We start from the raw sequence: 115343 nt of genomic DNA on the forward strand, positions 1-115343 counted from the left end.
GCGGCGGAACCACAGGCGGCCCCACCACGACCGGCGGCACAGGCACCCCGGGCGGCAGCCCCACCCCCGCCGCCCTGACCCTAGGCACCCCCACCCGAACCCCCACCCCCACCCGCCGCTGCGAATCCGTCACCCTCCCCCTCCGCAACACCGGCGGCACAGCGACCACACCGGGCACGCTCACCTTCGCCACCCACGTCATCGGCCTGCTAGGCGTCGACTGGGCGACGATCACGACCACCCAGCCCCTCGCCCCCGTACCCGCCCGCACCGCCACGACACGTACGTACACCGTCTGCCTCGACGCCTGGCGCGTACCGCTGGGAATGCACATCGAGACCCGCTCCGTCACCGCCGACTGGCGCTGACGAAACGGGTCTCGACAAGACGTACGAGAGGTACGTACGAGACGTACGGGAGGGGTCAGCCCAGCGCGAGCCAGGCGACGCCCGCGAGGACGGCGAGTACGACGACGATGCCCACGATCAGGCCGACGCGCGGACCGGCCGGCGCCGCCGCCGGGGTCGCCGCCTGGCGGCCCTGCGGCGCGCCCTCGTCGACGAAGGCGCGGAACATCTGCGTGCTGCCCGCGGGGTCGTAGTTGCCCTCGGGGCCCGGGGTGTTGTGTGCCATGGACGGGACCCTAGCGAAGTCCCGGGTTCCGCCCAACCCCCGCCCCCGCGCGCCCGGGCACGCACACGACACGCTCACGGTGTACGCACACCGCGAGCGGGGCCCACCACCCGCTCCCACCTGCGTATTGACTTCCCACATGCGAACACTTTGCCTGCACTTTACCCCTCCTCGCCCCCATTCACTTGCCTTCAGCAACCAATCACTCCTACACTCCTATGGTTGCCCTAAGCAACGAGATCAAGGAATCTCAGGAACTCCGGCACTCCGGAATCTCACGAGGAGGGCTCGATGGCCGCGCAGAGCCACTACGAGGAGTTGGCCCGGCAGCTCAGCGCCATCGGGGCCGTCAAGCGCGGGCTCGGCCGGATCCTGCCGGCCGAGTGCCCCGCCGGGTCCGCCGCCGTACTCACCCTCCTCGGCCGCCACGGCGAGATGCGGATCAGCAGGCTCGCCGAACTCCTCGATGTGGACATGTCGGTGACGAGCCGTCATGTCGCGCACGTGGCCGCGCGCGGCTGGATCGAGCGCGATCCCGACCCGCTGGACAAGCGGTCGCGGATCCTGCGGCTCACCCCCGCCGGCCGCGCCATGCTCGACGAGCTCGGGCGGCGCACCGCCCAGATGTTCGCCCGGACCCTGCGCGACTGGTCCGACGAGGAGGTCGGGCAGCTGAACGTCATGCTCGCGCGGCTCAGAGAGAGCTTCGACTGCCGCGAGGAGCCCCTCGCCCGTACACCCGCCACCCAACAGGCTTAGAGGAGAAGGAAGTTCATGGCTACATCCACACCGGCCGGTGTGCGGGACGGCCGCGCCGCCCACGGAGGGCACCCCTCCGACGGCGGCGCGCCGATGACTCACCGGCAGATCATGGAGGCGCTGTCCGGGCTGCTGCTCGGCATGTTCGTCGCCATCCTGTCCTCGACGATCGTCTCCAACGCCCTGCCGCAGATCATCGGCGACCTGGGCGGCGGCCAGTCCGCGTACACCTGGGTGGTCACGGCCTCGCTGCTGGCGATGACCGCGACCACGCCGCTGTGGGGCAAGCTCTCCGACCTGTTCAGCAAGAAGCTGCTGGTCCAGATAGCCCTGGTGATCTACGTCAGCGGTTCGGTGATAGCCGGGCTCTCCCAGAACGCGGGCATGCTGATCGCCTGCCGCGTCGTCCAGGGCATCGGCGTCGGCGGCCTCTCGGCGCTCGCCCAGATCATCATGGCCGCGATGATCGCGCCGCGTGAGCGCGGCCGGTACAGCGGCTACCTCGGTGCCACGTTCGCGGTCGCGACGGTCGGCGGCCCGCTGCTCGGCGGCGTGATCACGGACACGGACTGGCTGGGCTGGCGCTGGTGCTTCTACGTGGGCGTCCCGTTCGCGGTGATCGCGCTCATCGTCCTGCAGAAGACCCTGAAGCTCCCGGTCGTGAAGCGCGAGGTGAAGGTCGACTGGGCGGGCGCGTTCTTCATCAGCGCGGCGGTGTCGCTGCTGCTGGTGTGGGTGACGTTCGCGGGCGACAAGTACGACTGGATCTCCTGGCAGACGGCGGCGATGGTCGGCGGCTCGGTGCTGCTGGGCGCGGTCTTCGTGTACGTGGAGTCGAAGGCGGCCGAGCCGATCATCCCGCTGCGGCTGTTCCGCAACCGCACGATCACGCTCGCCTCGCTGGCGTCGCTCTTCGTGGGCGTGGCGATGTTCTCCGGAACGGTGTTCTTCAGCCAGTACTTCCAGCTGGCGCGCGGCGAGTCCCCGACGATGTCCGGCGTCCTGACGATCCCGATGATCGGCGGCCTGTTCATCGCCTCCACGGTCTCCGGCCAGGTCATCACCAAGACCGGCCGCTGGAAGGCGTGGCTGGTGAGCGGTGGCGTCCTGGTCACGGCGGGTCTCGCGCTGCTCGGCACGATGCGGTACGACACGGCGTACTGGCAGCTCGCGATCTACATGGCGCTGATGGGCCTCGGCATCGGCATGATGATGCAGAACCTGGTGCTCTGCACGCAGAACCAGGTCTCGGCGGCCGACCTCGGCTCGGCGTCGTCCGTGGTGACGTTCTTCCGTTCGCTGGGCGGCGCGGTGGGCGTGTCCGCGCTGGGCGCGGTGATGGCGAACCGGGTCACGCACTACGTCAAGGACGGCCTGGCCGACCTCGGCCCGCAGGCGGCGGGCCTGGGCGCGGGCGGCGGCGGCATCCCCGACCTGGACAAGCTCCCGGCGCCGCTGCGCACGGTGATGGAGAGCGCGTACGGCCACGGCGTGGCCGACGTCTTCCTCTACGCGGCCCCGTGCGCCCTGCTCGCCTTCTTCGTGACGCTGTTCATCAAGGAGGTAGCGCTGAAGTCGTCGCGAACCTCTGAGACGCCGAAGGCGCTGAAGGCGGCGAACTAACCAGACTCGGGTGCCCCAAGCGGAGGCACCCGAAAGGGGCGGCAGGCAGGGGACGGCCTGCCGCCCCGCTTTTTGCCCGGGGTTCGTCTGCGGGTGAGTGGTGGGCTGGTCGCGCAGTTCCCCGCGCCCCTAGACGCGCCCCTCCGGGCCGCCCAGTCGCCGAGTTCGAGGCGAAGGCCCACTCCCGCGGAGCCACCCACACGACGTTTCGCCACCTCACCGAGTCCCTGAACCTCAACGGCACCCAGCGCGACGAGTTGCGCCAACTCCTGATCAGCAGCCGCCCGGAGCAGTACTCGGCGCCTCTGTGGCGGCTGCTGTCGGGGCCTGAGTAAGCAAGTCCGCCACACCTGCGATCCAGGTGCCCTACGGTGTCCGTCACGCGGAGCAGCCGAGGGGGACCTTAAGCATGCAGCAGCCGCCACAAAGACCGCCGCGTCCAGATGAAGTGCTTGCTTTCCACAACGGGGACACGCTGGAGAACATCCCTGTCATCCGTGACACTCCGCGTCCGCGATTCCCCTGGATGGCCATGGTGGCCGGAACAGCCGTCTCCGCCATCATCGGCGCCTGCGTGGCCGTCCTCCTGCGCCAGCCGACGGTGCCCGACCCTGTGGCCGGTCCAGAAGCACGCCCGGATGCAGCCCACAGCGCTCCAGGACCTGAGCGGGCGAAGACCGCCGTCGCCCCTCCCACCACAGCGCGGTCTCACTCGGCCGCCAGAGAGCCGTCTTGCCTACCGGTGACGTACAAGACCCCCGACGGTCCCACCGCCTGCAAATCGAAGGCTGATATCTGCGTCACGGGCGCACCTTGGCATCTGGCCGACATCGACGGGGTGTGCGGGGGCCGAGCACCGCTCCAGGCCATTCACGTCATCTCGCAGCCGCCCACCGGCGGCGACCCCGGCTCCAGCTACTGCCTCGCGTGGACGGGCAGCGACGACGGCACCGGAAGGGACGCCGCTCTCCTCATGAACGCACCTGGCTACCAATGTGGCGCCAGCCTGGTGGGCGCAAACGGTCAGGCAATCCAGATGGATGGAACTTCCATTTTCAGCGACAGCCCCCAGGACTGCACGGGGTCGTACCCGGACACCAGGCTGACCTACCCGGCCGTCCTCGACTTCCCGAGCAATGGGGGAGTTCAACCTCCCGAGTACGTCTGTGTCGTGGCACGGACGGGCGCCTGAGGGGGCCCGGCCCCCACCCGGAGGCCGCGCGGCGGAGCCGCAAATGTCAACAGGGGGAAGGGGCGGGGTGGGGGCTCAAACCCCCCGTCAAACCGCCCGCTTCGCCTCAATCCCCGCAATCAAAATATCCAACGCAAACACAAAATCCCGCTCCCGCATCTCCTCCACCGTGTCCCCGCCCCGCGCCTCCATCAGTTCCTCCGCGAGGTCCATCGCCTCGTGGAAGCCGGGGCGTTCGCGGAGGGCGCCCATGGCCTGGGCGAAGTACTCGTCCTGGGTGACGCCGGCCTCCGCGCAGCGGGCGACGAAGTGGCCCTCGATCGTGCCGAAGCCGTAGACGAACTGGAAGACCGCGGAGAGGCCGCCGGTCACGCCGTGGGCGGGCAGGCCGGAGCGGCTGAGGATCTTCTGGGCGGCGGCCGCGAACTCCATCGAGTTCGGGCCGATGTTGAGGTAGCGGCCGACCAGCGGCGACACCCAGGGGTGGCGGACCATGACCGAGCGGTAGCTGACGGCGAGTTCGCGCAGCTGGTCCCGCCAGTCCGCGTCCGCCCCGGCGCCCTCCACGTCCGGCACCCGCAGCTCCCCGAACACCGAGTCCAGGGCGAGTTCCAGGAGGTCGTCCTTGGTGTCCACGTACCAGTACAGCGACATCGCCGTGACCCCGAGCTCGCCCGCCAGGCGGCGCATGGAGAACTTCGCCGGGCCCTCCGCGTCCAGCAGGCGCACCGACTCCGCGATGATCCTGTCCCGGTCGAGGGAGCTCGCGGACGCCGGCTGGTCGCTCCGGCGGGCGCGGCCCGCCGGTTTGCCGCTCTCCAGCCACACGCTGGTACGCGTCGGATTCTTCGCGCGGTCGGCTGCCGACACCATGGCGTGCCCTCCTCGTGGGTCGTCGGACTGTCTGTACGTATACGTATGACAGTCGTACGGCGTTTCCTGCGGCGGTAGTCGAAGTGGGGCGGCACGGCAGGCACGGCACAGCGGAATGCTGCCGTCCGCCCCGTAGATGCTATGCCGCCGGCACAGGCTCCACCGTCGTGTCGGCACGCTCCGCCCGGGCCAGCAGCGCCGCCGCGAGCAGGCCTCCCGCCAGCACCGCCACCGCCCCGACCAGCTGACTGGTCTCCAGGCCGGAGGCGAACGCGTCCGAGATCCGGGAGCGCTCGGAGTCGTCGCCCGCGGCCGCCAGCGCCGCCGGGAGCGAGGCCGCGCCCACCACGGACGGGACCAGCGCCGCGAAGCGCGAGTTGAGGACCGCGCCGAGCACGGCCACGCCGAGCCCGTTGCCGAACTCCGCCAGCGTGCCGTTGACGCCCGCGCCCACGCCCGCCTTCTCCGGCGGGATCGCGCTCATCAGGGTGTTGGCCATGGCCGGCATCGAGACGGCGATGCCCGCGCCCATCACCACGAGACCGAGCAGCATCCCGCTGTAGTGCTCGCCGCCGAGCAGCGCGATCGCCGCGAGCCCGGTGGCGTTCGCCGCCATGCCCACCGCGATCGTCTTCGGCGTGCCCAGCTTGGGCAGCAGCCGCGCGCCCACGCCCGCCACGTTCAGCACGATCACGCTCAGCGCCAGCGGCGCGATCCGCAGCCCCGCCTCCAACGGCCCGTATCCGAGCACGAACTGGAGGTGCTGGGTCAGCAGGAACAGCGAGCCGCCCATGCCGAAGGCGACCAGGATCGAGCCCGCGACCGCGCCCGTGAACTTCTGGTTCCGGAAGAAGTGCATGTCCAGCATCGGGTACGGGATGGACAGCTCCCAGCGGGCGAACGCGGCCAGGAAGGCCAGGCCCACCGCGGCCGAGACCAGCACGTGCGCCGACGTCCAGCCGTGGCCCGGGCCCGAGATGATCGCGTACACCACTCCGGTCATACCGACCGTGGAGAGCAGCGCGCCGAGCAGGTCCGGCCGGTCGCCCAGCGGGTTCTTCGACTCGGGGACCAGGACGAGCACGGCCACCAGGCCGAGCGCCGCGACCGGGATGTTGATCAGGAAGATCGAGCCCCACCAGAAGTGGTCGAGCATCAGACCGCCGATCAGCGGCCCGGCGGCGAAGCCGAGGGAGTTGACCGTGGCCCACAGCCCGATCGCCTTCACCCGCTCCTCGTTGTCGAATATCTGCACGACGACGGCGAGCGTGGTGGTCATCAGGAGCGCGCCGCCGACGCCCATCCCGGCGCGCGCGGCGATCAACTGCCCGGCGCTCTGGGAGAGTCCGGCCGCCAGCGAGCCGATGCCGAACAGCGCGAGCCCGGCCGCCAGCATCTTCTTGCGGCCGTAGCGGTCGGACGCGCTGCCCGCGGTGAGCAGCAGTCCGGACTGGACGAGCGAGTACGCGTTGATCATCCACTGGATGTCCGCCGACGAGGCGTCGATCGACGTGGTCAGGGAGGGGATCGCGACGTTCAGCACGGTGTTGTCGAGCAGCACGGTGAGCTGGGCCAGGCAGATGACACCCAGGATCAGCCAGCGCTGCGGGTGTCCTGTGGGGGTGGCCGATGTGTCGGCGGCCGTGGCCGTCATGCGGGCTCCTTGAGGAGTTGTACAGCGTATGGGGACGTTGTCGTACACCGTAAAGGAGCGCCTTGTACGGTGTAAAGCCTATTTCCCCGGCGCATACGGAAGGGCGGTGGTCCGGGTGCGTTCCCGGACCACCGCCCCAGTGACGGCCGCTACTTGGCGGCTACTTGGCGGGAGCCGTCAGGTCGTAGAAGGTGGCGCTGCCGACGGTCACCTTGGTGAAGGTGGCCTCGACCCAGGTGGCGATCGAGGTGCCGCCGCGCTGGCTGCCCATCATGCCGCCGCCTCCGCCACCGCCCCCGCCTCCCGCGATGAAGTAGTGGATCTTCCCTTCGGCCACGTACTCCTTGAACTGCGCGAGCGTCGGCGACGGGTCGCTGCCGTTGAAGCCGCCGATCGCCATCACCGGCTTCTCGGTGGCCAGTTGGTAGCTGGCCGCGTTCTGCGAGCCGACGGCCGCCGCGACCCAGGTGAACCGGTCGCCATCCGTCTTGAGCAGGGACTTCGCCCGGGCGCTCACCTGGGCGCCGTTGAGCAGCCCGCCCATGCCGCCGGGTCCGCCGCGCTCGCCGCCCATGCCGCCAGGGAACTGCCCGCCGTCGGGAAGCTGGGACGGCAGCCCGTTCCGCCCGCTCTGCGGGGCGCCGCCGGGCGGAATCATCCCGCCCTGAGGTCCCTGACCCGCCTGCGCGGGCCGCCCGCCCGGAGCCGCGAACTCACCGCCCGGACCGCCCCGCATCCGCCCCCCGCCCGGCCCGCCGCCCATGGACGCGCCCGCCGGACCCGCCGTGACGATCGAGCCCGTGTGCCCGGTCTGGAGCGTGCTCACCGTGTACGCGAACGGCCCGGCCAGCGACGCCACGAGCCCCACCCCGGCCGCGCCGAGGGCGAGGCGCCGGTCGAGCCGTCCCGCGAGCGCGAGCCCGGCCGCCGCCGCCAGACCGCCGAGCACCACCGCCCACCGCAGCCACGGCAGATAGTCGGGCGTGCGGCCGAGCAGCACGTACGACCACCAGGCCGTCAACGCCACCGACGCGCCCAGCGTCGCGGCCGCCGCGAGCCGGGTCCGCTCCTCCCACAGCACGGTCGCGCCCATGCCGACCAGCGCGGCGATGTAGGGGGCGAGGGCGACCGTGTAGTACTGGTGGAAGATCCCCGCCATGAAGCTGAAGATCCCGGCGGCCATCAGCAGCGCCCCGCCCCAGGCCAGGAACGCCGCCCGGGCCGTGTCGGTGCGCTTGCCCCGCCAGGTGACCACCAGGCCGGCGACCAGCAGCAGCAGCGCGGCGGGCAGCAGCCAGGAGATCTGGCTGCCCACCTCGGCGCCGAACATCCGGTCCAGGCCCGTCGTGCCCCAGCCGCCGCCTCCCCGGCCGCCGCCACCGCCCACGCTGCCGGTCTCGTCGCCGTTGATCCGGCCGAGGCCGTTGTAGCCGAAGGTCAGCTCCAGGAAGGAGTTGTTCTGCGAGCCGCCGATGTACGGGCGCGAGGACGCGGGCCACAGCTCCACGACCGCCACCCACCAGCCGCCCGAGACCACCGTCGCGAGCCCGGACAGGGCGAGCTGGCCGAGGCGCTTGCGTACGGTCGTGGGCGCGCACACCGCGTACAGCACGGCCAGCGGCGGCAGGATCAGGAACGCCTGGAGGGTCTTCGTCAGGAACGCGATGCCGACGGCGACGCCCGCCCACACCAGCCACTTCGTCCGCGCGCCCTCCAGCGCGCGCAGCACGCAGTAGACGGTCACGGTCATCAGCAGGGCGAGCAGCGCGTCCGGGTTGTTGAAGCGGAACATCAGCGCGGCGACCGGGGTGAGCGCGAGCACCGCGCCCGCTATCAGACCCGCCGCCGGGCTGAACCGGCGCCGCACCGCCGCGTACAGCACCGCCACCGTGCCGATGCCCATCAGCACCTCGGGCAGCAGGATCTGCCAGGAGCCGAGGCCGAAGAGCCGTACCGACAGCGCCATCGGCCACAGCGCGGCCGGGGGCTTGTCGACGGTGATGGCGTTGGCGGAGTCCAGCGAGCCGAAGAACATCGCCTTCCAGCTCTCGCCGCCCGCCTGGACGGCCGCCGAGTAGAAGGAGTTGGCGTACCCGGAAGCGCTGAGGTTCCAGAGGTACGTGAGGAGGGTGAGCAGGAGGAGGCCGAGGAAGGCGGGGCGCACCCAGACCGGGTCGGTGGTGCGGCCGCGCCACAGGCGGCCCGCGGCGACCCCCTGGTGAGCGCCGCCTTCGTGGGGGCGGGCCGGGTACGAGGTCGTGGTCATCGGGGGGCGTCCTTCGGGTGGGAGGTCGACGTGGTGGCGCGGTCCGGGAAGACCCAGGCGCGGAAGAGCAGGAAGCGCAGCACGGTGGCCGCCAGGTTGGCCGCCACCAGGACCGCCACCTCGGTGGAGTGCGAGGGGTCGCCGTTCGCGGCGCCCAGGGCCGCCAGCGAGCCGCTGGTGAGGGCGAGCCCGATCGCGAACACGACGAGCCCCTGCGCCTGGTGGCGCATCGCGCGGTCCCGTCCCCGTACGCCGAAGGTGAGCCTCCGGTTCGCCGCGGTGTTGGCGACGGCGGACACCAGCAGGGCGGCGGCGTTGGCCACTTGGGGCCCGGTGCCGGTCCGGAAGAGGGAGTAGAGGCCGAGGTAGAAGAGGGTGGAGAGCGCGCCGATCACGCAGAAGCCGACGAGCTGGCGGGCGAGGCCGCCCGGTACGCCGCTGATCGCCCGGTCGCGCGGGTCGTCGCCGAACGGGCGCGCGAGCCGGTCCAGGGGGAGCGCGCCGACCGCGAGGGCGCGCCCGACCCGCCACACGCCCTTGAGGTCGTCGGTCGCCGTCCGCACGAGGTGGACGGTCGAGTCCGGGTCGTCGACCCAGTCCACCGGCACCTCGTGGATGCGCAGCCCGGCCCGCTCGGCGAGCACGAGCAGCTCGGTGTCGAAGAACCAGCCGGTGTCCTCGACCATCGGCAGCAGCCGCTCGGCCACGTCCCGGCGTATCGCCTTGAACCCGCACTGGGCGTCCGAGAAGCGCGCCGCGAGCGACGACTTGAGGATCAGGTTGTACGCGCGGGAGATGAACTCGCGCTTGGGCCCGCGCACCACGCGCGAGGCCCGGCTGAGCCGGGAGCCGATCGCGAGGTCGGAGTGGCCGGAGATCAGCGGGGCGACCAGCGGGAGCAGCGCGTTCAGATCGGTCGAGAGGTCGACGTCCATGTACGCGAGCACGGGCGCGTCCGAGGCCGACCACACGGTCCGCAGCGCCCGCCCGCGCCCCTTCTGCTCCAGCCGGACGTGGCGCACACCCGCGATCTCGCGGGCCAGGCGCGCCGCGACCTCGGGCGTACGGTCGGTGGAGGCGTTGTCGGCGACGGTGATCCGGAACGCGTACGGGAAGGTGCGTGCGAGGTGCTCGCTGAGCCGGCGCACGCACGGCTCCAGGTCCCGCTCCTCGTTGTAGACGGGGACCACCACGTCGAGTACGGGCCCGCCCGCCGCACCGACGGGCAGGTGCTCCCGTGCCGGCAGGGTGCCCAAGGAGATGTCGGTTCGCATGCCACCGACCCTCGCGAGGGCCGCTGTCACACCTGTGTGGTGCGACTGTGGTCAGGCTGTGAGTGGTGGGGGAGCGCGGGCCGGGCCGGGGCCGTCGCGGGCAGGTGGACGCCGAAGACCGTGCTGCCCGGGGCCGAGCGGACCGTGACGCCGCCGCCGTGCGCGGAGACGACCGCGTGCACGATGGCGAGCCCGAGCCCGGTCGAGCCGTGCGCCCGGGAGCGGGAGGCGTCGCCGCGCGCGAACCGCTCGAAGACGTGCGGCAGCAGGTCGGGCGGGATTCCCGGGCCGTCGTCCTCGACTTCGAGCACGGCCCACGCGCCCCGGCGCGCCACGCGCGCGGTGACGGTGGTGCCGGGGGGCGTGTGGGTGCGGGCGTTGCCGAGGAGGTTGACGAGGACCTGGTGGAGGCGGGAGGGGTCGCCGTGCACGGTGACGGGGTCGTCGGCCAGTCCGTCGGGCAGTTCGAGGCGCCAGACCTGCCCCTGCCCGGCCGCCCGCGCGTCGCTCACCGCGTCCACGACCAACGGCGACAGATCAGTGCTCTCGTACGAGAGCGGGCGTCCGGCGTCGAGCCGTGCGAGCAGCAGCAGATCCTCCACCAGGCCGGTCATCCGCTGGGCCTCCGCCTCGACGCGCCCGAGCGCGTGGCGGGTCGCGGGCCCGACCTCCTCGGTGCCGCGCCGGGTGAGCTCGGCGTACCCGCGAATGGAGGCGAGCGGGGTGCGCAGCTCATGGCTGGCGTCGGCGACGAACTGCCGTACGCGCGTCTCGCTCTCCTGCCGCGCGGCCAGCGCGGAACCGACGTGCCCCAGCATCCGGTTGAGCGCCGCGCCGACCTGTCCGACCTCGGTGCGCGGGTCGGCCTCGGCGTCCGGGACGCGCTCGTGCAGGGCCACCTCGCCGCTGTGGAGCGGCAGTTCGGAGACCCGGGTGGCCGTCGCGGCGACCCGGCGCAACGGGCGGAGCGCCACGCCGACGATGGCGGCGCCCGCGATCCCTGCGGCGACCAGACCTGCGGCCGTCACCCACACGATGACGAGCACCAGCTTGTCGACGGTCGACTCGACGTCCTTGAGCGGGAATCCGACCAGGGCCGAACCGTCCATCGCCCACTGCGCCCGGTACGAGCCGAGGCCCGGCACCGACACGGTGTGGATGTGCCCGTCCTTGGGCACCGCCGCCAGCGCGGCGGTCTGGTCGGCGGTGAGGGGCTGCTGGTTGCCCCGGGGCGACGAGCCGGGCTCGCCCCGGACGCTGGTGGCCCCGGCGGCGGGCCGCCCGTCGGGGCCGGTGCGCAGCCCGACCGTGCCGAACGGCTGGCCGGGCGCGGAGACGAAGTCCGTGGAGAGGTCGGCGGGCCCGAGGTGGCGGGTGCGCTCGACGGCGGGCCGCAGCGAGTCGTCCAGCTGCCGCTGGAGGTTGGAGCGCATCCCGATGACCGTGACCGTGCCGATCACGGCCGCGACGACCGCGATCAGCGCGACGGCCGAGACGACGAGCCGGGTCCGCAGCGTCCACCGGCGCGGCCGCCTCGGCGTGCGCCGGGGACGCATACGGCTCACTCGCCGGGCTTGATGAGGTACCCGGCCCCGCGCCGGGTGTGGATCATCGGCGACCGGCCCGCGTCGATCTTCCGCCGCAGATACGAGATGTACAGCTCCACGACGTTGGCCTGGCCGCCGAAGTCGTACGACCAGACCCGGTCGAGGATCTGCGCCTTGCTGAGCACCCGGCGCGGGTTGCGCATCAGATAGCGCAGCAGCTCGAACTCGGTGGCGGTGAGGTGGATGTTCACCCCGTCCCGGGTCACGTCGTGGCTGTCCTCGTCGAGCGTGAGGTCGCCGACGACGAGCAGCGACTCGCTGCGGACGGTCGCGCTGCCGGAGCGGCGGATCAGCCCGCGCAGCCGGGCCACGACCTCTTCGAGCGAGAACGGCTTGGTGACGTAGTCGTCGCCGCCGGCGGTGAGCCCCGCGATCCGGTCCTCGACCGCGTCCTTGGCGGTGAGGAACAGCACGGGCACGTCCGGCAGTTCACGGCGCAGCCGCCCCAGCACCGCGAGCCCGTCCATGTCGGGCAGCATGATGTCGAGGATGACCGCGTCGGGGCGGAACTCCCGGGCGGCCCGCACCGCACCGGCCCCGTCCCCGGCGCTGCGCACCTCCCACCCCTCGTAACGCAGCGCCATGGACAGCAGCTCGCTGAGCGCCGCCTCGTCGTCCACGACGAGCACCCGGACGGCGGTCCCGTCCGGCCTCAGCAATTCGGTACGCCCCTGCGGGGAGGTGGTGGTCATGCCCACCACCCTGTGAGCGCCCCCTGAGAACGTCCTTGCGCGTTCCTGTGAATTTCCTGAGAAAGGGCGGTGCCCCGCTCAGCGGCCGGAGCCCGGAAGGCCGTCCGGGAGGCCCAAGAGCCGGGCGCCGTTGCCGTGGCAGACGCCCCGCAGCCAGTCGTCGCCGAGCCCGAGCCGTTCGAGCGCTTCGAGCTGGTGGAGGTAGCCGTACGGGATGTTGGGGAAGTCCGACCCGAGCAGCACCCGGTCGCCGAGGTCGCGCAGCCGGGGCAGCGCGTCCTTCGGGAAGGGCGCGAACCGCTCGCTGAAGTCGGTGAACGCCATGGTCGTATCGAGCATGACCCCCTCGTACGCGTCGGCGAGCGCCATGAAGTCGACGTACTCCGGCATCCCCAGGTGCGCCACGATCAGCCGCAGCCGGGGGTGCCGGGCCAGGAGGCGCCCGATGGGCTCGGGCCCGGTGTGCTTGCCGGGCGCGGGCCCGGAGCCGCAGTGGACGACGACGGGCACGGCGGCCTCGGCGAGCGCGCCCCACACGGCGTCCAGGAGGGGGTCGTTGGGGTCGTAACCCCCCACCTGGACGTGCGCCTTGAAGACCCGCGCCCCGGCGTCGAGCGCCTCCCCGACGTACGCGCCCGCGCCCTCCTCCGGGAAGAAGGTGGCGGTGTGCAGACAGCCGGGGGTGCGGCGCGCGAAGTCGACGGCCCACCCGTTGAGCCACCGCGCCATGTCCGCCTTGTGCGGGTACAGCATCGCGGTGAAGGCGGTCACGCCGAACTCGGCGAGCAGCTCGATGCGCCGCTCCTCCTCCTCGCGGTACGCGATGGGCCACTCCACTCCGGTGAGCGGCCCGGCCGAGTCGAAGTACGCCCAGACCTTCTTCAGGACGCGGTCGGGCATGAAGTGCGTGTGCACGTCGACGAGCCCGGGCAGCCCGAGGCGGGCCCAGAAGGCCCGCACGAGCTCGGCCTCAGCGGTCGACACTGCCCTGGCCGCCCTTGCTCTGGCCGTCCTTGTCCTGGCCGTCCTTGTCGGCCGCGCGCTGGAAGCTGTAGCTCCGCTCGACCTTGGCGACGTGGACGCTGTAGCTCTCGTACCACTCGGCGCGGCCGCGCTTCTGCGCGCTCTGGTGCTCCAGGCGGGAGCGCCAGGCGGCGATGGCGTCCTCGTCGCGGAAGTACCCGACGGTGATGCCGAGGCCGCCCGGGGTGCGGGCGCTCTCGTATCCGAGGTAGCCCGGTATCTCCTCGACGAGCTGCTTCATGAGGTCGGCGGTCTCGCCGTACCCCCGGTCGCCTTCGGTGCGCAGGGAGGTGAACACGACGGCGTAGTAAGGCGGTTCAATACCGGCCACAAGGTGATCGCTCATGCGCCCCACCCTCCGCTGTCATCGGTGAACGTGTCCATACCCCTTACTCGAAGGGATCCAAAGGGGATCCAAGTCTTGACCAAAGGGATCCCCGGAGGGTTCCGAGGGCCTCCCTTTCGGGTTCAGAAGAGCTGATCCTGCACGTCAGGAGGCCGCAGTGCCCGCACGGGCACGGTGCTCCCCCCGCCGGCGGGCGCGGCCCCGAGCCCCCACCCGCTCATGAGCCGCGTGTCCAGGACCACGACGCGCCCCTCCGCCTCCAGATGCAGATCGGGCCCGGCGGCGGCGAGAACGCGCCCGCCGACGACCCCGTCGGGCGCCAGCTCGCGCACCACCCCGTGCGCGGGCACGAGCCCGTCGAGCCCGAACAGCCGCCCGTGGTCGACGACCCGGCACGCCACGGCCTCCAAGGACTCGGGCCACCCGCCGAGCCTGACGGACCGCGCGTGCATGTCCCGTATCTCGTCGGCGCGCGCATCGGGTCCGGGAAGCGTGGCCCGCACGACCCTCTTCTGCTCGTACGAGACGCGGTCGGGCACCCCCAGCGCGGCCCGCAGCAGCTCCTCGCACCGCCGGGCGGCCATCAGCGGCCCGCGCCCCAGCCAGGAGAAGCAGACGGCCCCCTGCTCCCTCAGCCGCGCGCCCTCGCGCTCCTCGGCGGTGATCCCGACCTTGACGAGCCCCGGCCCGAACCACGCCAGATAGACGCGATAGACCCGGGGGTCGTCGGGCACCCCGTCGGCGGCGACGGAATGCACCCGATCGAGCCGGGCGCACTCACCGCACCGCGCCTGAGCACTCCCCCGCGCCACGACCACGTCCCCGGGGCAGGCGTTCCCCCGCGCCCCCACGCATCTCCGCTCCCCCACGACCCGGAACCCGACGTCACCCCCGAAGCCGATCCGGCTGACCCGCCGCTCCCCGCGTTCCCCCACCCACACCAGCCCAGGTCCGTCCTCCCCCCACCGAACCCCACCACTGCGCCACACCCCAGCCATGTCTACGACGGTAGCGGGGGCCACTGACAACGGGCCGGGGCCGGACATACGAGAAAGGCCCCCCGGATCTCTCCGGGGGGCCTTTCGGCTGTGCACTCGGCAGGATTCGAACCTGCAACCTTCTGATCCGTAGTCAGATGCTCTATCCGTTAAGCTACGAGTGCTTGTTGCGTTGCTTCCCGGTTTTTTTCTTCCCGGTCGGCGTTGCGGGAACAACATTACATGACCTGCGCCGTGACGCGAAATCCATTGCCCACACCCCTCCTGACCTGCGAAAACGCCCCTGCGGGGGCTGGGACGGGGGAGAGGGGCCGACGAGCGCGATGTGCCCGTAACAGGGGAAATGTGACCGGGGTCACCGGATCGGCGCCCTAGGGCCCACCCATGAGGGACCCATGAGGGCCGCACCCGCCCGGAAACGGCCGAAGCCCCGGCCGTGGGGCCGGGGCTTCGGGTTCAGCTGGCGGAGGCGGAGGGATTTGAACCCTCGATGGGCTTTAAGACCCAAACCGCATTAGCAGTGCGGCGCCATAGACCGGACTAGGCGACGCCTCCAGCACAACCCCCCGCGTGCGCGAGTGGTGCGTGCAGATGATGACACAGCCTTGCTCCGCGTCACCAATCGCACCCCACGGTACTAGGCAGGTGGGGGCCAGGGCAAAGCGTTAGGCGACCCATGATTCGCGGGCTCCTGGGGCGGCCCCCGAGCCCGTGCGCAACGCCCGGCGCCCCCGCGCGTTAGGCAGGGCGAAACCGTTCACCCCGGTGGGGCCGGACCCACCTCGTCCACCCCGTGGAGCCCCGCATGCTGCGTCGCCTCGTCGTCACCGCGCTCGCCACCACCGCCACGGCCGCGCTCGCCGCCTCGCCCACGGCCTTAGCCGCCCCCCTGCCGCTGCCCTCGCTCCCCCTCCTCGACAGCGGCGGCGGCAACCGCGACCACCTCACGGTCACCGTCGCGCACAACGGCGAGACCGACGGCACGTACGAGCTGGAGTGCCACCCGGCGGGCGGCAACCACCCGCAGATCCTCCAGGCGTGCGACCGGCTCGACAAGCTCACCACCTGGGGCAAGGACCCGTTCGCGCCCGTCTCGTCGAGGGCCACGTGCACGATGATCTACGGCGGCGACTCCACCGCCCGCGTCACCGGCACCTGGGCCGGCCGGCCCGTCGACGCCACGTACAACCGGCACGACGGCTGCGAGATGGCGCGGTGGGACGCGTTCGTGCCGGTCCTCCCCGGAGCCCGGTGAGTGTCCGGTGAAGGTTCGGTGAGGGCTGGGACGGCCACGCGGTGAGCGCGCCGACGGGGCGCCCGAAGCACGCGGCCCCGGCAGGGGCGCCGGGTGCGCCCCACCCCGTCGGCGCAATCTCCCGGCATACGCCGTGGTCACAGAACATTGGTGAGAGCTCCCCCTCATCCGCCGCCGCTCGCACATCCCCTGCCTTTAGACTCCCTCCCAGTGACAGGCCGCAAGGTGCAGTGGTTCAGGGAGGAAGCGTCGTCGTGAGCAGCAGGCCATCCCGAGGCGCTGCTCGCCTCGCAGCCATACTTGACGCCCTTCCGGACGGGCTGGTGCTCGTCAACTGCAACGGCACGGTCGTCAACGCGAACACCATCGCCCTGGAGATGTTCGAGTCCCCGGGGACCGGGCTCGTGGGGCGGGGCGTGCTCGACCTGCTGCCCTCCTTCGACTCCAAGCTCATCCCCGGCTCGATGCGCCGCCCCGACACCGAGGACGAGCAGGGCCGCACCAAGCCGACCCGGATGGTGGCCCGGCGCACCGACGGCAGCGAGTTCCCCGTCGAGGTGACCAGCGCCAACCTGGAGGACGGCCGCGACGCGTACGCCTCGCCGTCCTCCTCCTACGGAAGCGGCGCCGCGCACTACTCCGGCGACGAACTCCTCATGATCGTCGTCCGTGACCTCTCCGGAACCGTCGACACCGAGGCCGAGCTGGCCCGTTCGCAGCGGCAGACCGAGATGATCCTGCGCGCGGCGGCGGAGGGCGTCGTCGGCACCGACACCGAGGGCCGCGTCGTCCTGGTCAACCCGGCCGCCGCACAGATCCTCGGCTACCGCGCCAGCGACCTCGGCGGCCAGGAGCTGCACCCGCTGGTGCTGCACTCGCGCGCCGACGGCGAGGCGTTCCCGTACGAGGAGAGCCCGCTCGCCGACACGCTGAAGTCCGGCCGCAAGCACCGCGTGCGCGGTCAGACGCTGTGGACGAAGAGCGGCGCGGGCGTGCCCGTCGACCTGACGACCGCGCCGGTACGGGACGGGGACCTGCTGGTCGGCGCGGTGATGACGTTCACCGACCGCCGCCCGTACGAGGAGCAGGCCAAGAAGCACGCGGAGGTCCTGGAGCGCGAGACCTCCCGCTACGACGCGCTGTCCGCGCGCCACCAGCAGCTGCTCTCGGTGCTCGGCGGCTCGCTGCGCGGACCGCTGGACGAGCTGCGCCGCGAGCTGTCCACGCTGGCGGCGGACGACGCGGGCCAGCTGTGGCCCGAGGCCAACCAGGTCCTGCACCATCTGGCCGCCGGATACGCCCGGATGACCACCCTCGTCGACAACGTCCTCGCCTTCCAGCGGCTCGACTCCGGTACGGAGGAGCTGAAGAAGGCGAAGGTGCTGGTCGGGACCGTGGTCGCGGCGGGCGTCGAGGGCGCCGTCGACCTGATCGGGCCCGGCCGGGCCCAGTTCGCCGTCCACGCGCCCCCGATCGAGGCCGAGATCGACCCCGCGCGGCTCTCCACGGCCCTCGCCCACCTGGTGGCGGACGTCGCGGGCGTCGACGCCACGGGCAACGCGCCGGTCGCCGCCGGCGGCTACATGGACTCCACGGTCGTCGTCGCGGCGGCGGTGCGCGGCGAGGTCGTCCGCATCGAGGTGCGCGGGCCGTACGCCGGGGGCGACCCGGTCCACAAGCCCATCGTCCAGGGCATCGTGCGCGCCCACGGCGGTGTCCTCCAGACGGTCGAGGTGCCGGGCATGAGCGGCAGCGCGTACGTCCTGGAGGTGCCGCTGGGGGAGGGTGCGGGCTCGGTTCCGGAGCCCGCCGCGGCCGAGATCGCCGTGGTTCCCCCCCAGCAGCCGACCGGCTCGGGGCGCCGCCGCGCCCGGCGGGCCTCCACGGACGCGTTCCTGGAGAGCCCCGTCGAGGAGGAGAAGTCCCCGACCGGCCGCCGCCGGGCCCGCGCCCAGGAGGACCAGCCCATCGACCCGTCCGCCGCGTCCCCGGCGGCCCTTGAGCGCATCCCCGCCCAGCAGTCGGGCGGGAGCGAGGGCGGCGACGCGGGTTCCGGTGGGAGATCCAGCGGGAGTTCCGGCGGCATTTCCCGTACGGGGCAGGGCGGCCCGGGTTCCGGAGGAGTGCCCGGCGCCGGTCCGTCCGGCGGTGGGCCGCACGGCGATTCGGGCGGTACGCCCGGGGGCTCCCCCGGCGGCCACCCCTTCGGCCCCGGCGGCCCGTCCGGCGGGACCCCCAACGGCCCGGCCACCGGTATGCCGGGCGCCGAGGGCTCCACGGGCGGCGCGCACCCCTACGCCCCCGGCGCCGGGCCCGCAGGCCCCATCGGCGGTCCCGGAGACGGGACTTCGGGCGGCCCGGGTGCCGGGCCGTCCGGCAGCACCGGCGACTCTTCCGGCACCGGGCGGCGGCGCGGGCGGCCCAGCCCGGCCGAGGACGCCGCCGCGCCCTCCGAGGGCTCGGTCGTCACCGCCGCCGAGAGCGCCCGCCAGCCCGGCGCCGGACGGCCGGCCGCGCTGAGCGAGACCGTTCCGCCCCAGGGCATGGCGGCCGACCCGGCCGCCCCCTCGGGCCGCCGCGCCCGCCGCGCCCTGCCCGCCACCAGCGGCGAAGCCCCCACCGGTGACGTACGCACCGCCGACGCGGAGTCCGGCGGCCGTCGGGCCCGCAGGGCTCTGGCGCCCGCCCCGGAGGCCGAGGAGGGAGCCGTACGCACCGCGTTCGCGCTCCCGCCCGCCGAGGCCGACCGCCCGGCCAGGCCCGAGGGCTTCCCCGCCAACGGCCCTTCAGGCGGCCCGACTTCCGGCCCCGCTTCCGGCCCGGCCGACGCCGAGAGGCCCCCGGCGAACGGGCCCGGCCGACCCCTCGGGCTCCCCGGAGCGGCGCCCGGCCAGGGCACCGGCATCCCCGTGGACCCGAACCGCCCCGGCGTCCCCGACCCCCACCAGCCCCTCCCGGCCCCTTCGGCCCCGGCCCACCGCCCCCTGGCGAACGGCCCCGGCCAGAGCGCCAACCCCGCCGCCCCGGCCCACCGCCCCCTGGCGAACGGGCCCGCGCAGGCCGGTCAGCCCCGCCCGGCCGCCGGTCGCGGGCGCCACGACGCCGTACGCAACGAGGCCGCCGACGAGCACACCCCGCCGCAGCCGCACCCCGTGGAGCAGCCGCCCGCGTGGGCGGTGGGCGGCGCGGTTCCGGCGAACGGGCCGGAGACGTCGGGCGGCGCCGTACCGCAGACCGCCCGCCAGCCGCTGCCCGCCGAGGCGGCCCCCGCGCCCGACGACGCCTCCCAGGGCCGTTCGATCAGCGTGCGCACGCTCGGCCAGGGCGTGCCCTTCACCCAGCAGACCGCCGGTCCGTCCGGCTCGGGGCGGCGCCGCAAGCTCGGCACGCCCTCCGAGGGCGACCGCCCGGCCGGGACCACCGACGCCGAGCGCCCCGGCCCGTCCCCCACGTCGCTGCTCTCGCCCCCCTCGGAGGGCCAGGGGCGCGCGTACGCCATAGGAGCGCCCGACGAGGGCGCCGAGGGGCCCGAGCCGCTGGACGGGCCCGGAGGCGCCGTCGAGGTCGCCAACCGCCCGCACCCGCAGCCCGTCGACGACGAACTGCCGCCGGAGCCGCTCGACAACCCGCGCCGGCTGCTCGTCTGGCCCGCGCCCGACGTCTCCACCTCGCAGGCGCTGAGCGACCGCGGCTACCGGCCGGTGGTCGTGCACTCCCGCGAGGAGGTCGACGCCCAGATCGCGGCGTTCCCCGCCGCGCTCTTCGTCGACCCGCTGACCGGGCCGATCACCCGTACCGCGCTCCAGTCGCTGCGCCAGGCCGCCGTCGCCGCCGAGGTGCCGGTGCTGGTGACGGCCGGGCTCGGCCAGGCGACGCGGGAGGCGGCGTACGGCGCCGACCCCGCCGTCCTCCTCAAGGCCCTCGCGCCCCGCGACAGCGAGCAGCACCCGCCGCGGGTCCTGCTGATCGAGGAGCACGAGGAGATCGCCCTCGCGCTGACGGCCACCCTGGAGCGGCGCGGTATGCAGGTGGCTCGCGCCGCCACCGACACCGAGGCCGTGACGCTGGCGGGCCAGATGCGGCCGAACCTGGTCGTGATGGATCTGATGCAGGTACGCCGCCGCCGCGCCGGGATCGTCGACTGGCTGCGCGCGAACGGGCAGTTGAACCACACCCCGCTCGTCGTCTACACCTCGGCGGGCCTCAACCAGCCGGAGCTCCCGAAGCTGTCGGCGGGGGAGACGGTGCTGTTCCTGGCCGAACGCTCGACCAGCACCGAGGTCCAGGGCCGGATCGTCGACCTGCTGGCGAAGATCGGCACGAACTGAGCGACGCCTCGGCCATGGCCAACGAGGAGTGGGCTGGGGTGTGTTTCACGTGAAACACACCCCAGCCCACTCTGTCGGCCACGTTTCACGTGAAACGTGGCCAACGCCGCCTCACCGGGACCGCCGCCTCAACAGGCCACGCGTCAGCGCAGCTCCGTGACGTCCAGCTCCCCGTCCGCGTACTGCTTGCGGATCACCTTCTTGTCGAACTTTCCGACGCTCGTCTTCGGCACCGACTCGACGATCGACCACCGCTCCGGCAGCTGCCACTTCGCGACCGACCGGGAGAGGAAGTCCTTCAGGGCCGCGTAGTCGGCGGTCGAGCCCGGCTTCAGTACGACCGTGGCGAGCGGGCGCTCGCCCCACTTCTCGTCGGGGACCGCGACGACCGCGGCCTCGGCCACCTCGGGGTGCGCCATCAGAGCGTTCTCCAGGTCGACCGAGGAGATCCACTCCCCGCCCGACTTGATGACGTCCTTGGCGCGGTCCGTGAGCGTCAGGAAGCCGTCGGAGCTGATCACCCCGACGTCGCCCGTCCTCAGCCAGCCGTCCTCGCTGAACTTGTCGGCGGGGCGGAAGTCCTCGCCGCCCGCGCCGCCGTAGTACGCGCCCGCGATCCAGGTGCCCCTGACCTCCAGCTCGCCCGCCGACGCGTTGTCCCAGGGCAGGATCTCCCCGCCGGGACCGACCAGCCGCGCCTCCACGCCCGCCGGGAAGCGGCCCTGGGTGACCCGGTACGGCCACTCCTCCTCGGCCGTGAGCCCGGCCGGCGGGTTGGCCATGGTGCCCAGCGGCGACGTCTCCGTCATGCCCCACGCGTGGCAGAGCCGTACGCCCAGCTTGTCGTACGCCTCCATCAGCGAGGGCGGACAGGCCGCGCCGCCGATGGTGACCCGCACCATCGAGGAGAGGTCCCGGGGGCGCGCGGTGACCTCGGCGAGCAGCCCCTGCCAGATGGTCGGCACGGCGGCGGCGTGGGTGGGCTTCTCGCGCTCGATCATCTCGGCGAGCGGCGCGGGCTGCAGGAAGCGGTCCGGCATCAGCATGTCGACGCCGGTCATGAAGGTCGCGTGCGGCAGCCCCCAGGCGTTCACATGGAACTGCGGCACCACGACCAGGGTGGTGTCCTTGTCGGTGAGCCCCATCGACTCGGCCATGTTGACCTGCATCGAGTGCAGATAGACCGAACGGTGCGAGTAGACGACGCCCTTGGGGTCGCCCGTGGTGCCGGAGGTGTAGCACATGGCTGCGGCGGTGCGCTCGTCCAGCTCCGGCCAGTCGTACGAGGTGGGGCGGCCCGCGAGCAGCTCCTCGTACTCGTGCACCTGCGGCCCCGCGCCGTCGATGTCGTCGAGCAGCGAACGGTCGCCGGGCCCGGAGACCACGATGTGCTCGACGGTCGGCAGATGCGGCAGCAGCGGGGCGAGCAGCGGCAGCAGCGAACCGTTGACGATGACCACGCGGTCGGCCGCGTGGTTGACGATCCAGATCAGCTGCTCGGCCGGAAGCCGCAGGTTCAACGTGTGGAGCACCGCGCCCATGGAGGGGATCGCGAGGTACGCCTCGACGTGCTCGGCGTTGTTCCACATCAGGGTGGCGGTCGCCTGGCCGTCCTCGACGCCGAGCTCGCGCAGGGCGTGTGCCAGCTGTGCGGCCCGCCCGCCGATCTCGGCGAAACTGCGGCGCCTTGGCTCCGCCTCGCCGGTCCAGGTCGTGACCTGCGACTTGCCGTGGATCGTGGACCCGTGGGTCAGGATCCGCGAGATCAGCAGCGGTACGTCCTGCATGGTGCTCAGCACGGCGGCCTCCCGGTGGGCGCTACGGTGCGCCACGTGGCGATAGGGGTGTGCCGATTCTGCTCACGTACCGCGCGGTATGTCACTACCCGGAGGTAATGAATCACCCACGAGACCAAGGTCACGCGGTGCGCGGCGCCCCACCGTCCCCTTTCGGCCGCCCGTTACCAGCCGCAGAGGGTTCCGCTCAGCGCACGGGGGCGAGCTCCGGGTCCTCGCGGAGCTTGCCCAGCGCCCGGGAGACCGCGCTCTTCACCGTGCCGACGGAGACCCCCAGCACCTCGGCGGTCTGCGCCTCGCTCAGGTCCTCGTAGTACCGCAGCACCACCATCGCCCGCTGCCGGTCCGGCAGCTTCATCACCGCGCGCCACATCGCGTCGTGCAGCACCTGCTGGTCGGCCGGGTCCGGCTCGGGCACCGTCTCCGGCTCGGGCAGCTCGTCGCAGGCGAACTCGTCCACCTTGCGCTTGCGCCACTGCGAGGTCCGGGTGTTGAGGAGCGCGCGGCGCACATAGCCGTCGAGGGCGCGGTGGTCCTCGATCCGGTCCCAGGCGACGTACGTCTTGGTGAGGGCCGTCTGCAGCAGGTCCTCGGCGTCGCTCGGGTTCGCGGTCAGCGAGCGTGCGGTGCGCAGCAGCACGGGGCCTCGGGCCCGCATGTACGAGGCGAACGACGGGTATGGCGTCGCCGCCCGGGAGGCGCTGTTGCAGACAGGCGTGGTCATACCTCCACGCTAGGAGCGCCCGCTACGCCACGGATCGGCCCCAGGTCGCGAAGCGGGATCCCTCTCAGGTTGTACGGGTAGGGGTGGCTGCACCTCCTGAAGGTGGAGGAGGCCCCGGGGCTCGTCAGGGTTTGAACCGCGCGACCGGCGCGTCCACCGTGTTCCGGTCCACCACGAGCCAGCGCCCGCCGTGCGTCTCGGTCACGTTCCCCGCGTACTGGTGGATACGCCGGTGCGGCCGCCACGCGTCCGCGTGCAGGCTCGGCTCCCCGTACAGGGACGACCTGGAGCCCCACCGCGCGAACCACATCACCGACGGCAGGTCGGACTGCCCGGCCCGCCTGGCCTGCTCCATGTGCCGCACCCCCGAGGCGGCGCTGCTGTAGAACCCGGGCAGAAAGCCCTGCCCGCGCACCTCGCGGTTCCAGGCCCGGACGAACGCCAGCGTGGTCCGCGCGCATGCCGCGTTGTCCGCGTTGTACGCCTCCATGTCCAGATAGAGCGCGCTGCCCTGCCGGATGCCCAGCTTCTCGGCCGCCTCGGCCGCCTGCCTCCCCTCGGTCCGCCCCTGGGTCGCCGAACGGCTGCCCATCCGCACCTTCTGCTTCGCCGCCGACCGCACGCACGGCGACTGCGAGCCGACGAAGATCGGCAGCACCCGCCAGCCCATCCCGTCCACACTCGCCAGCCAGCTCCGGCTGAGGTGCTGCTGGTTCGGGCAGCCGCGCCCGCGCCCTCCGAAGTAGACGCCGACCCCTCGGTACGACGAGGACCGCCAGGCCTTCATCGTCGCCAGCGGTGGCGCCTGGCAGGTGTCGAACGCCGCCCCCTTGAACTGCACGGCCCGCGCCAGCACGGCCGGGCTGTCCACCGCGTCGGCCGGAACGGCGTCCGGCGCGGCGGCAGCGTCGGCGCCCCCGGCGACGACCGAGGAGGCGTCCGGGGCCGTCTCCGGCGCGGTGGCGACGGCCGGGACGTCCGGCACCGGTGCGGCCGACGCGGGTGGGCTCAGCGTGAGCAGAGCGGCGAGCGTGGTGGCCACGGCCAGCGGTGGCGTGACGATGCCCAGGTACCAGGGCCGGATCGATGTGAGGCTGCGCATAAGGCGAGTGAAGGGCCGTCAGGTTGTCTCGGCCACCGCTCGGCCCCGCGCCTCAGCCGTCCGTGGACAAGATCATCCTTCCGGGCACGGACGTTCAGCCGTCCGCGCTCAGCACCAGCCCCGACGTCGGAACACCCGTACCCGCCGTCACCAGCACCCTTCCAGCGCCCGGTATCTGATTGACCGCCAGCCCCCTGACCTGGCGGACCGCTTCCGCTATCCCGTTCATCCCGTGCAGATACGCCTCCCCCAGCTGTCCCCCGTGCGTGTTCAGCGCCAACGCGTCCGCCGCCACAAAATCCGCCGCCTCCCCCGGCCCGCAGAACCCGAACTCCTCCAGTTGCATCAGCACGAACGGGGTGAAGTGGTCGTACAGGATCGCCACGTCGATCTCGGCCGGAGTGAGCCCGGACGTCCGCCAGAGCTGGCGCGCCACCACCCCCATCTCGGGCAACCCGGTCAGACCGTCCCGGTAGAAACTCGTCATCCCCTCCTGTCTGCGGCCCGCCCCCTGCGCGGCCGCGGTGATCACAGCGGGCGGCCGGCGCAGATCCCGGGCCCGCTCGGCCGTCGTGACGACGATCGCCTGGCCACCGTCCGTCTCCTGGCAGCAGTCGAGGAGCCGCAGCGGCTCGACTATCCACCGCGAGGCGGCGTGCTCGGCGAGCGTGATCGGCCTGCCGTAGAAGTACGCCGCCGGGTTGGTCGCCGCATGGCGCCGGTCGACGACGGCCACGTGCCCGAACGCCTCGGGCGTCAGCCCGTACGCGTGCAGATACCGCTGCGCGGCCATCGCGACCCAGGAGGCCGGGGTGAGCAGCCCGAACGGCAGCGACCACCCGAGCGCCGCCCCCTCGGCGGACGGCTCCCGGTGCTGCACCCCGGACCCGAACCGCCGCCCCGAGCGCTCGTTGAACGCCCGGTAGCAGACGACCACTTCCGCCACCCCCGAAGCCACCGCCAGCGCCGCCTGCTGGACGGTCGCGCACGCGGCGCCGCCGCCGTAGTGGATCCGCGAGAAGAACGACAGCTCGCCGATACCCGCCGCCTGCGCCACGGTGATCTCCGGGCTGGTGTCCATGGTGAACGTGACCATGCCGTCGACGTCGTCGGGGGTGAGCCCGGCGTCGTCGAGCGCGGCGCGCACCGCCTCCACCGCCAGCTTCAGCTCGCTGCGGCCCGAGTCCTTGGAGAACTCGGTCGCCCCTATCCCGACGATCGCCGCATTCCCCCCGAGCGAGTCGGCCCGCCGGACGCTCATACCGCCACCTCCCCGGCACCGCTCGCCCCGGCCCGGGGGAGTGCGACCGTCACGGTCCCGGTGACGTGGTGACCCAGCCCGTTCGCCCCCACCACCCGCACCTCGGCCGTGCCCGCCTCCACCACGGTGACCGTGCCCGTCAGAGTCATCGTGTCGCCGGGGTGGTTGGGCGCCCCCAGCCGTATCCGCACCGAGCGCAGCCGCGCCTCGGGGCCGAAGTGATCGGTGATGTACCGCCCGACCAGGCCGTTGGTGGTCAGGATGTTCATGAAGATGTCCGGGGACCCCTTCTCCTTCGCGAGCACCGCGTCGTGGTGCACGTCCTGGTAGTCGCGGGAGGCCACGGCCCCGGCGACTATCAGCGTCCGGGTGATCGGAATCTCCAGCGGTGGCAGCTCGTCCCCCACCTTCATGCCGCGCCCTCCTCTCGCTCCTGCCCGTCGCGCCTGTCCTGCCTGTCCTGCCCGGCTTCTCCCTCCTGCTCGTCCTGCTCGTCGACGATCAATCCGCCCAGCTCGTCCAGCAGTTCCGCGCCGCACCCCAGATAGGCGTCGATCTGGCGGCCCCAGAGGAAGTGCCGATGCACCGGGTGCTCCAGGTCGGCGCCGAGTCCGCCGTGCAGATGCTGACCCGTGTGGACGACCCTTCGGCCCGCCTCGGACGCCCACCAGGCCGCCGTCAGCGCGTGCGTGCGGTACGGCAGCGCCCGGTCGCGCCGCCAGGCCGCCTCGAACGAGGTCACCCGTATCGCCTCGGTCTCCATGTACGCGTCGGCCGCCCGCAGCAGGACCGCCTGGTTGGTGGAGAGCGGCCGCCCGAACTGCTCACGGGTGCCGGTGTACTCCACCGCCCGGGCCAGCGACCCCGCGCACACCCCTGTCTGCAATCCGGCGAAGGCGGTACGCGCGGTCGCCAGCACGTCCTCGTACGCCCCCGGCCCGGGCCCGCCGACCCGCTCGCCCCGCGCTCCCGAGAGCGTGAGCCGCCCGGCCGACCAGGGCGCGGTCGTCTCTACCGGCTCCGTCGCCGTCCCGGGTGCCCCCGTCCGTATCCACCACAGCGCCCGGTCCGCGTCCGGCACCAGGACGTGGGTGGCATCCCGCAGCCAGGGGACCACCGGCACCACTCCGGTCAGCTCCCCTGTCGGCCCTCCGTCCGCCGAGGCCCGTACGCCGCCGTGCGCGGGGAAAGCGCCGGTCGCCACCGCCGTGCCGTCCCGCAGGGCCGGGAGCAGCCGGTCGCGCTGTTCGCCGGAGCCGTGGGCGGCCAGTGCCAGGACTCCGTAGACACAGCTCGCCGCGAAGGGCACCTGGGCGGTGGTCCGCCCCTGTTCCTCCAGGGCGAGGACAAGCCCGAGCAGCCCCGTCTCCTCGACGGCCGCGGGCAGCCCCGCCCCGCACAGGGCTTTCCACAGCTCGGTGTCCGTCCCCGTCCCGGCGGCGGTGAGGCGCTCATGGGTGGAGAGGTCCCCGAAGATCTCCCCGGCCAGCTCACGGACGGCCGACTGCTCCTCGGTGGGGGTGAAGTCCATCAGCCACCCTCACCCCCTCGGAACACCGGCAGCTCCAACTCCTCGTCCACCCGCAGGAATTCGAGCCGCACGGGCATCCCGATCCGCACCTTGTCGTACGGGACCCCCACCACGTTGCTGATCATCCGCACGCCCTCGGCCAGCTCGATCAGCCCCACCGCGTAAGTCCCTGACCCGTCGCCGTCGGGGCCGGTATCGCCTGCGGCGGTGCCTTCTGGAACGGTGAACCCCGGGAAGCGAGGGTGGTGCATCACCACGTACGAGAACACCGTCCCCGCACCGCTCGCCTCCACCGTGTCCCACTCGGCCGCCCCACATCCGTTGCACCCCGGCAGCCAGGGGAAGCGCAGCTCACCGCAGCCGGTGCAGCGCTGGATCAGGAGCTTGTGCGCGGCGACTCCGTCCCAGAACCCGGCGTTGTCCCGGTTGACGACCGGTCTCGGCCGCCGCCCCTGCGGTGCGCGGCGCGCCGGGGCGTACTTGAGGATCCGGAAGCGATGTCTGCCCGCGAGCTTGCCGTTCGCCCGGACGTCCATCCGCGTGGTGATGAAGTGGCCCGTGCCCAGCTTGGTGGTCTTCCGCTCCGAGACCGTCTCGATCACCGAGTCATAGGTGATCCGGTCGCCCGGGCGCAGCTCCCGTACGTACTCCTGCTCGCAGTCGGTGGCGACCACCGAGGTGAAGCCCGCTCCGTCGAGCAGCGCGAACAGTTCGTCATGGGCACCCGAGCGGTCCGAGTGCCCCGAGAGGCCGCCCATCGTCCAGGCCTGGAGCATGGTCGGCGGCGCGATCGCGTCCGGCCCCCGGTAGGCCGGGTTGGTGTCGCCCATCGCCTCGCACCAGTGTCTGATCATCGGCTCGTTGACCAGGTCCTTGCCGACGCCCTCGTTCGCCGCCGACCTCCCCTCGTACGCCTTCAGGCGCCCGTACAACCCGCCTGCGTCCGGGCTCGCGGACGGCGCCTCCACCGCCCGGCGAATGCTCCTCCCCTCCGGGCCTGCACCTGTGGGCGGTGTCTCCGCACCTGCCGCTGGCGCCTCCGGGCTCGCGGACACGTTCTCGCCCACTACCTCCGCCCCCTCTTCATCCCGAGCCGCATCGTCGCGACGATCTCCCGCTGCACCTCGCTCACCCCGCCCCCGAACGTGTTGATCTGTGCCGCCCTGTTCATCCGCTCCAGCTCCCCGTCCCCCACCGCGCCCGGCGAACCCCGCCGCACCAGCGCCGCTTCCCCCGTGATCTCCTGGCACATTCGATACACCTCGACGGCCGATTCGGTTCCCATGAACTTCACGCCGCTCGCGTCGCCGGGGGCCAGCGAACCCGCCCCCACATCCCCCACCAAACGCCAGTTGAGCAGGCGATTCGCCGCCAGCCGGGCATGCGTCTCGGCGATCCTGGAACGCACCCAGGGCTCGTCAACCCTGCGCCGCCCGGTCACCGGATCGGGGGTGCGGGCGCGGGCGAGCGCCGCCTCGTAGAAATCCTCGGCCTGCATGCCGATCGCGGCGAGCGCGACCCGCTCGTGGTTGAGCTGATTGGTGATCAACCCCCAGCCGCCGTTCTCCTCACCGACCAGGTTCCCGGCCGGGACGCGGATCCCGTCGTAGTACGTGGCCGTCGTGGTCAGGCCGCCCACGGTGCGGATCGGCGTCCACGAGAAGCCCGGCGCGTCGGTCGGGACCAGGATGATCGAGATGCCCCGGTGCTTGGGCGCCGACGGGTCCGTGCGGCAGGCGAGCCAGATCCAGTCGGCGTTCTGGGCGTTGGAGGTGAAGATCTTCTGGCCGTCGACCAGCCAGTCACCGCCGTCCCGTACGGCCCGGGTCCGCAGCGAGGCGAGGTCGGTCCCGGCCTCCGGCTCGCTGTAGCCGATGGCGAAGACGAGGTCGCCGGCGAGGATCCGGGGCAGGAAGTACGCCTTCTGCGCCTCGGTCCCGTACCGCATCAGGGTCGGTCCGACGGTGTTCAGCGTGACCATCGAGACGGGGGCGCCCGCGCGGTACGCCTCGTCGAAGAAGACGAACTGCTCGTCGGGACCGCGCCCCTGGCCGCCGTACTCGACGGGCCAGCCGAGCCCCAGCATCCCGTCGGCGCCGATGCGCCGGAGGAGGGCGCGCTGCGCTGCGGGATCGCCGTCCAGCAGTTCCCCGTCCGGCATCAAGGCGCGGAAGTACGCGCGGAGTTCGGCGCGCAGGCGCTGCTGGCGTTCGGTCGGGGCGAGGTGCACGGCGGCGGCCTCCGGAGTCCGGACGTACGCTTACGGATAGGGGTTTCTGACTGTCCGTCAGAAATGCCTGCCCTGTCAATGCTCATGCCGACACGGCCACCGTCACCCGACAGCGACGCCTACGCGCGCGCACGCGCGTCCACCCACCCCCGGACACACAACCGCCCGGGTGGCCGCGCCGCAGCGCCGCCACCCGGGCAGTCGTTCACCCCACTGACCCCGACCCCGAGGGGCCCCGGCTCACCAGAGGTTGGTGAAGTTGACCGACACGTTGTCCTGACGGATGGCCGTGAAGGCGGAGCCGTTCACCTGCGCGGTGTTGCTCTGGTTCGAGGCGCCGGAACCCACCGCCTGCTGCTGCGTGGTGGACGAGTTCCCGTTGTTGTCGTGCCCGACGCCACTCCCGTTGACGGTCGCCACTGCCGCGTTCGATCCGTGGTCCGCGAAGGAGCCGTTGTCCGCAGCGGCCACCCCCGCGAAGAGCCCCACTGCGAGAGGCAGGGCGGCAACGGCGGCCATGACGCGGGCGGTACGGATGTGTGTCATGTCTATTCCTCCAGGAACCAGAAGTACGGCTTGTTCCAGGGAAGTTGGCCGACCGCCCCGGACGCTGTTGCGACGTCGCGAGATCAGAGTTGCCCACCGAATCCCCGCCGAACCAGTCCCATCGACGCCTTTCGCCCGCAAGCGTGAGGACATGTCGATAAACCACTAACACGCCTCCAAAACCCCAGAGCGCTCACGCCGACCCAGATGCACCGCGTCACACACCGGCTCTCACGGGAGGAGAACCGTTTCAGCGTGTTTTCGGCCAATCTTCCGCGCCACTCTCCTGTCACCGAGGTGACGGACGCCCGTACCTCGCCTGCCACACACCCACCTCCTGCCCCGCCCGGGCCCGCATCCGCCCGCCCCAGGCCCTCTCATCCGGTCAGCCCGAGCCCCGTCTGCACCCAATCCCACCACCCCTCCTCGCGACCTCGCCCCGGCGCGAACCCGAACCGTTTCCCGCTTCCCTTTTTCGAACACTCGTACGAACATGGAAGGCATGGCCACCATCGACCGGCATGCCTCCACCCTGGCCCTCGCCCACGCTCTCTCCGTCGCCGAGCGCGGGCTCCCCGTCATTCCGCTGTCCCGTTCGAAGCTCCCAGCGCTGCGCTCGCCGCACCACGACGAGCCGCAGCCCGCGCTCTGCCGGGGCGAGTGCGGGCTGCCGGGGCACGGGGTGCACGACGCGACCACGGATCCGGCGGCCGTACGCGCGCTGTTCGCGGCCGCCCCCTGGGCCACCGGGTACGGCATCGCCTGCGGGCGGCCGCCGCACCACCTCATCGGGATCGACCTGGACACGATGAAGCCGGTTTCACCGGCAGGGACGGCGGGAGGGCCGTCCGTCCCGCCCCAGCGCGAGCCGGAGGCGGTGCGGCCGTCGCCGCCGTCGCCCTTCATGCCGCTCGCCGCCGACCCGCCACCGGAGTCCGTGACGGCCCTCCAACACCTGGCGCTGCGGCATCTGTTCACGATCCCGGAGACCGTCGTGGTGATCACACCGAGCGGTGGGCGGCACATCTGGCTGACCGGTCCGCCCGACCGGGTCGTCCCCAACTCCGCGAGCCGTCTCGCGCCCGGTATCGACGTCCGGGGCGCGGGCGGCTATCTGGTCGGCCCCGGCTCGCTGACCAGCCACGGCGTCTACCGACTCGCCCCGGGAACGGCCCATCTGGCCCCCGCTCCCTGCCCCGACGCGCTCCTCGACCTGCTCACGCCCCCGGCGCGCGCCCATCACCCTCGCGCCTCCGGCACAGACCGGGGCCACGGGCTTGTGCAGTTCGTCCTCGCCGCCCACGAGGGCCAGCGCAACACCCGCCTCTTCTGGGCCGCCTGCCGCGCCTACGAGAACGGCATCGGCGAAGCCCTGGCCGACCGCCTCACCGCCGCCGCGATCCACACCGGCCTCTCCGAGCGCGAGGCCCGGGCGACGATCGCCTCGGCGGCACGGCTGACGACGGCGTACTGAAGGGCGGTTGTACGTACGCAAGGACTACGTAGGGATTCCAGAGCCACAGATCAAAAAGAGGTGCCCCGGACATCCGGGGCACCTCTTTTTTCACGGGCCATACGGCCCGTACACGCGGTGGGTGTGGGATTTGAACCCACGGTGACTCGCGCCACGACGGTTTTCAAGACCGTTCCCTTAGGCCGCTCGGGCAACCCACCCTCGCCCCGGCCGACCGGCGGCGGGGCTGCTACAGCCTAGCGGAGGGGGCCTCGTGGTGCGGAGGCCCGGCCAAGGGGCGGACGGGCCTCCGTCGCGTTGCCGCGTCGGTCAGCTGTCGCCCGTGCGCTCGCCCAGGGTGACCGTGACCGTCGCCTCCTTGCCGTCGCGCTTGTACGTGAGCTGGACCTGGTCGCCCGGCTTGTGCGTCCAGATCTCGCTGATCAGGGTCGGGCCGCTGTCGATCACCGTGTCGCCGAACTTGGTGATGACGTCGCCGGGCTTGAGGCCCGCCTTGTCCGCCGGCCCGCCCGCGACCACGGCCGCGGTGCCGCCGGACGCCTGCTGGGAGATCTTGGCGCCCTGGCCCTTCTCGTCCATGGCGACGGTCGCCCCGATCACCGGGTAGACCGGCTTGCCGGTCTTGATGAGCTGCTCCGCCACGTTCTTCGCCTGGTTGACCGGGATCGCGAAGCCCAGGCCGATCGAGCCCGCCTGCGACTGGCCGAAGCCGCCGCTGCCGGCCGACTGGATGGCCGAGTTGATGCCGATGACCGCGCCGCGCGAATCGAGCAGCGGGCCGCCCGAGTTGCCCGGGTTGATGGAGGCGTCGGTCTGCAGGGCGCTCATGTACGACGCCTTGGAGTTGGCGCCGTCGCTCGACGACACCGGGCGGTTCTTGGCGCTGATGATGCCCGTGGTGACCGTGTTGGAGAGCCCGAAGGGCGCGCCGATCGCGATCGTCGAGTCGCCTACGGCGACCTGGTCCGAGTTGCCGAGGGCGAGCGGAACCAGGTTGGACGGGGCGCTCTTGAGCTTGATGACGGCCACGTCGTAGCCCTGTGCCCGGCCGACCACCTCGGCGTCGTACTTCTTGCCGTTGGAGAACGTCGCCGTCAGCCTGCCGCTGTTGGCGGCGGAGGCCACCACGTGGTTGTTGGTGACGATGTGGCCCTCGCGGTCGTAGACGAAGCCGGTGCCGGTGCCGCCCTCGCCGTCGCTGCCCTCCGCCTGGATCGTCACGACGCTCGGCAGCGCCTTCGCGGCGACCGCCGCGACCGTGCCCGGGTCGCGCTTGAAGTCCTTCGGGGTGTCGGACGCCGAGACCGTGGTGGAGCCGCCGGAGCTGTCCTCGCGGTCCGCCGCCCAGTAGCCGATGGCACCGCCGACGCCGCCCGCGACCAGCGCGGCCACCAGGACGGCCGCGGCCAGGCCGCCGCGACGGCGCGGGCGCTGCGGCTCGGGCACGGGCGCGCCCCAGACCGGGCCGCCGCCTCCGCCGCCGTACGCGGGCAGCGCAGGCGGGGGCGTCGGCCAGCCGCCGACGGGCGCCTGCGCGTGCGTGACGGGCGCCCCGCCGTACGGATCGGCGTGCACCGGGCCGCCGGGCAGCGGCGCGGTGACGGGCTCGTGCGCCTCGGGCGCGGGCTGGTGGTGCGTGGAGGCCGTCTCCTGTACGGAGGCCGACTCCGACCCACTCGCCGCCTCCGGAGCGGCCGTCGGCTCCGGCGTCGCGTGCGTGGCCGGAGGCTCGGCCGTCAGGGACTTGGCCGTCGCCTCGGCCTGCGGAGCGGCGGGCTCGGCCGCCGGGGCCGGCGCCGCGGCCTCCTCAGACGTCACGGGAGGGGCGGGAGGCGCGGGCGGTGCTGACGACGGGGCAGGCGGGACGGCCGGGACCGCGGTGCCCTCGTTCTCGGTGCTCACAGCTCTCTCTCCTCGGTTCCACTCAGTCTCGGGGTCGGTATGTTTCGACTTGGGGACGCGACACCGACCATGGTGCGTCAGGGGTCCGACAATCGCGTATCGCACGGTGCGGACGTGTGCACATGTCAGGGCTCAGCTTTTCCCACAAGCTGTCAGGCCACTGTAAGCAGGAGCTGTGTATTCGTGCTCCCGGCGACCGGGCGCCCACCCGCAAGCCGCCCTTCACCCCCTCCGCAGTGGCACGATGACGCGGTGACCCAAGCACGGCAGCACGACAGTCATACGCCCCACCGGGCCTCCATCCAGGTGGTCGCCCACCGCGGCGCCTCCGAGGACGCGCCCGAGCACACCCTCGCCGCGTACGTGAAGGCCATCGAGGACGGCGCGGACGCCCTCGAATGCGACGTCCGGCTCACCGCCGACGGCCATCTCGTCTGCGTCCACGACCGCCGCGTCAACCGCACCTCCAACGGCCGCGGCGCCGTCTCCGCCCTGGAGCTCTCCGAGCTCTCTGCGCTCGACTTCGGCTCCTGGAAGGACAGCGAGGAGAGCCCGGACTGGGGCGACCCGTCCTTCACCTCCGTCCTCACCCTCGAACGGCTTCTGGAGCTCGTCGCGGACGCGGGCCGCCGCATCGAGCTGGCCATCGAGACCAAGCACCCCACCCGCTGGGCCGGGCAGGTAGAGGACCGGCTGCTGCACCTGCTCAAGCGGTTCGGCCTGACCGAGCCGCCGCCGGCCGGCGAGACCTCGCCCGTACGCATCATGAGCTTCTCCGCGCGCTCCCTGCACCGCGTCGCCGCGGCCGCGCCGGACATCCCGACCGTCTATCTGATGCAGTTCCTGTCGCCCCGGCTGCGCGACGGACGGCTGCCCGCGGGCGCCCGGATCGCGGGCCCCGGCATGCGGATCGTCCGCAATCACCCCGGCTACATCGACCGGTTGCACGCGGCGGGCCACCAGGTCCACGTCTGGACGGTGAACGAGCCGGAGGACGTCGAACTGTGCGTACGCCTAGGGGTCGAGGCCATCATCACCAACCGCCCGAAGCAGGTTCTGCACCAGTTGGGACGCCTGTAAGGACATCCTTGAGGCCTCTCGGAGTGCCGCTTGCGTAGTCGTCCTCCCCACTCGTGTCACCAGTAATACTGGTGACAGGGAGTGCACCGGCGCGTTCGGTCCGTATTCGATCGTTACGAGTGCGTCACCGGACGCCGGTTGGCCGGTTTCCGGTCCAGTCCATTGGGGCATCCACACCGTGGCGTGGGGTGAAGGAGGTCTCGGGGGTGGCGTTGGTGGTGGCACAGGAGGTGCCCACGTCGTCGAGCATGGCCGTGCCCCACGGCCCTGCGGGCGTGGGCAAGGCAAGACACCGGATGCGAGAGCAACTGCTCGGCAGCGGGGTGTCCGAGCCGGTCGTGGACGATGCCGTACTGGTCCTGTCCGAACTGCTCAGCAATGCCTGCCGGCACGGCAGACCGCTGGGGCGCGCGGACGTGGGCGACGGGGACGTGCGGGCCGCCTGGCGCATCGACAAGGCGGGCCGGCTGACGGTCGAGGTGACCGACGGCGGCGGCCCGACCCGTCCGATTCCGGCCACGCCCTCGGTCACCGCGCGCGGGGGGCGCGGTCTGAACATCATCAGCGCGCTCGCCCAGGACTGGGGCGTACGGGACAGCGCGTCCGGCGAGGTGACCGTCTGGGTGATCATCACCGCCGGGTACGACCGCGCCCAGGGCCGCGAGAACGGCCGCGGGCCCGCCCCGGACGACTTCGTCGCGCGCGTGGCGATGCCGGGCCTGGAGTTCGCGGACGTCTTCGACGACCTGGACTGAGCCCGGGACGCCGTCGGGGCCCCGGCAGCGCAGCCACCCGTAGGACCCGGCCCTCACCTCCGTACGCGGACCGCACCGTGCGACTTGTACCGAGCCGTACGCCGGTTGCCGACCCGTACGACTAGGCTCGCGCCCGACACAGCGACACCGCACCACCGCAGTCGGGAGAGAGCCACACCATGGCCAAGAAGCGCCCCCAGACGAAGGCCGCCGCGCCGCAGCTCAAGGACGGGGAGGTGCCGGTCGTCGGGGCCCGTGAGCCCTGCCCGTGCGGCTCCGGCCGCCGCTACAAGGCCTGCCACGGCCGGGCCGCCTCGCACGCCGTGACCGAGCTGGTCCAGCGCCCGTTCGAGGGCCTGGCGGGCGAGTGCGACTGGGTCGCGCTGCGCGAGCTGGTCCCCGCCGCGACCGTCGAACTCACCCTCAAGGACGGGCTGCCCGAGGGCGTGCCGTCGGTGACGCTCGCGACCGTCCTGCCAATGGCGTGGCCCGCGCTGCGCCGCGACGACGGCTCGGTGCTGCTCGGCCTGCAGAACGACACGCCGTCCGGCGACATCAGCCGCGACCTGGCGGACACGCTCACGCGCGCGTTGACGGCGGAGCCGGGCACGCCGGTCGCCGCCCAGCGCGTCGACCCGCAGGGCCCGCGCCTCCAGGACCTGCTGGACCCGGCCGCCGCGTTCGAGCCCGCCGTGCACAGCGGGTTCGAGTTCTGGGTGCCGGACTCGGAGAACGCCACCCCGGAGGTGTCCGCCTCCCTGGAGCGCGCCAACGCGGCCGCGATCCCGACCGTACGGCTCACGTCGGTCGACTCGTCCTACTGGTGCGAGACGCCCGACAAGAACCACCTCCGGTGGGTCATGCCGCACGAGGAGGAGCGCCTTCTGGACGCGCTCGCCCGGCTGCACGCGGCCGGCACCTCCTCGCTCGGCGAGGGCACCCGGCTCGTCGGCTCGTTCCGGGCGCACGGTCTGACCGTTCCGGTCTGGGACCTGCCGAGCGCGATGACGGCCGAGGAGTGCGAGAAGCCCGCCGCCGCGTTCGCGGAGCGGCTCGCGACGGCGCTGGCGGACGAGTCGCCGCTCACGCCGGAGGAGCGCAGGGCGCGCGGCGGTCTCACCAACCGCCAGGTGACCTTGAGCTGAGCGTGACCATTCCTGTCACGGGACAGGTGACCCGCGTCACAACTCCCGGTAGTCGCAGATAAATCGGTGTCCGAATAACCGAGATCGAATTTGCGAATGACAGATCTCTTGTTACCGTTCTAAGAGCCCGGTCGCTGGTGCATCCCCCGTCGCCAGCGATCGGGCCCTTCCATTTCCTCTTCCGGTTCGCCGCCCGCGCCCACGTGGCCGTTTGCCTCTCAACGAGCCGCGTCCGCCGCCGAGTTGAGCGCCGCACCGTCGGCCGCATTGGACCCGGAGCGCAGCAGCAGAGGCGCCTCATCGCCCGTTCCGGCGAACTCCGCGACCGCCGAGTACGCGCCAGGTTTTCCCCTCGCGGGCTCTCTCGGCGTCTCGCACACTCCCGGTTGATCTCCCGCACCGACAGCGCAGTTCGTCTGTACGGTGTGGCCGCCCGGACCCATCAGTGTGAGCACCGAGCGCAACCGTCCGCCAGTGGCATTGCGGTAGTAGGTGCGCGCCCAGGCGTCGTGCCCCTCGGTCAGCACACAGGTCTGCGCCTCGACGCCGTCGGGCGAGACGAGTTCGGGCCCGCAGTGGGCGGCCGGCTCGACGGGCACATCGCCCACGCGCGCGTGGGGGACGTGCTTCGCGTCATCCGGTACGGAGTCGCCCGGTACGGAATCGGCTCCGCCGGAACCAGGCCCACCGGATTCGGGCCGCACGGAATCCGCCCCCGCCGCATGCTCTCCCACGGAGTCCGCCGCCTCGGCAAGACCGGGATCCGTCCGGGCGGGATCGCCGCCCGCGGACTCGGCCCCCGTCGGCTCCGGCTCTTCGGCCGGTCCGGCCGAAGCCGCCAGCGGCAGCAGCACCGTGAACACCACCACGGCCCCGATACCGATCATGCGGAGGTTCACGGCGGCCCACCCATCCCATGGAATTCCTGCGGTGGGCCGAAGATAGCGACGGAAACCGGGCGCCCGGTGATCCGCGCGCCCGTTTCCCGTACAAGTGGGGCGCTCTCACACCCGAACGAGTGACACCGGGTTCCGGCGGGAACTCGGCGCCCGCCCCGTTCGCTGACCAAGTACGCGGCCGGGGCACCAGCCTCAGTACGCGAGCCGGGACCCGCCGTCCGGTGCGCTGGTCGACGCCGCGACCAGCGCGTCCACCACCGCCTCCACATCCGGCAGCCAGGGCCTGGCCGACCCCGGCAGCGGAGCCCGCTCCCAGCGCACCTGCCCCGTGCCCGTCTCGGACGGGGGCAGCACCAGATACCCACCCTCTCCGTGGAAGCGGAGCGAACTCGGCACCCAGTCCTTGGAGTAGAGGAGGTCACCCAGACGTTCCATCGAGTACGGAGCCACCAGCAGCGACCACCGGGTGGGCGTCGCCACCACGGGGCCGAGCCGGATGCCCATCTCGTCGAGCACCACGAGCGCCCGCGCCCCGGCGACCGCCGGGAGGCTCACCGCGCACGGCGCCGTGCCGCCCGTCGCGAGGAGCACGGGGGCGGCCGGGCGGTTGGTCCACCACCAGCGCACCAGGCGTTCGTCGGTCGAGGCCGCGAGGAGCCCCGGGTCGAAGGGGTGCGCCCCCGGGACGGCGCAATCGGGGTCGGGACAGGCACAGCCGCGGCCCCGGTCACCGCGGCCGCCGGCCGCCTTGAGTCCCACACCTGGGAGTACGGGCCATTTCCACTCGGTCGCGCAGGTCAGCGCGGCGCCAAGCTGAGCAGCCCTTTCACTGCGCCGGAACCGGAGCCTGCGTCGCCTTCCGAGGATCTCGCGCATGAGCGCTCGTTCCTTTCCGTTGAACGCCGAGGTCCACATCACACCATGTGTGCATCACTTCACTGCGCGTACATGCTCTGCGAGCCTGCGGTACGGGTAACCCGTCAGGACCGAGCGTGGGCTGTGACCATTAAACGCATGGCGAGGGGTGGCGTGCGCGTGGCGCTTGCCGTCCCTTGTGCAAAAAACCCCGCCACTCGGGGATGGGGCGCGGCTGTCGGCTGTTAAGACGCCCTGGCCCGCCGCCGGGTTCCGGGACACCGTCAACTGCCCCTGGCCATCACCGAGTACGTACCCAACCCGCTCGATATGACGCGCTCTTGAACGCCCTCAGTCGACCCCAGAGAGGGGCCATAGGGGGCATTTTTCCGCCAAGTTGAACACCCCCTGGACACCAACAATCCCGCTATGACAATGCTGGACATCCCCTTACTTGTGCGTGTACATCTGGATGCATTGATGGCGGCGCAGATTGACATGGGGGTTTGCGATGCTATTGAGCAGAATCGACCGGTCGGAAAGCCGACTGCCATGAGCGCCCCACACCTGCCGAAAGTGGCTGGAATCGATCCAGCCGTTCCGCCCCCCGCGCACACTTCTGCGCCTCTGTCCCCATCCGCCCCCGCCTCTCCCTCGGGCCCCGGAGCGGTGATCCAGGACCGGCTGGCCGGCTGGGTCTCCGACCTCACCACGCTGCACGAACTCACCGAGCGCCTCTCCCGCACCTGTGTGCTCGACGACGCCCTCAACGAGCTGCTGCGGGCCGGGGCCGCGCTGGTCGGCGCCCGCCGCGGCCTGGTCGTCCTGGAGCCCGCCGACGGTCTGGGCCCCGCGGTCACCACAGGCCTGGGCCTGGCCCACGCCGACCTCGGCCACATCGAGACGGTCCCGCGCAGCGCCACCCCGTACGGCAGGATCCTCGACGGCCTCCCCGACGCCGACGGCGGCTCCGACCTGGTCGGCGAGGCGGGCCCCGGCCCCGGCCCCGACCCGCGCCACCGCGAGGTCGCCGCCCGGCTCGGCTACGCCGCCAGCTACGCGCTGCCCCTCACCACCGACACCGGCGACCGCATGGGCGCGGTGGTCTGGCTCTACGACGAGCCCGCCGAGCCGCCCGAGCGCCGCCGCCACCTCGTCGGGCTCTATGTGCGGCAGGCCGCCGAGCACGTGGCCCGGCTCGTCGAGCTGGACCGCGCGCGCACCCGGCTCGCCACCGTCACCGAGGAGCTGCTGCCCAGCCGACTGCCCCGGGTGGCCCGGGTGCAGCTCGCCGCCCGCCACCGCACCGGGCCGCGCGGCGGCGGCGACTGGTACGACGCGCTGCCGCTGCCCGAGGGCGCGCTCGGTCTCGCGGTCGGGTCCGTCACCGGGTCCGGGCCGAGCGCCGTCGCCGCGATGGGCAGGCTGCGCGCCAGCCTGCGGGCGTACGCGGTGATGGAGGGCGAGGACCCGGTCGCCGTCCTCTCCGACCTCGAACTGCTGCTGCGGCTGACCGAGCCGGCCCGCTCGGCGACCGCGCTCTTCGCGTACTGCGAGCCCGCGCGCGGCAAGATCGTCCTCGCCGGGGCCGGGCACGCGCCGCCGCTGATCGTCGGCGAGCGCCGTACCGAGTACGTGGAGACCTCGCTCTCCGCGCCGCTGGGGATGCTGGCGTGCTGGGAGGCGCCCAGCGTGGAGATCCAGCCCGCGGCCGGAGAAACGGTGCTGCTGTACACCGACGGGCTGCTCCACCGCACCGGCGACCCGATGGACCGGGCCTTCGCGCGGCTCCACGCGGCGGCCGCGAGCGTGCCGAGGGCCGCCCGCGACGACCCGGGCGCGATCGCCGACCACGTGCTGCGGACCGTGCTGCCGGACGGGCTCGACGCGTCGGACGGCGGCGAGGACGTGGTGCTGCTCGCGGCCCGTTTCGAGTAGCGGCCCGGGCGGGTCGGCAGGCGGGGCAAGGGCCGCGGCCCCGGTAGCGGTCGCCTACGGGGTGTAACAGGTCCTACGGCCCTGGCTCGTTTTCCACCCGCCCGTACGATGGACGGAGGTCCAATGTCGTACTAAGTGGAGGCAGACCGTGGCCGAGCAGCTCACCCCGGAGACCCCGGAAGAGTCGGAAGAGCAGCCGATCAAGCAGCGCAAGAACGGCCTGTACCCGGGCGTGTCCGACGAGCTGGCCGAGAACATGAAGTCCGGCTGGGCCGACACCGAGCTGCACGGACTGGAGCCGATCGCCCAGGCCGCGCACACCGCCGACCGCCGCGCCGCGCTCTCCCGCCGCTTCCCCGGCGAGCGCCTGGTGGTCCCCGCGGGCAACCTGAAGACCCGCTCGAACGACACCGAGTACAGCTTCCGCGCCTCCACCGAGTACGCGTACCTCACCGGCGACCAGACCCAGGACGGCGTGCTCGTCCTGGAGCCCAAGGGCGACGGGCACGAGGCGACGCTCTACCTGCTGCCGCGCTCCGACCGGGAGAACGGCGAGTTCTGGCTGGACGGCCAGGGCGAGCTGTGGGTCGGCCGGCGCCACTCGCTGGGCGAGGCCGAGCAGCTCCTCGGGATCCCGGCCAAGGACGTCCGCGAGCTGGCCGCCGCGCTCAAGGAGGCCACCGGCCCGGTCCGCACCGTGCGCGGCCACGACGCCGGCATCGAGGCGGCACTCACCGACAAGGTCACCGCCGAGCGCGACGAGGAGCTGCGGGAGTTCCTGTCCGAGGCGCGCCTGGTCAAGGACGCCTTCGAGGTCTCCGAGCTGCGCAAGGCCTGCGACGCCACCGCGCGCGGCTTCGAGGACGTCGTCAAGGTGCTCGACAAGGCCGAGGCGACCAGCGAGCGCTACATCGAAGGAACGTTCTTCCTGCGCGCCCGCGTCGAGGGCAACGACATCGGCTACGGCTCGATCTGCGCGGCCGGCCCGCACGCCACCACTCTGCACTGGGTGCGCAACGACGGCGCCGTGCGCCCGGGCGAGCTCCTCCTGCTCGACGCCGGCGTCGAGACCAACGAGCTGTACACCGCCGACGTCACGCGCACGCTGCCGATCAACGGCACGTTCTCGCCGCTCCAGCGGAAGATCTACGACGCGGTGTACGAGGCCCAGGAGGCCGGTATCGCCGCGGTGAAGCCGGGCGCCCCCTACCGCGCCTTCCACGACGCCGCCCAGCGCGTCCTCGCCGAGAAGCTCGTCGAGTGGGGCCTGTTCGGCGACCTGGACGTGGAGAAGGTCCTGGAGCTCGGCCTCCAGCGCCGCTGGACCCTGCACGGCACCGGCCACATGCTCGGCATGGACGTCCACGACTGCGCCGCCGCGCGCACCGAGACGTACGTCGCGGGCGACCTGGAGCCGGGCATGTGCCTGACCGTCGAGCCCGGTCTGTACTTCCAGGCCGACGACCTGACCGTGCCCGAGGAGTACCGGGGCATCGGCGTCCGGATCGAGGACGACATCCTGGTGACCGAGGACGGCAACGAGAACCTGTCGGCCTCGCTGCCGCGCCGGGCCGACGAGGTCGAGGCGTGGATGGCGCGGGTCAAGCAGGGCTGACGCCGCCGCGAGTGCCGGAGCCCGGTCGCCCTTCGGGGTGGCCGGGCTCTTCCCGTACCACCGCTCACACCCGTGTCGTGTTCACGAGGTCGTGTTCACGAGACGTTGAGGAGGGCGCCTTCCCGCCACTTCAGGATCTTGTCGAAGCTCACCACGGCGCCTCTGCCCGGCCGGTTGCCGAAGTGGACGTGGTCGGCGAGCTGTTCGATCAGACAGAGTCCTCTGCCGTGCTCCGCCATGGCGGAGCCCAATGTGCTGTTCATCCGTGCTGCGGTGCGACGGCCTCGTCGTACGGGAAAGCCCGGCCCCGAGTCGGCGACCTCGATACGGCATTTCTCGCCATCCAGATACGCGGTCACCCGGTACGCCGCCGAGGTGCCGGATCCTTCGTCCCCTCCGTGCTCGACCGCGTTCGCACAGGCTTCGCCGAGTGCGACCGACAGGTCGTAGGAGATGTCCGGATCGACGCCAGCGGTCTCCATGGTGCCGAGCAGTAGACGACGTGCGAGCGGAACGCTCGCGGCCTCGCGCCGCAAATGGAGTGACCACCAGATGCTCATGCTCCGGCCTCCTGGCTGCGGCTCGACATACCCCTACGTATTGCCGCAACCCGTGGTTCGTAAGCACGGACTTGACGTGATAGCGCTCATTCGGCGGATGTGTGCGCTCCCCTTGCCGGTGTATGGACGCGGCGCCCGGCCACCCGTCGGGTTCCGGACAGGCGGGGAAGAATGTGATCATCACAGGAATACGGCACCTTGTGGACCTGCCGTATGGGACGGGTAAGGCTGGTGCGATGATGGCCCCGCCATGTCTGCCCGACACGCCCGACACACCGACGCAGGAGCCGGTCTCCGGCTGCTGAGGGCCGCGGTCTTCGCCGCGGTCTGCGTCGTGCTGTCCGCGCTCGGGCACGTCCTGGCGGCCTGCGCGACGGTCCCGTGGTGGACGCTGCTCGCCGGGTTCCTCGGGGTGTTCGCGGTCGCCGCGCCGCTCGCCGGACGGGAGCGCTCGCTGCCGTCCATCGCGGGCGCCCTGGCCGCCGGACAGCTCGGCCTGCACACCCTGTTCGGCATCGGCCAGCACACCGCCGCCGCCTCCGGCAACGGAGCCACCGGCGACACCTCGCTGCTGCGGCTCGCCGCCAAGCTGGTCTGCGGCCCGGCCGCGTCGGCCCAGCTGACGGCCTCGGACGCACGGCGGATCGTCACCGACGCGGGCCTGCGCCCGCCCTCCGGTGCCGCCTCCGCCGCACACGGCCCCATGGCCGGAATGCCCGGGATGGCCGATTCTGTCTCGGCGCACGGCGCCATGACCGGACTGCTCCCGTCCCTCCCCATGCTCCTCGGCCATCTGCTGGCCGCGCTGCTGACGGGCTGGCTGCTGCGGCGCGGCGAGGCCGCGCTCTTCCGTCTGGTGCGACTCTCCGCCCAGGCCGCCACCACCGCCGCCGAAGGGGCGTGCGCACGTTCGCTGCGCGCCGCCCTCGGGCTCGTACGGGCTCTGCTCGCCGGTCTGCCCGGGGCGCCCGGGCACGGCCCGCGCCTTGTGCTCGCGCGGCTCGCCACCCCCCTGCCGCCGGCCGGGGAAGCGCTCCAGCACTCGGTGATCAGGCGCGGGCCGCCCGCCGTGTTCACCCTCGCAGCCTGACGCGGCCCACTCACCCGACCAGACGACACCCGTCCCAGGAGTGGTCCGTGGAGTCCGCGCGCATCCGCGCCGCGGACCGTCACCCCTACCTTCCTGCTGACTGGAGTGTCTGAGCCATGAACGTTTCCCGCCGTGTCGCCGTCGTCGGTGCCGTCGCCGCCTCGTCCGTCGTGATGCTGGCCGGCCCCGCCCTCGCGCACGTCAGCGTGCAGCCCGAGGGATCGGCCGCGAAGGGCGGCTACGCCGTCGTCAACTTCAAGGTGCCCAACGAGCGCGACGACGCGCAGACCGTGAAGCTCGAAGTGAACTTCCCGGCCGACCACCCGCTGGCGTCCGTGCAGCCCCAGGCCCTGCCGGGCTGGACCGTCGAGGTCACCAAGTCCAAGCTCGACAAGCCGCTGACCGTGCACGGCAAGCAGATCAACGAGGCCGTCACCAAGGTGACCTGGAGCGGCGGCAAGATCGAGAGCGGCTACTTCCAGAAGTTCCCGCTCTCCATCGGCGCGCTGCCCACCGACACCGACAAGCTGGTCTTCAAGGCCGTCCAGACGTACAGCAACGGCGAGACCGTCCGCTGGATCGAGGAGCAGAAGCAGGGCGCCGAGGAGCCGGCGAACCCGGCGCCGGTGCTCGCGCTGTCCGCCGCCTCCGCCGACCACCACGGTGGTGCCGCGCCCGCGTCCGACGACAAGAAGGACGACGACATGGCCGGGCACGACGACAAGAAGACCGAGGCCGCCTCGGACTCCAAGGACACCGACAACACCGCGCGCGCTCTCGGTGTCGTGGGCATCGTCGTCGGCGTCGCCGGTGTGGCCTTCGGCGTGCTCGCCGGGCGCCGCCGGGCCGCGTGATCCCGCCAGGTCCCTCCCCTCGACCGGAAACTCTTCCCATGCGCACCAAGTACGTGCCCGCTGCCATCGCTTTCGCGGTGGCGGCGGCGCTCACCCTGACCGCGTGCGGTGGCAGCGACGACAAGGCCAAGAGCCCCGTCACCGATGTCTCCGCCGACACCAGCAACAAGGCCGCCACCGTCCTGGACCGGCCGTTCACCAAGCCGGACTTCGTCCTGACCGACACCCAGGGCAAGAAGTTCGACTTCCGTGAGCGGACCAAGGGCAGGCCGACCCTCATCTACTTCGGCTACACCCACTGCCCCGACGTGTGCCCGCTGACGATGAGCAACATCGCCCTCGCCAAGCGGAACCTGCCCAAGGCCGACCAGGACAAGCTCCAGGTCGTCTTCGTGACCACCGACCCCGACCGGGACACCCCCGAGTCGCTCGGCAAGTGGCTCAAGGCGCAGGACCCGTCGTTCATCGGTCTGACCGGTGACTTCCCGACCATCCAGGCCGGGGCCCGCTCGATCGGCATCGGTATCGACCCGGCGACGAAGGACGACAAGGGGAACGTCGTGTCGATGCACGGCGCCCAGGTCATCGCCTTCTCGCCGAAGACCGACCAGGGGTACGTCCTGTACGGCGACAGCACCACCGCCGAGGACTACACGAAGGACCTGCCGAAGATCATTCTTGGAGAAAACCCGTGAACCGCCGCACCACCCTCGCCTCCGCGATAGCCCTGACCGCCGGGCTGGCACTGGCGGGCTGCTCGTCCGACAGCTCCGACGGCAAGCCGGACCTGAAGGTCAGCCAGGCCTTCATGCCGCAGCCGGTCAGCGCCGACATGGCGGGCGGCTTCCTGGTCGTGAAGAACGACAGCAAGACCGCGGACAAGCTGACCAAGGTCACCAGTGACATCTCCGACGACGTCACGATCCACGAGACCAAGAGCCAGAAGATGCAGGAGGTGAAGTCCTTCGACATCCCGGCCAACGGCCGGCTCGACCTCGAACGGGGCGGCAGCCACATCATGTTCATGGGTCTGAAGAAGAAGCCGAAGCAGGGCGAGAAGGTCTCCATCGAGCTGCACTTCGAGAAGACCGGCACGGTCAAGGTCGAACTGCCGGTCAAGGAATCCACCTACAACCCGAAGCACCACTGAGGGATGAGGGACTGAACAGACGATGACGGCCACCGCCCCACGCTTCGGAACCGCCCTGACCCGGCTGCTGCTCGTCGCCGCGGCCCTGTTCGGCGCGGTGTTCGCGACCGCGTCCCCCGCCTCGGCGCACGCCGCGGTCACCGCGACCAACCCGAAGGACGGGGCGGTGGTCGCCTCCGCCCCCAAGGACGTCGACCTCACCTTCTCCGAGCAGGTCGCCATGGACAACAAGTCCATCCGGGTGCTCGACCCGAACGGCAAGCGCGCCGACACCGGCGAACTGCTCAACCTGTGCAGCGGCTCCATCGTGAAGTACGGAGTGAGCCTGCGCGACGGACTGCCCAAGGGCACCTACACCGTGGCCTGGCAGGCCGTCTCGGCGGACAGCCACCCGGTCGCGGGCGCCTTCACCTTCTCCATCGGCGCCCCCTCCAAGACCTCCGTCTCGCTGTCCGCCCCGGACGTCGGCGGCGGTCTGGTCGGCGCGCTCTACGACACCATGCGCTACGCCGCGTACGCCGGCTTCATCCTCTTCACCGGCGGCGGCGCCTTCGTCCTGGCCTGCTGGCAGCGGGGCGCCTCGGTGCGCCCGGTGCAGCGGCTCGTCGTCGGCGGCTGGCTGACGATGACCGCGGCCACCATCGCGCTGCTGCTCCTGCGCACCCCCTACACCGGCTCCGGGGAGCTCGCGGACGCCTTCGACCTCGACGGGCTCAAGGCGGTCCTGCAGACCAAGTCGGGTGCCGCGCTCAGCTCCCGGCTCCTGCTGCTCAGCGCGGCCGCGCTGTTCATCTCCGTACTGTTCGGCGCCTACGCCAAGCGCGAGAACGAGGAGAAGAAGGACCTCACCTACGGGCTCGCCATCGGCGGCTTCGTGGTGGCCGCCGGCATCGCCGCCACCTGGGCGCTGGCCGAGCACGCCTCGACCGGCATCCAGACGGCGCTCGCGATGCCCGTCGCGGTGGTGCACCTGCTGTCCGTGGCGACCTGGCTGGGCGGGCTCGCGACCCTGCTGGTGGCGCTGCACCTGACGCCCGCGGTGGAGCGGGCGGCGGTGCAGCGGTTCTCCCGGATCGCCTTCTGGAGCGTGGCCGTCCTGGCCGCGACCGGCGTCTACCAAGCCTGGCGCCAGGTCGGCTCCTGGTCCGCGCTCACCGGGACCGGTTACGGGCAGGTCCTGCTGGTGAAGGTCGGGCTGATCGCGGTGCTGCTCTCCGCCGCGTACATCTCCCGCCGCTGGACGGGGCAGCTCTCCGAGCACGCGGCTCCCGAGGCCGAGGCCGCCACCATCGTGGAACAGCGGGCGGCCGAGCCGGAGCTCACCGAGGAGCCGGAGCCGGTGACCGTGCCGGACGACGCCAAGGGCCCGGCCGACCGCAAGCGCGCCCAGCAGCTGGCCCGCCAGCAGGCCGCCATGACGGTCGCGCGCGAGAAGCGCATCCGCGACGCCGACCCGCAGCGGTCGGGGTTGCGGCGCTCGGTGCTCACCGAGGCCGGGGTCGCGGTGGCGGTGCTCGCCGCCGCCACGATCCTGTCGTCGACCGAGCCCGGGCGTACGCAGGAGGCCGCGGCCGCCGCCCAGTCGACCACCCAGGTGGCCGTGCCGGACCGGCCGATCAGCCTCCGCATCCCCTTCGACACCGGCGGCAAGAACGGCAAGGGCACGGTCCGCCTCACTCTGGACCCGGGCCGCACCGGCGCCAACGAGATGCACGTGTGGACGGACGACGCCGCCGCCAAGCCGCTGGACGCGCCGGAGGTGAAGGTCGCCTTCACGCTGACCGCCAAGGCGATCGGCCCGCTGCCCGTCGCGCCCGAGCGCATCACCCGGGGACACTGGAGCGCGACCGGCGTCCAGCTCCCGATGCCGGGCGACTGGCAGGTGTCCGTGACCGTGCGGACCTCCGACATCGACCAGGTCACCGTCGACAAGAACATCAAGATCGGCTGAGTACGGACCAGATGACCGACCAGATCAACGAGATCAACCAGAGCACCGACAGCACCGCCGCGCCCGTCGACATGACCCGTCGGCGCCTGCTCGGCACGGTGGGAGCGGCGGGCGCGGCCGGAGTCGCGCTGGGCGCGACGGGCGGCGCGCTCGTCCACGCCGCCGTCGAATCGGACGGTTCGGGGAGCCCCGAGCTGTCCTCGGTCGGCGCCACCGAGGTCCCGTTTCACGTGAAACACCAAGCGGGGATCTCCACTCCGCTTCAGGCCGTCGGCCATCTGGTCGCCTTCGACCTCGCGCCCGGCGCCGGTCGCAAGGAGGCGGCGGCGCTGCTGCGGCGCTGGTCGGCGACGGCGAAGGCGCTGATGGCGGGCGAGCCGACGGGCGCGGACACCGGGGTCGCGCTGGACGCGGGCCCGTCCTCGCTGACCGTCACGTTCGGCTTCGGCCGCACCTTCTTCGACCGTACGGGCCTGGTGGCGCAGCGCCCGGTCGAGCTGGACCCGCTGCCGGACTTCTCCTCGGACCGGCTGGACCCCAGGCGCTCCAACGGCGACCTGTGGGTGCAGATCGGCGCGGACGACGCCCTGGTGGCCTTCCACGCGCTGCGCGCGCTCCAGAAGGACGCGGGCGCGGCGGCCCGGGTGCGCTGGCAGATGAACGGCTTCAACCGGACGCCCGGCGCCACGAAGAAGCCGATGACGGCCCGCAATCTGATGGGCCAGATCGACGGCACCGGCAATCCGAAGCCCGCCGACCGCGACTTCGAGAAGCGGATCTTCGTCCCGGACAGCGGCAAGCCCGCGTGGATGGCGAACGGCTCGTACGCGGTGGTGCGCCGGATCAGGATGCTGCTCGACGACTGGGAGAAGGTGCCCGTCGCCCAGCAGGAGCAGGTGATCGGCCGCAAGAAGGCGAACGGCGCCCCTCTTTCGGGCGGTACCGAGACGACCGCGATGGAGCTCGACAAGTTCGGCCCGGACGGCAAGCTCGTCATCCCGGACAACGCGCACGCCCGGATCTCCGCGCCCGAGCAGAACGGCGGCGCCGCGATGCTGCGGCGCGCCTTCTCGTACCACGACGGGATCTCGGCGGACGGGGTGCCGGACGCGGGCCTGCTCTTCGTCGCCTGGCAGGCCGACCCGCTGCGGGGCTTCGTACCGGTGCAGCGCAAGCTCGACCGGGGCGACGCGCTGTCGGCGTTCATCCGGCACGAGTCGAGCGGTCTGTTCGCGGTGCCCGGCGGCCCGCGCGCGGGCGAGTACGTGGGTCAGCTGTTGCTGGAGTCATGAGCCGTGACCGGTGGGTCCCGACCGTTCGAGACGGCCCTCGCCCGTGACGGCAGGCCATTAGGGTGACGAGTATGTCCGCCACGCGATACACGTATCTCGGTCCCGAAGGCACCTTCACCGAGGCCGCCCTGCGCACGCTGCCGGAGGCGGCGACCCGTGAGCTGGTGCCGATGGTGTCGGTGCCCGCCGCGCTCGACGCGGTACGCAACGGGGAGGCCGCGGCCGCGCTCGTGCCCATCGAGAACTCGGTGGAGGGCGGGGTCACCGCGACCCTGGACGAGCTGGCCTCCGGCGAGCCGCTGATGATCTACCGCGAGGTGCTGCTGCCGATCGCCTTCGCGCTGCTCGTGCGGCCGGGGACGAAGCTGTCGGACGTCAAGACGGTGACCGGGCACCCGGTGGCCCAGCCGCAGGTGCGCAACTGGCTGCGCACGCATCTGCCCGAGGCGCTGTGGGAGTCGGCCGCGTCCAACGCGGACGGCGCCCGGCTGGTCCAGGAGGGCCGGTTCGACGCGGCGTTCGCGGGCGAGTTCGCGGCGGCGACGTACGGACTCGAGCCGCTGGTCACCGAGATCCACGACGCGGAGAACGCGGAGACGCGGTTCGTGCTGGTGGGCCGCCCGGCCCGGCCGGCCGCGCCGACCGGGGCGGACAAGACGTCCGTGGTGATCTGGCTGGGCGACGACCACCCGGGCGCGCTGCTCGAACTGCTCCAGGAGTTCGCCGTACGCGGGGTCAACCTGATGCTCATCCAGTCCCGGCCGACGGGCGCGGGCATCGGCAACTACTGCTTCGCGGTGGACGCCGAGGGCCACATCTCGGACCGGCGCGTCGGCGAGGCGCTGATGGGGCTGAAGCGGATCTGCCCGAAGGTGCGTTTCCTCGGCTCGTACCCGCGTGCGGGCGTGACGGCCGACGAGGTGCGCACGGCGCGGCCGGGGACCTCGGACGCCGAGTTCGTGGCGGCGGCGGAGTGGCTGGCGCGCAGCCAGGACGGCCGGGCCTGAGCGGGTTTTCCACCGGTCCCCCTCCAGTCCTACCTGCTGATTTTCACTGTCCACAAAGTTATCCACAGGCTGTCTTCTCGACCTGTGGGTAAGTCGACAACGCAACCGGACAGAGTCGACAAATACCTCTAGTGACGACTCATCCGTCCACAGAAGATCAGTAAGGGCGATGTCACCCCAATTCCCTCGATGAACTCTTTAGAGCGAGCAATTCCCACCCGAATGAGTGTGTGGCGCAGGCTCGAACTGGGAATCCTTGGCCCCGCACCGCACCACGGAAGGGATCTTGCGGGCAGTCCACAAGAACTCCCCACACCCTGTGGATAACTTTCCCGGCCTGTGCGCTTCTGTGGACAAGTCCCTTGGGATGCAAGGGAGTCCGGTCAACCGAAGTCCGGAAAGCACCCCTTTTCAGGGAAAAGGACGGGCTTTATTGACGCCCGTCCCGGAATTTCTCCACCAGATTTCTCAATACGGTCAATTCGGGCAAACCGACACGCGGAACGGGCGTGGCGGGGATATCCGGTGGGGTGCCAGGGATCCGCACCGGTAGCCTGGAGGGGTGATTGACCTTCGCCTGCTCCGTGAGGACCCCGACCGTGTTCGCGCCTCCCAGCGCGCCCGTGGAGAGGACGTCGCGCTCGTCGACGCCCTGCTCTCAGCCGACGAGCGGCGCAGGTCGTCCGGCGTCCGCTTCGACGAGCTGCGCTCCGAGCAGAAGGCGCTCGGCAAGCTCATCCCCAGGGCCACGCCCGAGGAGCGCGCCGAGCTCCTGCAGAAGGCCGAGCAGCTCAAGACCGACGTCAAGAGCGCCGAGGCCGAGCAGAACGAGGCGGACGAGGCGGCCAAGCACCTCCTGCTCCAGCTCGGCAACATCGTCCACGAGGACGTGCCGGTCGGCGGCGAGGAGGACTTCGTCGTCCTGGAGACGCACGGCACCATCCGCGACTTCGGGGCCGAGGGCTTCGAGCCCAAGGACCACCTGGAGCTCGGCGAGGCGCTGGGCGCCATCGACGTCGAGCGCGGCGCCAAGGTCTCCGGCTCGCGCTTCTACTACCTGACGGGCGTCGGCGCGCTCCTGGAGCTCGCGCTCGTCAACGCGGCGATCGCGCAGGCCACCGAGGCCGGCTTCATCCCGATGCTCACCCCGGCGCTGGTCCGCCCGCGCGCCATGGAGGGCACCGGCTTCCTCGGCCAGGCCGCGGAGAACGTGTACCACCTGGAGAAGGACGACTACTACCTGGTCGGCACCTCCGAGGTCCCGCTCGCCGCGTACCACATGGACGAGATCATCGACGCGGAGAAGCTGCCGCTGCGCTACGCGGGCTTCTCGCCGTGCTTCCGCCGCGAGGCGGGTACGTACGGCAAGGACACCCGGGGCATCTTCCGGGTCCACCAGTTCGACAAGGTCGAGATGTTCTCGTACGTCCACCCGGACGACGCCGAGAACGAGCACAAGCGGCTCCTGGACTGGGAGAAGCAGTGGCTGACCGGCCTCGAACTGCCCTTCCAGGTGATCGACGTGGCCACCGGCGACCTGGGCGCCTCGGCCTCGCGCAAGTACGACTGCGAGGCGTGGATCCCGACGCAGGGCAAGTACCGCGAGCTGACCTCGGCCTCCAACTGCGACAGCTTCCAGGCGCGCCGGCTGTCCGTGCGGATGCGCGACAACGCCGACGGCAAGAGCAAGGTCCAGCCGCTGGCGACGCTGAACGGCACGCTGTGCGCGGTGCCGCGCACCATCGTGGCGATCCTGGAGAACCACCAGCAGGCCGACGGCTCGGTGCGCGTCCCGGCCGTGCTCCGCCCGTACCTGGGCGGCCGCGAGGTGCTGGAGCCCATCGCCAAGTGAGCACCGCCCCGGGGAAGCCGTTCCCGTACAAGCTGATCGCGACCGATCTGGACGGGACGCTGCTGCGCTCCGACGAGACCGTCTCGGAGCGCACCCGTGAAGCGCTCGCCGCGGCCACCGCGGCGGGCGCGGCCCACATCGTGGTGACCGGCCGCGCGGTGCCCTGGACCCGGCACATCCTGGACGACCTGGGGTACCAGGGCCTCGCGGTGTGCGGCCAGGGCGCGCAGGTCTACCACGCGGGCGAGCACCGGCTGCTGACGTCGGTAACGCTGGACCGCCAGCTGGCGGGGCTCGCGCTGTCGAAGATAGAGGCCGAGGTCGGCCCGCTGGCGCTGGCCGCGAGCCGGGACGGGCTCGACGGCGAGGTGCTGGTCGGCCCCGGCTACCGGGTCCAGGAGGGCTCGCTGCCGGTCGTCGCCTTCGACCAGGTCGCCGAGTTGTGGGCGGCGCCGCTGAACAAGGTCTACATACAGCACCCGGAGCTCGGTGACGACGAGCTGGCGCGGATCGCGCGCCAGCTCGTCGGCAGCCTGGTCGACGTGGTGATGGCGGGCGAGGGCGTGGTGGAGCTGCTTCCGCTGGGCCTGAGCAAGGCGACGGGCCTGTCGCTGGCCGCGCGCCGGCTGGGCTGCCGGTCGACGGACACGATCGCGTTCGGCGACATGCCCAACGACATCCCGATGTTCGGCTGGGCCGAGCACGGCGTGGCCATGGCCAACGCCCACGACGAACTGAAGGCCGTCGCCCACGAGATCACGGCGTCCAACGAGGACGACGGGATCGCGGTGGTGCTGGAGCAGTTGCTGGGCGCGTGAGCGGGTCCGCGCGGGCTGTGAGCGGTTAGCGGTGACTGTCAGCCGTTAGCTGTTATGTAAGGGGCGTCCACCGTGGGTGGACGCCCCTTACCGATCCCGTCCCCGGGGTGACCCGCGCCTGTGGCGCGCTCGAAGCGGTCTGCCCTGGGGCCCTCAACCACTGTGCACCGAACGCCCGTTCGGAGCTACTGATTTACCCCTGGTCAGCGGCCAGCAGGCCAGCCCGATGGCCAGCGCGACTCCGTGCCCGATGTCCGTGAAGGTGCCCCCCGTCAGCAGCGGTATCCCGAAGAACGCGACCACGCACGCGAGGTAGAGCCACCGCCACGGCCGCGGCAGCCGGTACACGAGCAGCCCCGCCGAAGCGGCGAGACCGTAACTGACCCCGATGTCCACGACGTGCGCCATCCGCTTGGGCACCTCGTGGTTCTTGATGCTCCACAGCACCACTTCCTGGCTGACCAGGGTGGCCGCGACATGGGCGGCGGCGACCGCGATCAGCCACCGCAGGGTGCCGATCCAGCGTTCCACGGGCGCGTGGACGAGCTCGAAGAGCACCAGGTAGAGCAGGAACGAGGACGGGTTCTCGATCCAGAAGGCGCTGGTGAACAGCGACTGGGCGGGGTGCTTCGTGAGCTCGTGGATGTTGCTGCTGTTGCGGTGCAGCAGATAGTGCTCAAGGCCCTGGCTGGACAGTTCGATGACGATGCTGGTGATCGCGATGACCAGCAGCCAGATGTGCGTCCCCGGCGAGGAACACACCCAGGCCCGCACCGGCCGGGCCGGCTCGGGGGTCCGGCGCGTGCCCGGACCGTGAAGCGTCGTCATCCCTCGATGATGACCCGGGCGGGGCCCGAGGGCCGCCGCCCGGGTATCGGGAGGGTGACGCCCGCCCCTGGCGTCACTCCTCCCCGGCCAGCTTCAGCGTCCGCAGCTTCTGGCCCGCGTACCAGGTCGCCAGGACCGTGACCGCCGTCAGCAGGACGACCGCGGCCGGCAGGCCGACGTCCGAGGTGATGAAGCCGTTCGTGCCGATCCGCTCGGCGAGGGCGAGCGACCACTGCTGGACGCTCAGCGTGCGCGCGCCCGGGACCAGGTTGCCGAACAGGCTCTCCCAGACCAGTGCGTAGACCAGGCCGAAGACCACCGCGTGCCGGGTGACCGTGCCCAGGAGCAGGAAGACCGCCGCGTACGCGATCGAGGCGACCAGGGCCGTGACCGTGTAGGCGATCGCGATCTGCTGGCCGTTGCCGTTGAGGATCATTCCGGCGATGAAGGTGGGGACGGCCGAGAAGGCCATGGTCACCGCGATCGCCACGATCAGCTTGGTGAAGATGATCGTCGGGCGTTTCACCGGCTTGGCCAGCAGATAGACGATCGAGCCGTCGTCGATCTCGGGCCCGATGGCTCCGGTGCCCGCGATGACACCGATCAGCGGGACCATCGTGGCGAGCGCGAACCCGCCGAGCAGATTGGCCGCGACCTGGTCGTCGGCGCCGCTGAAGGACCGGACCGCCGCCGCGATGACGATCAGCAGCACCGGCAGCACGCAGAGGATGGCGGCCCGGCGGCGGCCGAGCAGGGCCCGGTAGGTGAGCCGGGCGACTGTGGGGTTGTACATGACGCTCACAGCTCCTTTCAGGCCGCTACGAGGTAGGAGAAGACGGATTCGAGCGACTCGTCGGACGGCGAGACGGTCAGCAGACGGATCCCGTGCGCCTTCGCGACCTGCGGGAGCAGCGTCGTGAACCGCCCGAAGTCGACCGCCTGGATGCGCAGCGCGCCTTCCTTGAGGTCGACCTCGATCCCGGCCGTCGAGGGGTCGGCGATCAGCGCGGCGGCGAGCGCGCGGTCGTCGCTGGAGCGGATCAGATAGCGGTGCGGGCGGTCGGTCATCAGCCGGCGGATCTTGCGGAAGTCACCGCTCGCCGCGTGCCGGCCGGCCACGATCACCTCGATGTGCGCGGCGAGCTGCTCGACCTCTTCGAGGATGTGCGAGGAGAACAGGACGGTGCGGCCCTCGGCGCCCATCCGCCGCAGCAGGTCCATCAGCTGCATGCGCTGGCGCGGGTCCATGCCGTTGAAGGGCTCGTCGAGCAGCAGCACCGAAGGGTCGTGGACCAGCGCGGACGCCATCTTCACGCGCTGGCGCATGCCCTTGCTGTACGTCTGGATCTTGCGGTCCTGCGCGTACTCCATCTCGACCGTGGCGAGCGCCCGCTGGGCCTCCTTGGCGCCGAGTCCGTGCAGCTCGGCGTTGGCGACGACGAACTCGCGGCCGGTCAGGAAGTCGTACATCGCCTCCCGCTCGGGGACGATACCGATCTGCCGGTAGACGTCCTCGTTGCGCCAGATGGGGCGGCCGTCGAGCGTCACGCTTCCCGTCGAGGGGGCGAGGAAACCACCCATCATGTTGATGAGCGTGGACTTTCCGGCGCCGTTGGGGCCGAGCAGTCCGGTCACCCCGGGGCCGATCGACATGGTGACGTCGTTGACGGCCACCACGTTGCCGAACCAGCGCGAGGTGTGGTCGATGTCGATGGTGGTCACAGCCCGACCTTCCGGTAGCGGCGCATCAGGACGGCGTACGAGCCGGCGATCAGCGCGAGGACGACGAGCAGATACACCGTGCCGGCCCCGGCGCCCGGCCCCTCGCGGCCCGGGAAGGCCGACGTCGCGCCGAGGAAGGCGGTCTGCACCCCGTCGATGAGCGTGATGGGGGAGAAGAGCCCGAACCACTGGATGGACCCGGTGGACTGCTGGTCGAAGGCGACGCCCTGGACCGCGGAGACCGCCCCGTAGGAGATGGTCAGGACCGCGATGACGGCCGCGACGCCGAAGCCGCGGCGCGGGGTGAGCGCCGAGACCACCAGGCCGATGCCGGCGAACAGGAGCGAGAGCAGTGCCACCGAGACCAGTCCCTGTGCGAACCCCTTGGTCTGGTCCGCGAAGTCGAGTTTGGCGAGCAGCGCGCCCACGTAGAGCACGACGAGCGGCGCCGCCGTGAGGATGAAGAGCGCCGAGGCCATCGCCGCGAACTTGGCAAGCACGTAGTCCACGCGCTCGATGGGCCGCGAGAAGTACAGCGGCACGGTGCGGAAGCGCAGGTCGCGCGAGACGGTCTGGGGGGCCTGCGCGGCGATGAAGAGGCCGATGACGGCCTGCATCAGGATCGCGTTGCGCGTGTAGTCCACCGGCAGGTCGTTGGCCTTGGTGGCGACGGCGACCGCGACCATGATGGCTGCGGGCAGGCACATCACCGCGAACAGCAGCATCGGCAGCACCTTGGACTTGGCGCTGCGGCCCAGTCCGTACGCCCCGCGCAGCGACTGCGAGAAGAGCGAGCGCCGTGCGTACGCCCGGCCCAGGCGCGGGCCGTCGTAGGTGCGGTAGCCGATGTTGTGGATCTGGGTCTGGGCGATCTGGTTCTGCGTCATCCGCGTCCCTGCGGCCTCAGCTGCCATGGCTGCCGCCTCCGTTCTGCTGTGCGGCGGCGGTCGCCGCCCAGGCGGCGGCGCGCTCGGAGACCGGCTCCGGGGCCTGCGCCGGGGTCTTGAAGACCTCCGCGATGTGGTGGCGGCGCTGCTCCATCCGTACGAGCCCGAGGCCGAGCCCGGCGACGGTGTCGCGCACCACGTCGTACGTCCGCTCGCCCGCGGCCTCCACGAGCAGGATGTGCCCGGCGCCCGGCAGGCCTTCCTCCACGCCCGCGTGGAGCGTGATGCCGGCCGCGAGCAGCGCGCCGCGCACGGCCTCGGTGCCGTCCGGGTGCGCGTCGGAGTCGGTGACCTCGACCGCGAGTGTGGTGGTGGTCTGGGTGAAGTCGCTGGTGGAGCTGGACCGCAGCAGCTTGCCGCCGTCGATGACCACTACGTGGTCACAGGTGCGCTCCAGCTCTCCCAGGAGGTGCGAGGTGACCAGGACGGAGATGCCGAAGTCGGTGTGGATGCGGCGGATCAGACCGAGCATCTCGTCGCGGCCGACCGGGTCGAGCCCGTTGGTCGGCTCGTCGAGCAGGACCAGCTGGGGGTCGTGGACGAGCGCCTGGGCGAGCTTGACGCGCTGCTTCATGCCGGTCGAGTAGCCGCCGATCGGGCGGTACCGCTCCTCGTAGAGGCCGACGTGGCGCAGGGTGTCGGCGGTGCGCTCGCGGGCGGCGGTCACCGGGAGCCCCGACATGCGCGCCATGTGCACGACGAACTCGGTGGCCGAGACGTCGGGCGGCAGGCAGTCGTGCTCCGGCATGTAGCCGACGCGCTCGCGGATCGCGCCGCCGCTGGTGGCGACGTCGAGGCCGAGCACCGCGGCGGTGCCCTCCGTGGCCGGGGAGAGGCCGAGGAGGATCTTGATCAACGTCGACTTGCCGGCTCCGTTGGCACCCACCAGGCCGGTCACACCGGGCCCGATGTCCAAGGAGAGCCGGTCAAGCGCGGTCACCCGGGGGAACCGCTTGCTCAGGCTTTCGGTCGCGATCACATCCACACTTCGAAGGTAGTGGCGCAGGCCACACCAATCGTCAGACCAGGCGGCTGGATCCGTGTCCGACTCCAGAGGTACGGCCCCCTAGGTGGCCCCTACGGAAGAGGTACGGGCCCCTGAGAAACGCCCACCCGAGGGGGAACGGGTTTTCCACAACGCCCTCGTCGTCCACAGGTCGCCCCGGAACCCTTGACGTAGCCGCCGGGCATTGTCACATTCATCAGTGTCAAGTTACGCACGCGTACGGCGACAGGGGTGTGGGCGCGATGCCAACGGCGGTCAGGACGGAATCCGACGCGCGGCTCAGCGGGTTCAGGGAAGTGCAGCGGCTCGCCTATGAGTGCGCGGAGGCCGTCGCGGCCCAGCTCAAGCCGGGCGTGACGGAGCGCGAGACGGCCCGGATGCAGCGGGAGTGGCTGCGCGAGCGCGGTGTGCGGGACTGGTTCCACCTGCCGTTCGCCTGGTTCGGGGACCGGACGGCGTTCGTGAACTTCCGCATCCCGCTCCAGTTCTTCCCCACCAACCGGAGGCTGGAGGCGGGGATGCCGTTCATCCTCGACATGGCGCCGGTCTACAAGGGCTTCACGGCCGACATCGGCTACTCGGGCTGTCTGGGCCTCAACCCCGTGCACGACCGGCTCCTCGCCGATCTGGAGGCGCACCGCGAGCTGATCCTGCGCGAGGTCCGCGAGCGGCGGCCGCTGCGCGAGATCTACGAGGACGTGGACCGCCTCATGGTCCGCCAGGGCTACGCCAACCGGCACCGCGCGTATCCCTTCGGCGTGATCGCCCACAAGGTCGACCAGGTCAAGGAGCGCCGCTGGTCGCCGAACGTGTTCGGGTTCGGCACCCAGTCCCTCAAGGGCCTGGCGAGCGACGCGCTGCACGGCCACCGCGACGGCTGGTCGCCGCTGTGGAGCCCCTACAAGTTCTCCGACCACCCGCCCCGGCCGGGACTGTGGGCGGTCGAGCCGCACCTCGGGTTCCGGGGTACGGGCGCGAAGTTCGAGGAGATCCTGGTCGTCACCGACTCCAAGGACCCCGAGCAGAGCGCGTTCTGGCTGGACGACGATCTGCCGCATGTGCGGCGCTGGGCCGAGGAGAAGGCGGCGTGAGCGTGGGAGAGCCGACGGGCAACGGTATGGCGGGCGCGCGCGAGCGCTGGGTGCGCACGGGAGGGATCGAGCTGTGCGTCGCCGAACTCGGCGACGTGGAGCAGCCCACCGTGGTGCTCGTGCACGGCTATCCGGACAGCAAGGAGGTCTGGTCGGAGGTCGCCGTCCGGCTGGCCGAGCGCTTCCACGTCGTGCTGTACGACGTACGGGGCCACGGCCGCTCGACCGCTCCGGCCCCGCTGCGCGGCGGCTTCACCCTGGAGAAGCTGACCGACGACTTCCTGGCAGTCGTCGACGCGGTGAGCCCGGACAGGCCGGTGCACCTGGTCGGCCACGACTGGGGTTCCGTACAGGCCTGGGAGTTCGCCACCGTCAAGCGCACCGAGGGCAAGATCGCCTCCTTCACCTCGATGTCCGGCCCGTCCCTCGACCACTTCGGGCACTGGATCAAGACCCGGATGACCCGCCCGACCCCCCGCCGGGTGGGCCAGTTGCTCGGCCAGGGCGCCAAGTCCTGGTACGTGTACATGCTGCATACCCCGGTCCTCCCCGAGCTCGCCTGGCGCGGCCCGCTCGGCAAGCGGTGGCCGAAGATCCTCGAACGCGTGGAGAAGGTCCCCTCCGGCGACTACCCGACCTCGTCCCTGCCCCAGGACGCGGCGCACGGCGCCTGGCTCTACCGGGACAACGTCCGGGCCCGGCTGCGCCGCCCGCGCGCCGACGCGTACGCGCACGTGCCGGTGCAGCTGATCACGCCGACCGGCGACGCTTTCCTCTCCGAGCGGCTCTACGACGAACTGGAGCTCTGGGCACCCCAGTTGGTCCGCCACACCCTGCCCGCCAAGCACTGGGTGCCGCGCACCCGGCCCGACCGCCTGGCCGCCTGGATCACCGAGTTCATCACCGCCAACGAGGACGGCGTCGCGGCCCAGGACGCCGTGGCCACCGGCCCGTACGCGGACCGCTTCGGCGGCCAGCTGGTCCTGGTCACCGGCGCGGCCAGCGGCATCGGCCGGGCCACCGCCTTCGCGTTCGCGGAGGCCGGGGCGCGGATCGTCGCCGTGGACCGGGACGCGGAGGGGGCGGCCCGGACCGCCGACATGTCCCGGCTCATCGGCGCCCCCCAGGCCTGGGCCGAGACGGTCGACGTCAGCGACGAGCAGGCCATGGAGAAGCTCGCCGAGAAGGTCGCCGCCGAGTACGGCATCGTGGACGTCCTGGTGAACAACGCCGGGATCGGCCTCTCCGGCTCGTTCTTCGACACCACCTCCGAGGACTGGAAGAAGGTCCTCGACGTCAATCTGTGGGGCGTCATCCACGGCTGCCGGATCTTCGGCAAGCAGATGGCCGACCGCGGCCAGGGCGGCCACATCGTCAACACCGCCTCGGCCGCCGCCTACCAGCCCTCCAAGGCGCTGCCCGCCTACTCCACCACCAAGGCGGCGGTGCTGATGCTCAGCGAGTGCCTGCGCGCCGAACTGGCCGGGCAGGGCATCGGCGTCAGCGCCATCTGCCCCGGCTTCGTCAACACCAACATCACCTCCACCGCCCGCTTCGCCGGGGTCGACGAGACCGAGGAGAAGCGCCGTCAGAAGAAGTCCGCCCGGCTCTACGGCCTGCGCAACTACCCGCCGGAGAAGGTCGCCACGGCGATCCTGCGCGCGGTCGTGAAGAACCAGGCCGTGGTGCCCGTGACGCCCGAGGCCCGCGGCGCCCACCTCATGTCCCGCTTCACACCCCGCACCCTGCGCGCGATCGCCCGATTGGAGCCACCGCTGTGAGCACGGAGCGCCGGGAGGGCGCGACCCCCGAGCACTACCGGATCACCCCGCGGCGGGTCTCGTTCGACTGGCACGAGACCCCGCTGCACTGGATACCGGACGAGCCCACCGCCACCCATGTCATCAACGTCCTGCATCTGCTCCTTCCGGCGGGCGAGCGGTGGTTCGTGAAGGTCTTCAAGGAAGCCCTTCCGCTGGTCACGGACCCGGTGCTGCTCAAGGACGTCAAGGGCTTCATGGGCCAGGAGGCCACCCACAGCGTCCAGCACGCCTATGTCCTCGACCACCTCGCCGAGCAGCGCCTCGACACCGCCGCCTACACCCGCCACGTCGACTTCCTCTTCGACAAACTCCTCGGTGAGCGGCCCCCGTTCGGCGCGCCGATACCGACCCAGGAGTGGCTGCGCTTCCGGCTCTCGCTGATCGCCGCGATCGAGCAGTTCACCGCGGTGCTGGGGGACTGGGTGCTGCACGCCGAGGCCCTCGACCGGGCCGGCTCGGACCCGATCATGCTCGACCTGCTGCGCTGGCACGGCGCCGAGGAGGTCGAGCACCGCGCCGTCGCCTTCGACATGTACCAGCACTGCGGCGGCGAGGGCCTGCCCCGCTACGCCCGCCGGGTGGAGGGCATGGTCGTGGTCGCCCCGGTGCTGCTCTGGCTGTGGGGTTGGGGTGCCTCCTATCTGATCCGCCACGACCCCCAGCTCGCCGGCCGGCTGCGCTATTCGCTGCGCGAGCACAACCGGGCGGTACGGCAGGAACTGCTGCCCAGCTGGAAGGAGCTCGGCGCGGCCATACCCCGCTACTTCCGGCGGTCGTACCATCCCTCGCAGGAGGGCTCCCTGCGCAAGGCCGTCGAATATCTCGCGACCTCGCCGGCGGCCCGTGCGGCAGCGGGTGCGGTCGGCCGCGCCGCCCTGGGGTAGAGGGAGAAGGTTTGTCCGGGCAGCCAGCAACACAGCCATCGGCGGCGCCGGTCCAGTCACCGGCTCAGCAGGCGGTCCAGCCTGCGCCGCAGCAAGCGGTGCCACACTCCCTCCCCTCCTGCGAGTACCGCATCGAGGACCTGGCGCACGCGAGCGGCGCCACGGTCCGCACGATCCGCGCCTACCAGGACCGGGGCCTGCTGCCCAGGCCCGAGCGGCGCGGCCGGTCCAATGTCTACGGCGAGACCCATCTGGCCCGGCTGCGCCAGATCGCCGATCTGCTCGACCGCGGTTACACCCTGGCCTCCATCAAGGAGCTCCTGGAGGCCTGGGACGCGGGCCGCGGCCTGGGTGGCGTCCTAGGCCTGGTCGCCGAGGTCAACGGGCCGTGGACCGACGAGGAGGCCGCCCGGATCTCCCGGGACGATCTCGACGCCACCTTCGGCGGCGAGCCCGACGACGAGGCCGTCGCCGAAGCGGTCGAACTGGGCATCCTGGAGCGCATCCCCGGCAACGACCGCGAGTTCCTGGTCCCCAGCCCGCAGGAGCTGGCGGTCGCCGCCGAGCTGCACGCGGCCGGGGTCCCCCTGGACGCCATCTCCGGGCATCTGCGCGAGCTGCGCGGCCAGGTGGAGCACATCGCCGCCCGCTTCCTCGACTTCACCACCGAGCACGTCTTCGCCCGCTATCTGGGCCACCGTCCGCCCACCGACGCGGAGGCCGCCGAGGCCGCCGGTCTTGTACGCCGGCTGCGGCCGCTCGCCCAGCAGACCGTCGACGCCGAACTGGCCCGGGCCATGCGCCTGTTCGCCACCCGGCACCTCCAGCAGCATCTCGGCGCCACGGCACCGGCCGTCCCGGCCGCTCCCGATCCGAGGCCGGTCCCCCTGCCCGCGCACACGCTCCGGGCCGTACAGGATCTGGTCGGCCCGGAGAACGTCGCCGCGTTCATCTCCGCCGCGGCCGAACGGGAGGTCCAGTCGCGTACGTTGGACGCTCTCTCGGCCCGCCCGTTGTCCACAGAATAGCCACAAGCCCTGTGGATAACCGCACTTGTCTGTGGATCAAACCTAACTGACCGTCATCACCGCGTGATTGCGGTCACTTTGGCGGCCTGGGCGGCACGCTGAGCGCGCTCGGGGTACTTGGCGGTGAAGAGCGCGGGCGCGGCGAACCCGGCGACCTGCATGGCTATCGCGGCGGTGCTGCCCAGCGACTCGGCATGGACGACGGCGAGCCCGACGGCGGTGACGGTGAAGGCGGCGGCCCAGGCGGCGGTCAGCACCACGTTGATGCGGAGGAACACCGGGTTGCCCCACACCTCGCGCGGCGCCTGCCGCTTGGCTATCCCGGTGGTGAAGGGCCGCCGGACGGCCAGCGTCGCCCAGGCCGTGAGGGCCAGCCACCCGGTGGCCAGCGCCCCGCCGCACTCCCGCAGCCCGCTGTCCGGCGCCGCGAAGGCCACCACGCTCAGCACCGCGAAGAAGGCGAGGGTGGACTGCTCCAGGATCAGCGAGTCGCCCGCCGCGCCGCGCTTGCGGTCGATGGAGAACAACCAGGCTCCCGCGGCGAGCGCGGCGACCGCGCCCCACTCCCAGTGCTCGCTGCCGACGGCGGCGAAGACGATCCACGGGATGAAACCGCGCAGGTAGTTCATGGGAGTCCCCCTTCATCGGGCTCTCGCCCGCTCCACATTCCAACTTCGACATGTCAAAAGTAGAGGTTCCTGCATTGACGTGTCAAGAGTGGAATGTAAAGTGAGGGTCATGAGCCTTCGTCACGCGGTCCTGGGGCTGCTGGCCGAACGTCCGGCCAGCGGCTACGACCTGATGAAACTGTTCGAGACCTCGCTCTCCCACGTCTGGTCGGCGACCCAGAGCCAGGTCTACGGCGAGCTGGGCAAGCTCGCCGACTCGGGCCTGGTCGAGGTGGCGGCCGAGGGCCCCCGGGGCCGCAAGGAGTACGCCATCACCGACCCGGGCCGGGCCGAGCTGCGCCACTGGCTCGTCGAGACCGAGCCCTCCCGCACCCGCCGCAGCGACTCGCTGCTGCGCGTCTTCTTCCTCGGCCTGCTCACCCCGCTGGAGGCGCAGACGTACCTCCTGACCGAGGCCGAGCGCTCCGCCCGCCAGCTCGCCGGCCTCAAGGAGGCGGAGGCCGCGATCGAGTGGGACGACGACCCGCTCTCCCTCCACGGCCGCCTGGCCCTGGAGTACGGCAAGCGGCTCAGCGCGATGCACGAGGAGTGGGCACGCTGGGCGGCCGAGCAGCTCAAGGCGGGACGGTAGCGGTCGAGGCGAGCCAGGTGACGGTCAAGGCCGGACCGTAGCAGCCAAGACGAGCCGGCTGACGGTCAAGGCGCGACGCCGACGGGAAAATTGGGGTGTCGGGACAGTCCCTGCCCGGCACCCTGGCGGCATGGCCGAAACACCGGACGACCGACGCACCGTGAAGGTGTCCAAGTACCTGTCGAAACACCTGCGCCACCAGCCCGAACGCATCGGGCTGACCCTCGACCCGCACGGCTGGGTCGAGATCGCCACCCTGCTGCGGGCGGCGGCCGCGCACCACTTCCCCATCACCCGCGCCGAGCTCGACCACGTCGTCGCCGTCAACGACAAGCGCCGGTTCGCGGTCGAGGGCGACCGGATCCGGGCCAGTCAGGGCCACACCGTCGCCGTCGACCTGGGCCTCCCGGCCGCCGCGCCGCCCGCGTACCTCTACCACGGCACCGTGGCCCGCAGCCTGGACGCGATCCGGGCCGAGGGGCTGCGGCCGATGGCCCGCCACCATGTGCACCTCTCCGCCGACCGCGAGACGGCGACCCGGGTCGGCGCCCGGCGCGGCCGCCCGGTCGTCCTGAGCGTGGACGCCGCGGCGATGCGGCGGGACGGCCATGTCTTCCACATCAGCGCGAACGGGGTGTGGCTCACCGACTCCGTACCGCCGCAGTACCTACGCCTTCCGGAGTGAGACCCGCCGCCGTTGTCAGGCAAGCGGGTCGGGGCATGCCGGTCAGGTCAGGGCATGCCAGTCAGGCCCTGGGCCTCGCCTGAGATGATCGACGGCATGGCACATCCGCGTCTGCCCAGCACCGAGAGCGCCGTCGCCGCGATCCGCGAGGTCGCCCGCGCGCACCACCTCGCCGTCGAGGTCACCCACGACATCGGCGCCGACCGCTCCTCGCGCCGCGGCTCGGCCGGGGCGTTCACCGTCCTGGACCCGGACGGCTCGCTTCCGCACGAGGCGTTCGTCGAGCTCGGCGGCTCTCCCGCTGTCACCGTGCAGCTCTTCACGGAGGACGACGCGAAGATCACCGTCGACGGTGTGGAGTTCCACGACGTGCCGCGCGACGCGGTTCCCGCGTTCCTCCGCTCGGTCCACGGCGACCTGGCGTACGTCAAGGGCCGCTTCTTCCCGCCGGGGTGGTGGCTGGTGGTGCCGCTGCCCGGCGACGAGACGTACAAGGAACTCGTCCTCGGCACGCTCACGCCCTGGCTGAGCGGACGCGTACGCGCCAAGAGCTGAGCGCGCAGGCCGTACGGACCGAGGGAAGGCGAACGGGGGCGGCTTCAGCGCCCCCGCCCGCGTCAGCGCAGCTGCGCCAGCCCCTCCGTGGCGATCTGCTCGAACACCTTCCGGTCGGCGGCGAAGGACGAGTCCGGGATCGGCGCGTGCAGAACGATCTCCGTCACGCCGAGCTCGAAGTGCCTGCCCGCGAAGTCCACGAAGGAGTCGAGCGACTCCAGCACCCGCCCGGGCTCCGGCGTGAAGCCGGTGAGCAGGATCTTGTCCAGCTCGTCGACATCACGGCCGATGTCGTCACAGGCCTCGCCGAGCTTCTTGATCTGTCCGCGGATCGCCTCGACCGACTGGTCGGGCGTGCCCGTCTCGAAGAGCTTCGGGTCGCCCGTGGTCACCCACGCCTGCCCGTGCCGCGCCGCCAGCTTCAGACCGCGCGGACCGGTCGCCGCCACCGCGAACGGCAGTCGCGGCCGCTGCACGCAGCCGGGGATGTTGCGCGCCTCGACGGCCGAGTAGAAGGTGCCCTCGAACGTCACCGCCTCCTCGGTCAGCAGGCGGTCGAGCAGCGGCACGAACTCGGCGAAGCGGTCGGCCCGCTCGCGCGGCGTCCACGCCTGCTGACCCAGGGCGGTGGCGTCGAAGCCGTTGCCACCGGCCCCGATCCCGAGCGTGATCCGGCCGTTCGAGACGTCGTCGAGCGTTATCAGGTCCTTGGCGAGGGTCACCGGGTGCCTGAAGTTCGGCGAGGTGACCAGCGTGCCGAGCCGCATCCGCGAGGTGGCGGCGGCAGCGGCGGTCAGCGTCGGCACCGCACCGAACCACGGGCCGTCGCGGAACGTCCGCCAGGACAGGTGGTCGTAGGTGTACGCGGTGTGGAAGCCCAGCTCCTCGGCTCGCAGCCACTCGTCGCGACCGCCGTCGTGCCAGCGGCGTACCGGAAGAATCACAGTGCTCAGACGCATACCTACGACACTAACGGCTCCCTCTGACACTCCCGGCGCCCCGCCATGGCTCCTGGGGCGCTCCAGCCCCCGCCGTGGGCCGTCAGGAACCTCATGCGCCCCCTGCGCCCCGCACGCACCGGCGTGCGTACTCACATGTGCGCTCCCCCGCACGCCCGTGCGCCTGTGTGCGGGAGAATGGGGTCTGTGACCTCAGCTATCGAGCCCCTCCCCGCCGAGCAGCCCGCCCCCGTCGTCCCCCGGCTCATCGCGACCGATCTGGACGGCACGCTGCTGCGCGACGACAAGTCCGTCTCGGAGCGTACGGTCGCGGCGCTCGCGGCCGCCGAGGAGGCGGGCATCGAGGTCTTCTTCGTCACCGGCCGCCCCGCCCGCTGGATGGACGTCGTCAGCGAGCACGTCCACGGCCACGGCCTGGCCATCTGCGGCAACGGCGCGGCCGTCGTCGATCTGCACGACGGCGCCGACGAGCACCGGTTCGTCAAGGTCCGCCCGCTGGACCGGGCAGCCGCCCTGGACGTCGTGGAGATCCTGCGCGCGGCCGCCCCGGGCACGTCCTTCGCCGTCGAGCAGACCGGCGGGCTCCACCACGAACTGGCGTATCCGCCGATGCTGATGGACGCCGCCAGCAGCATCGCGCCCGCCGAGAAGCTGCTGGCCGAGGACGCCGACACGGTCGGTGAGCCCATCCTCAAGGTGCTCGCCCACCACCCCGAGCTGGCGCCCGACGACTTCCTCGCGCTGGCCCGCAAGGCCGTGGGGGCGCGCGCCGAGATCACCCGGTCCAGCCCGACCGCCCTCCTGGAGATCAGCGGACCCGGCGTCTCCAAGGCCTCCACCCTCGAACTGTGCTGTGCCGAGCGCGGCATCACCCCGGCCGAGGTCGTCGCCTTCGGCGACATGCCCAACGACGTGGAGATGCTCACCTGGGCGGGCACCTCGTACGCCATGGGCAACGCCCACCCGGATGTCGTGGCCGCCGCCTCGGGTCACACGGTCGCCAACAACGACGACGGCGTGGCGGTCGTCATCGAGCGGATCCTCGCCTCCCTCTGAGCCGCACTCCCGCCCACCCCGCAGCTACGCGCGCGTGGGCGGCACACCGGCGTCACGACCCGTCCGGTTCCGGCTCGGCGGCGTTGCTGCGCAGCGTCACCCCGCGCTCGCCCAGCCACCGCACCGGATCGACCGCCGAGCCCATCTCGGGAGTGAGCCGGATCTCGAAGTGGAGGTGCGGGCCGGTCGAGTTGCCGGTGGTGCCCGCCTGGCCGATCCACTGGCCGGTGCCCACCCGGTCGCCCTGGTCCACGGTGACCGCCGCCAGATGCGCGTACTGCGAGTAGTAGCCGCCGGGATGCCCGACGACGACCTCGATCCCGAAGCCGCCGCCGCACGAGACGGAGACGACCCGGCCCGCCCCGACCGCCCGTACCGGCGTACCGATGTCCACGGCGAAGTCCTGGCCGGTGTGGCGCTGGGCCCAGCGCTCGCCCGCGCTCTCGCCCGCGCTGTCGAAGCCCGCCGACAGCCGGTACGTCTCCACGGGCGCCGTCCACGCGCTCGCGGGGCGTGAACCCGGCGGCTCCTCCAGGCGTACGGCACCACGGCACTGGCCGGCCGCCACGCTCCGGTCGGCCTCGCCCTGGAGCTCCCAGCGCGCCTCCTCCAGGCGCGCGGCGATGGACTTCCTGATGCCCTCCAGCTGATCCCTGCGGTCCGCGAGATCGCGCCAGGCGGCCTGGGCCCGCCGCTGGGCCGTCGTGAGCCGCCCTTCCGCGCGGCGTGCCTTTCCGTAGAGCCGGGTCACGGCCATGTCGGCCTGCCAAGCTAGCCGCTGACCGCGCATCAGCTCCTCCGGGTCGTCGGCCAGCAGCAGTTGTGCGGTGTAGGCGATGTTCCCGCCGGTCCGGTACCGCGCGCGGGCCACCCGGCCCATGTCGTCATGGAGCCGTACGAGATCGCGCCGCCGGTCGGCGAGCAGCCGGTCGAGCCACTCCGCCTTCGCCCGCTGGACCTCGGCCGCGCGTCTGCCCTGCTCGTACGCGGTGGTCGCGCGGGCGGCGTCCAGATACAGCCGGGCCACCGCCAGGCTCGTACGGGGCACATCGGGGTCATCGGCGGCCGTGGCGACCGGGGTGAGCGGCCCGGCGATGACACACAGGACCAGCGCGAGGGCCCTGCACAGGTGTCCGAGACGCATGCCCGGATCGTCGCGCGGCCGGAGCACGTTTCACGTGAAACACACCTCTCGCCGGGGGGGGCCGCTCCCCCCAAGTGGCGTACGAATACGGGAGAGAAGCAGCCCACACCGGTCGCAAATCGCGGTTCGGCCGACCTCTGGCCCGCCCCTACAGCGGGGCCTCCCACACCACTGTCGTCCCGCCGCCGTCCTCCCCGATGCCGGGCCCGTACGTACTGGATCCGCCCAGGGCCTCCGCGCGGCGCCGCAGGTTGCGCAGGCCGCTGCGGCGGCCGCCCTCGGGGATGCCGACGCCGTCGTCCGCGACGGTGAGCCGTACGCCCTGACTCCCGTCCGGGAGCTGGACGGTGGCGTCCACGACGACCTCGATGCGCGAGGCCCCGGCGTGCCGGAAGGCGTTGGACAGCGCCTCGCGCAGGGCCGCGATGAGGTTCTTGCCGGTCAGCTCCCCGACCAGTGCGTCGACCGGGCCGACGAAGCGGTGCGCGGGCTTGAAGCCGAGCGGCACGGCCGCCATGTTGATCTCCCGCAGGACCCGGGTGCGCAGCCCGGAGGGCGCCTCGGCCGGCCCCTGCTGGAGCGCGAAGATCGCCGTGCGGATCTCCTGGATCGTCACGTCCAGCTCGTCGACGGCCTTGCCGACGCCCTTCTGCACCTCGGGCACGACCGACTTGCGCTGGGCGCCCTCCAGCATCATCCCGGTGGCGAACAGCCGCTGGATGACCAGGTCGTGGAGGTCCCGGGCGATCCGGTCACGGTCCTCGTACACCGCGAGCCGCTCCCGGTCCCGCTGCGCCTCCGCCATCATCAGCGCGAGCGCCGCCTGCGAGGCGAACTGGGTGGCCAGCGTCCGTTCCGCCTCGGTGAACGGGCGGCCTCCCCGCGCACGCGGGGTGGCGAGCGCTCCCAGCACCCGGCCGCCGCTGTGCAGCGGCAGCATCATGCTCGGCCCGTACCGCTCGGCGAGATTGGTGATCATCCGGGGGTCGGTCGCCGCGTCGTCCACGAAGACCGCCTCGCCCTCCAGGAGCGTCGCGACGACGGGGCTCTCCGGGGGAATCACCACGCCCAGCACCGAGCCGGGTTCGTCGGAGGAGACGGCGACGATCTCCAGGCCGCCCTCCTCGGCGGGCAGCAGCACGATTCCGGCGTCGGAGTCCGCGAGGTTGCGGGCCTGCTCGGCGACGACCTCCAGGGCGTCGTCCGCGTCGCCGCCCGAGAGCAGCGCGGTGGTGACGGCGACCGATCCGTCGATCCACCGCTCGCGCTGGCGCGCCGCCTCGTACAGCCGGGCGTTGCCGATCGCGATGCCCGCCTCGGTGGCCAGCACCCTCACCATGTGCAGGTCGTAGTCGTTGAACTCGGCCCCGCCGTTCTTCTCCGTGAGGTAGAGGTTGCCGAAGACCTCGCCCTGTACCCGGATGGGAACCCCGAGGAAGGTCCGCATCGGTGGATGGTGCGCGGGGAATCCGGCCGAGCGCGAGTCCGCGGAGAGATCGCCGAGCCGCAGCGGCTCGGGGTGGTGGATCAGCCAGCCGAGCAGCCCCCGGTGGCCGTCCGGGCGACGGCCGATGGCGGCGGCCTCCTCGAACGTGACGCCGTACGTGACGAAGTCGGAGAGCCCCGTGCCCGCCTCGTCGACGACCCCGATCGCCGCGTATTTGGCGTCGGCCAGCTCTGCGGCCGTCTCGCAGATCCGGTCGAGCGTGGAGTGCAGCTCCAGGCCGGTACCCACGGAACGCATCGCCTCCAGCAGTTGCGGCACGCGCGCGGTGAGCTCGGTGGACAGACCCTGGAGGCTCCGGGTGGCCAGGGTCGCCGCTTCGAGCGCGTCCTGGTCCTTGGTGTCCTGGGGGTCCTTCGGATCCGGCACTGACATGCCCTTGAGCCTAGTAAGTCCCAATTGGCGAGGAAAGTCGGGCCTGACGAGCGGCGAGGCGGTGCCCCGGCAAGGCCCCCGTCTCAGACCGGGCGGGCCTCCTGAAGAAGGTCGCTGTCGCGCTCGCGCTCCAGCATCCGCCGCAGCTCCCCGTCGACCAGGGCGAGCTCGTCGTACGCCCCGCGCTGCACGACCCGGCCCTCGGCCAGCACCGCCACCTCGTCCACGGCCTCCAGGCCGCGCAGCCGGTGGGTGATCAGCACCGTCGTCCGGCCCTCCGTCGCCCGCAGCAGGTCCGCCGTGAGCGCGTCGGCCGTCGCCAGGTCCAGGTGCTCGGCGGGCTCGTCCAGGACGAGGACCGGGAAGTCGGCCAGGAGCGCGCGGGCCAGCGCGAGCCGCTGGCGCTGACCGCCCGAGAGCCGGGCGCCGTGCTCCCCGACGAGGGTGTCGAGGCCGTCGGGCAGCCCGTCCACCCAGTCGAGCAGCCGGGCCGCCGCCAGCGCGTCGCGCAGCGCGTCCTCGTCCGCGTCGGTACGGGCCAGCCGCAGGTTCTCGCGTACGGAGCTGTCGAAGAGGTGGGCGTCCTGGGCGCAGAGGCCGACCAGGCGTCGGACGTCGTCGCCCGCGAGCTCCGCCGCGTCCTCCCCACCGATCCGGTACGTGCCCTCGCGCGCGTCCAGGAAGCGCAGCAGCACCTGGGCGAGAGTGGTCTTGCCGGAGCCGGAGGTCCCGACGACGGCGACGCGCCGGCCCGGGGTGAGCGTCAGCGTGAAGTCGCTCAGCGCGTCCCGGCTCTGCCCGTCGTACCGGGCCGCCAGCCCGCGCACCTCCAGCGGGAAGGGCGACGCGGGCGCGGCGGCCGGGTGCTCCGGCTCCCGTACGGGCACGGGGGCGTCGAGCACCTCGTACACCCGCTCGGCGCTGCGCCGGACCCGCTGGCGCGCCTGGACGGCGAGCGGCAGGCCGTTGACAGCCTCGAAAGCGGCGAGCGGCACCAGCACCACGACGGCGAGCCGCACCCCGTCCAGGCGCCCGTCGGCGACCGCCTGAACCCCGACAAGTGCGGCGGCCGCCACGGTCAGTCCGCAGGTCAGCGCCGAGAGACCGCCGCCGAGCGCGGTGGCGGCAGCGGCCCGCGACGCGATCCGCGTGAGCGCCGAGTCGGCGTCCTTCGCGTCCCGGGTACGGCGGCCGAGCGCGCCCGCGACCGTCAACTCGCCCGTTCCGGTGAGCAGATCGGCCACCCGGGTGGCCAGGAGGCCGCGTGCGGGCGCCAGTTGACGCTCGGCCCGACGCGCGCACGCACCGCTGAGCATCGGCACGGCCACTCCGGCGACCAGGAGTCCGACCGTGAGCACCGCCCCGGCCTCGGGCAGCAGCCAGGCGGTGAACCCGGCACTGGCCACCGAGACCACCACGGCCACGGCGGCCGGAAGCGCCCATCGCAGCCAGTAGTCCTGGAGCTGGTCCACGTCCGCGACCAGGCGGGACAGCAGGTCGCCGCGACGCGTGGAGCGCAGTCCCGCCGGGGCGATCCGCTCCAGCCTGCGGTACACCGCGACGCGCACCTCGGCGAGCATCCGCAGCACCGCGTCGTGGGACACCAGCCGCTCGGCGTACCGGAACACGGCCCGGCCGATGCCGAACGCCCGGGTCGCCGTCACGGCCACCATCAGATACAGCACCGGCGGCTGCTCGGAGGCCCGCGAGATGAGCCACCCGGACACCGCCATCAGCCCCACGGCCGAGCCGAGCGCCAACGCCCCGAGCACCAACGCCAGGGCGAGCCGCCCGCGCAGGCCCCCGGCGGCCCCGCGCACCCGCGCGAGCACTTCCTGGGGGGTTGCACGCCCACCAGAAGCAGAAGCCGTGACCGGCTCAGGAGCCGAAGCCAGGGTCGGAGCCGGTACGGGGACGTCGGTACGGGAAGCCGTCGCAACGGCCTCGCGCGCCTCACCGCCCCCATCCCTGACCGGCCGCAGCTCCACCACCCGGTCCGCGACGGCGAGCAGGGCGGGGCGGTGGACCACCAGCAGGACCGTGCGGCCCGCCGACAGCCTGCGTACCGCGTCGACGATGCCCGCCTCGGTCGCCCCGTCCAGCGCCGCCGTCGGCTCGTCGAGCAGCAGGACCGGCCGGTCGGCGAGGAACGCCCTGGCCAGCGCGAGTCGTTGGCGCTGTCCGGCCGAGAGCCCGGCGCCGCCCTCCCCGAGCTCGGTCCCCAGGCCGTCGGGCAGCGCGGTCACGAACTCCAGGGCGCCCGCGTCCCGCAGGGCGTCCCGTACCGCCGCGTCGTCCGCGTCCGGCCGTGCCAGGCGTACGTTCTCCGCGATCGTCCCGGCGAACAAGTGCGGCCGCTGGGGGACCCAGGCGATCCGCTCGCGCCACCGCTCCAGGGAGAGCGCGTCCAGATCGGTGCCGGAGATCCGCACCCGGCCCTCGTCCGGCGCCACGAACCCCAGCACCGCGCCGAGGAGCGTGGACTTCCCGACGCCGCTCGGCCCGGTCAGCGCCACCGTCTCACCCGGCTCAACCGTCAGCGATGCGGCCGCCAACGACGGCTCGGTTCGCCCTGGGTGACGAACAGTCACCCCGTCCACCTCGATCCGTACGGGACCGGCCGGCACCGCGCCCGTACCGCCTGCGGGCAGCGGGGTCTCCAGGACCTCGAAGATCTCCTCGGCGGCCGCCAGGCCCTCCGCCGCCGCGTGGTACTGCGCGCCGACCTGCCGCAGCGGCAGATACGCCTCCGGGGCGAGGACCAGGATCACCAGCCCGGTGTAGAGGTCCAGATCGCCGTGGACCAGCCGCATGCCGATACCGACGGCGACCAGTGCCACCGACAGCGTCGCGAGGAGCTCCAGCGCGAACGACGACAGGAACGCGATCCGCAGGGTCTTCAGCGTGGCCCGGCGGTACTCGGAGGTGATCGTCCGGATCGACTCGGCCTGCGCCTTGGCCCGGCCGAACACCTTGAGCGTCGGCAGCCCGGCGACCACGTCCAGGAAGTGCCCGGACAGCCGGGAGAGGAGCCGCCACTGGCGATCCGTCTGCGCCTGGGTGGCCCAACCGATCAGCGCCATGAAGAGCGGAATGAGCGGCAGGGTGACGACGATGGTCGCCGCCGACACCCAGTCCTCGGTGACGATCCTGGCGAGCACCGCCACCGGCACCACCACCGCGAGCCCCAACTGCGGCAGATAGCGCGAGAAGTAGTCGTCGAGCGCGTCCACCCCACGGGTGGCCAGCGCGACCAGCGAGCCGGTCCGCTGGCCGCTGAGCCACTCGGGCCCCAGCAGGGCCGCCCGCTCCAGAAGCCGTCCCCGCAGCTCCGACTTGACCGCCGCGCTCGCACGGTGGGCGGCCAGCTCGGTCAGCCACGACACCAGCCCCCGCCCGGCCGCGACCGTCACGAGCAGCAGCAGGGGCGTGCGCAGCCCACCGGCGCCGTGGCCGTCCTGGAACGCCCCCACCACCACTTCGGCGATGAGCATCGCCTGGGCGACGACCAGCCCCGCCCCGACCAGGCCGAGGGCGACGACGGCCGCGAGGAAGAGTCGGGTGGCACGGGCGTAGCGGAGCAGTCGCGGGTCGATCGGTTTCACGTGAAACATCCCCTCGGAGGGTCAGGGGGCGATGGGTCGGGGGGTGTGTTTCACGTGAAACACACCCCCCGTGCGGAATCAGTGCGCGTCGGCGATGTGCTGAGTGCCGATCCGCTTGCGGAACACCCAGTACGTCCAGCCCTGATAGAGGAGCACCACCGGGGTCGCGATGCCCGCGCACCAGGTCATGATCTTCAGCGTGTACGGGCTCGAAGAGGCGTTGGAGACCGTGAGGTTCCACTCCTCGTGCAGCGAGGACGGCATGACGTTCGGGAAGAGCGTCAGGAAGAGCATCGCCACGGCGGCCGCGATCGTGATGCCCGACAGGGCGAACGACCAGCCCTCACGGCCGATCTTGATCGCACCGATCGCCCCGACCAGCGCCACGACCGCGATCACCATCGCGACCAAGCTCTTGGTGTCACCACGCGAGACCTGCGTCCAGATCAGGAACGAGAGCGCCAGCACGGCCGTGACGAGGCCCAGCTTCAGGGCCAGCGCCCGTGACCGCTCGCGGATCTCACCGACGGTCTTCAGGGAGGTGAAGACCGAGCCGTGGAAGGTGAACAGGAACAGCGTCACCAGTCCGCCGAGGATCGAGTACCCGTTGAGCAGGTCCCAGAAGGTGCCGACGTACTCCTTGTGCGCGTCGATCTTCACTCCGCGCACGATGTTGCCGAAGGCCACGCCCCACAGGAACGCCGGGATCAGCGAGGTCCAGAAGATTGCCTCCTCCCAGTTGCGCTGCCACTTCTCCTCGGGCCGCTTCGCCCGGTACTCGAAGGCCACACCGCGCACGATCAGACAGACGAGGATGATCAGCAGCGGCAGGTAGAAGCCGGAGAAGAGCGTGGCGTACCACTCGGGGAAGGCGGCGAAGGTCGCCCCGCCCGCGGTCAGCAGCCACACCTCGTTGCCGTCCCAGACGGGCCCGATCGTGTTGATCAGGACCCGCTTCTCCTTGCGGTCGCGGGCCAGCAGCTTCGTGAGGATGCCGACTCCGAAGTCGAAGCCCTCCAGGAAGAAGTAGCCGGTCCACAGGACCGCGATGAGTACGAACCAGACGTCGTGGAGTTCCATGCCTCTGTCTCCTCAGCCTCAGTACGAGAAGGCCATCGGCCGGTCGGGGTCGCGGTCGTCCCCGCCGATCTTGGTGGGCGGGTTGAGGTCGGACTCGGTGAGCTCGGGCGGTCCGGCCTTGACGTACTTCGCGAGCAGCCGCACCTCGATCACCGCGAGCACCGCGTAGAGCAGGGTGAAGACGATCATCGAGGTGAGGACCTCGCCCTGCGAGACGCCGGGGGAGACCGCGGCCTTGGTGCGCAGCACGCCGTACACGACCCAGGGCTGGCGGCCCATCTCGGTGAAGATCCAGCCCCAGGAGTTGGCGATCAGCGGGAAGCCGAGCGTCCAGATGGCGATGAACCAGTACCAGCCGGTCAGCCGGGAGCCGAGCGTCTTGTTCCGGAAGAGGACCAGATGCGGCACCTCGTCGTCACCGGTCCTGAGCCCTGGCGCCAGCAGGAACTTCTTGCGGGTGAGCCAGAGTCCGACGGCTCCGATGGCGAAGGACGTCATCCCGAAACCGATCATCCAGCGGAAGCCCCAGAAGGTGACCGGGATGTTCGGCCGGTAGTCGCCGGGCCCGTACTTCTGCTGCTCCTGCTTGTTCACGTCGTTGATGCCGGGGACGTACGAGGAGAAGTTGTTGTCGGCGAGGAAGGAGAGCAGGCCCGGGACCGAGATCTCGACGCTGTTGTGGCCCTTGGCCACGTCTCCGTAGGCGAATATCGAGAAGGGCGCCGACTTCTCGCCGTCCCACAGCGCCTCGGCCGCCGCCATCTTCATGGGCTGCTGCTTGAACATGACCTTGCCGAGCTGGTCGCCGCTGACGGCCGTGAGCAGTCCGCCCACGACGAGCGTGACCAGGCCGAGCCGGAGCGAGGTGCGCATCACCGGGATGTGCTTCTTGCGGCGCAGATGGATGGCGGAGACGCCGACCATGAACGCGCCACCGGTGAGGAAGGCCGCGGTGAGCGTGTGGAAGACGACCACCAGGGTGGTGTCCTGTGTCAGCACGTGCCAGAAGTCGGTGAGCTCCGCGCGCCCGGTGGCCTTGTTGTACTTGTAGCCGACCGGGTGCTGCATCCAGGAGTTGGCGGCCAGGATGAAGTACGCGGAGAGCATGGTGCCGATCGAGACCATCCAGATGCAGGCGAGGTGGATCTTCTTCGGCAGCTTGTCCCAGCCGAAGATCCACAGGCCGATGAAGGTCGACTCGAAGAAGAAGGCGATGAGCGCCTCGAAGGCGAGCGGGGCGCCGAAGATGTCACCGACGAACCGCGAGTAGTCGGACCAGTTCATACCGAACTGGAACTCCTGGACGATGCCGGTGACGACACCCATCGCGATGTTGATCAGGAAGAGCTTGCCCCAGAACTTCGTCGCCTTGAGGTACTTCTGGTTCTCGGTTCGCACCCACGCGGTCTGCAGGCCGGCCGTGAGCGCGGCGAGCGAGATCGTGAGTGGCACGAAGAGGAAGTGGTAGACGGTGGTGATGCCGAACTGCCATCGCGCCAGTGTTTCCGGCGCCAGAGCCAGATTCACAACGTCATCTCCTTACATCGCCGTGATCACAGCGGCAGTTTGCCCCTCTGATCCCACTGATTACGGGACGAAGCGGGACACGCTTGTGAACGCGTTCACATTCACAAGCATTATGTCGCACACACTTCCGTGACCTTCAAGCGGGGGGGGGTGCCTCTGCGCCGGGTCCATGCCGGGGTCGCGCGAGGGCCGTGCCGAGCGAGCCCCCGGCGACGCCTTTTGAGACGCCTCTTCCCGACGACTTCAACATCTTGTTGAATTTCGGCCCATGCAGATACGGATCTCGTGGCCCACCGGGCAGCTCACCGCCACCCTCGAAGAAACCCCCACGAGCGCGGCGCTCGCGGGGGCACTCCCGATCGTCTCCACCGCCCGCACCTGGGGCGAGGAGGTCTACTTCGAGACCCCGGTCTCCCCCGCGCTGGAGTCGGACGCGCGCGAAGTGGTGGAGCCGGGCACGGTCGCGTTCTGGACCGAGGGCGACGCGCTGGCGCTGCCCTTCGGTCCGACGCCAGTCTCACGAGGTGGCGAGTGCCGCCTGGCGAGCGCGTGCAACGTCGTCGGCCGGATCGACGGGGACCCGCGCCTGCTCGCCACGGTCCGCACCGGCGACCGGATCCGGGTGGACCGCCTCCAGGACCCGGCCTAGGGCCGCCCCGCCACCGGCGCGGGTCCGGCCCCGGGCGCGAAAGGCCCTAGTTGGCCTTGCGGAAGCCCTCGGCCACCTTCAGGAAGAGGTCGTTGGCCTCGGTCTCGCCGATCGTGACCCGCACGCCCTCGCCCGCGAACGGCCGGACCACCACGCCCGCCGCCTCACAGGCCTGCGCGAACTCCACCGTCCGCTCACCGAGGCGCAGCCAGACGAAGTTCGCCTGCGACTCGGGCAGGTTCCAGCCCTGGCCGACCAGACCCCCGTACACCCGGTCGCGCTCGCTCACCAACGAGCCGACACGCCCGAGCAGTTCGTCCTCGGCGCGCAGCGAGGCGACCGCCGCGTCCTGGGCGAGCTGGCTGACGCCGAAGGGGACGGCCGTCTTGCGCAGCGCCGCCGCCACCGGCTCGTGGGCGACGGCGAAGCCGATCCGGAGGCCGGCGAGCCCGTACGCCTTGGAGAAGGTGCGCAGCACCGCCACGTTCGGGCGGTCGCGGTAGATCTCGATGCCGTCCGGCACGTCGGCGTCGCGGACGAACTCCTTGTACGCCTCGTCCAGGACCACCAGCACGTCCGAGGGCACCCGGTCGAGGAATCGTTCCAGCTCCGCCCGGCGGACCACGGTGCCGGTCGGGTTGTTCGGGTTGCAGACGAAGATCAGCCGGGTCCGGTCGGTGATCGCCTCGGCCATGGCGTCCAGGTCGTGCACATCGCCGGAGGTCAGCGGCACCTTCACGGACGTCGCACCACTGATCTGGGTGATGATCGGGTACGCCTCGAAGGAGCGCCAGGCGTAGATGACCTCGTCGCCGGGGCCGGAGGTGGACTGGAGCAGGGACTGGGCCACACCGACCGAGCCCGTGCCGGTGGCGAGGTGGGTGAGCGGCACCCCGAAGCGGTCGGACAGCTCGTTCATCAGACCGGTGCAGGCCATGTCGGGGTAGCGGTTGAAGTTCCCGGCGGCGGCGACGGCGCTCTCCATCACGCCCGGCAGCGGCGGGTACGGGTTCTCGTTCGAGGACAGCTTGAAGGCGACCGGGCCGCCGGAGGCCGCGGGCTTGCCCGGCTTGTAGGTGGGGATGCCGTCCAGCTCGGCGCGCAGCTTGGGGCTCGTCTCGCTCACCGCAGGTCCTCCTCGACCGTTCCATCCGTACGAATACTGCTCACCTTATGAGGATTCGGCGCCCCTGCGAAGAGCCGAAGGGGCATCCTCCGGACGCGCCCTCCCTCACCCGCCCGGCCCTGGGGAACGCGAGCGCGTGGGAGGGGGAGCGCTCCCCGTCAAAGCCGTGCGCCGGTGGCTCGCGCCGTGGCGCGCATCCCTCGTGCAGGTGAGTTGAGACCTCTTCGAAACATCGGGCATTCGGCAGCCGCCCACCGATCGACAACCGCCACCACAACGCGAGTCCGTCCAACTCCCATGCAAATCAAGGCCCTTAGCCATTTATGATCATGCAGAAACGTGCCTGTCAACGCGTGCATATGCACCCGGGCCAACTGTCTCGCCTCGCCCTACTATCGGCTCGCCATGACAGCAGCAGGGAAGCACCAGGTGAGCCGGTCGACCGGTCGCCGGCTGGGGCGGGCGGGCATTCGGGACGTGGCCGCCGCCGCCGGTGTCTCCATCACGACCGTCTCCGACGCGCTCAACGGCAAGGGCCGGCTCCCCGACGCCACCCGCCGCCACGTCCGCGAGGTCGCAGACCGGCTGGGCTATCGCCCATCCGCAGCGGCCCGCACGCTCCGTACCGGAAAGTCCGGCTTGATCGGCCTGACCGTGACGACGTACGGGGATGAACCTTTCACCTTCACCGAGTTCGCCTACTTCGCCGAGATGGCGAGGGCCGCGACATCCGCCGCGCTCGCGCGCGGCTACGCCCTCGTCATCCTGCCCGCCACCTCACGCCGCAGCCCCGCGGACGTCTGGTCGAACGTCGCCCTCGACGGCACCGTCGTGATCGACCCCTCCGACCAGGACCCCGTCGTCACCGAACTGGTCCGCCAGGGCCTGCCGGTGGTCTCCGACGGCCGTCCCGCGGGTTCGCTGCCGGTCACCGCCTGGGTCGACAACGACCACGAAGCCGCCGTACTGGAACTGCTCGACCATCTCGCCGCCGCCGGCGCCCGCCGGATCGGCCTCCTCACCGGCACCACCACCGACACCTATACCCGGCTCTCCACCGAGGCGTACCTGCGCTGGTGCGAGCGGGTCGGGCAGGACCCGGTCTACGAGTCCTACCCCGCCCACGACCCGTGCGCGGGCGCCGTCGCGGCCGACCGGCTGCTCGCCCGCCCGGACCGGCCCGACGCCGTGTACGGACTGTTCGACCCCAACGGCACCGATCTGCTGGCTGCCGCCCGCCGATACGGACTGCGGGTGCCCGAGGACCTGCTGCTCGTCTGCTGCAGCGAGTCCACCGTGTACGCGACCACCGAACCACCCATCACGACCCTCTCGCTCAAGCCCCGGCGCATCGGCACGGCCGTGGTCCAACTGCTCATCGACGCCATCGAAGGCATCGACCACGGTCACCCGATCGAGCAGGTGATACCGACCGAACTCATCATCCGTACGTCGTCGCAGCGCCGGTCGCCGCGTACGACGGTCAGCCCCCCGCGCTCCCCCGTCGCGGAACCCCGTAGGGGAATCGGACAGGACCCGAACGTGCCGGACAGGAGCCCCGACAGCGATGCGGACAAGGACTAGACCAACACAATGGGGACATAACCACCGGTGAACCACGGCCGCACCCGGATTCACCACCCCTGGTGCGTCACACAGCACGAGCCTCATTCCTATGATGGGCGCACGACACCACGGATCCCCGCCCGACCAGGGGGGTCCCACGGTGTACGGCGGCGCGACGGTGGTGGAGGGGTCGATGACTCAGGGGGCCGGTCAGGGACCCGAGCGGACGGAGACGTTGCGTGACTTCCGGGTGCCTCCGTACGCGCAGGCTCCCGCACAGTCCGCACAGGTCCCCCCGCCGCCCCCACCCGTCGAAATGCCTCCACCGGCGCAGCCCCACCCTCCCGTGGTCCCGCACCCGATGGAGGCGTACCCCGCGGACATCCACCCCGGGAACGCCTTCGCGGACGAGGAGCCGCCCGAGGGCTACACCCCGACGGCACGCGACCTCCCGGTGATCAACCGGGGGGACACCGTGCAGGTCCGGCTGGCGAGCGAGCCCGCCCCGGCGCCCCTGCCGGACGGCCTCGGGCCGCTCTTCGTCGTGGGCGACGTCCACGGCTACCTCGACGAACTCCTGGCCGCACTGCGCGAGCAGGGGCTGATCGACGTCGACGGGAACTGGGCGGCGGGCAACGCCCGCCTCTGGTTCCTCGGCGACTTCACCGACCGCGGCCCCGACGGCATCGGCGTCATCGACCTGGTGATGCGGCTTTCGGCCGAGGCCGCGGCCGCCGGCGGCTACTGCAAGGCCTTGATGGGCAACCACGAGTTGCTCCTGATCGGCGCCAAGCGCTTCGGCGACACCCCGGTCAACTCCGGTGCGGGCACCGCCACCTTCCAGGCCGCCTGGCTGCTCAACGGCGGTCAGAAGGCCGATATGGACCGCCTCCAGGACGTCCACCTCCAGTGGATGTCCCGCCTCGACGCGATCGAGCAGGAGGACGGGCATCTGCTGATGCACTCCGACACCACCGCGTACCTGGAGTACGGCGACTCCATCGAGGCCGTGAACGACACCGTGCACGCGCTGCTCACCCGCAACGATGCCGACGAATGCTGGGACCTGTTCCGGAAGTTCACCAAGCGCTTCGCCTTCCGCGACGAGTCCGGCCCCCAGGCCGCCCGCGAGTTGCTCTCGGCGTACGGCGGGCAGCGGGTGGTCCACGGACACAGCCCGATCCCCTACCTCCTGGGCGAAGTGGGCACCGAAGACGGCGAGGAAGACTCCCGTCCGGTCGTGGAGGGACCGCATGTGTACGCGGACGGTCTCGCCATCGCCATGGACGGTGGAGTGACCATGGCCGGAAAACTGCTGGTCGTGCAGTTGCCTCTGCATGACTGAGGCGTAATCGGGAAAACACCGGCTCGGGCGGTAGCAAGGTGATTTCGGAAACACCCTGTCACCCCGTGCCGGAACCGCTCTACCATCGGCTTATCCGTAGCAGGCTCTCCTCCGTTTCCGCCCGATTGCCCGTTCATCAGGCGGGCTTTCCGGCCCTACGGAGCATCGGGGGATGCACATGAACAGCGCTCCGCACCTGCTGACCGAGGACCGCCCGGAGTTCGAGCGGATCCTCGACGACGCACTGCGCACCGCGCCCGACCGGCCCGAGCTGGCCGGCGTAGGAGTACGGCTCAACACCGAGCAGTTGCGCACCATGGTGCTCAACGCCGGTGCTCTCGTCTCGGCGGCCGCGGCGGCCGAGTACGACCACTACGTCAGGGTGCGCGAGGAGTTGCGTGCGCCCGCCACCCCCGCGCTCACATCGGAACGCGGCTCGGTGATGACGCCTCCGGTGGTCGACAGCCCGGAATCCACCTCGGGCGCGGGCGTCGGCGCGGTCGTCGCCGTCCTGGCGCCTGTCCTCTCCGGGACCGCCGCCGCAATCTTCCTGCTGGTGGGCTACATCCTGAAGATGCTCAACCCCGAGCCCGCCTTCGCCGACACTTTACTGACCGCAGGCTGGTTCTTCGGGGCGCTCACCGCGGCCGCGATACTGGCCGCGGCGATCAGCCTCCTGCTCACCGCGATCCGCAACGGCGCCACCCAGGTCGTCGCCGAACCGGAGGAGACCGAGGTGGGCGACGAGAGAGCGCAGGAGCTCTCCCGGGCCCGTGACGCGTGGCGCCACGCCCTGGTGGAGCGCGGCATCTACCCGTTCCTGCGCGAGGCGCTGGCCGACCCGGGCTCCGGTCCGGGTGTGCCCCGGCGCCGCTCGACGGGCCGGATACCGAGCCTGGGCTACGACCGGCCCGACTTCGACAGCCCGGGTGACTCGTCCACCGGGACCCGGCCCAGCTTCACCAGCCCGGACTTCACCAGTCCCGACTTCGGGGGCCCCGAACACCAGCCGGAGTGACCGGCTTCGGGGTGCCCCGTTTCACGTGAAACCGCCCGGATCCCCGGGTCACCTTCGTTTCACGTGAAACCACGGCCGCGCATGTTTCACGTGAAACAGGGATCGCCGTTTCACGTGAAACATCGGTACGCGTACGTCACTCCGCGATCGGCAGATAGACGCGGTTGCCCGCCGCGGCGAACTCCGCGGACTTCTCCGCCATTCCGGCCTCGATGTCCCCCGCCGCCAAGTCGCCGCCGTGCTCGCGGCGGATGTCCTGCGAGATCTTCATCGAGCAGAACTTCGGCCCGCACATCGAGCAGAAGTGAGCGGTCTTCGCCGGCTCGGCGGGCAGCGTCTCGTCGTGGAACTCCCGGGCGGTGTCCGGGTCGAGGGCCAGATTGAACTGGTCCTCCCAGCGGAACTCGAAGCGGGCGTCCGAGAGCGCGTCGTCCCACTCCTGTGCGCCCGGGTGCCCCTTGGCGAGGTCGGCCGCGTGCGCCGCGATCTTGTAGGTGATGACACCCGTCTTGACGTCGTCGCGGTTCGGCAGGCCCAGGTGCTCCTTGGGCGTGACGTAGCAGAGCATCGCGGTGCCCCACCAGGCGATCATCGCCGCGCCGATGCCGGAGGTGATGTGGTCGTACGCCGGGGCGACATCGGTGGTCAGCGGGCCGAGCGTGTAGAACGGCGCCTCCTCGCAGATCTCCTGCTGGAGGTCGATGTTCTCCTTGATCTTGTGCATCGGGACGTGGCCCGGGCCCTCGATCATCGTCTGGACGTTGTGGCGCTTGGCGATCGTGTTGAGCTCGCCCAGCGTGCGCAGCTCGGCGAACTGCGCCTCGTCGTTGGCGTCCGCGATGGAGCCCGGGCGCAGCCCGTCGCCGAGGGAGTACGTCACGTCGTACGCCGCGAGGATCTCGCAGAGCTCCTCGAAGTTCTCGTACAGGAACGACTCCTTGTGGTGCGCGAGGCACCAGGCGGCCATGATCGAGCCGCCGCGCGAGACGATGCCGGTCTTGCGGCGGGCGGTGAGCGGCACGTACCGCAGCAGCACGCCGGCGTGGACCGTCATGTAGTCGACGCCCTGCTCGGCCTGCTCGATGACCGTGTCCTTGTAGATGTCCCAGGTCAGCTCCTCGGCGCGGCCGTCGACCTTCTCCAGCGCCTGGTAGAGCGGCACGGTGCCGATCGGGACGGGGGAGTTGCGCAGCACCCACTCGCGGGTGGTGTGGATGTTGCGGCCGGTCGAGAGGTCCATGACCGTGTCGGCGCCCCAGCGGGTGGCCCACGTCATCTTGTCGACCTCCTCCTCGATGGAGGAGGTGACGGCGGAGTTGCCGATGTTGGCGTTGACCTTCACCAGGAACCGCTTGCCGATGATCATCGGCTCGATCTCGGGGTGGTTGACGTTGGCGGGCAACACCGCGCGCCCGGCCGCGATCTCCTCGCGGACGACCTCGGGGGAGACGTTCTCGCGGATCGCGACGTACTCCATCTCCGGGGTGATCTCGCCCCGGCGGGCGTACGCGAGCTGGGTGACGGCCTGGCCGCCGCGGCCGCGGCGCGGCTGGCGCGGGCGGCCCGGGAACACCGCGTCGAGGTTCTTCAGTCCGCCGCGCGGCGAGGTGTGCTTGATGCCGTCGTCCTCGGGGCGGACGGGGCGGCCCGCGTACTCCTCGGTGTCCCCGCGCGCGATGATCCAGTTCTCCCGGAGCGGCGCGAGGCCTCGGCGGACGTCCGTCTCGATGTTCGGGTCGGTGTACGGCCCGGACGTGTCGTACAGCGTGACGTCCTTGCCGTTGGTGAGGTGCACCTGGCGGACCGGCACCCGGAGGTCGGGGCGCGAGCCCTCGACGTATCCCTTGTGCCAGCCGATGGACTTCCCGGCCTCGTTCTGGTTCGAGGCAGGCGTGCGTGCGTCCTGAATGGTCATGAGACCTACTCCCTACGCCGGCATTACCCGGTAACAGGTTCGGCGGTCGGCGCAGCCGCTTCCGTACAGTTCGTACGGCTTTCAGCGCCCTCTCAGCCCGGTGCTCCGAGCTCCCGCGTGTGCAAAGGTGTCACCACGCTAGCGCCATCTCCAGCGCGCTGAACAGAGGGGCCCCGCCGTTCTTGCGATGATCGGGCGGTGACGTCAGCAGAGCAGCCCCCCGAAGACGCCCACGGACACCCGCACGGCCAGAGCCATGGACACACCCACAGCCACGGTCCCGCGACGCCGGTCTCGAAGCATCTCCGCAAGGTGATCGCCGCCGTGCTGATCCCGTTCTCCCTCGCGGTCCTCGTGGGCCTGGCGGTGCTGTGGCCCGGCGGGACCCCGTCCCACCAGCGCACCGGAGTCGGCTTCGACCGCCAGACCCAGCAGGCGAAGGTCACCGCCCTCCAGAAGGTCGACTGCAAGTCGGTCAACGCCGGTCAGACCCCGCCGAGCAGCGACACCTCGCCCCCCGAGGGCCAGGGCGCCAAGCGCTCCAGGCAGGGCCTGTGCGCCAAGGCGACCATCGAGGTCACCAGCGGCAAGGAGAAGGGCCGCACCTTCACCGAGATCGTGCAGCCGGACGCCCCGCGCCAACTCCACAAGGGGCAGCGCGTGATCGTCGCGTACGCCCCCGACGCCCCGCACGACCTGCAGTATTCGGTGACCGATGTGAACCGTCGGGTCCCGATGGCGCTGCTCGCGGGCATCTTCGCGCTCGCGGTGGTGGTCGTGGGCCGGCTGCGCGGGGTGATGGCGCTGGTGGCGCTGGTCGTCTCGTTCGCCGTACTGACGCTGTTCATCCTCCCGGCGATCCTCCAGGGCTCCAATCCGCTGCTCGTCGCGGTGGTCGGGTCGAGCGCGATCATGCTGATCGCGCTGTACATGTGCCACGGCTTGTCGGCGCGCACCTCGGTCGCCGTGCTCGGCACGCTGGTCTCGCTCGTCCTGATCGGGCTGCTCGGGTCGCTGTTCATCGGCTGGGCCTCGCTGACCGGCAACACCGACGACAACACCGGCCTGATCCACGGGCTCTACCCGGACATCGACATGTCCGGTCTGCTGCTGGCCGGAGTGATCATCGGCTCGCTGGGTGTGCTCGACGATGTGACGGTCACCCAGACGTCGGCGGTCTGGGAGCTCCACGAGGCCAATCCGACGATGGGCCCGCGCGGGCTGTACCGGGCGGGCATCCGGATCGGCCGCGACCACATCGCGTCGGTGGTCAACACCCTGGTCCTGGCGTACGCGGGTGCGGCGCTGCCGCTGTTGCTGCTGTTCTCGATCGCGCAGAGCAGCGTGGGAACGGTGGCCAACAGCGAGCTGGTCGCCGAGGAGATCGTTCGGACGCTGGTGGGCTCGATCGGCCTGGTGGCCTCGGTCCCGGTGACCACGGCGCTGGCGGCGCTGGTGGTCTCGGCCGACCGCCCCGCCGCCGGGGCCCGTGGGCCGGTGCGGGGCGGGCGGGGTCGGCGCCGCAAGAAGTAGGCGGCGCTCAGCCCGCGTTCTGCTCCTCGGCCAGGATCCGCCCCAGCGCCTCGTCGAGGTGTCCGTCGAAGTCGCCGAGCGCGCGCTCCTGCCCCAGCGGTACGAGCTTGTCGGTGCGGTCGAGGAAGGCCACCAGCGGGCCGGCCCCGGCGCGGAAGAGCGCCCGCTCACCGCCCACCTGGAGGCGGATGTGGACGTCGGAGAGCTCCTCGGGGCGGGAGGGCGCGATGTGCACGTCTCCGTCGCCGGTGGGGGTGTTGATGCCGTCGAGCAGCAGTTCCCGCCCGAAGGTCCAGGTCACGGGTTCGTCGCCGGGCAGGTGGAAGGTCATGCGGACCGCGTACGGATCGTCGGCGCGGTAGGTGAGCTCCACCGGGATCCTGAAGGAGAGCTCCTCGGAGACGAGGAAGCTCATCATGACCTCTGCCAGGACCTCACGCATCACGTACCCCGCTGTAGCTGGAATGGCCAGGAATGATCCCTCTGGCCTTCGTGACGCCATCGTGCTGGAAGCGGTAGCAGATCACAAGGAGTGAGTTTTCAGATACTGATAGAGAACGCGAGGGAGCTGAGCAGTCTGCCCACTTCGCCGCGGAGCTGCTCGATCGCCGGAATCAGGCGTTCTTGCTGGTCAAGCGGGAGAGAGATGGCCATCGTGGCGGCTCCGGAGCCCGCTGTGATCGGGATGGCCGCGCAGACGGTGCCCAGTGCGTACTCCTGTCTTTCGACGACCGGTTGCATACGCTCCGTAGCCGCGAGGCGGTCCAGAAGAGCGCGCCGGTCGCGTACGGAATAGGGAGTGATCGCCCGGACGGGGTGCCGGTCCAGGTGGTCCTCGCGGGCCTTCTCGTCGAGCTGGCTCAGCAGGCACTGCCCGATGGCGTGGGCGTGCCCGGTCTCCCGGAAGTCGGCCCACTCCTCGACGGCCGGGGCCGACGGCGTGTCGGCCACTCCGGCGATCTCGATCTCACCCTCGCGGTAGACCGCGAAGTAGACGGGGACCCCGATGGCGTCGCGCCACTCCGCGAGAGACCGGCTGATCCTGGTGCGCCGATTGCGCAGCGCTCCGCCGTCCGCCAGCCGCTCGGCCGCCTCGCCGAAGACGAACACCCCGTTCTCCCGGCGCAGATAGCCCTCGTGGGTGAGGGTGCGCAGCAGGTGGTACGCGGTGGGGAGCGGCAGCCCGGCCTCCCGGGCCAGCTGTTTGGCGGGCGCGCCGTCCACATGGGCGCCCACCGCCTCCAGCAGGCGCAACGCCCGCTGGACCGAACCGATCAGGGTAGGGACACCGGCGTTCGCAGCCGTGGCCACAGGTCACCCCCAGGCGTGCTGACGGGCAGGGGGCCCGCCCGAGGCAGCAGAGGTTTTCACCATAACGGCCGCCTCCGGCGCCATGAGGGGTTCGACGTTTCCGTCCCTCAGCCGGGCTAATCCCGGGTCGTTTCTGTACGAGCGCCGCGCCTTTGCCGACCGCCCGCACGAAATGCGCGCCGCCCTCTACCAGTCGCTGCGCGAGGACGAAGAGGACATGAACCGCCGTACGACGTAGATGAGTCCGCCGACCAGGGCCACGAAGATCAGCACCTTGAAGAGCAGACCGAACAGGAAGCCCACCACGCTGGCGATGAGACCGCCGAATACGACCAGGGCGATGACGGGCACGGCGACCCACTTCACCCACCAGGGCATCCCCGCGAATATCTCCCGTGCGGCCATCGTCCTTACCTCTTTCGTACTCGTGTTTCTCCTGGAGTCTCGGGCTGCTGCCTCCGACACCCTCGATGCTAGGGGCGAGGGGGCACCGAACGGGGGCCTCGCAGCCCTTGATCTCCCCTGACCGAACCCCTAGGGATCCCCGGGGGTCGCCCTCAGCTCTCAGGGGGAGAGAACACGACCAGAACCCGCAGGTCCTCGGCGATGTGGTGGAACCGGTGGGCGACGCCGGCGGGCACGTAGACGACGCTGCCCCGCGCCACCTCGGTGGTCTCCAGGCCGACCGTGATCGACGCCCGGCCGCTCACCACGAAGTAGATCTCGTCCTGGGCGTGCGGCTTCTGCGGGTCCTGGTCGCCCGCGTCCAGCGCGTAGAGCCCGGCCGACATGTTCCTTTCCCGCAGAAACTGCAGGTACGCGCCGTCGTTGGCGGCGCGCTCCGCCTCGAGTTCGTCAAGCCGGAATTGCTTCATCGCCGTCCGCCCCTGCACTGGTACCGATCATGTCTGCCACGATCAGACACATGAAGAATTTCGTAGTCAAGACGCTCGCCAACGCGGCGGCCCTGGCCGTGGCCATCTGGCTGGTCGACAACATCACGCTCACCGGCGACAGCACCGGCAAGAAGGCCCTGACACTGATTCTGGTCGCCCTGCTGTTCGGGGTCGTGAACTTCATCGTCAAGCCGGTCGTGAAGTTCCTCTCGTTCCCGCTGTTCATCCTCACGCTCGGCCTGATCACCTTTGTGATCAACGCCCTGATGCTGCTGCTCACCTCGTGGCTGGCCGGGAAGCTCGACCTCAACTTCCACGTCGAGGGCTTCTGGACCGCGCTCCTCGGCGGCCTGATCATCTCGATCGTGTCCTGGGCGCTGAACGTCGTCCTGCCCGACGACAAGGACTGAGGGGAGCGCGGATGACCTCCGGTGTGAACCCTCCCCGGGCGCCGGGCGACGGCACCAGAGCGGTGCGGGCCGGGCTCCCGGACCCGGTCGCGTACGAACCCTCGCTGCCGGGGCCGGTGTTCGCCGCGCACTTCCACCTCCCGGGCGAGGCGGCGGGCCCCTACACCTACGGCCGGGACACCAATCCGACCTGGACCCATCTGGAGCGCGCCCTCGCCGAGCTGGAGTCCCCCGACGCGCCCGCCGAGGCGGTCGTGTTCGCCTCCGGCATGGCCGCGATCTCGGCGGTCCTGCTCGCCCACGCGCGCGTGGGCGACGCCGTGGTCCTGCCGGACGACGGCTACCAGGCGCTGCCCCTGGTGCGCGAGCAGCTCGCCGCGTACGGGGTCGAGGTGCGCACCGCGCCGACCGCGGGCGACGCCCAGCTGGCCGTCCTGGACGGCGCGTCCTTCCTGTGGATCGAGACGCCCTCCAACCCGGGCCTGGACGTCTGCGACATCCGGCGGCTGGCGCGGGCCGCCCACGACACGGGCGCGCTGGTCGCGGTCGACAACACGCTGGCGACCCCGCTCGGCCAGCGCCCGCTGGAGCTCGGCGCGGACTTCGCGGTGGCCAGCGGCACCAAGGGCCTCACCGGCCACGGCGATCTGCTGCTCGGCTATGTGGTCTGCCGCGATCCCGAGCTCGCCGCGCGCGTACGCAAGTGGCGCAAGGTCGTCGGGGCGATTCCCGGGCCGATGGAGGCCTGGCTGGCGCACCGCTCGCTGGCCACGCTCCAGCTGCGCGCGGACCGGCAGTCGGCGAACGCGCTGGCCGTCGCCGAGGCGCTGCTCGACCGCCCCGAGGTGAGCGGGGTGCGCCATCCCGGGCTGCCGTCCGACCCCGCGCACCGGCAGGCGGCCGCGCAGATGCGCCGCTTCGGCTGTGTCGTCTCCTTCGACCTGCCCGACCGCGCGTACGCGGAGCGGTTCCTGGCGGCGCTGCGGCTGGTGGACGACGCCACGAGCTTCGGCGGGGTGCGCTCCACGGCCGAGCGGCGCGGCCGCTGGGGCGGTGACAAGGTCGCGGAGGGCTTCATCCGCTTCTCGGCCGGGGCCGAGGACACCGCTGACCTCGTCGCCGACGTACGGCGGGCGCTGGACGAGGCCGCGGTATGAGACGGGCGGTCCGAGCCTCCCCCCTCATGGCTCGGACCGCCCCGGTTCCACGCGCGAAGAACCGCGTCACCAAGGCTAGTTGACTCTGTGTCAGTGTCCAATCACGGTAGCGACAGAGACCTATCGACATATTTATAGTTGTGTCCGGCCGGGGACGTTGTGAGGCAGTTCAGGACGGGAGGGCAGCATGGACCTCGCCCTGCTGCGCACGTTCGTCACGGTCCACCGCGCGGGGTCCTTCACCCGGGCCGCCGCCCTGCTCGGCCTCTCACAGCCCGCCGTGACCAGCCAGATCCGCACCCTGGAGCGGCAGTTGGGGCGCCCGCTGTTCCTGCGCCAGGCGCGCGGGGTGACACCGACGACCGTCGGCGACGAACTGGCCCAGCGGGCCGCGCCGCACCTGGACGCGCTGGTCGAGATCGCGGAGTCCGGCTGGTACGAGGAGTCGGTCGTACGCACCCTCCACCTCGCCGGGCCGCCGGAGTTCACCTCGCTGCGCGCCCTGCCCGCTCTGACCTCGCTGGTTCCGCAGGGGCTCGCGCTGCGGGCCTCCTTCGGCAACGCCGAGGAGACCCTGGAGGGCCTGGCCGCGGGCCACCACGACCTGGCCATCGCCACCGCCCGCCCCCGTGGCCGGCTGCTCAGCGCGACCCCGCTCTGCGACGAGGAGCACGTCCTGGTCGCCGGGGTGCGCTGGGCCTCGCGGGTCGCGCCGGGTGCGCTGCGGCGCGGGGGCCCCGGCGTACTGGAGCACATTCCGGTGGTGGAGGTGCACGAGTCGCTGCCCCTCGTCTCGCGCTACTGGGCCGCGGTCTTCGACACCAAGCCGGCCGCCGCGGGCACGGTGATCGCGCCCGACCTGCGGGCGGTCCTGGAGACGGTGACGGCGGGCGCGGGCCTGGCCGTACTACCGCGCTATCTGTGCGAGGGGGCGCTGGAGCGCGGCGAGCTGGTGGCCCTGCTCGACCCGCCGGTGCCGCCGCTGCGGACCTACTTCCTGGCGGTGCGCACCGGCACGCTCGCCCTGCCGCACATCGCGCGGGCGCAGGAGTGGCTGCTGCGCGCCGCGGTCGACTGGTGCTGAGCGAGTTTCGCGGGCGCCGCCACGGGCCACATTTCTCCCATGACCGTACGACCCGTGGTCAAGCGCACCGCACGAGCCGTCCTGCTGGACGGCGACGACCTGATCCTGATCAAGCGCACCAAGCCCGGCATGGATCCGTACTGGCTCACCCCCGGCGGCGGCGTCGAGCCGGAGGACTCCACCGTCGTCGAGGCCCTGCACCGCGAGGTGCACGAGGAGCTCGGCGCGAAGATCACCGACGTGGTGCCCTGTTTCGTCGACACCGTCGAGCACATCGGCGCCGACGGCGGGGCGACCGGAGTGAAGGTGCAGCACTTCTTCGTCTGCCGGCTCGACTCCATGGACGAATCCCTGCGGCACGGCCCCGAGGTGGAGGAGCCGTGCGGCGAGTACGAGATCGTACGGATCCCGTTCACCCGCGTCGGCATCGCCTCCGTCCACCTCGTACCGCTGTCGCTGCGGCACTACCTCGACGGCAACATCGAGGGCGTCCGCGCGATGCACGCGCCCGACCTGGGCTGATCCCCCACCGGGCACGCAGTCCCGCTCGCGGCGCGCCTCAGTCGTTCGCCGCGACGAGCTCCTCCACGGAGTCGTGCCGGATCCGGTCGGAGGGGATCCCGATGTCCCGCAGGGTGGTCACCCCGCTGCGGATCATCCCGGGCGGCCCGGACACATAGGCGTCGTACGAGGTCCACGGCCCGTGCTCGCGCACCGCCTCCGGGAGCCGCCCGCTGAGCCGGCCCGGGCCCTCCGAGACCACCGGCCGCACCGACAGCCAGGAGTGCGCCTGCTGCATCCGCAGCAGCGTGTCGATGTCGTACAGGTCGTGGTTGCTGCGGGCCCCGTAGAAGACCTCCACGGGCCGCCGCTCGCCGTACCGGGCGACGTCCTCGACCAGCGCCTTGATGGGCGCTATGCCGGTGCCGCCGCCCAGACAGAGCAGGCCGTCGTCGGTGGTGTGGTCGACCACCATCGACCCGGCGGGCGGCCCCAGGCGCAGGGTGTCCCCGGGCCGGGCGCGGTGGACCAGCGCGCCGGAGACCCAGCCGGCCGGCACCGCCTTGACGTGCAGCGACAGCAGCCCGTCGGAGCGGGGCGCGGACGCCAGCGAGTAGTGCCGCCATATCCGCGGCCACCAGGGCGTCTCCAGCGTCGTGTACTGCCCGGCCAGAAAGGGGTACGGCTGGTCCGGGCGGAGCGTGACCACCGCGATGTCCGGGGTCCTCAGATCGTGCGAGACGACCTCGGCGTACCACCAGGCCGGCTGGCGCAGTTCGTCCTCGTCGGCCGCGTCGATCATGATCTGCGACATCGTCGTGTACGCCCGGACCCAGGCGGCCTGGGTCGCCTCGTCCCAGGTCTTCTCGGCGTATCGGACCAGCGCCCCGATCAGCGCCTCTCCGACGGCCGGATAGTGCTCGGGCCGGGTGCCGTACTTACGGTGGCCCCGGCCCAGCTGGCGAAGATATTCAGTGAGTGTGGCGGTGTTCTCCAGATGCTCGGCGGCCGTGAGCAGCGCCTTCAGCAACCGGTCCCGCTGGGCGTCCATCGCTGCCGGAAAGAGTGTCCGCAGCTCCGGATCGCCTATGAACAGCAGAGCGTAGAAGTACGACGTGACCTTGTCCGCTAACGGTGCGATCTCCGCGAGTGTGCGGCGTATCAGCGCAGCGTCGGTCGACGTGTTGGTCGGAGCGTTCATCCCTTGTCTCGCCTCGAACCTCTGGCCGCAGTTACCGACGTCCGGGAGTCCCGTCCCTCCCGTAATGGAGCATGTCAGCTTCGGGGAGCTCGCGGGGACAAATAGCAGGAATCCCGGGTATCCGAACCGGCATTCCCGTTAGGCTCATGCGACCTGTGCCAGTGCGTAGGCCTCGCGGAGGTCGCCGCCGGTGTAGGTGTGCGTGGCCCTTCCGGCGAGATGGCGGTCGGCGTTCACGGCGACCGACACAGGTACCGCGGCGAAGAGATCCACGTCGGACATGGAGTCCCCGTACGCGACGCAGTCCTTGCGGCTCACCCCGAACTCGGCGCGCAGCCGCTCCGCGACCGTCACCTTCGCGGCGGCGCTGAGGATCCCCGCCGGGTCGACAGGCCGGGTGAAGGGCACCTCGGGGAAGACGGAGCCGTGCGCGGCATGGGCTCCCCACTCCAGCAGCCGCTCGACGAAGAACGACGGCGAGAGCGAGATCACGGCGCAGTAGTCGCCGCCCTGGCGGATCTCCCGCCACACGTCCTGGATCCCGGTGAGCCAGGGCGCGGAGACGAAGGCCGCCGTCACATGCTCCTGCGTCAGCCCCGACCAGAGCTCGTGCACCCGGACCGCGTACTGGGGCGGCCCTATCAGACCGCCGGACAGCTCCCGCTCCAGCTCACCGATCTCTTCCAGCAGCCCGAGCTGCCGGGATATCTCGACCGGCGCGGCGGAGCCCCGGATGAGGGTTCCGTCGAGGTCGAAGAGATGAAGTCTCGCCATGTACGCCGAGGCTAGTACCCCTGGTCAAGCCCCTCGTGCCCGGCACCCGGGCCGTCTCGATCGTCCAGGGGCGCTGTGTTTCACGTGAAACGACGCCCTCGGTTTCACGTGAAACAACGCCCTCGCTCCCCGTTTCACGTGAAACATCCGGGGCGGGAGCTGACAGAGCGTGGCCGAAAGCAACGTGCTGTATGCGCAAAACGGTGGACGAGGTACAGGTTCATCGGACAGCCTGATCCCCATGCCCTCACCGCTCGACGAGCTTCCGATCCGCCGCCTGACCATTGACGACCTGGTTTCCTGCGCCGACCTCTCCGAGAACCGCGGCTGGCCGCGCGAGGAGCACAAGTGGGGCCTGCTCCTCACAGCGGGAAGGGGCTACGGAATCGACGACCCGGACGGCAAAGGGCTGGTCACCGCCTGTGTGGTCACCTCGTACGCGGATCTCGCCGCCATCGGCATGGTCCTGGTGGCCGAGAAGCACGCACGGCAGGGCGTGGGGCGGCGGCTGATGCGGCACGTTCTGGAGGAGCTGGGCGACCGGCCGGTCACGCTGCACGCCACGCCGTACGGACAGCCGCTCTACGAGGAGCTGGGCTTCGAGACCACCGGCCGCGCCGAGATGGTCCGTGGCCACTTCCGGCCCTCGGGCCCGGCGCCCTCCGTGGCGACCCGCCCGGCGACCGCCGAGGACCTGCCCGCCATCCTGCGGCTGGACGACGGCGTCTTCGGCCGCGACCGCACTCATGTCATCACCCGGCTGCCCGCCTTCGCCGACCAGCTGCGGGTCGCCGAGGACTCAGGTGGCCTCATCGGCTATGCGGCGGCCTGGCCGAACATGGAGACCCATGTCGTGGGCCCGCTGGTGGCGCGTGACACCGAGACCGCGAAGGCCCTGGTCGCCTCGCTCGCCGCGGGCACGGACCGCCCGCTGCGCACCGACGTCGACGTACGCCACGAGGAGTTGCTCAACTGGCTGAAGGCGAACGGTCTGGAACCGATCGCCTTCAACGCGGTGATGACCCGCAACATCCCCGGCCTGCCCGGCGACTGGACCCGCCGCTTCGCTCCACTGACGGTCGCCGCTGGCTGAGCACGGTTCGCCTGCCATAGGAGGCGGGCGGCGGGCTCACAAGGGGGCTCAGACGAGCCGCTGGACGGCCTCCGTGGCGAAGCCGTGGTCCTGCTCGGGGGATCCGCCGCCCACGCCGATCGCTCCCATCAGCCGGCCGTCGCGGTGGACGGGGACGCCGCCCGGGATGAAGAGCAGCGGCCGGTCGAGCGCGGTCGGCAGGGTGTGGAAGAGCCCACCGGGCTGGACCGCGTCGACCAGGTCGGCGGTCGGGGTGCCGAGCTGAAGCGCGGTGTACGCCTTGCGGTTGCTGGTCTCGCCCGCGATCAGTACGGCGCGGTCGTCGCGGCGGAAGGCCAGCAGATGGCCGCCCGCGTCGAGCACCGTGACGGCGACCGTGGCTCCGGCCTCCTCGGCGGCGGTACGAGCTGCCTCCACGAGGGCTTCGGCGTCCTGGATGGTGAGCGGGGCGACTGCGGTGGTGGTGCTCATGAGGGGTGACTCCTTGGTGCGGTAGAGCGGTTGGTCAGGGGTGACCGGGTGCTGCGCGATGGTCAGTGGTGGGCCGCGGTGGCGCGGGCCGGCTCGGGCGCGGCGCCTGTGACGATGCGGCTGTCCGTTCGCGTACGCCGTTCCAGCGCGCTGGAGACGACGGCGAGGACGACCGCCGAGGCGGCGAGCGCGGCGCCGACCCCGTTCGGGGCGGTGTAGCCGAGTCCGGCGGCGATCACGAGGCCGCCGAGCCAGGCGGAGAGCGCGTTGCCCAGGTTGAAGGCGCCGATGTTCACGGCGGAGGCGAGGGTGGGGGCGCCCGCGGCCTGGTCGAGGACCCGCTTCTGCAGCGGCGGTACGGTCGCGAAGCCGAGTGCGCCGATCAGGAAGACGGTGACGGCCGAGGCGGCCTTGTCGTGGGCGGTGAGGGTGAACAGCGCCAGCACGGTGGCGAGTCCGCTCAGCGACACGTACAGCAGCGGCATCAGGGCCCGGTCGGCGAACCGGCCGCCGATCAGGTTCCCGGCGACCATGCCGAGGCCGAAGAGGACGAGCAGCCAGGTGACCGAGCCGTCCGCGTAGCCGGTGACGTGGGTCATCATCGGCGTGATGTAGGTGATCGCGGCGAAGACGCCGCCGAAGCCGAGCACGGTCATCGCCATGGCGAGCAGCACCTGGACGTTGCGGAACGCGGCGATCTCGTGACGGAGCCGGACGCCCTCGGCCTTGGGCATGTCGGGGACGAGCTTGGCGACGCCGAGGAGCCCGACCACACCGAGCGCGGCGACGATGAAGAACGTGGTGCGCCAGCCGATCTGCTGGCCGACCAGCGTGCCGAGCGGGACGCCGATGACATTGGCGACGGTCAGGCCGGTGAACATCATCGCGATGGCGCCGGCCTTCTTCTCCGGGGCGACCAGATCGGCCGCGACGACCGAGCCGATGCCGAAGAACGCGCCGTGCGCCAGGGAGGCGACGATCCGCCCGGCCAGCATCAGTCCGAAGACCGGGGCGACGGCGGAGAGCACGTTGCCGACGATGAAGAAGCCCATCAGCAGCATCAGCATGCGCTTGCGGGAGATCCTGGTGCCCAGGACGGTCATCAGCGGGGCGCCGAGCACGACGCCGAGCGCGTACCCGGTCACCAGGTAGCCGGCCATGGGGATGGTGACGTCGAAGGTGTCGGCCACCTCCGGGAGCAGGCCCATGATCACGAATTCGGTGGTGCCGATACCGAACGCCCCGATGGCCAGGGCTAGGAGCGCGAGTGGCATGGGATGTTCACCCTTCCAGGAGATTGCACGAGCGCCTTACGAGCGTCCACAATAATTGCAGACGCGGGTTAATTGCAAGCGCGGGCTATTGCACTCGTGACCTATCCTGGTCTCAAGCCGCTCCGGACGGAGGACAGACGCATGACCGCGACGGACCCCGCACTCACCGCCCTCTCCCAGGGCTGGTGCGCCCTCTCCCTGCTGCACGGAAAGATCGAGGCCCATATCGAGCGGGCCCTGCAGTCGGGGCACGAGCTGAGCGTGCGCGAGTACTCGCTCCTGGACGTCCTCAGCCGCCAGCACAGCGGCTCGGGCGGCCATCTGCAGATGAAGCAGGTCGCGGACGCGGTCGTCCTCAGCCAGTCCGCCACCACCCGGCTGGTCACCCGCCTGGAGGACCGCGGCCTGCTGACCCGGTACCTCTGCGACACCGACCGGCGCGGGATCTACACGGACGTCACGGAGTCCGGCCAGGAACTGCTCTCCCAGGCCCGGCCGACCAATGACCGCGCACTGCGCGAGGCGCTCGACGAGGCCGCGCGGAACCCGGAGCTCGCCCCCCTGGTCAGGGCCGTCGAGGAACTCCGCGTCCCGGCGTAGTCTCCGGGCCATGAGCGATCTTGAGATAAGGCCGGCGGCGCCCGAGGACATCCCGGCGATCGTGGCGATGCTCGCCGACGACCCGCTGGGCGCCCAGCGGGAGTCGCCGGACGACCTCGTCCCCTACCTCGCTGCCTTCGACCGGCTGGCCGAGGACCCCCACCAGCACCTGGTCGTCGCCGCCCGCGACGACCAGGTCGTCGGCACACTCCAGCTGACCGTCATCCCGGGGCTGTCGCGACGCGGCGCCACCCGCTCGATCATCGAAGGCGTACGCATCCACGCCGATGAGCGCGGCAGCGGCCTCGGCACCCGGCTCATCGAGTGGGCCATCGAGGAATCCGGGCGCCTGGGCTGCCAGTTGGTCCAGCTGACGTCGGACGCCACCCGGATCGACGCCCACCGCTTCTATGAGCGGCTGGGCTTCGAGGCGTCCCATCTGGGCTTCAAGAAAGCCCTCTGAGCCTCCGGGACGGGAGCTTCCCGAGCACCCCGGGGCACGTACGTGGTCCCGGGGCACCAGGACCACGTTTCACGTGAAACATCAGACCCCGCGCCAGCCCTCGGGGTCGACACCACCCGGGACCGCGTCATCCGGCCCGTACGGCTCCCGGGTGAAGGCGAACGACCCGAGGTCGAGATGGCTCACCGAGCCGTCGGGGCGGCGCACCGCCCGCAGGATCTCGCCCTTGTAGTAGCCGTTGAGGCCGATCCAGGTGCCGTCGGCCCGGGCCTCGAACCGCGCGGCGCGACCGGGTCCGCGCAGCGGCTCCAGCGCCACCGAGCCATCGGCGCGCAGCCGCAGGCCGTACGCATAAGTCCCCCAGTACCAGGGGCCGGTGAGCTCAAGCAGGGCCGGGTCGACCTCGGACAGGGGCCGCCACAGCTCGGGGAGCTTCGGTTCGGCCTCGACCACGATCCGTACGAGGTCGGCGGCGACGGCCGGTGCCGTCCCCGAGGTGGCGTTGGCGAGCGCGACCGCCCCGATGCCGTCCTCCACGCTGATCCACAGCCCGGCGACGAACCCGGGCAGCGAGCCGGTGTGCCCGGAAAGGGTGCGGTGGTCGTCCTGGCGGGTCAACTGGACGCCCAGTCCGTAACCGCCCTGCCAGTCCCCCGCCTCGGGCGGAGCGGACGGCGTCCGCATCTCCCGTACGCTCGCGGCGCTCAGCACCCGGTCGTCTCCCTCGGCGAGGAAGACGGCGAAGCGGCAGAGGTCGGCCGCCGTCGACCACAACTGGCCCGCGGGCGCCATGATCCCCAGGTCCTCGGACGGCTCGGGGAGCAGGGCGTCGGCCCACGGGTGCACGGCCCAGCCGCCCGCGTGCGGCGCCACCGGCTGCGTGCTCGTCCTGGTCAACCCGAGCGGATCGAGGATCTCTCTCTGCAGCGCCTCCTCCCAGGACACTCCCCGTACGGCCTCGACGAGCGAACCGAGCAGTGTGTAACCGGGGTTGGAGTAGTGGTGCAGCCTGCCCACCGGGTGCAGGAACGGGTCCTCGCCCAGCACGTCCGAGAGCTCCGGGCGCAGCGCCGCCGAGCTCCGCTCCCACCAGGGCGCGGGCGTCTCGGCCGCCAACCCGGCGCTGTGGCTGAGCAGTTGGGCGATGGTGACCTCACCGACCCCGGTGCCGGGCAGGTGCTTCTCCAGCGGGTCGTCGAGGTCCAGCAGCCCTTCGTCCCGCAGCCGCATGACCAGGACGGCGGTGAAGGTCTTGGTGATCGAGCCGATGCGGTACTGGACGTCCGCGTCGGGCCCGTGGCCGTCGACCGAAGTACGCGAGCCCGTCCAGACGATCCGGCCCCCGCGCACCACAGCGGCGACGAGCGAAGGAAGCCGCCCCTCGGACTGGGCGACGGCGAGACGGTGGATCAGAGCGCGTTCTGTACTGGGCAGAAGGTCAACGGGGGCCGTGGTCATCGGCGCATGCGGGGATGAGGTCATGGCCCCAGGTCTATCCCCGAGCCGCGCGCCCGTCGAACGGATTTCGCCCGACGCGCACGATTTGGCACAGGCCGCGCTGTCCGTACAGCCTCGCGCGGCAGGGCCCGGTCAGGTCTGTGCCATGTCCACGAAGCGCGAGTAGTGGCCCTGGAAGGCCACCGTGATCGTGGCCGTCGGACCGTTACGGTGCTTGGCCACGATCAGGTCCGCCTCGCCGGCGCGCGGGGACTCCTTCTCGTACGCGTCCTCGCGGTGCAGCAGGATGACCATGTCCGCGTCCTGCTCGATGGAGCCGGACTCACGCAGGTCGGAGACCATCGGCTTCTTGTCCGTACGCTGCTCGGGGCCACGGTTCAGCTGCGACAGCGCGATGACCGGGAGCTCCAGCTCCTTGGCGAGCAGCTTGAGGTTTCGGGACATGTCCGAGACCTCCTGCTGGCGGCTCTCGGCGCGCTTGGACCCGCCGGACTGCATCAGCTGCAGATAGTCGATGACGACGAGCTTGAGGTCGTTGCGCTGCTTGAGCCGACGGCACTTGGCGCGGATCTCCATCATCGACAGGTTCGGGGAGTCGTCGATGTAGAGCGGGGCCTGGGAGACGTCCGGCATCCGGCGGGCGAGCCGGGTCCAGTCCTCGTCGGTCATGGTGCCGGAGCGCATGTGGTGCAGCGCGACCCGGGCCTCGGCCGACAGGAGGCGCATCGCGATCTCGTTGCGGCCCATTTCGAGGGAGAAGATCACGCTGGGCAGGTTGTGCTTGATCGAGCAGGCCCGGGCGAAGTCCAGCGCCAGTGTGGACTTACCCATGGCGGGACGGGCCGCGATGACGATCATCTGGCCCGGGTGGAGGCCGTTGGTGAGCGAGTCGAAGTCGGTGAAGCCGGTCGGCACACCGGTCATCTCGCCGCTGCGGGAACCGATCGCCTCGATCTCGTCGAGCGCGCCCTCCATGATGTCGCCGAGCGGCAGATAGTCCTCGCTGGTGCGCTGCTCGGTGACCGCGTAGATCTCGGCCTGGGCGGAGTTGACGATCTCGTCGACGTCGCCGTCCGCCGCGTATCCCATCTGCGTGATCTTGGTGCCCGCCTCGACGAGACGGCGGAGCACCGCCCGCTCGTGGACGATCTCCGCGTAGTACGACGCGTTGGCCGCGGTCGGCACCGACTGGACCAGGGTGTGCAGATACGAGGCGCCGCCGACGCGGGTGATCTCGCCCCGCTTGACCAGCTCGGCCGCGACGGTGATCGGGTCGGCCGGCTCGCCCTTCGCGTACAGGTCGAGGATCGCCGTGTAGACGGTCTCGTGCGCCGGCCGGTAGAAGTCATGGCCCTTGATGATCTCCACGACGTCCGCGATGGCGTCCTTGGAGAGCAGCATGCCGCCGAGAACGGACTGCTCGGCGTCGATGTCCTGCGGGGGGACCCGCTCGAAGCCGGACGAGCCGCCGCCGTCCCAGGACTCGCTCTCGCTGCCCCGGTCGTGCTGGTCGTCGCGGCCACGGCCCCGTCCGTCGGCGCGGCGGGGGCGGGATACGGGCAGACGGTCACCCGGACCGCTGTCGGCCCAGGGGTCGTCCAAGGGCTCGGGAATGCTCACCGGGCCACCTCCTCCCGTCCGCTCCGCGGACCTAGCCGTGCCACTCTTTCTACGGCACGACACTGACAAAACGAGAGGCCCGACTCCGCTTCCGGCGCGTCGGGCGCCGGTCCACGTTAGGCCCGTCGGCACCGTCAGCCAATCTGGTTATCCACAGGCCATGTGGACGACGGACCAGATGCTGTGGAGAACCCCGCAGAACCTGTGCACGGACCGGGGGACAGCACTGTGGACAAAGTCATAGCCACCCCGCCAACACCACTCTGACCTGCGGCTTTTCCATCCACCGGCTGTGGGGGAGAAAAACTTTCCCGGCTGGCCCAAGATCACGACAAACGGCGCACAGCCGAACCGCACTCCGGTTCCAAGGTAAGGATCACTAATGCATTGCATCTCTTACCTGTGGAAGATTAGATTGAGTTCATGACACAGGCCCCAGTGGCACCGAGGAACATCCGGCGCCGACACGACCGCGAGATCGTCTCCCTCGCCGTGCCCGCCTTCGGCGCACTCGTCGCCGAGCCGCTGTTCGTCATGGCCGACAGCGCGATCGTCGGCCACCTCGGCACCCCGCAACTGGCCGGTCTGGGCATCGCCGCGGCACTCCTCACCACCGCCGTGAGCGTCTTCGTCTTCCTCGCCTACGCCACCACGTCCGCCGTCGCACGCCGCGTCGGCGCCGGAGACCTGCAGGCCGCCATCCGGCAGGGTATGGACGGCGTCTGGCTCGCCCTGCTGCTCGGCGCGGCCGTCATCGCCGTCGTCCTGCCCGCGGCCCCCTGGTTCATCGATCTCTTCGGCGCCTCGGACACCGCCGCCCCCTACGCCGTCACCTATCTGCGCATCTCCGCGCTCGGTATCCCCGCCATGCTGATGGTGCTCGCGGCCACCGGCATCCTGCGCGGCCTCCAGGACACCAGGACGCCGCTCTATGTGGCCATCGGCGGCTTCGCGCTGAACGCGGCGCTGAACATCGGGCTCGTCTACGGAGCGGACCTCGGCATCGCGGGCTCCGCCTGGGGCACCGTGATCGCCCAGTTCGCGATGGCGGCCGTCTACCTCTCGGTCGTCGTACGGGGAGCCCGCCGGCACGGCGCCTCCCTGCGCCCGGACGCGGCGGGCATCCGCGCCAGCGCCCAGGCGGGGGTCCCGCTCCTTGTCCGTACGCTCTCACTGCGGGCCGTCCTGATGATCGCCACCGCCGTGGCCGCCCGGCTCGGTGACGCCGACATCGCCGCCCACCAGATCATCCTGTCCCTGTGGAGCCTGCTGGCGTTCGCCCTAGACGCGATCGCCATCGCCGGGCAAGCCATCATCGGCCGCTATCTGGGGGCCGAGGACACCGAGGGCGCCCGCCAGGCGTGCCGGCGCATGGTGGAGTGGGGCATCGCCGCCGGAGTGGTGCTCGGCCTGCTGGTGGCCGTCGCGCGGCCACTGTTCATCCCGCTCTTCACCGGCGACCACACGGTCCAGGACACCCTGCTGCCCGCTCTCCTCGTAGTCGCCGTCTCCCAGCCGATCTCCGGCGTCGTCTTCGTCCTCGACGGAGTGCTGATGGGCGCGGGCGACGGCCCGTATCTGGCCTGGGCGATGCTGCTGACGCTCGCCTGCTTCGCTCCGGTGGCCCTCCTGGTCCCGGTGCTCGGTGGCGGTCTCACGACGCTGTGGTGGGCGATGACCCTGATGATGGCCGTCCGGATGCTGACGCTGTGGCTCCGCGCCCGCTCGGGCCGCTGGCTGGTGACGGGCGCGACGCGCTGAGGACCGGGGCGCGGTGCCTGCGATGTTTCACGTGAAACACGGGATCCATCACGGGCGGCTCCCAGCAAGCGCGGCGTTTCACGTGAAACATCGCCCCGCACCGCCCAAAGGCGAAGGGCCGCACCCCGGAGGGTGCGGCCCTTCTTATGCTCTGCTGAGCGCTGTGCTTAGGCGGCGACGACCTCGACGCCAACCTTCGCGGCAACCTCGGCGTGCAGACGCACGGACACCTGGTGCGCGCCCAGGGTCTTGATCGGCGAGCCGAGCTCGACGCGACGCTTGTCCACGTCCGGGCCACCGGCAGCCTTGATCGCCGCAGCGACGTCGGCCTGGGTGACGGAGCCGAAGAGACGGCCGGCGTCGCCGGAGCGAACGGCCAGACGCACCTTCACGCCTTCGAGGCGGGCCTTGATCTCGTTGGCCTGCTCGATGGTGGCGATCTCGTGGATCTTGCGAGCACGACGGATCTGCTCGACGTCCTTCTCGCCGCCCTTGGTCCAGCGGATCGCGAAACCACGCGGGACCAGGTAGTTGCGAGCGTAGCCGTCCTTGACGTCGACGACGTCGCCAGCGGCACCGAGGCCAGAGACCTCGTGGGTGAGGATGATCTTCATTTTTCGGTCACCCTTCCCTTATCGCGCGGTGGACGTGTAGGGCAGCAGCGCCATCTCACGGCTGTTCTTGACGGCCGTGGCGACGTCACGCTGGTGCTGCGTGCAGTTGCCGGTCACGCGGCGGGCACGGATCTTGCCGCGGTCGGAAATGAACTTCCGCAGCATGTTCGTGTCCTTGTAGTCCACGTAAGCGGTCTTGTCCTTGCAGAAAGCGCAGACCTTCTTCTTAGGCTTGCGCACAGGCGGCTTCGCCATGGTGTTTCTCCTGTGTGATCAAGAAGTGGGGGTACGGGCTGCCCTAGAAGGGCGGCTCGTCCGAGTAGCCGCCACCGGAGCCGCCGGAGCTTCCGCCCCAGCCGCCACCGCCGCCGCCCTGCTGCTGGCCGCCGCCGGCCGGCGCGCTGGAGGCCCAGGGGTCGTCGGCGGGAGCGCCGCCACCCTGAGGACCACCACTGGGGGCTCCGCCCCAGTTGCCGCCGCCCTGCTGCTGGCCACCGCCGCCGTAGCCACCCTGGCCGCCTCGACCGGTGGTCTTGGTGACCTTGGCTGTGGCGCTCTTGAGGCTGGGGCCGACTTCGTCGACGTCCAGCTCGTAGACCGTGCGCTTGACGCCCTCGCGGTCCTCGTACGACCGCTGCTTCAGCCGGCCCTGCACGATGACGCGCATGCCTCGCTGAAGCGACTCGGCGACGTTCTCCGCCGCCTGACGCCAGACCGAGCAGGTGAGGAAGAGGCTTTCGCCGTCCTTCCACTCATTGGTCTGACGGTCGAAGGTGCGGGGAGTCGACGCGATACGGAACTTCGCGACGGCCGCACCGGACGGGGTGAAGCGCAGCTCGGGGTCGTCGACGAGATTGCCGACGACCGTGATGACGGTCTCGCCTGCCATGGGTGAACCTCTCGGCGGGGATTGCTGCTGGCTGCTGTGTTGCTACTCGAAACCCGTTGACCTCTGAGCGGAAGCTCAGTGGGTCTCGGGGCGGAGGACCTTGGTCCGGAGGACCGACTCGTTCAGGTTCATCTGACGGTCGAGCTCCTTGACGACCGCAGGCTCGGCCTGGAGGTCGATGACCGTGTAGATGCCCTCGGGCTTCTTCTTGATCTCGTAGGAGAGACGACGACGGCCCCAGGTGTCGACCTTCTCGACCTTTCCATTGCCCTCACGGACGACGGAGAGGAAGTTCTCGATCAGGGGAGAGACAGCGCGCTCCTCCAGATCGGGGTCGAGGATGACCATCACCTCGTAGTGACGCATGTGGAACCCACCTCCTTTGGACTCAGCGGCCACGGTCGTTCCGTGGCAGGAGGGTCGTGATGCGTAAGCAACGGTATCCGCCGCCACTGACAATCCCGCTCCGAAGGAGGGGGACCGCGTCCTGGCCAGGGCAGACACCGGTGCAGACCGTACAGAGTACCTGCACACCCCTGTCCGGTTGAAATCCGGCGGTCAAGGGGCACAATCTGTACACATCGGGTGTGCGCGGCGCTACCCTTCGCCGCGTTCCGCTTCCGCCAGGAGGTGCCCCATGGCACAGGCAATGCGATCGAACTCGTCCGTCGTCTCCCTCCTCGCCACCGACGGCAAGCCCCATCCCCTTCAGGACGCCTTCATGGCGGTGACCGTCGTGCTGGGCGCGCTGGCGTTCACCACCGCGTTCTTCCACAATCTGCACCTGCTCAGCTCCTGGGCGGGCCTCATCGGGATCCTCACCGGTGCGTACGGACAGTTCATCTCGGAGACCACCCGCGAGCGGTTCCTGCTGATCCTCGGGCTCGGCGCCTCCGCGGTGGGCTTCTTCCTGGGCATGGCCCACGGCGGCCTCTTCGGCGGTGTCGTCGGCGGCTGAGAGCACCCCGTACCGACCCAGGGTCCGTACAGCCATCCGGGGCGCTCCCCGGGCGCAGTAGGCTTCGGCGCGAGAGCCGGAGCCCCTGTACCCATGGGGACACACCTGCCGAGGAGCGCCCCGCATGAGCCTGACCCTGAGGACCATCAGCCGAGAGCAGCATCTGGCGTACATCCAGAGCCTGCCCGCGGCTAGCCACTGCCAGGTCCCGGCGTGGGCTGATGTGAAGACCGAGTGGCGCTCGGAGAACCTCGGATGGTTCGACAAGACCGGCCAGATGGTCGGCGCCGGTCTGGTGCTCTACCGCCAGCTGCCGAAGATCAAGCGGTACCTCGCGTATCTCCCCGAGGGCCCGGTCATCAACTGGTACGCCCCGAACCTCGACGAGTGGCTCCAGCCGATGCTGGCGCACCTCAAGCACCAGGGCGCCTTCTCGGTGAAGATGGGCCCGCCGGTCGTCATCCGCCGCTGGGACTCGGCCGCCATCAAGTCCGGCATCCAGGACCCGGACATCAAGCGTCTGCGGGACGTCGAGGCCACCCACATCGAGCCGCGTGCCTTCGAAGTCGCCGACCGGCTGCGGAAGATGGGCTGGCAGCAGGGCGAGGACGGCGGCGCCGGCTTCGGCGACGTGCAGCCGCGCTACGTCTTCCAGGTGCCGCTCGCCAACCGCTCGCTGGACGACGTCCTCAAGGGCTTCAACCAGCTGTGGCGCCGCAACATCAAGAAGGCCGAGAAGGCCGGTGTCGAGGTCGTCCAGGGCGGCTACGAGGACCTGGCCGAGTGGCAGCGGCTGTACGAGATCACCGCCGTCCGTGACCACTTCCGGCCGCGCCCGCTCTCGTACTTCCAGCGCATGTGGACGGTCCTCAACAACGAGGACCCCAACCGGATGCGGCTCTACTTCGCGCGGCACAACGGCGTGAACCTGTCGGCGGCCACGATGCTCGTCGTCGGCGGGCACGTCTGGTACTCCTACGGCGCCTCCGACAACATCGGCCGTGAGGTCCGGCCCTCGAACGCGATGCAGTGGCGGATGCTGCGCGACGCGTACGCCATGGGCGCGACCGTCTACGACCTGCGCGGCATCTCCGACTCGCTCGACGAGACCGACCACCTCTTCGGTCTCATCCAGTTCAAGGTGGGCACCGGCGGCGAGGCCGTCGAGTACGTCGGCGAGTGGGACTTCCCGCTGAACAAGCTGCTGCACAAGGCCCTCGACATCTACATGTCGCGGCGCTGATGGTTGCGTAATCTCGTCTCTCATACCTCTGATACACCGCAGCCACCAGAAAGGTTCCGGATCCGGCCATGGCGCTCTCCCTCTACGTCGACACCGCGCGCTGGCGGGCGCACCAGAAGTCCGTGGTCGACCAGTTCCCGGGCATCGTCCCGGTCTGCAAGGGCAACGGCTACGGCTTCGGCCACGAGCGGCTGGCCGAGGAGGTGAACCGCTTCGGCTCGGACGTCCTGGCGGTCGGCACCACCTACGAGGCGGCCCGCATCAAGGACTGGTTCGGCGGCGACCTGCTGGTGCTCACGCCGTTCCGCCGGAGCGAGGAGCCGGTGCCGCTTCCGGACCGCGTCATCCGCTCGGTGTCGTCGGTGGACGGCGTGCACGCCCTGGTGGGCGCGCGCGTGGTCATCGAGTGCATGAGCTCGATGAAGCGCCACGGCATCAAGGAGGAGGAGCTCGGCATGCTCCACTCCGCCATCGAGGACGTGCGCCTGGAGGGCTTCGCCCTGCACCTCCCGCTCGACCGCACCGACGGCTCGGACGCGGTCGAGGAGGTCATCGGCTGGATGGACCGGCTGCGCGCGGCCCGGCTGCCGCTGCACACCATGTTCGTCAGCCACCTGCGAGCCGAGGAGCAGGCACGGCTGCAGCAGCAGTTCCCGCAGACCCGCTTCCGCGCCCGCATCGGTACGCGGCTGTGGCTCGGCGACCACGAGGCGACCGAGTACCGGGGCGCCGTCCTGGACGTCACCCGGGTCGCGAAGGGGGATCGTTTCGGCTACCGCCAGCAGAAGGCCGCCTCCGACGGCTGGCTGGTCGTGGTCGCCGGCGGCACCTCGCACGGCGTCGGCCTGGAGGCGCCCAAGGCGCTGCACGGTGTGATGCCGCGCGCCAAGGGCGTCGCCCGGGCCGGTCTCGCCACCGTGAACCGCAATCTGTCGCCGTTCGTCTGGGACGGCAAGCAGCGCTGGTTCGCGGAGCCGCCGCACATGCAGGTGTCGATCCTCTTCGTCCCCTCGGACTCCCAGGAGCCGCGCGTGGGCGATGAGCTGGTGGCCCATCTGCGGCACACCACGACGCAGTTCGACCGCCTGGTCGACCGCTAGGCACCAGCCGGACACCCGGACACGACGAAGGGCCCCCGCCACCGGCGGGGGCCCTTCGCGTTGCCTGCCGGGCCTAGGTGCCCGGCTGCCCCTTGCCCCACTCCACCAGGGGCCCCTCCACGAGGGGAGCCGCGTGCCGGGGCGGATGCGCCGCCTGCCCCAGGACGAAGACGTCCCCGGCCCCGTCGAGAACGCCACCGGACGGGTCGTCCGAGCCGTCGCGCCGTACGACGTCCCGCTCGGGCATCATGATGTCCCGCACGATCACCGCGCACAGGTAGAGCGTCGCCAGCAGATGGGCGGCGATGGCCAGTTGGTAGCCCTCCGGCGGCAGTCCCTGGTGCTTCTCGCCGCTCATCGTGTACGCGAGGTACATCCAGATCCCGAGGAAGTAGACCACCTCCCCGGCCTGCCAGATCAGGAAGTCCCGCCAGCGCGGCCGGGCCAGTGCGGCCAACGGGATCAGCCACAGCACGTACTGCGGCGAGTAGACCTTGTTGGTCAGGATGAACGCGGCGACGACCAGGAAGGCGAGCTGCGCGAAGCGCGGCCGGCGCGGCGCGGTGAGCGTCAGGGCCGCGATGCCCGCGCACAGCAGCACCATCAGCAGCGTCGCCAGGTTGTTCACCATGTCGACGTCCAGGGACTTGCCGGTGCGCTGCGAGATGATCAGCCAGAAGGAGCCGAAGTCGACCGACCGCTCCTGGCTGAAGGTGTAGAACTTCTTCCAGCCCTCGGGCGCGAGCAGCATCACCGGCACGTTCACCGCCAGCCAGGAGGCCGCCGCGCCGAGCACGGCCACCCCGTACTCCCGCCACTTCCCGGCCCGCCAGCACAGGAACAGCAGCGGTCCGAGGAGCAGCACGGGATAGAGCTTGGCGGCCGTCGCCAGCCCGATGAGGATGCCGAAGGCGAGCGGGCGGCTGCGGGACCACATCAGCATCGCGGCGGCCGTCAGGGCGATGGCGAAGAGGTCCCAGTTGATCGTCGCGGTGAGCGCGAAAGCGGGCGCCAGGGCGACCAGCAGGGCGTCCCAGGGGCGGCGGCGGTGCGTGCGCGCGACACAGACGGCGATGACGGCTGTGCAGGCCATCAGCATCCCCGCGTTGACCATCCAGTACATCTGCTCGCGGTGCTGCATGCTGCCGCCGCTGGGCGTCAGCCAGGAGGCCACCTCCATGAACAGTCCCGTCAGGACGGGATATTCGAGGTAGTCCATGTCGCCGTTCAGCCGGTCGAAGTACGGCACGAGATCGTCGGCGAAGCCACGCCCCACGTACAGGTGCGGGATGTCGGAGTAGCAGGCGTGGGTGTACTGGGAGTTCGCGCCCCGGAACCAGGCCCAGTCGTAGCAGGGGGCCTTCTGCGCCATACCGAGGGCGAACATGCCGATCGCGACGAGGGCGATCACCCGGACCGGGGTGAGCCAGTGGCCCGCCCCCCAGGCCCAGCGGCCCATCGGGCCGCCCAGCAGCTCGCTGCCGGCCGCGGCGACCTCGTCCTGCTCCGTGGGCCGTACGACGGGTTCGGCGGGCTCCCCGCGCCTGTCCTCGTACGCGCGGGCACTGGTCTCGCTCGTCATGCCGCACATCCTGCCGTACACCTCTGTGGAAATACCGAGGGGCGATGTTTCACGTGAAACACCATCGCTGGTTTCACGTGAAACACCGCCCCTGACATTCAGCCGCGTGCGCCGGGCCCGCTAGCCGGTCGGGCCCCCGAAGATATTTCCTTGGTTGCCGCTGCCCGGCTTGGACTTACTGGGTGACGGGGTGCCGGTGGGACCGCTGGTGTCCCCGACGCTGGTGCCCTGGTCCGTGCCCGCGTCACTGCCGCCGGGACCACCGGGCCCACCGCCGGGCCCACCGCAGTTCCAGTCCCACTTGCCACAGGACTTGCTGGGCTTCGGGGTGGGCGACGGCGTCAGCGACGGGGTGGACGAGGGGCTCCCGGAGGGCGACGGCGAGTCCGAGGGCGATGGGGAGGGAGTCGGGCTGGGCGACGCGCCGCCGCCGTACACCTTGTCACCGATGTCATCGGGCTTCGGGAAATCGACGGCCGAGACGCCGTTCAGCGCCTGCTCCATGTAGTCGTGCCAGATGGTCGAGGGGAACGACGCACCGTGGATCTTCTCCTGGCCACCGGTCCCGAACATCTTCAGGAACTCGCGCTTCTTGTTGGTCTCGTTGTCGTCGAGGCGGTACATGCTCACCGCGGTCGACAGCTGTGGCGTGTAGCCGACGAACCAGGCGGACCGGTTGCCGTCGGTGGTACCGGTCTTGCCCGCCACGTCACGGCCGCTGAGCTGGGCGTTGGTACCGGTGCCCTTCTCGACCACGTCCTTCAGGACGTCCGTGACGTTGTCCGCGACTGCGGCGGGGAGGGCCCGGGTCGCCTTGTCCTCGTGCTTGTAGATGACGCTGCCCCGGCGCATGACCTTCTCCACCGAGTAGGCGTCGTGGTGCATCCCGCTGGTGGCGAAGGTGGCGTAGGCACCGGCCATCCGGATGGCACTGGGGGAGGAGGTGCCAATGGAGAACGACGGCACGGTCGACGAGGCCAGACTGTCCTTGCGTAGGCCCGTGGCAAGGGCGACGTCCTTCACCTTGTCCGTGCCGACGTCCATGCCCAGCTGGACATAGGGCGAGTTCATCGACTTCTCCATCGCCTCCCGCAGGTCGATGGTTTTCTTCGACTCACCGCCGTCGTTGGTCTGCAGCCACTGCTCGCCGTTCTCGTTGGTCCACACGCTCCCGTCGTAGTTCTTGATCTTCAGCTTGTTCAGGCCGCTGTAGATGCTCTTCGGGGAGACCAAGGTCCGCTCCGACTCACCTTGGTCCTTGGGACCCTTCGGGTTGCGCTTTCCGTACTCCATGGCGGCGGCCAGCACGAACGGCTTGAAGGTCGAGCCGACCTGCGCACCGGTCTGGTCGGCGTTGTTGGTGAAGTGCTTGGTCGCGTCCTCACCGCCGTAGAGCGCCTTGATGGCGCCGGTCTTGGTGTCCACCGACGCGGCGCCGAACTGGACGAAGGTGTCGAGAGTCGGGCGCTTCTTCGGGTCGATGTTGTCCTTGCGGACCTTCTTCACGACCCCTTCGAGCGCCTGGACCTTCTTCTTGTCGAAGGTCGTGTGGATCTCGTAGCCGCCCTGGTCCAGGTCACTGGCGCTGATGCCCTGGGTGTTGTTGTTCACGAAGTACGCCTTGGACAGGCTGACCAGATAGCCGATCTGCCCGCTGAGCTGCGCGTTCTTCTTGGGCTTGTCCGGCATCGGGAAGGTCTTGTACTTGGCCCGGTCGGCCGCTGTGAGGTGGCCGTCCTTCACTTCCTCGTCGAGGATCCAGGCCCACCGGTTCATCGCGTTCTTGGTGTTCTGCTCCGGTGTGGCCGCCGGGTCGATCTCGGTGGCACCGGCCGGGTCGAAGTAGGTGGCGCCCTTGAGCAGCGAGGCGAGGAAGGCGCACTGGCTCGGGTCGAGGTCCTTGGCGTCCTTGCTGTAGTACGTGCGGGCCGCGGCCTGCAGACCGTAGGCACCGCGCCCGTAGTAGGCGGTGTTCAGATAGCCCGCCATGATCTCGCTCTTCTTCTTGGTCGCACCGACCTTGATGGAGATGAAGAGCTCTTTGAACTTACGGGTCAGCGTCTGCGACTGGTCGTCCAGCCGGGCGTTCTTCACGTACTGCTGGGTGATCGTCGAGCCACCCTGCGTGTGGCCGCCCTTGGCCATGTTCACCAGGGCGCGTGCGATGCCCTGGGGGTCGACGCCGGAGTCGGTCTCGAAGGTCTTGTTCTCGGCCGAGATGACCGCGTACCGCATGGCCGCGGGGATCTTCTCGTACGCGATGATCTGGCGGTTGACCTCACCGCCGGTCGCCACCATCTGGGAGCCGTCGGCCCAGTAGTAGACGTTGTTCTCGGCTTGGGCCGCCTGGGCCACGTTCGGGACGCTCACCATCCAGTAGGCGATGCCGATCGCGATCACCAGCGTGCCGAGGAAGCCCAGGCACAGCCCGCTGACGAGCTTCCAGGAGGGCATCCAGCGCCGCCACCCGCTCTTGTTGAAGCGCGGGTAGTCGATGAACCGCTTCTTGCCGGGCCGCCGGTTGCCGGGGCCCGTACCGCCGCGGCGCCCGCCCGGACCGGCCGGGCCGCCACCGCCGGGCTCGGCCGCTCGTCTGCGTCCGCCCCGCTGGGCGGCCCGTCGCGCCTCGGCACGCCCACCGGCCGGCCGCTGCTCTCCGTACGAACCGGAGGGGGAACTCGTGACCGAGTCCCGGGCGGGGGCCGCGCGGCGACCGGACGGCTGGGCAGCCCGTCGGGCGGCGGCCCGGCCGCCGCCCTGCGACTCCGGCGGTTTGCGACGGTGCTCGCTCATCGAACGACTACTCCTCGGGCAGGCGAGAGCGCCTGAAAGCGACTGGTGAGTTCCGGTCCCCCCGACAGACGGACCGGCCCTGCGACGAGCTCGTCCGCCGTGCACCCGGTATGCCGATGGCGCGGTACGCGCCGACGCCCCCTGACGTCACTCGGCTCCCGGTGGTCTGCATGCCGCACAGACTACGCACGGTCAAAACCAGCCAGGGGCCGAAGTTCACCCCAAATCAGGCAACTTGCTTCCTACGAATTGACGATGTGACGCCGTTCACGATGGCCCCCCTTGTCGCAGGGGCTACACCGTTCTATCGTCAGGATGTATCGAGTCGATACATCAGCACGGCATAAAGGTCCGCGGCGGCAGAGGAGGCGAAGGTTGAGCAGGCGCTCCGGCATCCTCGAATTCGCCGTCCTCGGCCTGCTTCGCGAGGCCCCGATGCACGGGTACGAGCTGCGCAAGCGGCTCAACACCTCACTGGGGATCTTCCGGGCCTTCAGTTACGGGACCCTCTACCCCTGCCTCAAGACGCTGGTCGCGAGCGGCTGGTTGATCGAGGAACCGGGCAGCGCTCCCGAGGACGCTCTCGCTGCTTCACTCGCAGGGCGCCGGGCCAAGATCGTCTACCGGTTGACGGCCGAAGGGAAGGAGCATTTCGAAGAACTGCTCTCCCACACCGGCCCCGACACCTGGGAGGACGAGCACTTCGCGGCACGTTTCGCCTTTTTCGGGCAGACGGAGCGCGAGGTGCGGATGCGCGTGCTGGAAGGTCGTCGCAGCCGGCTGGAGGAGCGCCTCGAGAAGATGCGCGCCTCCCTGGCCCGTACGCGCGAGCGCCTGGACGACTACACGCTTGAGCTGCAGCGTCACGGCATGGAGTCCGTGGAGCGCGAAGTGCGCTGGCTGAACGAGCTCATCGAGAGCGAGCGGGCGGGGCGGGATCAGCGATCCGGCCCGGCCACCGGCTCCGCTCAGCAGGACCACACATCAGGAGAGACGGGCGGCCTGCCCCGGCATCGGGACAGCACCCGGCCGGATCCGTCCGAGGACACCGCCAACTGAAGGCCCTGCGTCCGCAGGACTTCGTCGAGAACACACAGGGAGCAACCGGAATGGGTTCGGTTCGCGTAGCCATCGTCGGCGTGGGCAACTGCGCCGCCTCGCTGGTGCAGGGCGTCGAGTACTACAAGGACGCCGACCCGGCCGGCAAGGTGCCGGGTCTGATGCACGTCCAGTTCGGCGACTACCACGTCAAGGACGTGGAGTTCGTGGCCGCGTTCGACGTGGACGCCAAGAAGGTCGGCCTCGACCTCGCCGACGCCATCGGTGCGAGCGAGAACAACACCATCAAGATCTGCGACGTCCCGAACAAGGGCGTCACGGTCCAGCGTGGTCACACCCACGACGGTCTGGGCAAGTACTACCGCCAGACCATCGAGGAGTCCGCCGAGGCGCCGGTCGACGTCGTCCAGGTCCTCAAGGACAAGCAGGTCGACGTTCTGGTCTGCTACCTCCCCGTGGGCTCCGAGGTCGCTGCGAAGTTCTACGCGCAGTGCGCCATCGACGCCAAGGTCGCGTTCGTCAACGCCCTTCCGGTCTTCATCGCCGGCACCAAGGAGTGGGCGGACAAGTTCACCGAGGCGGGCGTGCCGATCGTCGGCGACGACATCAAGTCGCAGGTCGGCGCCACGATCACGCACCGCGTGATGGCGAAGCTCTTCGAGGACCGCGGTGTCCGCCTGGAGCGCACCATGCAGCTGAACGTCGGCGGCAACATGGACTTCAAGAACATGCTCGAGCGCGAGCGTCTGGAGTCCAAGAAGATCTCGAAGACGCAGGCCGTCACCTCGCAGATCCGTGACCGCGAGCTGGGCGACAACAACGTCCACATCGGTCCCTCGGACTACGTGGCGTGGCTCGACGACCGCAAGTGGGCCTACGTCCGCCTCGAGGGCCGTGCCTTCGGCGACGTCCCGCTGAACCTCGAGTACAAGCTCGAGGTGTGGGACTCCCCGAACTCCGCGGGTGTCATCATCGACGCCGTGCGCGCCGCGAAGATCGCCAAGGACCGCGGCATCGGCGGCCCGATCCTCTCCGCGTCCTCGTACTTCATGAAGTCCCCGCCGGTGCAGTACTTCGACGACGAGGCCCTCGAGAACGTCGAGAAGTTCATCAAGGGCGAGGTCGAGCGCTAAGTCTCGGCTTTCACCCGACTGTTGAGGGTCCCCGTGCCGTGCCGGCGCGGGGACCCTCTTCATATGTGACGCTTGCACACATGCCTGTCGTGCGTGATCTGCGCGTACTCCTGCGCCTGAGGAATTTCCGGCATCTGCTGGCCGTACGACTGCTCTCCCAGGCGTCGGACGGCGTCTACCAGGTCGCGCTCGCCACCCACGTCGTCTTCTCCCCCGAGAAACAGACCTCGCCCACCGCCATCGCCTCGGCCATGGCCGTGCTGCTGCTGCCCTACTCGGTCGTCGGCCCCTTCGCGGGCGTCTTCCTGGACCGCTGGCAGCGGCGCCAGGTCTTTCTGTACGGCAATCTGCTGCGCGCCCTGCTGGCCGGCTGCACCGCGCTGCTCCTGCTGACCTCGGCGCCCGACGTGCTCTTCTACACCTCCGCGCTCTGCGTCACGGCCGTCAACCGTTTCGTCCTCGCGGGACTCTCGGCCGCGCTGCCCCGGGTCGTGGACGAGGAGCGGCTCGTCATGGCCAACTCCCTCTCGCCGACCGCCGGAACGCTCGCCGCGACCGCGGGCGGCGGGCTGGCCTTCGGGCTGCGGCTGGTGCTCCCAGCGGACGCCGCCACCGTGCTGCTTGGCTCGCTCCTCTATCTGTGCGCGGCCCTGTGGTCGCTGCGGCTGCCGCCCGGGCTGCTGGGGCCCGACCCCGATACCGCCCGGCCAGGGATCGGTGCCGCGATCGGGACGACGGCACGCGGACTCGTCGACGGGCTGCGCCACTTGCGCGAGCGCCGGACGGCCGCGCACGTGCTCATCGCGATGACACTCCTGCGCTTCTGTTACGGGGCGCTGACCGTGCTGGTGCTGATGCTCTGCCGGTACGCCTGGGCCGACGGCACTTCCGACGGACTGGCGCTGCTGGGGCTGGCGGTGGGCATCTCCGGGGCGGGGTTCTTCGCGGCTGCCGTGGTGACTCCGGGGGCGGTGGCGCGACTGGGGCCCTACCGATGGATGGCGGTGTGCGCGGGGACCGCGGCTGTCCTGGAGCCCGCCCTGGGGCTGCCGTTCGCCCCCGTGCCCGTGCTCGTCGCCGCCTTCGTCCTGGGGCTGGTCACCCAGGGCGCGAAGATCTCCACGGACACCGTGGTGCAGTCCTCGGTGGACGACGCCTACCGGGGCCGGATCTTCTCGCTGTACGACGTGCTCTTCAACGTCGCCTTCGTCGGCGCCGCCGCGGTCGCCGCGCTGATGCTGCCCCCTGACGGAAAGTCGGCACTTCTGGTTGTCACGGTCTCTGTGATCTACGCGGCAGTAGCGGTGTTTATGACCCGGTTTCAGAGCGGCTGAGTGTCACATCAGGGCCACAGAGTCCCTTCCGATAGCAGGGATGTCAGCCGGGCCCGTTACCTTACGGGCGTCATACATCACCTGTTTTCACCAAGGGGGAACTCCCACGTGTCCACTCCGCCGCCCCAGGGCCAGAACCCGTACGCGCCGCAGCCCAACGCTCCCTACGGACAGCCGCAGGGCGCAGCTCCGTACGGACAGCCGCAGGGCGGTGCGCCGTACGGGCAGCCGGGTCAGCCGGGAGTCCCGCCGCAGCAGTCGCCCTACTTCAACCAGGGCGGTCCGATACCCCCCGCGCCGGCGCCCGCCCCGCCGCGCCGCAACATCAAGAAGATCGTCCGGATCGTCGTCGTGGTGAGCGTCGTCATCGCCGCCGCCGTGGGCTGGTGGTCCAGCCGGCATGACGCCGACACCGCCAAGGTCGGCGACTGCATGAGCATCGGCAACCCCGACTCCACGACCAACCCGGACCTGAAGGTCGTGGACTGCGGCGACTCGAAGGCCAAGTACAAGGTCGTCGAGAAGAAGGACGACATCACCGGCTGCGACCGCACCAAGTACTCGGAGTACACCGAGACTCGCGGCAAGAAGCACTTCACCCTCTGCCTGGAGAACTACACGAAGTAGTCGCGGCAGAGACCGAGGGGCGGTGTTTCACGTGAAACACCGCCCCTCGGCACATCTACGGTCGCCAGGTTCCCGCCATGTTTCACGTGAAACAGCGGCCCCGGTTTCACGTGAAACGACGGCGCATGTTTCACGTGAAACGTCGTCCTGGGCAACCTCAGCCCTGCTCGGCCCACCACTCCTTGAGCGCCGCGACGGCCGCGTCGTGCTCCATCGGCCCGTTCTCCAGGCGCAGCTCCAGCAGATGCTTGTACGCCTGGCCGATCGCCGGGCCGGGCCCGATCCCCAGGATCTCCTGGATCTCGTTGCCGTTCAGGTCCGGGCGGATCGAGTCGAGCTCCTCCTGCTCCTGGAGCTGCGCGATCCGCTCCTCCAGCCCGTCGTAGGCCCGCGACAGCGCGGTCGCCTTGCGCTTGTTGCGCGTAGTGCAGTCCGAGCGGGTCAGCTTGTGCAGCCGCTCCAGGAGCGGCCCGCCGTCGCGTACGTACCGGCGCACGGCCGAGTCGGTCCACTCGCCCGTGCCGTAACCGTGGAAGCGCAGATGCAGCTCCACCAGGCGCGAGACGTCCTTGACCATGTCGTTGGAGTACTTCAATGCCGTCATGCGCTTCTTGGTCATCTTCGCGCCGACCACCTCGTGGTGGTGGAAGGAGACCCGGCCGTCCTGCTCGAACCGGCGCGTCCGCGGCTTGCCGATGTCGTGCAGCAGCGCGGCGAGGCGCAGCACCAGGTCGGGCCCGTCCTTCTCCAGGGCGATGGCCTGGTCGAGCACGGTGAGCGAGTGCTCGTAGACGTCCTTGTGCCGGTGGTGCTCGTCACTCTCCAGCCGCAGCGCCGGAAGCTCGGGCAGCACGTGATCGGCGAGCCCGGTCTCCACGAGCAGCCGCAGCCCCTTGCGCGGGTGTGCGGAGATCAGCAGCTTGTTCAGCTCGTCCCGTACGCGCTCGGCGGAGACGATCTCGATCCGCTCGGCCATCGACGTCATCGCGGCGACGACCTCGGGGGCCACCTCGAAGTCGAGCTGCGCCGCGAAGCGCGCGGCCCGCATCATGCGCAGCGGGTCGTCGGAGAAGGACTCCTCCGGGGTGCCGGGGGTGCGCAGGACGCGCTCCGCCAGGTCCTCCAGGCCGCCGTGCGGGTCGACGAACTCCTTCTCGGGGAGCGCCACGGCCATCGCGTTGACCGTGAAGTCGCGGCGGACCAGGTCCTGCTCGATGGAGTCGCCGTAGGACACCTCGGGCTTGCGCGAGGTCCGGTCGTACGCCTCGGAGCGGTACGTCGTCACCTCGATCTGATAGCCGTCTTTCTGGCAGCCGACGGTGCCGAACGCGATCCCGACCTCCCAGACCGCGTCCGCCCACGGGCGCACGATCTTCAGCACGGCCTCGGGGCGGGCGTCGGTCGTGAAGTCCAGGTCGTTCCCGAGCCGGCCGAGGAGCGCGTCCCGTACCGAGCCGCCGACCAGGGCAAGCGAGAACCCGGCCTCCTGGAAGCGGCGGGCGAGGTCGTCGGCGACCGGGGACACCCGCAGCAGTTCGCTGACCGCGCGGCGCTGCACCTGGCTCAGGGCGCTGGGATTGTCTTCGTTGGCGTTCGGCACAACAGAAAAGGGTACGTGCCCCGGCCGACCGGGGCGTCATCGTTTCCGCCCGCCCCGGCTCACTCGTCCTCGCGGGCTCTCCACGGCCCCGGAAAGCCGCCCCACCTGGCTCCCTGGCACACTCTTCCGATCATGTGGAGCAGTCCACGGCACTTC

At 71.0% G+C, this 115343-nt stretch carries 101 protein-coding genes, 3 tRNA genes and 2 pseudogenes (1 of these 106 only partly in view); 49 read left to right on the forward strand and 57 right to left on the reverse strand.

What is annotated here, in order from left to right; genetic code table 11:
• Positions 1 to 368: the 3' end of a hypothetical protein gene (locus IE252_RS26390; RefSeq protein ID WP_190091959.1), read on the forward strand. Its footprint begins 496 nt before the window's first position; the window shows 368 of its 864 coding nt (coding positions 497–864); the start codon falls outside the window, past its left edge; it ends in the stop codon at positions 366 to 368.
• Positions 369 to 423: 55 nt separating this feature from the next.
• Here the strand turns inward: IE252_RS26390 and IE252_RS26395 are convergent, their stop codons facing one another.
• The gene (locus IE252_RS26395; protein WP_101389259.1) at positions 424 to 633 is read right to left on the reverse strand and encodes a hypothetical protein; all 210 of its coding nucleotides are present in this window, start codon (positions 631 to 633) and stop codon (positions 424 to 426) included.
• A gap of 291 nt (positions 634 to 924) precedes the next feature.
• Between IE252_RS26395 and IE252_RS26400 the strand changes: the two genes are divergently transcribed.
• From IE252_RS26400 to IE252_RS26410, 3 genes and pseudogenes are all read left to right on the forward strand, one after another.
• Complete coding sequence (locus IE252_RS26400) at positions 925 to 1392, forward strand: MarR family winged helix-turn-helix transcriptional regulator (protein ID WP_190091960.1); 468 nt, start codon at positions 925 to 927, stop codon at positions 1390 to 1392.
• A 93-nt stretch (positions 1393 to 1485) separates the two neighbouring features.
• A pseudogene (locus IE252_RS26405) lies at positions 1486 to 2970 on the forward strand (MDR family MFS transporter); the annotation flags it as partial.
• Positions 2971 to 3757: 787 nt separating this feature from the next.
• Positions 3758 to 4207: a hypothetical protein gene (locus IE252_RS26410; RefSeq protein ID WP_190091962.1), complete on the forward strand. Its 450-nt coding sequence runs from the start codon at positions 3758 to 3760 to the stop codon at positions 4205 to 4207.
• A gap of 87 nt (positions 4208 to 4294) precedes the next feature.
• Here the strand turns inward: IE252_RS26410 and IE252_RS26415 are convergent, their stop codons facing one another.
• From IE252_RS26415 to IE252_RS26465, 11 genes are all read right to left on the reverse strand, one after another.
• Positions 4295 to 5080: a TetR/AcrR family transcriptional regulator gene (locus IE252_RS26415; protein WP_190091963.1), complete on the reverse strand. Its 786-nt coding sequence runs from the start codon at positions 5078 to 5080 to the stop codon at positions 4295 to 4297.
• 139 nt (positions 5081 to 5219) lie between these two features.
• Positions 5220 to 6734 carry an MFS transporter gene (locus IE252_RS26420; protein WP_190091964.1) on the reverse strand — a complete coding sequence of 505 codons (1515 nt, stop codon included), beginning with the start codon at positions 6732 to 6734 and terminating at the stop codon, positions 5220 to 5222.
• Between the two features lie 160 nt (positions 6735 to 6894).
• Complete coding sequence (locus IE252_RS26425; protein ID WP_190091965.1) at positions 6895 to 9000, reverse strand: ArnT family glycosyltransferase; 2106 nt, start codon at positions 8998 to 9000, stop codon at positions 6895 to 6897.
• The gene (locus IE252_RS26430; RefSeq protein ID WP_190091966.1) at positions 8997 to 10274 is read right to left on the reverse strand and encodes a bifunctional glycosyltransferase family 2/GtrA family protein; all 1278 of its coding nucleotides are present in this window, start codon (positions 10272 to 10274) and stop codon (positions 8997 to 8999) included. Before IE252_RS26430 ends, IE252_RS26425 begins: the two co-directional genes overlap by 4 nt.
• A 26-nt stretch (positions 10275 to 10300) precedes the next feature.
• A complete protein-coding gene (locus IE252_RS26435; protein WP_190092147.1) occupies positions 10301 to 11830 on the reverse strand; it encodes a sensor histidine kinase in 1530 nt (509 codons plus the stop codon).
• A gap of 5 nt (positions 11831 to 11835) precedes the next feature.
• Entirely contained in the window at positions 11836 to 12573 is a 738-nt protein-coding gene (locus tag IE252_RS26440) for a response regulator transcription factor (protein WP_190091967.1), read from the reverse strand.
• A 78-nt stretch (positions 12574 to 12651) separates the two neighbouring features.
• Entirely contained in the window at positions 12652 to 13557 is a 906-nt protein-coding gene (locus IE252_RS26445) for an amidohydrolase family protein (protein WP_190091968.1), read from the reverse strand.
• On the reverse strand, positions 13544 to 13942 hold the full coding sequence (locus IE252_RS26450; RefSeq protein WP_190091969.1) for an antibiotic biosynthesis monooxygenase family protein: 399 nt from the start codon (positions 13940 to 13942) through the stop codon (positions 13544 to 13546). Before IE252_RS26450 ends, IE252_RS26445 begins: the two co-directional genes overlap by 14 nt.
• Positions 13943 to 14064: 122 nt before the next feature.
• On the reverse strand, positions 14065 to 14988 hold the full coding sequence (locus IE252_RS26455) for a DUF2797 domain-containing protein (protein WP_308434559.1): 924 nt from the start codon (positions 14986 to 14988) through the stop codon (positions 14065 to 14067).
• A 43-nt stretch (positions 14989 to 15031) separates the two neighbouring features.
• Positions 15032 to 15104, reverse strand: a tRNA-Arg gene (locus IE252_RS26460).
• A 297-nt stretch (positions 15105 to 15401) separates the two neighbouring features.
• Positions 15402 to 15495, reverse strand: a tRNA-Ser gene (locus IE252_RS26465).
• A gap of 250 nt (positions 15496 to 15745) precedes the next feature.
• On the opposite strand from IE252_RS26465, the gene IE252_RS26470 reads away from it, so the two are divergent.
• Together IE252_RS26470 and IE252_RS26475 are read left to right on the forward strand one after the other, a co-directional pair.
• Positions 15746 to 16195, forward strand: coding sequence for an SSI family serine proteinase inhibitor (locus tag IE252_RS26470; protein ID WP_190091971.1), 450 nt, complete (start codon positions 15746 to 15748; stop codon positions 16193 to 16195).
• Between the two features lie 254 nt (positions 16196 to 16449).
• Positions 16450 to 20523 (forward strand): PAS domain S-box protein, encoded by a 4074-nt coding sequence (locus IE252_RS26475; protein ID WP_190091972.1) that lies wholly within the window; start codon positions 16450 to 16452, stop codon positions 20521 to 20523.
• A gap of 143 nt (positions 20524 to 20666) precedes the next feature.
• Here the strand turns inward: IE252_RS26475 and IE252_RS26480 are convergent, their stop codons facing one another.
• The 9 genes from IE252_RS26480 to IE252_RS26520 form a co-directional block, all read right to left on the reverse strand.
• Positions 20667 to 22322, reverse strand: coding sequence for a long-chain fatty acid--CoA ligase (locus tag IE252_RS26480; protein ID WP_190092148.1), 1656 nt, complete (start codon positions 22320 to 22322; stop codon positions 20667 to 20669).
• Positions 22323 to 22506: 184 nt separating this feature from the next.
• Entirely contained in the window at positions 22507 to 23043 is a 537-nt protein-coding gene (locus IE252_RS26485) for a SigE family RNA polymerase sigma factor (protein ID WP_101389237.1), read from the reverse strand.
• 124 nt (positions 23044 to 23167) lie between these two features.
• The gene (locus tag IE252_RS26490) at positions 23168 to 24145 is read right to left on the reverse strand and encodes a DUF1906 domain-containing protein (protein WP_190091973.1); all 978 of its coding nucleotides are present in this window, start codon (positions 24143 to 24145) and stop codon (positions 23168 to 23170) included.
• A 94-nt stretch (positions 24146 to 24239) separates the two neighbouring features.
• On the reverse strand, positions 24240 to 25406 hold the full coding sequence (locus tag IE252_RS26495) for a lipid-transfer protein (RefSeq protein WP_190091974.1): 1167 nt from the start codon (positions 25404 to 25406) through the stop codon (positions 24240 to 24242).
• Positions 25403 to 25819, reverse strand: coding sequence for a MaoC family dehydratase (locus IE252_RS26500; RefSeq protein WP_190091975.1), 417 nt, complete (start codon positions 25817 to 25819; stop codon positions 25403 to 25405). Before IE252_RS26500 ends, IE252_RS26495 begins: the two co-directional genes overlap by 4 nt.
• Positions 25816 to 26937: an acyl-CoA dehydrogenase family protein gene (locus IE252_RS26505; RefSeq protein WP_190091976.1), complete on the reverse strand. Its 1122-nt coding sequence runs from the start codon at positions 26935 to 26937 to the stop codon at positions 25816 to 25818. Before IE252_RS26505 ends, IE252_RS26500 begins: the two co-directional genes overlap by 4 nt.
• Complete coding sequence (locus IE252_RS26510; RefSeq protein WP_190092149.1) at positions 26937 to 27917, reverse strand: bifunctional MaoC family dehydratase N-terminal/OB-fold nucleic acid binding domain-containing protein; 981 nt, start codon at positions 27915 to 27917, stop codon at positions 26937 to 26939. The genes IE252_RS26505 and IE252_RS26510 overlap by 1 nt, the downstream gene beginning before the upstream one ends.
• Positions 27918 to 28003: 86 nt before the next feature.
• Positions 28004 to 29167, reverse strand: coding sequence for an acyl-CoA dehydrogenase family protein (locus IE252_RS26515; RefSeq protein WP_190091977.1), 1164 nt, complete (start codon positions 29165 to 29167; stop codon positions 28004 to 28006).
• A 240-nt stretch (positions 29168 to 29407) separates the two neighbouring features.
• On the reverse strand, positions 29408 to 29713 hold the full coding sequence (locus IE252_RS26520; protein ID WP_190091978.1) for a hypothetical protein: 306 nt from the start codon (positions 29711 to 29713) through the stop codon (positions 29408 to 29410).
• A 502-nt stretch (positions 29714 to 30215) separates the two neighbouring features.
• On the opposite strand from IE252_RS26520, the gene IE252_RS26525 reads away from it, so the two are divergent.
• Positions 30216 to 31187, forward strand: coding sequence for a bifunctional DNA primase/polymerase (locus tag IE252_RS26525; RefSeq protein WP_190091979.1), 972 nt, complete (start codon positions 30216 to 30218; stop codon positions 31185 to 31187).
• A 115-nt stretch (positions 31188 to 31302) separates the two neighbouring features.
• On the opposite strand, the gene IE252_RS26530 is transcribed toward IE252_RS26525, so the two are convergent.
• Positions 31303 to 31387 (reverse strand) — tRNA-Ser (locus IE252_RS26530).
• A gap of 109 nt (positions 31388 to 31496) precedes the next feature.
• Positions 31497 to 33089, reverse strand: a complete 1593-nt coding sequence (locus IE252_RS26535) for a trypsin-like peptidase domain-containing protein (protein WP_190091980.1) — start codon at positions 33087 to 33089, stop codon at positions 31497 to 31499.
• 252 nt (positions 33090 to 33341) lie between these two features.
• On the opposite strand from IE252_RS26535, the gene IE252_RS26540 reads away from it, so the two are divergent.
• The 3 genes from IE252_RS26540 to IE252_RS26550 all read left to right on the forward strand — a co-directional run bounded on the left by IE252_RS26540 (position 33342) and on the right by IE252_RS26550 (position 36069).
• On the forward strand, positions 33342 to 34169 hold the full coding sequence (locus IE252_RS26540) for a glycerophosphodiester phosphodiesterase (RefSeq protein ID WP_190091981.1): 828 nt from the start codon (positions 33342 to 33344) through the stop codon (positions 34167 to 34169).
• Between the two features lie 119 nt (positions 34170 to 34288).
• Positions 34289 to 34924 (forward strand): ATP-binding protein, encoded by a 636-nt coding sequence (locus IE252_RS26545; protein ID WP_190091982.1) that lies wholly within the window; start codon positions 34289 to 34291, stop codon positions 34922 to 34924.
• A gap of 179 nt (positions 34925 to 35103) precedes the next feature.
• Positions 35104 to 36069 (forward strand): DUF5926 family protein, encoded by a 966-nt coding sequence (locus IE252_RS26550; protein WP_190091983.1) that lies wholly within the window; start codon positions 35104 to 35106, stop codon positions 36067 to 36069.
• 218 nt (positions 36070 to 36287) lie between these two features.
• On the opposite strand, the gene IE252_RS26555 is transcribed toward IE252_RS26550, so the two are convergent.
• Positions 36288 to 36968 (reverse strand): hypothetical protein, encoded by a 681-nt coding sequence (locus IE252_RS26555; protein ID WP_229848803.1) that lies wholly within the window; start codon positions 36966 to 36968, stop codon positions 36288 to 36290.
• A gap of 192 nt (positions 36969 to 37160) precedes the next feature.
• Positions 37161 to 37844 (reverse strand): bifunctional DNA primase/polymerase, encoded by a 684-nt coding sequence (locus IE252_RS26560; protein WP_190091984.1) that lies wholly within the window; start codon positions 37842 to 37844, stop codon positions 37161 to 37163.
• Between the two features lie 414 nt (positions 37845 to 38258).
• Between IE252_RS26560 and IE252_RS26565 the strand changes: the two genes are divergently transcribed.
• Positions 38259 to 39761 carry a PP2C family protein-serine/threonine phosphatase gene (locus IE252_RS26565; RefSeq protein WP_190092151.1) on the forward strand — a complete coding sequence of 501 codons (1503 nt, stop codon included), beginning with the start codon at positions 38259 to 38261 and terminating at the stop codon, positions 39759 to 39761.
• A 148-nt stretch (positions 39762 to 39909) separates the two neighbouring features.
• Positions 39910 to 41376, forward strand: coding sequence for an aminopeptidase P family protein (locus IE252_RS26570; protein ID WP_190091985.1), 1467 nt, complete (start codon positions 39910 to 39912; stop codon positions 41374 to 41376).
• Positions 41377 to 41471: 95 nt separating this feature from the next.
• Here IE252_RS26570 and IE252_RS26575 read toward each other — a convergent pair whose 3' ends face one another.
• A complete protein-coding gene (locus IE252_RS26575) occupies positions 41472 to 41936 on the reverse strand; it encodes an ATP-binding protein (RefSeq protein WP_067162271.1) in 465 nt (154 codons plus the stop codon).
• A 250-nt stretch (positions 41937 to 42186) separates the two neighbouring features.
• Between IE252_RS26575 and IE252_RS26580 the strand changes: the two genes are divergently transcribed.
• From IE252_RS26580 to IE252_RS26620, 9 genes are all read left to right on the forward strand, one after another.
• A complete protein-coding gene (locus IE252_RS26580) occupies positions 42187 to 43026 on the forward strand; it encodes a hypothetical protein (RefSeq protein ID WP_190091986.1) in 840 nt (279 codons plus the stop codon).
• A 116-nt stretch (positions 43027 to 43142) separates the two neighbouring features.
• Entirely contained in the window at positions 43143 to 43880 is a 738-nt protein-coding gene (locus IE252_RS26585) for a YcnI family copper-binding membrane protein (protein ID WP_190091987.1), read from the forward strand.
• Positions 43881 to 43918: 38 nt separating this feature from the next.
• The gene (locus IE252_RS26590; protein ID WP_190091988.1) at positions 43919 to 44575 is read left to right on the forward strand and encodes an SCO family protein; all 657 of its coding nucleotides are present in this window, start codon (positions 43919 to 43921) and stop codon (positions 44573 to 44575) included.
• Positions 44572 to 45030 carry a copper chaperone PCu(A)C gene (locus IE252_RS26595; RefSeq protein WP_190091989.1) on the forward strand — a complete coding sequence of 153 codons (459 nt, stop codon included), beginning with the start codon at positions 44572 to 44574 and terminating at the stop codon, positions 45028 to 45030. The genes IE252_RS26590 and IE252_RS26595 overlap by 4 nt, the downstream gene beginning before the upstream one ends.
• Before the next feature lie 22 nt (positions 45031 to 45052).
• Positions 45053 to 46981, forward strand: coding sequence for a copper resistance protein CopC (locus IE252_RS26600; RefSeq protein WP_190091990.1), 1929 nt, complete (start codon positions 45053 to 45055; stop codon positions 46979 to 46981).
• Between the two features lie 11 nt (positions 46982 to 46992).
• Positions 46993 to 48273 (forward strand): iron uptake transporter deferrochelatase/peroxidase subunit, encoded by a 1281-nt coding sequence (gene efeB, locus IE252_RS26605; protein WP_190091991.1) that lies wholly within the window; start codon positions 46993 to 46995, stop codon positions 48271 to 48273.
• 71 nt (positions 48274 to 48344) lie between these two features.
• Positions 48345 to 49280 carry a prephenate dehydratase gene (gene pheA, locus IE252_RS26610; protein ID WP_101389213.1) on the forward strand — a complete coding sequence of 312 codons (936 nt, stop codon included), beginning with the start codon at positions 48345 to 48347 and terminating at the stop codon, positions 49278 to 49280.
• 562 nt (positions 49281 to 49842) lie between these two features.
• The gene (serS, locus tag IE252_RS26615) at positions 49843 to 51132 is read left to right on the forward strand and encodes a serine--tRNA ligase (RefSeq protein ID WP_190091992.1); all 1290 of its coding nucleotides are present in this window, start codon (positions 49843 to 49845) and stop codon (positions 51130 to 51132) included.
• Positions 51129 to 51950, forward strand: coding sequence for an HAD family hydrolase (locus tag IE252_RS26620; RefSeq protein ID WP_190091993.1), 822 nt, complete (start codon positions 51129 to 51131; stop codon positions 51948 to 51950). Before serS ends, IE252_RS26620 begins: the two co-directional genes overlap by 4 nt.
• Positions 51951 to 52103: 153 nt before the next feature.
• Here IE252_RS26620 and IE252_RS26625 read toward each other — a convergent pair whose 3' ends face one another.
• The 5 genes from IE252_RS26625 to IE252_RS26645 all read right to left on the reverse strand — a co-directional run bounded on the left by IE252_RS26625 (position 52104) and on the right by IE252_RS26645 (position 56426).
• Positions 52104 to 52778, reverse strand: a complete 675-nt coding sequence (locus IE252_RS26625; protein WP_190091994.1) for a rhomboid-like protein — start codon at positions 52776 to 52778, stop codon at positions 52104 to 52106.
• 73 nt (positions 52779 to 52851) lie between these two features.
• On the reverse strand, positions 52852 to 53571 hold the full coding sequence (locus IE252_RS26630; protein WP_190091995.1) for an ABC transporter permease: 720 nt from the start codon (positions 53569 to 53571) through the stop codon (positions 52852 to 52854).
• A gap of 17 nt (positions 53572 to 53588) precedes the next feature.
• Entirely contained in the window at positions 53589 to 54500 is a 912-nt protein-coding gene (locus tag IE252_RS26635) for an ABC transporter ATP-binding protein (protein WP_101389208.1), read from the reverse strand.
• Positions 54497 to 55414: an ABC transporter permease gene (locus tag IE252_RS26640; protein ID WP_229848804.1), complete on the reverse strand. Its 918-nt coding sequence runs from the start codon at positions 55412 to 55414 to the stop codon at positions 54497 to 54499. Before IE252_RS26640 ends, IE252_RS26635 begins: the two co-directional genes overlap by 4 nt.
• Entirely contained in the window at positions 55404 to 56426 is a 1023-nt protein-coding gene (locus tag IE252_RS26645) for an ABC transporter ATP-binding protein (protein ID WP_190092153.1), read from the reverse strand. Before IE252_RS26645 ends, IE252_RS26640 begins: the two co-directional genes overlap by 11 nt.
• A 269-nt stretch (positions 56427 to 56695) precedes the next feature.
• Here IE252_RS26645 and IE252_RS26650 point away from each other — a divergent pair, with 269 nt between their 5' ends.
• The 4 genes from IE252_RS26650 (at position 56696) to IE252_RS26665 (ending at position 61279) form a co-directional block, all read left to right on the forward strand.
• Entirely contained in the window at positions 56696 to 57544 is an 849-nt protein-coding gene (locus IE252_RS26650; protein WP_190091996.1) for a M24 family metallopeptidase, read from the forward strand.
• 26 nt (positions 57545 to 57570) lie between these two features.
• Positions 57571 to 59325, forward strand: a complete 1755-nt coding sequence (locus IE252_RS26655; RefSeq protein ID WP_190092154.1) for an SDR family oxidoreductase — start codon at positions 57571 to 57573, stop codon at positions 59323 to 59325.
• On the forward strand, positions 59322 to 60251 hold the full coding sequence (locus IE252_RS26660; protein WP_190091997.1) for a metal-dependent hydrolase: 930 nt from the start codon (positions 59322 to 59324) through the stop codon (positions 60249 to 60251). The genes IE252_RS26655 and IE252_RS26660 overlap by 4 nt, the downstream gene beginning before the upstream one ends.
• 98 nt (positions 60252 to 60349) lie before the next feature.
• Positions 60350 to 61279: a MerR family transcriptional regulator gene (locus tag IE252_RS26665; RefSeq protein WP_190091998.1), complete on the forward strand. Its 930-nt coding sequence runs from the start codon at positions 60350 to 60352 to the stop codon at positions 61277 to 61279.
• Between the two features lie 56 nt (positions 61280 to 61335).
• Here IE252_RS26665 and IE252_RS26670 read toward each other — a convergent pair whose 3' ends face one another.
• Positions 61336 to 61908 (reverse strand): hypothetical protein, encoded by a 573-nt coding sequence (locus tag IE252_RS26670; protein WP_190091999.1) that lies wholly within the window; start codon positions 61906 to 61908, stop codon positions 61336 to 61338.
• Between the two features lie 109 nt (positions 61909 to 62017).
• On the opposite strand from IE252_RS26670, the gene IE252_RS26675 reads away from it, so the two are divergent.
• The 3 genes from IE252_RS26675 to IE252_RS26685 all read left to right on the forward strand — a co-directional run bounded on the left by IE252_RS26675 (position 62018) and on the right by IE252_RS26685 (position 63779).
• Positions 62018 to 62539: a PadR family transcriptional regulator gene (locus tag IE252_RS26675; protein WP_190092000.1), complete on the forward strand. Its 522-nt coding sequence runs from the start codon at positions 62018 to 62020 to the stop codon at positions 62537 to 62539.
• 130 nt (positions 62540 to 62669) lie between these two features.
• A complete protein-coding gene (locus IE252_RS26680) occupies positions 62670 to 63224 on the forward strand; it encodes an RNA 2'-phosphotransferase (RefSeq protein WP_190092001.1) in 555 nt (184 codons plus the stop codon).
• A gap of 96 nt (positions 63225 to 63320) precedes the next feature.
• Positions 63321 to 63779 (forward strand): hypothetical protein, encoded by a 459-nt coding sequence (locus tag IE252_RS26685; protein WP_190092002.1) that lies wholly within the window; start codon positions 63321 to 63323, stop codon positions 63777 to 63779.
• A 62-nt stretch (positions 63780 to 63841) separates the two neighbouring features.
• On the opposite strand, the gene IE252_RS26690 is transcribed toward IE252_RS26685, so the two are convergent.
• Positions 63842 to 64738, reverse strand: coding sequence for an LLM class flavin-dependent oxidoreductase (locus IE252_RS26690; RefSeq protein WP_190092003.1), 897 nt, complete (start codon positions 64736 to 64738; stop codon positions 63842 to 63844).
• 177 nt (positions 64739 to 64915) lie between these two features.
• Here IE252_RS26690 and IE252_RS26695 point away from each other — a divergent pair, with 177 nt between their 5' ends.
• The gene (locus IE252_RS26695; RefSeq protein ID WP_229848805.1) at positions 64916 to 65794 is read left to right on the forward strand and encodes a Cof-type HAD-IIB family hydrolase; all 879 of its coding nucleotides are present in this window, start codon (positions 64916 to 64918) and stop codon (positions 65792 to 65794) included.
• A gap of 52 nt (positions 65795 to 65846) precedes the next feature.
• On the opposite strand, the gene IE252_RS26700 is transcribed toward IE252_RS26695, so the two are convergent.
• The 5 genes from IE252_RS26700 to IE252_RS26720 form a co-directional block, all read right to left on the reverse strand.
• Positions 65847 to 66938: a M23 family metallopeptidase gene (locus IE252_RS26700; protein WP_190092005.1), complete on the reverse strand. Its 1092-nt coding sequence runs from the start codon at positions 66936 to 66938 to the stop codon at positions 65847 to 65849.
• A 148-nt stretch (positions 66939 to 67086) separates the two neighbouring features.
• On the reverse strand, positions 67087 to 68817 hold the full coding sequence (locus IE252_RS26705) for a GAF domain-containing sensor histidine kinase (protein WP_190092006.1): 1731 nt from the start codon (positions 68815 to 68817) through the stop codon (positions 67087 to 67089).
• 83 nt (positions 68818 to 68900) lie between these two features.
• Positions 68901 to 72422, reverse strand: coding sequence for a thiol reductant ABC exporter subunit CydD (cydD, locus tag IE252_RS26710; protein ID WP_190092007.1), 3522 nt, complete (start codon positions 72420 to 72422; stop codon positions 68901 to 68903).
• A gap of 78 nt (positions 72423 to 72500) precedes the next feature.
• The gene (cydB, locus tag IE252_RS26715) at positions 72501 to 73502 is read right to left on the reverse strand and encodes a cytochrome d ubiquinol oxidase subunit II (RefSeq protein ID WP_190092008.1); all 1002 of its coding nucleotides are present in this window, start codon (positions 73500 to 73502) and stop codon (positions 72501 to 72503) included.
• 18 nt (positions 73503 to 73520) lie between these two features.
• On the reverse strand, positions 73521 to 75029 hold the full coding sequence (locus IE252_RS26720; RefSeq protein WP_190092009.1) for a cytochrome ubiquinol oxidase subunit I: 1509 nt from the start codon (positions 75027 to 75029) through the stop codon (positions 73521 to 73523).
• Between the two features lie 268 nt (positions 75030 to 75297).
• Between IE252_RS26720 and IE252_RS26725 the strand changes: the two genes are divergently transcribed.
• A complete protein-coding gene (locus IE252_RS26725; RefSeq protein ID WP_190092010.1) occupies positions 75298 to 75678 on the forward strand; it encodes a cyclophilin-like fold protein in 381 nt (126 codons plus the stop codon).
• A 46-nt stretch (positions 75679 to 75724) separates the two neighbouring features.
• Here the strand turns inward: IE252_RS26725 and hisC are convergent, their stop codons facing one another.
• Entirely contained in the window at positions 75725 to 76804 is a 1080-nt protein-coding gene (hisC, locus tag IE252_RS26730; RefSeq protein ID WP_190092011.1) for a histidinol-phosphate transaminase, read from the reverse strand.
• Positions 76805 to 77209: 405 nt separating this feature from the next.
• On the opposite strand from hisC, the pseudogene IE252_RS26735 reads away from it, so the two are divergent.
• From IE252_RS26735 to IE252_RS26745, 3 genes and pseudogenes are all read left to right on the forward strand, one after another.
• A pseudogene (locus IE252_RS26735) lies at positions 77210 to 78316 on the forward strand (LacI family DNA-binding transcriptional regulator); the annotation flags it as partial.
• A 232-nt stretch (positions 78317 to 78548) separates the two neighbouring features.
• Positions 78549 to 79715 carry a metallophosphoesterase gene (locus IE252_RS26740; protein WP_268248430.1) on the forward strand — a complete coding sequence of 389 codons (1167 nt, stop codon included), beginning with the start codon at positions 78549 to 78551 and terminating at the stop codon, positions 79713 to 79715.
• 172 nt (positions 79716 to 79887) lie between these two features.
• Positions 79888 to 80733: a hypothetical protein gene (locus tag IE252_RS26745; RefSeq protein WP_190092013.1), complete on the forward strand. Its 846-nt coding sequence runs from the start codon at positions 79888 to 79890 to the stop codon at positions 80731 to 80733.
• 136 nt (positions 80734 to 80869) lie between these two features.
• On the opposite strand, the gene thiC is transcribed toward IE252_RS26745, so the two are convergent.
• On the reverse strand, positions 80870 to 82648 hold the full coding sequence (gene thiC / locus IE252_RS26750) for a phosphomethylpyrimidine synthase ThiC (protein ID WP_190092014.1): 1779 nt from the start codon (positions 82646 to 82648) through the stop codon (positions 80870 to 80872).
• Between the two features lie 198 nt (positions 82649 to 82846).
• On the opposite strand from thiC, the gene IE252_RS26755 reads away from it, so the two are divergent.
• Complete coding sequence (locus tag IE252_RS26755; RefSeq protein ID WP_190092015.1) at positions 82847 to 84181, forward strand: YibE/F family protein; 1335 nt, start codon at positions 82847 to 82849, stop codon at positions 84179 to 84181.
• A gap of 7 nt (positions 84182 to 84188) precedes the next feature.
• On the opposite strand, the gene IE252_RS26760 is transcribed toward IE252_RS26755, so the two are convergent.
• From IE252_RS26760 to IE252_RS26775, 4 genes are all read right to left on the reverse strand, one after another.
• On the reverse strand, positions 84189 to 84623 hold the full coding sequence (locus IE252_RS26760) for an SsgA family sporulation/cell division regulator (protein WP_190092016.1): 435 nt from the start codon (positions 84621 to 84623) through the stop codon (positions 84189 to 84191).
• Positions 84624 to 84721: 98 nt separating this feature from the next.
• Positions 84722 to 85492 carry an IclR family transcriptional regulator gene (locus IE252_RS26765; protein WP_190092017.1) on the reverse strand — a complete coding sequence of 257 codons (771 nt, stop codon included), beginning with the start codon at positions 85490 to 85492 and terminating at the stop codon, positions 84722 to 84724.
• A gap of 186 nt (positions 85493 to 85678) precedes the next feature.
• On the reverse strand, positions 85679 to 85897 hold the full coding sequence (locus tag IE252_RS26770; protein ID WP_190092018.1) for a DUF5326 family protein: 219 nt from the start codon (positions 85895 to 85897) through the stop codon (positions 85679 to 85681).
• Between the two features lie 152 nt (positions 85898 to 86049).
• The gene (locus IE252_RS26775; protein WP_067162214.1) at positions 86050 to 86367 is read right to left on the reverse strand and encodes a cupin domain-containing protein; all 318 of its coding nucleotides are present in this window, start codon (positions 86365 to 86367) and stop codon (positions 86050 to 86052) included.
• A 50-nt stretch (positions 86368 to 86417) separates the two neighbouring features.
• On the opposite strand from IE252_RS26775, the gene IE252_RS26780 reads away from it, so the two are divergent.
• The 4 genes from IE252_RS26780 to IE252_RS26795 all read left to right on the forward strand — a co-directional run bounded on the left by IE252_RS26780 (position 86418) and on the right by IE252_RS26795 (position 89561).
• Positions 86418 to 86798 (forward strand): phage holin family protein, encoded by a 381-nt coding sequence (locus tag IE252_RS26780; protein WP_190092019.1) that lies wholly within the window; start codon positions 86418 to 86420, stop codon positions 86796 to 86798.
• 11 nt (positions 86799 to 86809) lie between these two features.
• On the forward strand, positions 86810 to 87955 hold the full coding sequence (locus tag IE252_RS26785; RefSeq protein WP_190092020.1) for a cystathionine gamma-lyase: 1146 nt from the start codon (positions 86810 to 86812) through the stop codon (positions 87953 to 87955).
• Between the two features lie 187 nt (positions 87956 to 88142).
• Complete coding sequence (locus tag IE252_RS26790) at positions 88143 to 89039, forward strand: LysR family transcriptional regulator (protein WP_190092021.1); 897 nt, start codon at positions 88143 to 88145, stop codon at positions 89037 to 89039.
• A 39-nt stretch (positions 89040 to 89078) separates the two neighbouring features.
• Positions 89079 to 89561, forward strand: coding sequence for an NUDIX domain-containing protein (locus tag IE252_RS26795; RefSeq protein WP_190092022.1), 483 nt, complete (start codon positions 89079 to 89081; stop codon positions 89559 to 89561).
• A gap of 37 nt (positions 89562 to 89598) precedes the next feature.
• Here IE252_RS26795 and IE252_RS26800 read toward each other — a convergent pair whose 3' ends face one another.
• Both IE252_RS26800 and IE252_RS26805 read right to left on the reverse strand, forming a co-directional pair.
• On the reverse strand, positions 89599 to 90819 hold the full coding sequence (locus IE252_RS26800) for a globin domain-containing protein (protein ID WP_373298623.1): 1221 nt from the start codon (positions 90817 to 90819) through the stop codon (positions 89599 to 89601).
• Between the two features lie 66 nt (positions 90820 to 90885).
• The gene (locus tag IE252_RS26805) at positions 90886 to 91515 is read right to left on the reverse strand and encodes an HAD family hydrolase (RefSeq protein WP_190092024.1); all 630 of its coding nucleotides are present in this window, start codon (positions 91513 to 91515) and stop codon (positions 90886 to 90888) included.
• Between the two features lie 241 nt (positions 91516 to 91756).
• On the opposite strand from IE252_RS26805, the gene IE252_RS26810 reads away from it, so the two are divergent.
• Positions 91757 to 92608 (forward strand): GNAT family N-acetyltransferase, encoded by an 852-nt coding sequence (locus IE252_RS26810; RefSeq protein ID WP_190092025.1) that lies wholly within the window; start codon positions 91757 to 91759, stop codon positions 92606 to 92608.
• A 48-nt stretch (positions 92609 to 92656) separates the two neighbouring features.
• Here the strand turns inward: IE252_RS26810 and IE252_RS26815 are convergent, their stop codons facing one another.
• Positions 92657 to 93079 carry a GlcG/HbpS family heme-binding protein gene (locus tag IE252_RS26815; RefSeq protein WP_190092026.1) on the reverse strand — a complete coding sequence of 141 codons (423 nt, stop codon included), beginning with the start codon at positions 93077 to 93079 and terminating at the stop codon, positions 92657 to 92659.
• Positions 93080 to 93141: 62 nt separating this feature from the next.
• Positions 93142 to 94353, reverse strand: coding sequence for an MFS transporter (locus IE252_RS26820; protein WP_190092027.1), 1212 nt, complete (start codon positions 94351 to 94353; stop codon positions 93142 to 93144).
• Between the two features lie 141 nt (positions 94354 to 94494).
• Here IE252_RS26820 and IE252_RS26825 point away from each other — a divergent pair, with 141 nt between their 5' ends.
• Both IE252_RS26825 and IE252_RS26830 read left to right on the forward strand, forming a co-directional pair.
• Complete coding sequence (locus IE252_RS26825; protein WP_190092028.1) at positions 94495 to 94953, forward strand: MarR family winged helix-turn-helix transcriptional regulator; 459 nt, start codon at positions 94495 to 94497, stop codon at positions 94951 to 94953.
• Between the two features lie 10 nt (positions 94954 to 94963).
• A complete protein-coding gene (locus IE252_RS26830) occupies positions 94964 to 95416 on the forward strand; it encodes a GNAT family N-acetyltransferase (protein WP_190092029.1) in 453 nt (150 codons plus the stop codon).
• 81 nt (positions 95417 to 95497) lie between these two features.
• On the opposite strand, the gene IE252_RS26835 is transcribed toward IE252_RS26830, so the two are convergent.
• Positions 95498 to 96874 carry a serine hydrolase domain-containing protein gene (locus tag IE252_RS26835; protein ID WP_190092155.1) on the reverse strand — a complete coding sequence of 459 codons (1377 nt, stop codon included), beginning with the start codon at positions 96872 to 96874 and terminating at the stop codon, positions 95498 to 95500.
• 132 nt (positions 96875 to 97006) lie between these two features.
• Positions 97007 to 98494, reverse strand: a complete 1488-nt coding sequence (dnaB, locus tag IE252_RS26840; RefSeq protein WP_190092030.1) for a replicative DNA helicase — start codon at positions 98492 to 98494, stop codon at positions 97007 to 97009.
• 423 nt (positions 98495 to 98917) lie between these two features.
• Here dnaB and IE252_RS26845 point away from each other — a divergent pair, with 423 nt between their 5' ends.
• Positions 98918 to 100255: an MATE family efflux transporter gene (locus IE252_RS26845; protein ID WP_190092031.1), complete on the forward strand. Its 1338-nt coding sequence runs from the start codon at positions 98918 to 98920 to the stop codon at positions 100253 to 100255.
• Positions 100256 to 100422: 167 nt separating this feature from the next.
• Here IE252_RS26845 and rplI read toward each other — a convergent pair whose 3' ends face one another.
• The 4 genes from rplI to rpsF all read right to left on the reverse strand — a co-directional run bounded on the left by rplI (position 100423) and on the right by rpsF (position 102124).
• Positions 100423 to 100869, reverse strand: a complete 447-nt coding sequence (gene rplI / locus IE252_RS26850; RefSeq protein ID WP_067162187.1) for a 50S ribosomal protein L9 — start codon at positions 100867 to 100869, stop codon at positions 100423 to 100425.
• A gap of 18 nt (positions 100870 to 100887) precedes the next feature.
• Entirely contained in the window at positions 100888 to 101124 is a 237-nt protein-coding gene (gene rpsR / locus IE252_RS26855) for a 30S ribosomal protein S18 (protein WP_005315025.1), read from the reverse strand.
• 43 nt (positions 101125 to 101167) lie between these two features.
• A complete protein-coding gene (locus IE252_RS26860) occupies positions 101168 to 101758 on the reverse strand; it encodes a single-stranded DNA-binding protein (protein ID WP_190092032.1) in 591 nt (196 codons plus the stop codon).
• Between the two features lie 75 nt (positions 101759 to 101833).
• The gene (gene rpsF / locus IE252_RS26865) at positions 101834 to 102124 is read right to left on the reverse strand and encodes a 30S ribosomal protein S6 (RefSeq protein ID WP_067162183.1); all 291 of its coding nucleotides are present in this window, start codon (positions 102122 to 102124) and stop codon (positions 101834 to 101836) included.
• A gap of 271 nt (positions 102125 to 102395) precedes the next feature.
• On the opposite strand from rpsF, the gene IE252_RS26870 reads away from it, so the two are divergent.
• From IE252_RS26870 to IE252_RS26880, 3 genes are all read left to right on the forward strand, one after another.
• The gene (locus tag IE252_RS26870; protein ID WP_101389175.1) at positions 102396 to 102716 is read left to right on the forward strand and encodes a hypothetical protein; all 321 of its coding nucleotides are present in this window, start codon (positions 102396 to 102398) and stop codon (positions 102714 to 102716) included.
• A 124-nt stretch (positions 102717 to 102840) separates the two neighbouring features.
• Positions 102841 to 103959, forward strand: a complete 1119-nt coding sequence (locus IE252_RS26875; RefSeq protein WP_190092033.1) for a lipid II:glycine glycyltransferase FemX — start codon at positions 102841 to 102843, stop codon at positions 103957 to 103959.
• Between the two features lie 68 nt (positions 103960 to 104027).
• Positions 104028 to 105059 carry an alanine racemase gene (locus IE252_RS26880; protein WP_067162177.1) on the forward strand — a complete coding sequence of 344 codons (1032 nt, stop codon included), beginning with the start codon at positions 104028 to 104030 and terminating at the stop codon, positions 105057 to 105059.
• Positions 105060 to 105132: 73 nt separating this feature from the next.
• Here IE252_RS26880 and IE252_RS26885 read toward each other — a convergent pair whose 3' ends face one another.
• Positions 105133 to 106641, reverse strand: coding sequence for a glycosyltransferase family 87 protein (locus tag IE252_RS26885; RefSeq protein ID WP_229848807.1), 1509 nt, complete (start codon positions 106639 to 106641; stop codon positions 105133 to 105135).
• A gap of 120 nt (positions 106642 to 106761) precedes the next feature.
• Positions 106762 to 109434: a transglycosylase domain-containing protein gene (locus IE252_RS26890; RefSeq protein WP_190092035.1), complete on the reverse strand. Its 2673-nt coding sequence runs from the start codon at positions 109432 to 109434 to the stop codon at positions 106762 to 106764.
• A 375-nt stretch (positions 109435 to 109809) separates the two neighbouring features.
• Between IE252_RS26890 and IE252_RS26895 the strand changes: the two genes are divergently transcribed.
• The 4 genes from IE252_RS26895 (at position 109810) to IE252_RS26910 (ending at position 113587) form a co-directional block, all read left to right on the forward strand.
• A complete protein-coding gene (locus tag IE252_RS26895) occupies positions 109810 to 110493 on the forward strand; it encodes a PadR family transcriptional regulator (protein ID WP_188276669.1) in 684 nt (227 codons plus the stop codon).
• 50 nt (positions 110494 to 110543) lie between these two features.
• Positions 110544 to 111626 carry an inositol-3-phosphate synthase gene (locus IE252_RS26900; RefSeq protein ID WP_190092036.1) on the forward strand — a complete coding sequence of 361 codons (1083 nt, stop codon included), beginning with the start codon at positions 110544 to 110546 and terminating at the stop codon, positions 111624 to 111626.
• Between the two features lie 80 nt (positions 111627 to 111706).
• Positions 111707 to 112960 carry an MFS transporter gene (locus tag IE252_RS26905; protein WP_190092037.1) on the forward strand — a complete coding sequence of 418 codons (1254 nt, stop codon included), beginning with the start codon at positions 111707 to 111709 and terminating at the stop codon, positions 112958 to 112960.
• Between the two features lie 108 nt (positions 112961 to 113068).
• Entirely contained in the window at positions 113069 to 113587 is a 519-nt protein-coding gene (locus tag IE252_RS26910; protein ID WP_190092038.1) for an LppU/SCO3897 family protein, read from the forward strand.
• 157 nt (positions 113588 to 113744) lie between these two features.
• Here the strand turns inward: IE252_RS26910 and IE252_RS26915 are convergent, their stop codons facing one another.
• Positions 113745 to 115187, reverse strand: a complete 1443-nt coding sequence (locus tag IE252_RS26915; protein WP_190092039.1) for a CCA tRNA nucleotidyltransferase — start codon at positions 115185 to 115187, stop codon at positions 113745 to 113747.
• Between the last annotated feature and the right edge of the window lie 156 nt (positions 115188 to 115343).

The sequence above is a fragment of the Streptomyces melanogenes genome, assembly GCF_014649795.1.
GTDB lineage: Bacteria > Actinomycetota > Actinomycetes > Streptomycetales > Streptomycetaceae > Streptomyces > Streptomyces noboritoensis.

Coding starts and splice junctions, on each gene's coding strand:
- IE252_RS26395 (WP_101389259.1), bottom strand. CDS start 633: ATGGCACACAACACCCCGGGCCCCGAGGGCAACTACGACCCCGCGGGC.
- IE252_RS26400 (WP_190091960.1), top strand. CDS start 925: ATGGCCGCGCAGAGCCACTACGAGGAGTTGGCCCGGCAGCTCAGCGCC.
- IE252_RS26415 (WP_190091963.1), bottom strand. CDS start 5,080: ATGGTGTCGGCAGCCGACCGCGCGAAGAATCCGACGCGTACCAGCGTG.
- IE252_RS26420 (WP_190091964.1), bottom strand. CDS start 6,734: ATGACGGCCACGGCCGCCGACACATCGGCCACCCCCACAGGACACCCG.
- IE252_RS26425 (WP_190091965.1), bottom strand. CDS start 9,000: ATGACCACGACCTCGTACCCGGCCCGCCCCCACGAAGGCGGCGCTCAC.
- IE252_RS26430 (WP_190091966.1), bottom strand. CDS start 10,274: ATGCGAACCGACATCTCCTTGGGCACCCTGCCGGCACGGGAGCACCTG.
- IE252_RS26435 (WP_190092147.1), bottom strand. CDS start 11,830: ATGCGTCCCCGGCGCACGCCGAGGCGGCCGCGCCGGTGGACGCTGCGG.
- IE252_RS26440 (WP_190091967.1), bottom strand. CDS start 12,573: ATGACCACCACCTCCCCGCAGGGGCGTACCGAATTGCTGAGGCCGGAC.
- IE252_RS26450 (WP_190091969.1), bottom strand. CDS start 13,942: ATGAGCGATCACCTTGTGGCCGGTATTGAACCGCCTTACTACGCCGTC.
- IE252_RS26455 (WP_308434559.1), bottom strand. CDS start 14,988: ATGTCCGGCCCCGGCCCGTTGTCAGTGGCCCCCGCTACCGTCGTAGAC.
- IE252_RS26470 (WP_190091971.1), top strand. CDS start 15,746: ATGCTGCGTCGCCTCGTCGTCACCGCGCTCGCCACCACCGCCACGGCC.
- IE252_RS26485 (WP_101389237.1), bottom strand. CDS start 23,043: ATGACCACGCCTGTCTGCAACAGCGCCTCCCGGGCGGCGACGCCATAC.
- IE252_RS26490 (WP_190091973.1), bottom strand. CDS start 24,145: ATGCGCAGCCTCACATCGATCCGGCCCTGGTACCTGGGCATCGTCACG.
- IE252_RS26495 (WP_190091974.1), bottom strand. CDS start 25,406: ATGAGCGTCCGGCGGGCCGACTCGCTCGGGGGGAATGCGGCGATCGTC.
- IE252_RS26500 (WP_190091975.1), bottom strand. CDS start 25,819: ATGAAGGTGGGGGACGAGCTGCCACCGCTGGAGATTCCGATCACCCGG.
- IE252_RS26505 (WP_190091976.1), bottom strand. CDS start 26,937: ATGGACTTCACCCCCACCGAGGAGCAGTCGGCCGTCCGTGAGCTGGCC.
- IE252_RS26520 (WP_190091978.1), bottom strand. CDS start 29,713: ATGACACACATCCGTACCGCCCGCGTCATGGCCGCCGTTGCCGCCCTG.
- IE252_RS26525 (WP_190091979.1), top strand. CDS start 30,216: ATGGCCACCATCGACCGGCATGCCTCCACCCTGGCCCTCGCCCACGCT.
- IE252_RS26550 (WP_190091983.1), top strand. CDS start 35,104: ATGGCCAAGAAGCGCCCCCAGACGAAGGCCGCCGCGCCGCAGCTCAAG.
- IE252_RS26560 (WP_190091984.1), bottom strand. CDS start 37,844: ATGCGCGAGATCCTCGGAAGGCGACGCAGGCTCCGGTTCCGGCGCAGT.
- IE252_RS26565 (WP_190092151.1), top strand. CDS start 38,259: ATGCTGGACATCCCCTTACTTGTGCGTGTACATCTGGATGCATTGATG.
- IE252_RS26575 (WP_067162271.1), bottom strand. CDS start 41,936: ATGAGCATCTGGTGGTCACTCCATTTGCGGCGCGAGGCCGCGAGCGTT.
- IE252_RS26580 (WP_190091986.1), top strand. CDS start 42,187: ATGTCTGCCCGACACGCCCGACACACCGACGCAGGAGCCGGTCTCCGG.
- IE252_RS26585 (WP_190091987.1), top strand. CDS start 43,143: ATGAACGTTTCCCGCCGTGTCGCCGTCGTCGGTGCCGTCGCCGCCTCG.
- IE252_RS26590 (WP_190091988.1), top strand. CDS start 43,919: ATGCGCACCAAGTACGTGCCCGCTGCCATCGCTTTCGCGGTGGCGGCG.
- IE252_RS26600 (WP_190091990.1), top strand. CDS start 45,053: ATGACGGCCACCGCCCCACGCTTCGGAACCGCCCTGACCCGGCTGCTG.
- efeB (WP_190091991.1), top strand. CDS start 46,993: ATGACCGACCAGATCAACGAGATCAACCAGAGCACCGACAGCACCGCC.
- pheA (WP_101389213.1), top strand. CDS start 48,345: ATGTCCGCCACGCGATACACGTATCTCGGTCCCGAAGGCACCTTCACC.
- IE252_RS26625 (WP_190091994.1), bottom strand. CDS start 52,778: ATGACGACGCTTCACGGTCCGGGCACGCGCCGGACCCCCGAGCCGGCC.
- IE252_RS26630 (WP_190091995.1), bottom strand. CDS start 53,571: ATGTACAACCCCACAGTCGCCCGGCTCACCTACCGGGCCCTGCTCGGC.
- IE252_RS26640 (WP_229848804.1), bottom strand. CDS start 55,414: ATGGCAGCTGAGGCCGCAGGGACGCGGATGACGCAGAACCAGATCGCC.
- IE252_RS26650 (WP_190091996.1), top strand. CDS start 56,696: ATGCCAACGGCGGTCAGGACGGAATCCGACGCGCGGCTCAGCGGGTTC.
- IE252_RS26655 (WP_190092154.1), top strand. CDS start 57,571: ATGGCGGGCGCGCGCGAGCGCTGGGTGCGCACGGGAGGGATCGAGCTG.
- IE252_RS26670 (WP_190091999.1), bottom strand. CDS start 61,908: ATGAACTACCTGCGCGGTTTCATCCCGTGGATCGTCTTCGCCGCCGTC.
- IE252_RS26675 (WP_190092000.1), top strand. CDS start 62,018: ATGAGCCTTCGTCACGCGGTCCTGGGGCTGCTGGCCGAACGTCCGGCC.
- IE252_RS26680 (WP_190092001.1), top strand. CDS start 62,670: ATGGCCGAAACACCGGACGACCGACGCACCGTGAAGGTGTCCAAGTAC.
- IE252_RS26685 (WP_190092002.1), top strand. CDS start 63,321: ATGGCACATCCGCGTCTGCCCAGCACCGAGAGCGCCGTCGCCGCGATC.
- IE252_RS26690 (WP_190092003.1), bottom strand. CDS start 64,738: ATGCGTCTGAGCACTGTGATTCTTCCGGTACGCCGCTGGCACGACGGC.
- IE252_RS26695 (WP_229848805.1), top strand. CDS start 64,916: ATGGGGTCTGTGACCTCAGCTATCGAGCCCCTCCCCGCCGAGCAGCCC.
- IE252_RS26700 (WP_190092005.1), bottom strand. CDS start 66,938: ATGCGTCTCGGACACCTGTGCAGGGCCCTCGCGCTGGTCCTGTGTGTC.
- IE252_RS26705 (WP_190092006.1), bottom strand. CDS start 68,817: ATGTCAGTGCCGGATCCGAAGGACCCCCAGGACACCAAGGACCAGGAC.
- cydB (WP_190092008.1), bottom strand. CDS start 73,502: ATGGAACTCCACGACGTCTGGTTCGTACTCATCGCGGTCCTGTGGACC.
- IE252_RS26725 (WP_190092010.1), top strand. CDS start 75,298: ATGCAGATACGGATCTCGTGGCCCACCGGGCAGCTCACCGCCACCCTC.
- IE252_RS26745 (WP_190092013.1), top strand. CDS start 79,888: ATGCACATGAACAGCGCTCCGCACCTGCTGACCGAGGACCGCCCGGAG.
- thiC (WP_190092014.1), bottom strand. CDS start 82,648: ATGACCATTCAGGACGCACGCACGCCTGCCTCGAACCAGAACGAGGCC.
- IE252_RS26760 (WP_190092016.1), bottom strand. CDS start 84,623: ATGCGTGAGGTCCTGGCAGAGGTCATGATGAGCTTCCTCGTCTCCGAG.
- IE252_RS26770 (WP_190092018.1), bottom strand. CDS start 85,897: ATGGCCGCACGGGAGATATTCGCGGGGATGCCCTGGTGGGTGAAGTGG.
- IE252_RS26775 (WP_067162214.1), bottom strand. CDS start 86,367: ATGAAGCAATTCCGGCTTGACGAACTCGAGGCGGAGCGCGCCGCCAAC.
- IE252_RS26780 (WP_190092019.1), top strand. CDS start 86,418: ATGAAGAATTTCGTAGTCAAGACGCTCGCCAACGCGGCGGCCCTGGCC.
- IE252_RS26785 (WP_190092020.1), top strand. CDS start 86,810: ATGACCTCCGGTGTGAACCCTCCCCGGGCGCCGGGCGACGGCACCAGA.
- IE252_RS26790 (WP_190092021.1), top strand. CDS start 88,143: ATGGACCTCGCCCTGCTGCGCACGTTCGTCACGGTCCACCGCGCGGGG.
- IE252_RS26795 (WP_190092022.1), top strand. CDS start 89,079: ATGACCGTACGACCCGTGGTCAAGCGCACCGCACGAGCCGTCCTGCTG.
- IE252_RS26805 (WP_190092024.1), bottom strand. CDS start 91,515: ATGGCGAGACTTCATCTCTTCGACCTCGACGGAACCCTCATCCGGGGC.
- IE252_RS26810 (WP_190092025.1), top strand. CDS start 91,757: ATGCCCTCACCGCTCGACGAGCTTCCGATCCGCCGCCTGACCATTGAC.
- IE252_RS26815 (WP_190092026.1), bottom strand. CDS start 93,079: ATGAGCACCACCACCGCAGTCGCCCCGCTCACCATCCAGGACGCCGAA.
- IE252_RS26820 (WP_190092027.1), bottom strand. CDS start 94,353: ATGCCACTCGCGCTCCTAGCCCTGGCCATCGGGGCGTTCGGTATCGGC.
- IE252_RS26825 (WP_190092028.1), top strand. CDS start 94,495: ATGACCGCGACGGACCCCGCACTCACCGCCCTCTCCCAGGGCTGGTGC.
- IE252_RS26830 (WP_190092029.1), top strand. CDS start 94,964: ATGAGCGATCTTGAGATAAGGCCGGCGGCGCCCGAGGACATCCCGGCG.
- IE252_RS26835 (WP_190092155.1), bottom strand. CDS start 96,874: ATGACCACGGCCCCCGTTGACCTTCTGCCCAGTACAGAACGCGCTCTG.
- IE252_RS26845 (WP_190092031.1), top strand. CDS start 98,918: ATGACACAGGCCCCAGTGGCACCGAGGAACATCCGGCGCCGACACGAC.
- rplI (WP_067162187.1), bottom strand. CDS start 100,869: ATGAAGATCATCCTCACCCACGAGGTCTCTGGCCTCGGTGCCGCTGGC.
- rpsR (WP_005315025.1), bottom strand. CDS start 101,124: ATGGCGAAGCCGCCTGTGCGCAAGCCTAAGAAGAAGGTCTGCGCTTTC.
- IE252_RS26860 (WP_190092032.1), bottom strand. CDS start 101,758: ATGGCAGGCGAGACCGTCATCACGGTCGTCGGCAATCTCGTCGACGAC.
- rpsF (WP_067162183.1), bottom strand. CDS start 102,124: ATGCGTCACTACGAGGTGATGGTCATCCTCGACCCCGATCTGGAGGAG.
- IE252_RS26870 (WP_101389175.1), top strand. CDS start 102,396: ATGGCACAGGCAATGCGATCGAACTCGTCCGTCGTCTCCCTCCTCGCC.
- IE252_RS26875 (WP_190092033.1), top strand. CDS start 102,841: ATGAGCCTGACCCTGAGGACCATCAGCCGAGAGCAGCATCTGGCGTAC.
- IE252_RS26880 (WP_067162177.1), top strand. CDS start 104,028: ATGGCGCTCTCCCTCTACGTCGACACCGCGCGCTGGCGGGCGCACCAG.
- IE252_RS26885 (WP_229848807.1), bottom strand. CDS start 106,641: ATGACGAGCGAGACCAGTGCCCGCGCGTACGAGGACAGGCGCGGGGAG.
- IE252_RS26890 (WP_190092035.1), bottom strand. CDS start 109,434: ATGAGCGAGCACCGTCGCAAACCGCCGGAGTCGCAGGGCGGCGGCCGG.
- IE252_RS26900 (WP_190092036.1), top strand. CDS start 110,544: ATGGGTTCGGTTCGCGTAGCCATCGTCGGCGTGGGCAACTGCGCCGCC.
- IE252_RS26905 (WP_190092037.1), top strand. CDS start 111,707: ATGCCTGTCGTGCGTGATCTGCGCGTACTCCTGCGCCTGAGGAATTTC.